The sequence below is a fragment of the Nostoc commune NIES-4072 genome (genome assembly GCF_003113895.1).
GTDB lineage: Bacteria > Cyanobacteriota > Cyanobacteriia > Cyanobacteriales > Nostocaceae > Nostoc > Nostoc commune.
In genome coordinates this window covers 4939315-5054657 of sequence record NZ_BDUD01000001.1, presented here as the reverse complement: position 1 = coordinate 5054657, position 115343 = coordinate 4939315, and the positions used below count along the sequence as shown (strand labels likewise).

Below are 115343 nucleotides of genomic sequence, written 5' to 3'. Positions count from 1 at the left end.
ACTTTAACCAACTCGGCATCAACGAGATCGGATAGATGGCATTGCTAGCAAAAAATAACGGCATGGTTAACAATTGTCCAATACCCGTCATCCTTTCTCGGCTTTTCACCAAACAGCCAATAATTAATGAAAAAATACAAAATGTTCCTGCCCCCATTATGACTAGCAGCAGTACTTGGAGAATAGCTAGGGGATAAAGATTTAGTTTGACACCTAATAAAAATGACAGTCCGTAAATGAATATTACCTGAGATAAACACCGTACCCCACATGCTAAACCTTTGCCTAAAACCATCGCTACACGGGGTGTAGGACTAGCTAAAAATTTATGGACAATGCCTAAATCTCGCTCCCAGATAAGCGTCATCCCACCACTAAAAATTGCCACAAACAAAATACTCTGAGCCAAAATACCAGCAGAAATGAAGTCCAAATAGGGTAAGTTGCCTGTTGGAATCGCGCGAGTCCGGGTGAAAACTTGCCCAAAAATTAGCAGCCATAATACTGGTTGCACAGCTCGAACGACTAAATCAGTGGGATCGTGGCGAAGTTTACGGATTTCTAATTCAGCGATCGCCAGGGTTTTTGTAACTAGCTCTTTAATTGCAGAGATAAAATTTCCTTGGACAGTGGGTGGTGCTTTAACCCAACCGTTGAGCAGTACGTCTGGTTCTTGCTGTGTCACGGTAGTTCACTCCTGATGTTAACTGGTCGCCTGTATAGTGAATAAAGACATCATCCAAAGTTGCATTTGGGTTATCTAAAGAAGCTTTTAAGTCGCTTGGTGTACCTGTGGTAACGACTTCACCTTGCTGCATAATTGCCACTCGGTTACATAAGCTATCCGCTTCTTCTAAAAAGTGGGTTGTTAAAAATATAGTTGTGCCGTAATCAGCACAGAGTTGTAGTACAAGCTGCCATACTTGAGTTCGAGCGATGGGATCTAGCCCGACAGTCGGCTCATCAAGAAACAAAATTTGGGGTTGATGTAGAACTGATATGCCGATTTCCAGTTTGCGGATCATCCCACCAGAGTAGTTTCGTACCAAGCGTTTCGCCGCATCTTGCAAACCCATGTATTCTAGAATTTCATAGATGCGGCGATCGCGTCCTTTGGTAGGTATTCCATACAGCTTGGCGAAGATTAAGAGATTTTCGTACCCCGTGAGACTACCATCAGCAGACAGCGCCTGGGGTACATAGCCGATCGCCCGTCTCACAGGATTAGATTGACGAGCCACGTCATAGCCAGCTAAGGTTGCTTTCCCTGCACTGATAGGTAGTAAGGTTGTCAACATCTTAAGAACTGTACTTTTCCCTGCACCATTGGGGCCAAGTAGTCCAAATACTTCGCCTTGTTCCACAGATATGCTCAGGTTATTAACTGCGGTGAACTTCCCAAAACGGCGTGTGAGTCCCTGAGTTTCCAAAATCAACGGTTTTGGTTCGCTAGCAGGTTGCGATCGATTTATTTTGCCCGTCAGTATTGTCACAAGTTTGATGCACTTCTATTAATTAGCAAATCTAACTATTAGCTTCTCAATAGATTTACCAGAAGTCAATAGACGAATGGCATAAATTTGAATCAGAGTAAAAGGAAACTCAGTAGAGTGGCGACGAGGTTCTTGATGGGTGAAGTATCACTGAGTGCGATCGTAGTCTACCCAAGTTCGCCTGCATCTTTATATCTTGTTCAAAATCTTCGACCCTATAATGCACTGAAATTAAAAATTAGACGAAAATAGAATCATCCTATTTTAAATATTGAAGATATGAAGCATATCCAACTCGGAAGATTCCTGGATGCAAAAACCTTGCGAGATGCGGTAGGAGAAGCATTAGAGATTCAGATTGAGTGTGTTGGTATTGCTAGTATTACTCAAACTGTTGAGTTAAATATGACACTCAACAATGATGGCAAATTGTCTCCTCAAGCTACTATCTATTACGAGTACAGACCATTTAGGTTCAATCAAGAAAAGGTAGTAGGTGTAGGTAATTTTGCACATGGTTATGCAACTCTTCCCATAGAACCAGACTCAGAAAAGGATTTTGAGCGATTAAAATCAGTTTTAAAAGCTATGCTACCTTGAAGTACCGCCTGCACGCATATACAGCAAGCCAATACCAGTGGTAGCACAATATCAATAAACAAAGCGATCGCCCATAACCTATAATTAATATGTTATTTAAAATGGTCAATGTCACGAGGATTTGACAAATGGAAATTGAAGAACTCAGTGGCAAAGTAATAGAAGTATCCGACATTACAGCCTGGGATAAAAGTGGACAAAAACTTTTAGTCTCAAAAGTGAGAGCCAGAGACATTGTAGAAGATATTGCCGCAAAAGTAGAAGAAATTCTAAAATTCGAGTATGAACATAATCAAATCATAGTTCCTTTTGCTATGACCGCTACCCGTGAAAATATTAATATTTTTAAATGGAATGGTAAAAATCTAGAAATTATATATACCTTCCCAACTCATGAAATTATGTCTGAATACGATTCCGAATTTAGCAACAAAAGGATTTTTGAGTATTATCTAGAAACATTAGTTGAGGGATGGTTAAGAGATTTAGCCGACAACTGGAAAACAAATAATCCACCTAAATACCAAGAGTTAACGCAGATAGGTTTTGTGGAAAAGCTTGCAGATGCAGCACAGTAAAGGGTAGTAAATTTAGTGATTACGCTCTATATTGAAACTAATTTTTTCATTGCTTTTGCAAAGAATCAAGATAAAAGCTCCGAGGATTTAGTAGATTCTAAATTTTCCGATAAAATGTCATTAGTAAAAATTAGTACTCCTTCAATTTGTTGTATGGAATCTCTTTCTGTCCTAGAGGATGAACGTAATAATAGCAACCGTTTTCGGGATAACTTGGATACAGAGAGAAGTAAACTACAAGGAGACATAAACTCTAAATACTCTAAAGAAATTCAAAAAGGTCTGGAAGAAGTAAAAATTAAGAATGATGCGAGAATTAATGACATTAATATTAGACTTTTTAAAGTTATTGAATGGGCTGCTAATAATGTAGAATTAATAAAATTAGAATCACCTATACTCATTGACAGCCTTAATCAACAATTTATTCCTGATCCAACAGATAATTTAATTTTGCATTGTATTCTTAATCATGCCAAAACATCTCCAAAAACATCTTCAGACGATCAGAAAGTTTTGTTAAGTGGAAATTTTAAAGACTTTGGTACAAAAGAGATTAAGCAAAAATTGAGTGCAGCAGGAATACAAAAATATGTTGCAAGCACAGGAGACTTTTTAGGGTGGTTGCAGTCAATTTAATTATTAGAGTAGAGCGCGATCGCATCAAATCACTAATGATGCCAGCATAATCGGTATAAAAACGCAGATGCTAATGATATTTAGGATAGGCTACCCTGACGCACATAAATATAGAGAATCTGGCGATCGCTTATTGTATATAGTAATTTTAAGAGCCATGCCAAGATAGATAGAAACTAGAGAGCGAAATAATGCTAAAAACATTCAGAGCTTGGTTGAAAGGAAGTCGTTTAGAGTGGATTGATGATGTACCAACATTGGGAGAGCAACAAATCCCAGTTCATGTTACATTGCTGGAAAATGAATCAGTCATAGATAAACAAACACGGGGACAAAGAATGGCTGAAATATTAGAAAAACTTGCTGGAAGTCAAGCTTTTACTGATGTTGATCCAGTTATTTGGCAGCAAGAAACTCGTCAAGACCGTTCACTTCCGGGACGATAAAATGTGCTGCTCGATAGCAATATTATTATATATTCTGCTCAACCAGAAAACGCCCAATTGAGAGAGTTAATTGCTGAATATGCACCTGCGGTATCAGCACTCAGTTATTTGGAAGTGTTAGGCTATCATCTGCTTAAAGAGGAACAACGCCAGTATTTTAAGGAGTTTTTTCAAGTTGCTCAGGTTCTACCAATCTCTCAAGATGTGTTACATCAAGCGGTAATTCTGCGACAAGAGAAACGAATGACTTTAGGTGATGCAATTATTGCCAGCACTGCTTTAGTGTATAGACTAACTTTGATAACAAGAAATACAGATGATTTCCGTTGGATTACACAGGTGAGATTGTGGAATCCGTTTAAGTCTGATAAACCCAGTTAAGAGAAAAGTGCGTAGACGTAGAGCGTCGTAGATATCGCATCTGGTAATTTTGAGAGCGATGCCTACGGCTGGCTACGCCTACGCATTAAAAATTATTGAAAAATTGAGTGGTTCTTGACAAAAACCTGATTGGTACTCACAATGTAATTACAGTCAAGGATAAGTATCCTCATGGGGACAGCAATTAGAACCCGTATTGTTAAAATTGGGAATTCTCAAGGTATCCGCATTCCTAAACTTCTGCTGGAACAAACTGGTATTGGTGAAGAGGTGGAAATTGAAATTCAAGATTGTCACCTAATTGTCCGTGCTGCCTCTAAATCGCGTAAGGGGTGGGATGAAGCATTTGCAAGAATGGCGAAGCAACACGACGATGCACTGCTCGATGATGGCGTAACTACAGAGTGGGAGCATCTAGAGTGGGAGTGGTAGTCAATCGATTTGATGTGTTTTTGATTAACCTCGACCCAACGATTGGTAGCGAGATTCAAAAGACAAGACCCTGTGTAGTAATCTCACCAGATGAGATGAATAGATATATTGCCACGGTTATTGTTGCTCCGATGACAACTAAAGGACAGTCTTATCCGACCCGTGTTGTTTGTCAGTTTCAGGGCAGGGATGGGCAAATCGTTCTAGATCAAATTCGTACAGTTGACAAAACTCGATTAGTCAAAAAGCTAGGTCAGATTGATTCTAATGAACAAAAAGCAGTTTTAGATACCTTAGCTGAAATGTTTTCTGAATAATATGTCTAATAATCCTATACACCGGATGGTGATGAGATACCACCGTAATGGTTATACCAATTTTCTATGAGTATGAATTATATAATATCTCTGGTTATCTTCAACATTTTATTTCCCCCAGGCTGTAGTTCGTATTCAACCTTTTCAATATCTATCTTGTAACCTTTTGAAGTGTAATATTTGACAATTTCATCTAAATGTTGTGAATGCTTCCACATTAAAGTTATCAGGGGAAATATTCGGACTTCTTTAGCAATACGCAGCATCTCACCTATAGAATCTAAGTGAAAATTGTAATCTAGATGGTCTGAATATAAAAATAATAAATGCGAACAAAGAGCTAGATCAAACTCTTGATTATCATAAGCCAATTTTGGCAATTCACCGACTGCATACCTGTTGCTCTTTTTGCCAGTTTCATAATCAGACAGAAATTCTTGAATAACCTTCACTCGATTGTGTCGCAAATCATCTGGAGATTTGTGATAGCTCCATACCCAATCATTGGATGTAGCCTTGACTTGGTTAATGATGTTATCTACCACTTCATTAAATCTTTGTAATATCTCATCGCCAGAAAATTGGTAGAGTGGATCAACAGAAACTACACTTTTACCCTGACGTGTCATTTCTGCATTGAAGCTTGCTGGCCCATCCCCAATACCAATGATTCTTTTATTTAAATCTGCATTTGTTAAATTGAATATTTTTATATATTCATCCATTGACCTCCCAAAAGGAACTACTTTATCTAGAACCATTGCCATAGGATTTACCTCATCAATAGACTGATTAAACAGGATGATAGCATCAAAATGTTGTATTTACTGCGAGACGACAATCATTCAGAAGTGCGTTAAGCTCTTTTATAACTGTCAAGGGATTTTTACCTCTAAAAACAGCAGCGATACCTTCGGTAAGCTTCGCTAACGCAGCTTCATAAGGATTTCTACCTGTTTTTTTGACAGCATTTATTGCAGCTTGATTTGATAATCCTCGGACACTAACTAGCCATGCGGCTAACACATGTCCAGTACGTCCAATTCCACCAGAGCAATGGACAACGACTTTCTCATTTTCTTTATCTGCTTCTATTAAAAAAGGAAGTATTTTCTGTGTGAGGGTTTCTAAATCACATAGATGGAAATCTACAATTGGTGCAAGTACGGGTCCCAAATTGCCCAAGCATCAACGTTTTTTTGCTCAAATGCAGCACGAGCATCGGCGGGAGTGAGAGTTATTGGTTGAATGTCACTGTACTGTACCCCTGCCTTTTCCAACGCTTTTACTAATAGATAGTTAGCATTAGAACCTTTGGCAAAAGCCACTTTTTTACCCTTAAGTTCAGCCACACTTTTAATAGGTGAATCCTTGGGCACTAGAATAGCTTCGGCCTTGGGACTCCAAGGATCGTAGGCAACATAAACCAAAGGAATACCTCCGGCTTGAGCAAATATTTGAATACATATTATACGCTACTGGTTCAGTATCGTCAGGACTTTATGATAAAGATGCGTTCTTACTGTTTGCGTAGCGGCAACCACAGGATAAGTTCATAAGCTGTTGGACAAATAACCTTGCATATTACCTGGAAGTAAAACTATTGTGGGATGGGCATCTTGCCCTTAGCTTATCTTAATACGCTTGGCTTAAAGTTTGATCCTCCCTAAACCCAGAGGAAACTTACCTTTATTTGGAAGTCCCTAATGAAGCCTCTTTTGAAAAATCCAGATTGGCGGAAACCTCCACTCCGGTTTTTGCTTAACTCCGACTTCTCTGTGTGCCAACCTTTGCCTTTCAGTTTTAATGCTCAATTCGCCACGGTTTTATGCAAAGTTGTACCAAATACTGATGCTTCATCATGTATCTATATTGGTGATAGCTATACAGATGACTTTTATAGGACTAAAGGAGTAGAAATGAAATGTATTTTAATTGACAGCGAACAACGTTATCTAGAGCTAGGTGAACAAAGAGTTGAAGACCTTTTTAAAATTGAAGATAAATTATTGATCAATCTTTGTTAACTATGGTTGCTGAAGTAAAAAAATAAAATCCACTTGCTGCCTAACAGACAGTTTGCAATGCAAATTCTTAAAGTACTAACCAGAGTCTATCTTAATCCGGTAGATTTGGATGAGGCGATCGCTTTCTATGAAAACCTCTTTACAGAAAAATGTTGGTTGTGGTTTCAATATTCCGAAGCTGAGTTGGAACTCGCAGGTGTGGGTTCTATTCTTTTAATTGCTGGTTCAGCAGAAGCACTCTCTTCATTCAAGAGTACACATGCAACATTTCTCGTTGACTCACTCAATGATTTTCGAGAAGCACTTATTCAGCAGGGTGCAGTGATTCTGACGGAACCTAACAAAGTTCCCACTGGAGCTAATATGCGAGCGATGCATCCTGATGGAACCATTATTGAGTATGTTGAGTTTGCTTGATTAATTTTTAGCCCAAAAGGGATGTGCTGTGAAGCCTACAATCAGACTAGCTAATGAAAGCGATGCATTGCAAAAGTTGCCAAGAACCCAATTTATGCGCCAGTTGTGCGAGAAACTTCAATTTCCTTTGAGATACAGCCTCCCAGTAAAGCGGAATTTGAGGAGCGCATCCAGAATTATCAACAGCAGATGCCTTGGCTAGTCTGTGAAATTAATGGTGAGATTCTTGGTTATGCCTATGCTACTCCCTACCGGACTCGTGCCGCTTACCAATGGTCTGTAGAATCATCCGTGTACGTAAATGTTGAACATCGCAGAAAAGGGGTTGCCAAAGCTTTGTACACTTCCCTTTTTGGGTTGCTGCAACTCCAAGGATTTTATAACGTTTTTGCTGCGTTGGCCTAGCCCGCCGTAGGCATCGCTTTACCTAATCCCGCAAGTGTCGCTGTGCATGAGGCTATAGGTTTTATACCTGTAGGGACTTAAACCCCCAAAGTTCGTTTTCATCCTGATACCGAAAGTTTAGAAGATAGCGGCTACCAAGGAATTGCTAAATTTCATGCCAATAGCCGTATACCAAGAAAGAAGCCGAGAAAAGGTAAGTTAAGCAAGGAAGATAAGCAGTCTAATCGTGGTTTAGCTCGTCGCCGAGTTGCTGTGGAACACGTCAACCGTAGATTAAAAATTTTTCTGATTTTCAGCCAGCGATAGCGCGATCGCAGAAAAAGCAATGCAAAAGCGTTGTCACTTAATTGCTGGCGTTTATAACTATGATATTCAAAATGCTTGTTAACTTTTTAACAATTTGTTTAACCCTCTAGCGTACCACAAAATTTTTTTTGCAAGAGGTCTATTATTCAGGCAGATAAGCCATTAGCAAGCTATATAGATCGCTCTACTTAATTATGAGTAACAAGATTCCCGACTTCGCTAAGAAGTCTTCGCTAAGAAGTCGGGAATTAGAGCATTTCGATTACTCTTTTACAAACCCAATTAATCATCAGTTGGATCATCGATCATTTCTGGTACTAAAGCTGGGTTATTTTTACGTTCTTCTGGTGATTGCTCCCGAATAACATCATCTATTCTCGCAGGGTGTTTGATTTTGTCCAGTACCTCTGGATCTAGTTGCGATGGATCGCCTTCTGGACTAGACTTTTCAGCTTGACTAGGAACTGTTTCCTTATTCATCACTATTTCCCCAAACTTATACGCCAAGCTTAAGTTCTTTTTTAGTCAGCTTCACACTATCTGGAGACTTAATTTCACACAGCAATAAGTAAAAAAAGCGTAGGCATAGCCTGTCGGAGACATGGCCCCTTGTAGACCAAAGATGATTAAATAGCCCTTACTATAAAAAACGTAAATATTCTGTATTCTCCATTTCACAAATAGGAAATAAGCAGTGTTACCAAAAAAGCCTCCCGCTACCAATCAAACTCAACGCTGGACATTTGCTCAACTTTTTGGACTGGTAAAACGTAATCCCTTAATGATTTCGCAGTGGGTGATCTGCTGGGTAGTTGTAGGTATTGCTGGTGGTCTATTTGCTGCCTTGTACTGGAATGTTTTAGAACTTTTAACTCACCAGTTGCAAAAAGTTGAAGGTTTTAGCCTCCTCATAGTGATGCCACTAGCCGGTTTAGTTGTTGGGCTGGTGATTCATTTTTTAGGAAATCCCGGTGAAATCGCTGTGATTGTTGATAATATCCATTTTCGTGGCGGACGCCTAGATGCTGGTAAGAATCCCTCAATGATTCTTGCTTCTCTAATCAGCATATCGGCAGGCGGTAGTGCTGGCCCTGAAGCACCACTGGTACAAGTAACAGGTTCTTTTGGTACTTGGGTTGCCGATCGCCTAAAACTCCAGGGTGAAGACCTCAGAACCATAAGTTTAGCAGCGATGGCGGCTGGTTTCACTGCCTTATTTGGCGCACCTCTTGGCGGTGCAATGTTTGCCCTGGAGATTTTACACCATCAGCATATTGTGGAATATTACGAAGCCTTGATGCCAGCCATTGTTTCGAGTTGCGCTAGTTATTTAGTATTTGCAGCAATTACACATTTAGGAATTGCGCCGACTTGGCATTTTCCCCAGTACCACCTAGACAAGATTGATGATTTTGCGATCGCTATTATGTTCGGCATCATCGGGGCGGTGGCGGGATGGATTTTTATGGGCATTTTTCGAGGCTGCGATTACTTGCTTGCTCGAATTCCTGGCCCCATTTATGTACGCACAACACTAGCAGGGTTGGGGCTTGGCACTTTAGCAGTTTTATTACCCCTAACCCGTTATTTTGGACATGAAGAGTTAGAATCAGTCCTCGCTACTAACTTTACTGCTGTTTTTCTCTTAACTCTTGCTCTTGGTAAAATGGCTGCCATTAGCATTACGGTAACAGGTGGGTGGCGCGGTGGATTCATCATCCCTTTGTTTTTCACTGGTGCTTGTATTGGTAAAGCTGTAGCAGTTTTAATTCCGGGGCTTAATCCGGGCCTTGCGATGATTTGTACAATGGCGGCTATTAATGCAGCTGTAACGCGTACACCTATAAGTACGACTTTGCTACTGTCAAAATTGGCTAATTTAAGTCCTTTTACGCCAATTCTTTTTGCCAGCTTAATTGGGTTTTTTCTTGCGCCCAAAGTTCCCCTAATTGCAGCTCAATTGAAGTCTCAAAGAGAAGTTACCGAATGAAAGGGTGAGTAGTAGTCTGTCAAGGGAAGCTTGAAGAGTAAAGGAACGAACCACATACTCCTACGGAGAAGCAAGCTACGCGTTAGCGTCTCCCCTTGGGAGAAAGACGCAAAGGAAGAAGCAAAGAAGAGAAATTGATGAGTAATTAAGTTCATAGTAAGGACTTTAGTTCTAATCTTCTAAGCACTAAAGTGCTTACTACAAACTTTTCATTACTAGCTTGAAAAAGTATTTAGGTACAATTATTTTTCATTAGCCACCAAGAGCGCAAATGTGCGATCGCTTCTTCTTTTCGTTTGGCTTCGACTTCGATCCACGGTGCTTGATGGTAAACGTTAGGCATATCGGTAATCAAGTCGCTGTGTTTTCTGTCATTGAAAGCTTGCTCACCATTAGAAATATGGACTAACTGCCAATCTGGATTTGTCCAAGTTTCTCGTGCTGCGTAAAACATGGATGCTACACTGGGATGATCGTAGCTATCCAAATTTTCGTGGCAAATATGGTGATGGGCATCAAATACCATTGGTACGCTAGCTTGCTGACATACTGCTAAAATCTCATCTGCACTATAGGCGTATTCATCGTTTTCTAGCGTCAAGCGGCTTTTGATGTTTTCTGGTAGCTCAGAAATTACTTTTACTAGTTGTTCAGGACGTTGAGATTTGCCACCATGAATATTCATCAATGACCAAGGCGATCGCGGTAAGCCTAGTAAGTCAAATATCCGTGCATGTCCTGCTAGATTATTGATACTTGCTTGTACCACTTCGGGAGAATCAGAACTCAGCACTACATATTGATCTGGATGCAACACCATTCTTATGCTCAATGCATTTGCTCGTTGACCGATTGTTGCTAAATCAGCGCTCATTGTTTCTAATATATTTGCGCCGATTTCATCCTCTAAATCACTTAGAGGAAATAAAGCAGAAGACATCCGGTAAAGCTGAATTTGATTCTGCTCACAAAAGGAGAGAGCGTCATGCAAGCGCTGTAAGTTATGCCGATACAGTTCACTTAGGGCAATTTTGCGATCGCTAAGGGAAAGTTTTAAGTATCGGGTGCGTGTCATTGTCCGAAAGCGCACTTGTTTGTCAGAGGTGATGCAAACTAGCCCTAAATGGGGCAGTGTACTTTTTTGGGACTGCTGTGCATTAGGTAAATTTTGAAATTCGATTACAGTCATTAACTAATACTAACTGTTGCTTGTTTTGAGCCATTCTTTAATTTAAAAATGTATCCTTGTGGGAAACCTTAGTGCTTACTACAAACCATTAATGACATGAACCACTAGGTTCTTTCTTCCAAGTAGCGAGAAATTGCATTGTCAAGTGATGGCATAAATTCACCTCGGCTGCTACCAAGAACGCTGTAAGTTGGGCGAGGAGCAGTTAAACCTAGTTGTTCTGTAGGCACAGAAATTAGATTAGTAACACTGACTCCAGCTTGTTTAGCCGCTAACCGCGCGAAATCAGCCCAAGCGATCGCACTCTTATTCGCCAAATGCCACAGCCCAGACTCGCCGTCAATTAATAAATCTAGGCTGGCATGAACTAAATCTGGTACATAAGTAGGTGAAACAATTCCATCCTCTGCGGCAACGAAATTATTACCAGCACTAAGCTGACGCAGAGCGATCGTGACAAAATTATACTCATCCCACGGGCCAAAAAATGCACTGGTGCGAATCACCAACGATGCAGGATAAGCCTGCAATACCAGCTTTTCTGCCAAAACTTTGCTACACCCATATACATTAAGAGGGGCAACGGTATCAGTTTCGACATAAGGATTAGATACAGCACCATCAAATACTAAATCTGAGGAGAAAGTTAATAGCGGTATGTTATGTTCAGCGCAAGCAGCAGCTAGAATCGCTGGGCCTTCGGCATTCACCTGTAAGCAAACATGGGGTTCATGTTCGGCATCGTCTACCCGCACGTATCCGGCAGCGTTCACAACCGCCCACGGCTTCAACTGAGTAAGCGCCGCATCCACAGAGGCAGGATCGGTAATATCCATTTCTTGGCGCGTCAGCAGCTGATAAGAAATTCCGCGCACTTCGCACAACCGAGCAAAAGCCTTTCCGAGAGTTCCTCTGGCACCGACGATCGCCAAGGGACGTATCAATTTTGGATTTTGGATTTTGGATTTTGGATTATTCGAGATTGTGGGATTTTTTGTACCACAACTGACTGTTGGGTATAATAGGCGCTGTTGTCGATGCCACCAGCCAGGGGTTTCAAGTAGCGGATGATTTAGTTGATGTCCATTTGCTAGATCCTGCACCATTTTGGCGATCGCTGTCGGTCGAGGATGTGGCAATTCTCCTCTTGAGACGCTGCGCGAACGCAAATCAAATACGCCTGGCTCGTAGTAGCCGTTAGCTTTTGTAACTAAACTATTCCAATCGTAGCTGCCAAGGAGCGCCCAAACAGTTACAGCGCGGATATCCACACCCTCAGATTGTAATTCCTTCGCCGCATTCCACACCTCATAAAGCCAGCGTAGCTGCTCCTCACGGGTGCAGCTAATATGAGCTTCGGTAACAGCAAGGGGCAGATGATAGCGTTCCCATGCCTCTAGTAACAATGTGCGTGGGCCTGCCAATCCCTCAGCACAAACTCGCACCGCCTCTACATCCGCATACTTATCATGCCCATTACCGCCGTGCGTCCAAGCTGGATAATTTTCTGTATGCTCATCCAAAAAGCGTTCGCTGGTTAAATAATGGTTAATCCCAATGATGTCAGGAGGACAGGTATTTTGCAAAAATGTCTCAAGTTCAGCCTCACTGATACCACACTTCTTTAAGTAACCCCACATTGAATGAGTTGGGTTAATTCGACCGCACAATAAATCAAGACTCAACCAACGGCGATCGTTCTCAAATTCTGCTTGATATTTTAGTTTAGGTGTGCTGTAAGTCTTACCTAAATCCTCGGTTTGCACTAGTTGAGCGCTAGGGTTGACTTCTCGGATTGCCTTCATTGCTAAGGCTACTGCGCGACACTCTCCTAACAAAGCACGGGCGAAAGTTAAATCATCCCGTCCGTGAGGATACCAGTGACCATACATTCCACTGAATCGCGCCGTTGTCAGTGGCTCGTTTACAGGCGTGTAATATTTAACCCAAGGATAGCGATCGGCAACTGCACGGGCAAACACTGCTAGTTTCTCTGGAAATTCTGGGTCTACCAAACTCGTATCTCGTGGGCCACTACCATGATGCACTAATCCCACAATCGGATAGATGCCGAGTTCGCGTAAGCGCCCCAGTCTTTCATCAGCCCAAGACCAATCGGCATTTTCTAGCCCATTAGGTGCTATCTTCTCCCACAATATAGGGTAGCGGATAGCTTTTATCCCTAGTTCTGCAAACAAATATAAATCATTTAAGCGCGTTGCATGACCGTTGCGTTCCAACTGGTCTAAATACTCATCACCCACGCGATTAACTGTACACTCTACACCAGCCCACACTTCCAAGGGGAGTTGTGAATTATTCTCTCTCAAAACGTTATTTATCACGTCTTGGCTTGAGTTAAAGACAAAAGTCATAATTTACACAACCAAAGTTTTTATTACTTTTATCAAAACTTACGCAAACAATAGCCGAAACCTTTTTTCAGGTAGGGACAATTCAAGAATTGCCTCAGAGCGAGTAAGTTTTGCGTAAGTCCTACTTTAATATTTCCGCATTTTGATAACGCAGATATAATATCTACTATAGGAATCCGGTTTGAATTTTGAAAACATACTGAGACTTAAATGCATATCCAGCAAGGATTTATCTATAAAATCCGTTCAGAAATCAAATAGGAGTCCTATATTTGCGGATCGTTGACAACAAAAGCATGAAGAAAAATACAGAATTCAAAATCAATTAGTGGAATACTCAGATCCAACAGTTTCTTAGTACAGCTTTGCGTAAAATCATAGCGTTTTTAATGCAAGGGGACGCATTGGCATTGTCAGTCGATGCATTAGCATTGTCAGTCGATGCATTGGCATTGTCAGGCGATGCGTTGGCATTGTCAGGCGATGCATTGGCATTGTCAGGCGATGCGTTGGCATTGTTAGTCGATGCGTTGGCATTGTCAGTCGATGCGTTGGCATTGCAGGGTATTGCCAAATTTAATTCGCTACGAATTAATGAAATGCTGTACTTAGTAACCACTAAATCATCTGCGAGTCACGTAAAATTGCCAACCTGACTTTTGTAGAGACGCAATCCATCACGTCTCTACTTTAAAAAAGTGTAGCTTGGACAGTACCTGCCCACAATCAACATCAAGAAACTTAAGCCTTAACTGCTATTTGTTTGTATGTTGCTAAAGCCTGCGCCACACAATGATCCATGTTGAGATACTTGTATGTAGCTAGCCGTCCCACAAAATGCACACCTGGTGTTGACTCAGCCAAGGCTTTGTATTGTTTGTAAATTTCTTGATTTTCAGGACGTGGCACTGGATAATAGGGGTCGCCCTCTGCTTTGGGAAACTCGTAAACAATACTAGTTTTGGAGTGTTCCTGTCCGGTTAGGTACTTAAATTCGGTAATCCGGGTATACAGTTGTTCGTTGGGATAGTTAATTACTGGCGCTGACTGAAACACAGGGGTGTGATGCGTTTCGTGTTTGAAATCCAATGAGCGATAGGGTAGCTTACCGTAGCGACAATCAAAAAACTCATCAACTGGCCCAGTGTAAACCATCTCGCGGCAAGGTATAGCCTTCTCGATTTCGCGGTAATCGGTGTTGAGCATTACCTTAATGTTCGGATGATTTAACATATTCTCAAACATCCGGGTAAAGCCATGCAGTGGCATTGCTTGGTAACTATCTGTGAAATATCGGCTGTCGCGGTTTGTCCGGGTAGGAATTCGGGCAATTACTGTTTTGTCTAGTTCTGAAGGATCGAGTCCCCATTGTTTGCGAGTGTAGTTTTTGAAGAATTTTTCGTAAAGTTCTTGACCAACTTTACTAATTACTACATCTTCAGAGGTACGGATATGTTCTCTCGGTTCTGCAACTGACTGGAAAAACTCTTCCGCCTGGAATGAATTGAGGTTCATTCCATAGAGTTTGTTGATGGTGTCAAGGTTAATGGGGATGGGAACGAGTTGTCCATCTACGCTAGCTAGAACGTGATGCTCGTAAGAACGCCAAGCAGTGAACTGTGAGAGGTATTCAAATACTTCGCGGGAACTGGTATGAAAGATATGAGGGCCGTATTTATGTACGAGAATCCCGTGGTCGTCGTAATGGTCGTAAGCATTACCACCGATGTGATTGCGCTTGTCTACAACCAATACTTTTTTACCGGAATGTCTCGCCAAACGATCAGCGATAACGCTACCAGAGAAGCCTGCACCAACAACTAAATAATCAAATATAAAGTCTCTGGTAATGATGCTTGGTGCTTCTGGGATATCTGTTGAGATGGGAGATTTCCCATTTTTACCATTAGTTGTGGTATTTGGTGTGGTTGCGAAGCTCTTAAAGAGCGGCTGCGCCAACGCAGAATCTATCAACTGCATCATCGATCCCCAAGTCCGATCCCAAGAAATCTGCTCTAAGAATGCATCTACCCGACTCAACCATCCTGATGCTGGAGTATCTTCTTGCAATGCCTGTTCTACTGCGGCGACAAACTCTTGAGTCGTGTCTGCAATTCGTACTAGCTTTAAGTCTCCATAAGGACGCACCACATCTCGAATCGAAGTAGAGACTACAGGTTTACCTGCGGCTAAATACTCTGGTGTTTTAGTTGGGCTAATAAAACGTGTTGACTCGTTTCGCGCAAACGGCAACATTGCCAAATCCCAATCCCCTAGATATGCAGGCAAGTCTTTATAGTCTTTACTACCGAGATAATGAATATTTTCATGCTGTGGCAGAGTTGCTGGGTCAATTTTCACTACTGGCCCAATTATCACTAAATGCCAATCAGGACGAGCCTCAGCAATCCCAGCGAGTAATTCAATATCCATCCGCTCATCAATTACACCATAAAAGCCAAGGCGGGGATGAGGAATATTTGCTTGGTCTGCTGGTTCTTCTTTAACGGTTCTTCCTTGTCTAAAGTGGGGTACATCTACACTACTGGGAAATGCATAAACGTTTGGATGCTGGTTTACTTTACTTTCGTAAAGGCTTTGCCCACCTGTAAATACTAGATTTGCCCGACGGAATAGTTCTGCTTCGTAGTTCTTTAAAGTAGGGGATGCTCCTTTAAAAGCAGACAATTCATCCATGCAATCGTAGATCACAGCTTCAGGTTTTAAATGGCCTGCCCATGCGATCGCCATTGGCGTATAGTACCAACAAATGTATTTAGATATATTATATTCTGCAAATAACCCATCGAGCAGTACTTTTATATCTGCGTTTACTGCTTCTTCACTTAGACCTTCTGGTAAATATGGAACAACAACTATTACTCCACTTTTGTCTTCATTAACGTCCAATCGCCCCAATGGTTCCCGGCTAAAAATTGGCTCTTCAATAAAGAAGACTCTCTTTTTTTGAGCGCAACGACTTAAAAGGTGTTGTGGTCTTTGATATACAAAATTCCAACGCAGATGAGATAAGCAAACTATATCAGGCGTATCGGTAAAAGCTTTTGTTGACCGAGAGTTTTTGTTGAATGAGGATAAATTTTTTGATGTTCCCAGCGATTGCGATTTCGCTGTCTCGGATGATTTTACTTCTACCGTTGGTGACACAATATGATTCACACCGTTGTTTTGTAGTTGCACTTTATTACTTGACATAGATTATTAACTCAAATTGCAGAATATTGGACTAACAAGTTCTCTTTTTGGTTAAGAAGTAATATTATTATTTGCTTTTTTTATTTCCATATTCATCTATCTAAATATAGTAATTTAAAATTATTATATTATTCTTAAGTATTAAAATTATAAGGTTAATCACACTTAATCATGTGTCCAATTTAGCTAAATACATAATTAGATATACGCCAAAAGGCTTACATTAGTCTTACTTTTGTAAGTAAAGATTAAAACAAACTAAATTAAAATTATAAAATATCTATAGGATTACTATTTGATTTTTGAACGAAATTAAGTATTGTAGAGTGTGTTAGAACGGAGTTCGTAACGCACTATGAACACGAGTTTGATGCCGTACTCTCTGTGCTAACACATCCTACGTATATTTTCAGAAATCAAACCGGATTCCTATAGTTTACTCAAGTATCTACTAAAGATATTTTCTAGTTATTGCTCAGAAATATCTGATCATGTCTAGTTCAAAAATTATTAATATAATTCTGATATCAAACTAGTTTAGGCAAGGCTTCCATTATATTTATCCTTTAACTAATAGGACATTAATAATTAAAAATTAAAGACTTGAAAATCTTATTTATCAACACTTTAGACTTTTTGTTGCTCATCTAAACTAACTAGAATTGTACAAATTTTCGGCTTTAGAGTGTAATTTTTGAGCAATTACTCAATAATATGGTTTATATCGTTTGGTTAGATAAAGCCGATCTAAGAAAAAATTACTTTTTATTTAGGGTTCTAAACACACCTCAAGAAAGATGGATATTTATCGCAAGGATAAGAGTATTGGAGATAGCGTACTTTTCCAGACATATCAAGTTCTTTGCAGGATCATCAATCTCGTCAAAAAATTTTGAGCAAATGATTTAGTGGAAATACACGCTGGTTTAGCCAAGCTTTCTTAGGAACTGATCATGATTAAACGAGTTCCTTGCTAATAGCGAAAGTCATCTTTAGATGACTAAATAATCTGAAAAATCTTTAGTCTACTTCAGTAGACTTTAGCTAAAAGCCAAAAAACTTTAGTTCTAGGCGGGTGAGTCAAGCCTTCAGTTAACCTATTTCAGGGCTTTTGTTGACACCAAAGAGCATTACCATGCCCTTACGAAAAATCTATATGTGTCAAGGTTTTCGTGAATTAGTATTAATCTTTGGAAATCAAATTGATTTACAGGCGATCGCTTGTGGTGTCCAGGTGGGGCCTTCGCAATATGGGCCATCTGGTGTCCAAATGAGTTTATCCAAGCACATTCGCCGCGCATCCATGTTTACATCCCAGGCATGGTAGACAATGTACTCAGTCTGACCATCGGGGCCTACAACGATTGAATTGTGTCCAGGCCCTTTGACACGATCAGGAAGCGAACGTAACACCCGTGGCCCCGTTTCGTTACCGACATCAGAGTAAGGCCCCATCACACTATCTGCAACACCATAATCTACGCCGTAGTCCTCTGTTTCCCAGCGCCCACCACTATAAAAGCAATAGTATCGGCCTGCATGTTTACGGACACAGGGGCCTTCTAAGGTATGCCAATCAAAATGTTCACCATACATCAATCGGTTGGCTAAAAATCGTTGCCAATCGGAACGTGCCCGTAAGACGACTTTGCCGACACCGCAAAGTTTGGTCATATCTTGGAGCCGATCTACAAAAAGGGCAGTACCAGCCCGCACGCCGCCCTCAGTGTCTAAAAAATCACGAGCATAAAATAGATACCACTGCCCATCGTCATCACGGAATGCGTGGGGGTCGATGGCGAAGGAGCAAGAATCTGGGTCTACAAGTGGTTCGCCAACATCTTTATATGGCCCCAAAGGATTATCGCTCGTGGCAACACGTAACTGATGATTTTTATCCTCGTGTCCTACAGAGTAATAGAGGTAAAACTTGCCATTGCAATAAGCAACTTCGGGGGCCCAAAAATTATCGCCAAGGGAGGGGTCTGGCCGCAACAGGGCGTTATCTACAAAATCCCAATTCACGAAATCAAAGGAGCGTAATAGAGGGAAGACACGTAGTTTTGCTATTTCGTCTACTGTTCCTTCCGCTTCGGCTGCACCAGTGCCGATCGCATAGTATACACCCTCAAATTCCCAAACAAAAGGATCGGCAAAATAGCCTTTGTAGACTGGATTGGTATAAGTTAACATCTCGGCACTCGCTATAGCGTGTTAACTCAAATTTTGAAGGAGTGCGATCGTAAAAACAACTATCTTTATGCTGGTTCGCACCCTTGAATTGTCCGACATTGCTAAATTTGAGTATGAATGATTCCAAACTCCTCTACAAAAATACGAGTTTAGGACTTGCCCTTTCAAGGTGACTAGTAGAATTTCTTTTTTTCTCTCTGCGCCCTCTACATCTGTGCGGTTTAAAAGTCTTTTATTTAACCACAGAGGCGCAGAAAACACAGAGTTAAGAGTTACTAATGAGCATTGTGCCCGTAGAGTACGGGTCTATTTACCTGAAAATAGCTGTAAATGTGGAATAGCTTATTAGTACTTAAAATTTACGTAAGTTTCAACCTTCTCCTTCGGCAACTGTTCCACCACCTGACACCGAATCATCTGCCTTAAATTCTCTGGTAGGCTCTCATAATAGTCTCGTTGGAGAGTCAAATCCACCTTCGGCGTGTGCAACCAATGCATAGCATAGCCCATAACTACCATCGGTCTTGGCTGGTTAGTCCGATTTGGTGAACCCCGATGCAGCGCCAAAGGTGTCCGAATCATCGCATCCCCTAGCTGCATATAAAAAGATTCCATCGGAATTTCACCAGTGGCAATTTTCCTTAGTCCCTCTTCACGCGGCAAGATATGCGTACCACGCGCCATCTGAAATGGCCCGTTTTCTGCCGTTACTTCCACAAGTGGGAAGTTAACCGCAAGGGCGTAGAGTGGCGTTACTATTTGGTCGGTGAACAAAGGGCGATAGTCCCGATGGATTTCCTGATAATCCGAACCTTGTACTGGGAGATCAACCCCCATCTGAACCATCACATATTCCTGAAAAAATACTCGCTCCAGCACACCCATAATCACCGGATTAGCAAAAACTTCTACGTTAGCAAAGGGAGAAACCCAAGGCAACGTTAAATAGTAACGAGCAATTTCACGGGGAGCCAGCCCACCCGGTTGATTTTGACGCTCTCGGAATAAATTTTCAAAAGCTTTTGCCCATTCGCTAATCAATTCTTTATCAAAAAGACCGGGAATCACACAAATTCCATCTCGATTTAGGTCTTCGGCAAATCGGTTTAGGTCAGTATCTGTATATTTATTTACTCTACCTATACTTTGAACCATTTTCTTATCCTCGCCAATTCCTCATGTTAAAGTCAAATTTAAATCGGACTCTCAATAGCAGTTTTTGCAATTGTTCGTCGATAATAACGCACCATTTCTGGAATTGACTTATCAGTTTTTGTAGACTTAGGTTATCCAAATCTCTTTATAGATAAGACTTTATCTTGATTGTTTTCTTGAGTTTTCCGGTCGTGAGGTAAGGTGCTGAATCAGAAATACAGCAATGGTTCTTAAGCTAGTTCACTGCCCAAATTGTGATATTATAAGTGTAGTAAGAGGTGATAAAACTACTGAAAGTAAAAAGTGTTGCCTTTGCCACCAAGATGGGAGTTTTCGCCGCAGATTCAGCCGACGACTGCTGAAAATTAGCTACAACTTCTTAATCTAAGAATTAAAATAATTTATAATACTTAATTAAGTTTTGTAACGGAAATTTAGCGCCAAACCAGAGCGGAAATTTCCTTCGATGGGGACTGTGCAAGACACACCCCGCCACTTGTGAGTTGATCTTGACTTAAACCCCCAGAACTAGTTAAAAAAATTCCAGCGTATGGGGCAATAGAGTAACTTGCAAAATCGAATTCAACATAACTCTTGTGGGGTGGGCGTTTTGCCGTCCAGTAGATGCAATTTAAATAATGGAACAGCTTACCTAATTTTTTCCTGCCGACTTGGCAAATATTTACAATATGTGTGCCATAATGTCACGAGTCAATAGTCTATACCTAATTTTGTAGCTCCCATACGAGGGCGCTTGATCTATTTTATGTTTACTATTAAGCGATAAATAGCGTTCTGTAAATACAGGTATAAAGTTATATAGATTACAGATAAAGGAGTAAAAAACTCCTGGAATGTCTCAAAACAGACTAGTTTAGTCTAAACCGAAGTCACAGAAAATTTGTTCTATTGTAGTTACATTAAGAGGTTTTAATGAAATTGTTGGATATACAAAAGCGTAAGACAGAATCGCCCTCTAATACAGATAATCAAAGGGTTTCTAGCTTTCCAGAAGCTGGGTATCCACGTCCACAGTTACAGCGATCGCACTGGCTAAATTTAAACGGTGAGTGGAAGTTCGCTTTTGACGATGAAGGACGATGTGTTCAACCAGGCGATATCCAGGGGTGGACTCATCATATACAAGTTCCCTTCGCTCCCGAATCTACCAAAAGTGGTATTGGTGATACAGGTTTTCATCCAAACTGCTGGTATGAGCGAGAATTTGAAACGCCTGAAGGTGACGGCAGATTATTACTGCACTTTGGGGCTGTAGATTACCGCGCCCGTGTTTGGGTGAATGGTCAATACATGATAGAGCATGAAGGAGGACATACTCCTTTCACGCTGGATATTACCGCAGTTTTGAATGACACTGGCATAACTAAAGTAACAGTCTGGGCGCAGGATGATCCTTGTGACCTTGCCAAGCCTAGAGGAAAGCAAGATTGGCAATTGGAACCGCACAGTATTTGGTATCCTCGTACCAGTGGTATTTGGCAAACAGTCTGGATTGAGCGGGTGGGTAAAACTTACATCGATCACATTCGGTGGAGTCCAGATTTTGAGCGCTGGGAAGTTGGCTGTTATGCTGCGATCGCAGGTGATGCCCCTGCTGGTATCCAAATCAAGGTAAAACTGAGCATTGGCAATAACGTGCTGGCCAACGATACTTATGAAGTATTTAACGGAGAAATTGGCCGTCGCATCTCCCTTTCCGATCCAGGTATCGACGACTACCGCAACGAATTGCTGTGGAGTCCAGAAAAGCCCACTCTAATGGATGCCCACGTTGAACTTTGGCATAACAATCAACTCTTGGATGAAGCAAAATCCTATACAGCAATGCGGACTGTGGGAATACAGCGCGATCGCTTTATGCTCAATGGTCGTCCTTATTATTTGCGCTTAGTTCTGGATCAAGGCTATTGGCCCGATTCGCTAATGACAGCACCAGACGATGGAGCATTGCGGCGCGATGTCGAACTCACTAAAGCAATGGGTTTTAACGGAGTCCGTAAGCACCAAAAAATTGAAGACCCGCGATTTTTATATTGGGCAGATAAGCTGGGGTTGTTAGTATGGGAAGAGATGCCCAGTGCATATCGTTTCACACCTAAAGCAGTGGAACGCACAACACGAGAGTGGGCTGAGGTAATTAGGCGGGATATCAGCCACCCCTGTATCGTAGCTTGGGTAACGTTTAATGAATCCTGGGGAGTTCCGAATCTGGTTGAGACTGCGGCTCACCGAAACTACGTTTTGGCAATGTATCACTTAACTAAAACTCTCGATCCGGGTCGCCCAGTGATTGCTAACGATGGCTGGGAAAGTACGGATACAGACATTCTAGCTATTCATGACTACGACACCCACCCACAACGATTAGGTCATCGCTATGGGCCAGAAGTGAAGCTATCAGATTTGTTTGACCGGAAGCGTCCTGGAGGGCGCATCCTGACACTGGATAACTTTCCGCATCAGGGACAGCCAGTGATGCTGACTGAATTTGGTGGTATTGCCTATGCTCCTGTTGATAACCCCGATGCAGATAAAGCTTGGGGATATGAGCGCTGCTCCAATATTTCCGAGCTAGAAATTAAATACGCTACTCTGCTCGAAACGATTAATGATATCGAGCTATTTAGCGGATTTTGCTACACCCAATTTACAGATACTTTCCAAGAAGCTAACGGTTTATTATACGCCGATCGCACACCTAAATTTCCCATTGAAGCGATTCGCGCTGCGACCCTTTCAGGACAAGGATTATGTACTCCCACAAGCTGTTAAAGCCGGATGGTCGCCCACTGACCTTATACAGTCGATACCCGATTGCTGAGAATATCATCGCCACTAGCCCTAGTAATGAACCAGTGCAGGCAAATCCCCACCTGCGCTGGCATCCTTTACGCGGCGAATGGGTTGCTTACGCTTCTCACCGTCAAGGGCGGACTTTCATGCCGCCCCCGGAATATAACCCCCTTGCACCGACTACGAAACCAGAGTTTCCTACAGAACTTCCCCCAGGTAAGTATGATGTGGCGGTGTTTGATAATCGCTTTCCCTCAATGGCTCAAACGGCACACGATCCGCCGAAGTGTATTGTGGAAACATTGCCTGCTAATGGGGCGTGTGAAGTGGTGGTTTTTGCTCAAAATGCCCAAGCTTCTCTTAGTTCTCTGGAATTGGAACACCTTGATTTGCTCTTAGAAGTGTGGGGCGATCGCACCCGCGTATTAGGAGCAAATCCCCAAATTCAGTACGTGCTGCCATTTGAAAATAAAGGTGTAGAAGTAGGTGTAACATTGCACCATCCTCATGGGCAAATTTACGCTTATCCTTTTACACCACCTGTGCCAGCGCGAATGCTGTCAATGCAGCAAGAGTATTATGAAAAACATCGGCGGGGTTTACTGCAAGAATTGATTCAGAAGGAAATTGCAGATAATCAACGGATTATTTATCAAGATGAGTATGCGATCGCATTTGTCCCGGTATGCGCTCGTTACCCCTATGAAGTTTGGATTGCGCCAATTCAGCCAGTTAGCAGTTTTACCGAACTTACCCCAAAACAACGTTGGGGACTTGCTAAGGCGTTAAAAACTGTCACTCTCAAGTATGACGGCTTGTGGAATCGTCCATTTCCTTACTTGATGGCTTGGTTCCAAGCACCAACTGACGGTTTAGCGCATCCAGAAGCACATTTACACGCCGAGTTTTTTCCACCATATCGGACAAGCGAAAGGCTGAAATATCTAGCAGGAACTGAACTTGCAGCAGGGATGTTTGCCAATGATGCTTTGCCTGAAGAGAAAGCGAAAGAGCTACAAGCTGTGGTGGTAAATATTGAAGAACCGATTTCGGCGTGACAAACCTATCTATTTATTCCTGTTTGTCCACTTCTTGAACAATAGACCTCTTGCAAAAGTGCTTTTTGCAAGAGGGGAAAAGGGTAAAGGTTAAAGGGGAAGGGTACAATACAGAACTTTTTCCCCTTCCCCCTTTCCCTTTTCCCGACTTATGCAAGAAGTCTAATAAATTGTCTTAACCGTTCCTTCTAATCGGGGACGGTTTTTAACTTTTCTAAGTAAATATTGAATACCAAACTCGATATAATACCGTAGTTACGTTTTTCTCAAACCATAGACATACACATATAAACACAGATGAACCTCATAATTAGTCTGTATTCATCTGTGGTTACTAATTTTGTATGAACGAAGAAGTCTCCAAAAAACTAGAATTAATCAGGCAAATCTTGCGTGAAACCGAAGTGCAAGCCGTGCGCTTGCGCGGTACAGACTGGTTTGCCTGGGCGACAGCTGGCGCTTCTAACATCGTACTGCTTACTGCTGAGAGTGGCGTAGCAGAAGTATTAGTAACTACTGAAGATGCTTGGGTATTGACGGATGAAATTGAAGCGCAGCGTCTTAAGGATGAAGAACTGCCTGCCAATTTTAAGGTATATGTGAACCCTTGGGCTGATTATGCTGCCCGTGAGTCTTTTGTTCGTGATGTAACTGACAACGGAAAAGTAATTAGCGATGTCTGCGACAACGCGAAGCGCGAACGCCCCATCTCCAATTTAGAACAGCCGTTACCCCCATCTCTGCAATTGCATAAACGGGTAATGATGTCAAGTGAATTAGAGCGATATCGCCAAGTTGGGCAAAAAGCTAGTCAGGCAATGACAGAAGTACTCAAAGTTGCCAAGCCAACTTGGACAGAATATCAGTTAGCGGGTGCGGGTGCAGAGGCGTTATGGGCGAAAGGCTTGCATCCAGCGCTGACACTGGTAGCGGGTGAGAGGCGTTTACCGCTATACCGTCATGCTACACCCACAGCAGAACAAATTGGACGGCAAGCGATGCTAGTGTTTTGCGCTAGAGGTTACGGTTTGTATGCAAATTTGACGCGATTTGTTTGTTTTGGTAAGCTCTCAGACGAAGCGGCAGAATTGCATTCCCATGTGCGCGAAATAGAAGCAGTAGTTTTGAATTTGTGCCTACCCGGAACCACTTTGGACACAGTTTATCATGCGCTAGCTCAGGCTTATGAGCAGCATGGATTCCCTAATGCCATCCGTGAACATCACCAGGGAGGAACTACTGGATATTTAGCGCGAGAAATCGTAGCAAATCCAACCACTACTGATGCTTTGGCAGAAGGTATTGCTGTTGCTTGGAATCCCAGTTTAACTGGGGCAAAGGTTGAAGATACTTTTGTAATTTTGAAAGATGGAAAGTTGGAAAATCTGACTTTTGATCAAAATTTCCCTAATGTTGAGGTAGAAGGAAGATTGCGCCCTGTACCTTTGTATAATTAATAATCATGGATTTTCAACAAATATTCGGTAAACCACCTGAAACTCAAGCCAGTGCGCCAGGAAGAGTAAATTTACTGGGCGAACATACCGACTATAATGATGGGTTCGTTCTTCCAACTGCGATTCCTCAAAGTACGACAGTAGAGCTAGGTTTTAGTAGCGATCGCCAGCATCACTTTTACTCGGAAAATCTTAACGAGCAAGTGAGTATTTCAGATATCAATCATCAGCCGTCTGGATTTGCCAGTTATATTTTTGGCTGTATTGAGCTTTTGCAAAAAGCAGGCTACACTATACCATCACTTTGTGTATACGTCAAATCATCGGTTCCGATGGGTTCGGGTTTATCTAGCAGCGCAGCTTTGGAAGTGGCAACCCTCCGGGCATTACGCCAACTTCTGAACCTTCCCATTGATGATGTTGAAATCGCCCAATTCGCCCAGCAAGCAGAAATTCAATATGCTGGCGTGCAATGTGGCATCATGGATCAGATGGCTTCTAGTTTGGCTGATACTGAACATATCTTGTTTTTAGATACTCGGACTTTAGAACGCCGGGTAATGCCTCTGCCTGAAAAAGCGGAGATTTTGGTTATTGATAGCGGCGTACCCCGCACACTTGCAGGTAGCGGTTATAACCAGCGTCGGGCTGAGTGTGAAGAAGCGGCGCGATCGCTCGGTGTGAAAGCATTACGAGATATTACTGATGTTAATGTAACAAAAACATTACCTGAACCACTACAGCGTCGTGCCCGTCATGTAGTTACAGAAAATAACCGCGTTTTGGAAGTATTACAGGGAGTAACATCTGAGCGATTTGGCGAATTGATGAACGCTTCCCACGCCAGCTTGCGAGATGATTACGAAGTTTCAGTACCAGCCCTAGATAGGTTGGTAGAGATTTTGCAGAAAACAGAAGGGGTGTTTGGTGCAAGACTCACAGGTGCAGGCTTTGGGGGAGCAAGTGTAGCTTTGGTTAGATCAGGTGAGAGCAAAAGTATTGCAACTCATGTCCTTGAACAATACAACCAAGCAGGTTACAACGGACGAATTTTGGTTCCTTCTTTGGGATTGAGTGATGAAGTCTAAACCATCTCAAACTCTAATTGATGACTCTTGAGAAAATCATGGGTGAAATGATCCACCACATTTGTATCAGCTAGTTCCAAATTATAAAAATCTACAGCTTCATGGTCAAAATAGGGGCCAGCGTGCCAAGTTCCCTCATGTAGCTTGATAAAACAATTCCCCGGAATGCGGAAAACGGCAATTTCTTCTAATGCTGGTTCATTTACATCATTATTAGGAGGACAAACTGCAATTAACCAATCTTTCCCTGACAAAGAACCCAGACATTGAGTGCATTGTACATGACGAGTAATTTTGTGAAATTTTCGCCCTCTTTTCTCCAACCGCATAATATAAAACCGTGGAATACCATTATGCAGATTTAACTGGGCATCTTCCACATCATAAGCTTTGCCATCAAGACTCGCAAAAATCACCTGTCCATAACGCCGAAAGTTTTCAGAAGTCACAGATTGTGCTTGCAATTGTTGCGCTGTCTTTGATGTACTCATATCAAACCTTTGAGAGAAATTACTTAGGTTTATTTTCTCCCAAAATGACTGAGTTTTATACAGTCATAATGGTGACTTCCTGAGTTTAAATGCTCTACATTATTATGAAAAAATAATCTCAGCTTGCTAAATAACTACGTACTTGTTCTTTTTGCCGTCGTAGAAGGCTAAGGGCTTTTTGTTCTATCTGACGCACCCGCTCTCGACTAATACCCATGCGATCGCCAATCTGTGCTAAAGAAAGTTCATATCCATCAGTCAGACCAAAGCGCAAGGTTAATATCTCTCGCTGCTGGGGAGACAGCTTTGCCAACAAGTCTTGTAAATCTTGGTGCAAAGATTCTTCAACAGCATAGTCTTCGGGAGAAGGGCCATCATCCTCCAGTATGTCCTGCAATTCTGTATCTTGTTGTTCACCAACTCGCGCCTCTAAGGAAAACGGTTGACGGGCTAAAAACAAACACTCTCGAACTTGGCTAGGTGTCAAAGATAACGCCTTAGCAATTTCAGCAGTAGTAGGAACGCGACCTAACTGTTGAGATAATTCTCGTTGCACCCGTTTAATTTTGTTCAGTTTCTCAAAGACGTGGATAGGTAAACGAATTGTTCGTCCTTGTTGAGCGATCGCTCGTGTAATTCCTTGACGAATCCACCAGTAAGCGTAGGTAGAAAACTTATAACCAAGAGCAGGATCAAATTTATCCACTCCTCGCTCTAAACCCAAAGTACCTTCTTGAATTAAATCCATAAATTCCAGGTTACGGTGCTGGTATTTCTTCGCCACTGCTACCACTAACCGGAGATTAGCCTGAATCATTTTCTGCTTGGCTTGATGTCCTAAATTTAGCTGTTGCTCTACCACTTCAACACTTAACTCCACCTGATCTGCCCATTCTTGCAGTGTGGGTTCGTGATTTAATTTTACAGCTAATTCTTCTTTAGCAGCTAGTAAGATCATCATCTGCTGCACTTGTTCGGCAAAAATAACCTCTTGTTCACGAGTCAACAAATCTACACGCCCGATTTCTTGCAGATAACTACGCACAATATCATCTGTAGATCGAGGTTTTTTATCTGCGGCTAAACTTTTTTTCTTCGTTTTTTGAACTTCGGTAGGTGGAGATGTTAAGTTGCTCATGGTTATTTGCTCCTCTGTAACCTCATCAATTTATTGGTATCAAGTCTAGATATTCAGACCCATAGCCATTTCACACTGCTAATCAATCAATTGGCAATACTGATGAATTTTGGTCTATGATATATTACAAGTCAATTCTTGGAGATAATAAACCCAAAATCAACCCACTCCCTAATAATAACATCATCAGTAGTGACAAATCAATTACCTCAAGTATCATAACCATACCTTTTAAACCAATTACACTGCTTTATTATTGCTATCTGCATATCTGGGGAACATAATTATTATTGATTTACTTATCTAATACACTTTATGAGTAAATTAAACATTGCCCCGAAAATGATTTTATTACAAAAAATAACTGAGTAATACAAAATCTCTACACTAGTAGTAATTTAAAATTATTAAACCACAAATTAACAATTTATTTTGATTGCTACTATTTAGGTTATATTTTGATTTGATTGAATATCAACTTATTAAACTTAAAATGCCCATTTATTAGCCCTAAGTTTTTACTAAATAATCCGATCATATTAAGTCAGCTACGTAGAACACTAGCTATCAAATAAGCACTTCCCCAGGTTCTTCTACTTAAGAACAGCTTTCTTCGGAGCAGTTCAACTGAGGGTGCTTCCCTTCTACTTCCACCAAAACAGCATAGCTACCTTGCTTCTTAAAACTCCAGTTAAATTAAGACGGCAAAGACGCAGGTATCTATGATAATTGCCCTTGTGGGATACAGAACGCAGACATCTGTATTAGGTGCAGTATTATCAACGTAATTACTCTTGGCAACATATTTTTGACTAAAAGTAGTAATATTTGTCACGTTAACACCAAGGATAATACTTGGCAAGATAGCAACATCCGCGATCGCAGGTAATTATCCTATCGAAGCGAAAAGACTTACGTTTCGTAGTGGTTAATTATTATACAGCATAATTACAATAACAAGATTCCCGACTTCTCCAAAAATGCAGAAATCATCTGAAATCCCTAACAATAGGGTATCTTAAAGCTTCCGCACTTACTAGTTTTTACCTTAAGTTGATACAAAAGCCCAGCTGTGAATCGATACAGCTGATTAACTAAACTTCATAAAAAACATAGTGAAGTTTATTTAGTCTGATGTAGACTTTTGTCTAAAAGGAGGCAATTGAGCAATCCATGCTCTAACCATGTGGGAATTTGAGCCTCGTCTGTTCTGTGCTTTCTGCTGCAACTTTACTAACTCATATTCTTTTAGCTGTATTAATTAAGTAAGTCAGCGTAAAACTTTGTTCTTGGTATAAAGCATCAGTGAAAACGATTATACCGGAGTTTATCTTTCTTCATATAGTTCGGTTTTATTCTGCAAACGTTAGTTACTAGTCGTTTATCTCTTACGCGTGTTACTATACACTTACACAGATAACACAACATATATTGTTAGATGAACCTTGGAAGGAGTATTTTGTGTCTATTGCAGAATACAAGCAAGGCGATGGCAAGTTTATGGGTAAACCTAAAATACGGGATATACTCAAGAACCGATACTATACTGTCATTTCCACATATAAAGCCAGATCAAAAAAGCTTTGCAGCAGTCTGGGCAAATTAAACTGGCTGTGAGTCTTTACAAATTCGATTCTCAAATTACACAATTTTATTATGTCAGTCCCGTATCTTTCTCAAGATTAATCATTATTCTAAGCAAAAACTAATTATTGTTCAGCAGTTCAGGTAAATATCTATCCTGTCTTTCTAGGCGTCTCTTATCACTGTCAAAAACCTAACTTGAAACCAGTGGACAATTAAGAGTAAACAGTTAATAGGCGTATGGTAGAAGACTTAAACCTTTCGATTGAAACTGGTAACTGATAACTAATAAAGTTGTTCCATTGCTTGTAGGCTGGCACAGTTATTTAATTGCTTACCCTTAAGCAATTAATTTTTTTGTCTTTTCAGAATCAGCAAAAAGGTAGCGAGTATACTAGCATTTGTATAAATATTTTGTAAAGTTATCCAAATCAGTGTTTTTACAGAATATGATGTTGATTACTAGATGATTCATAAATACTTTGATCAGTAGTAATGCAACTCTAAGTTAAACCAACAATTAGTGTTTTTACTCTAAGTTTATCAATCAACTTGATATTTGCATATTTCTGGAAAGGAGTTTGAATGGTAGTGAAAGTGGATTCGTAATTCCAAACAATCAAAATTATGTACTATTTACTCTTTTGTGCAGAAGTGGATGCCACTTACTGCTAGTTAAAGATGTTTACTAATTTACTTCAGCTCTTAAACAACCTCAATAAAAAGGCATTAGCTGACAATCAATGCAGATATTACCATAGCAAAGTGGACTCCAGTGCTAGTATCGGTAAAATACTAAGAAATATCTCCTGTAAGTAAATCAAGCTATTTATAAAATTTGCATATATTATGACGATGGAATCTTTACCACACGTTGAAGAAGTAAATATTCAGAAATACTTAGAAGTTATTCAACGGCGTTGGCTACCTCTAGTTGGTATTTTTGGTATAACTGTTACCCTTGGATGCTTGTATGCATTTTCACTAAAACCCTCATACAAGGCAGAAGGAAGTTTGATGATTAAGACCAATCGCTCTTCCTCACTCACAGGGTTATCAGAAGACATAGGACGCTTGGAAGCTTTGAATGTCAACGACAATCCTCTGGAAACGCAGGTGAGAGTTATTGGGTCAAATCCAGTCATTGAGAAAACAATTAATTCCCTCAACCTCAAAGATAGCAAAGGCAAACTGCTCTCGATTCCTGACTTGGCAAAACAACTAAAGATAGAAGGAATCAAAGGTACTGATGTTGTACAAATCTCTTATAAAGGTGGCAATCCTGAACTAGCTGCCAAAATCGTCAACGAAGTTATCGACAGTTATATCGAGCTTAATATCAAAGCTAATCAGAATGAAGCCCTGATAGCCAAAGAAGTTCTCGTAACGGAAGTACCCAAAGCTGAGGAAATTGTCAGAAGAACCGAATCAAAACTGCGGCTATTTAAAGAAAAGAATAAAGTTGTTGTCTTAGGACAAGAAGCAAGCGCAGCAGTTGATACGATTTCCAAATTAGGAAACCAAATTTCTCAAGCTTTAGCGCAATTAGATGATGTCAAAGGTCGTTTAGAACAGTTAAGTAGTGAAGCTAAGATAGATTCAAAGCAAGGTGTAATCGCATCTGAATTAACTCAAGCACCTGGAGTTCAGAAAGTGCTTGCCCAACTCCAAGAAACAGAAAGCCAACTGGCACTAGAGCGTACACGTTTTTCACCTGAACACCCTACAATTACTAACTTACAAGAAAAAGTCGCAGCTCTTCAGAGCTTGCTAAAAGAACGCATAGGACAATTCGCTGGTACAGCACAGATAACAGAGGGAAGTTTACAGGTTGGACAACTGCGCCAAAGCCTAATAGCAGATATTACTCGTGCTCAGGCAGAACGTGTCGGTCTAGAAAGACAAATTGCCACACTTGTACGACAGCAAGAGGCCTATATCAAACGAGCAAATAATTTGCCAAAGCTAGAACAGACTCAACGAGAGCTAGAACGGAAGCTACAAGCAGCTCAAACGACTTACGAAACACTCTTAAAAAAACGCCAAGAAATTGATATTGCACAGAACCAAAAGATTCCTAATGCTCGTGTCATTTCCTATGCTTTAATCCCCGATAAAGCAGAAGGGCCTCGTAAAATTCTGTTTATAGTTGGTGGAGGAGGAATTGGCCTTTTCTTAGGTATCATTGTTGCCTTTGGTTTAGACTTAGTAGACCGCTCGGTGAAGAGCGTCAAAGAAGCCAAAGAAGTAATGAAATACAGTGTATTAGGAGTGATTCCGACACAAAGTAAAAATGGGAAAGATAATCCTTCTATAGCAGGACTCGATAGAGCTATTCCCAAAATTATTGGCAGAGATATTCCTTACTTCCCTCTTGGTAATGCATACCAAGTACTACAAGTAAACTTAAAGTTTCTTTGTTCTGATAAACCGCTAAAAAGCATTGTAATCACAAGTTCCGTTGCCAAAGAAGGAAAGTCTGATGTATCTGCAAATTTAGCTGTGACTATGGCTCAGGCAGGGCGGCGAGTCTTGTTGGTAGATGCAGATATGCGTAATCCCATGCAGCATCATATCTGGGGACTAACAAATGTAACAGGGCTAAGTAATGCCATTGCTGGTCAAGTTTCTTTAGATGTAGCAATACAAGAAGTAATGCCTAATCTTGAGGTTCTTACTTCTGGAATTTTGCCTCCTAATCCAGTAGCAATGCTAGATTCTCAACGCATGGCAACATTAATTAGTAACTTTGGCATAGATTACGATTTTATAATTTTTGATACTCCTCCTTTGTCAGGGATAGCAGATGCTGCTGTTTTAAGTACCCTCACTGACGGAATCTTATTAGTCGTTCGTCCTGGAGTAGTTGACTTGAACAGTGCGAATTCAGCTAAAGAGTTTTTAACTCAGTCAGGTCAGAAGGTGTTAGGGATAGTCATCAATGGTGTGAATACCAAAAATGAACCTAATAGTTACTTTTATGACAACAAAAAACAACAAATCCAACAAGATTTAGTATCTAGCAGCTTAACAAAATTTTCCAAAGAGCGTTAATCGGATAAATTGGAAAAGTGAATGTTGCTGCAAGTAAATCAACCTATTACGCCACGGCGGAAATAGAGCAACCATTTAAAACCCCTAAAGAGCTTATTCCATAATACTTTTGACTTCCGCCTTGCGATACTATCTTATTCCTGATAATGGAGGTATTTTTACATGGATAAAATTAGGACATCTTGTTTAATTAATAACTACAATTATGCTGAATTTGTTTCAGAGGCAATTGATAGTGCTTTAAATCAAACAGTTAAATTTGATGAAATTATTATTATTGATGACGCATCTACAGATAATTCTGTGGAAGTTATAGCTAAATTTGCTCAATTAGACAATGTTAAATGTATCTTTCAAGAAACAAATCAAGGACAATTATCATCCTTTAATGAAGGCTTTTTAGCTGCTACCGGAGAGATTATATTTTTTTTAGATGCTGATGATATTTATCAACCTCAATATTTAGAAAACGCATTAAAGTTTTATAGTAGACGTACTGAATGTGATTTCATATTTTGTGCATACAAGAAGTTTGGGGCAGTGGAAGGAATATTTCAAACTGATGCAGTTGATTTAGATTTGGGTTATTCAGTAATCAGAACTTTATACAATGGTGAATGGATTGGCTCTATAACTTCAACATTATCAATACGTAGAGAAATACTCAGAAAAATTTTACCTATTCCGAATATAGAAGATTGGCGTGTGAGGTCTGATGACTGTCTGGTATGGGGAGCATCCTTGGTAGGGGCTAAAAAGTTTTATATGTCTAAACCTTTAGTGATGTATAGAATACATCAGAATAATCAGTATCACAATAATAAATTTTTACATATAGATAAGAACTATGAATATAAAAGATTTTGGAAACGCAATTCCTTATTTAATTACATTCTTAAAAAAAATAATTTAAGTTTGCCTTTATTATTGGCTTTTACATCTCTCAATGAGCTAAAAACAATCCCATGTCCAAAGTTTCAGGATTTTATTTCATATTTAAAAATAATTTTTTTGTTTGAACATATTTTGTATTGGAAAATCAAGGGCATTATTTTGTTATTCAGCTACTTCATCAAAATATTGATGTCTGGCAAATTAAACAAATAGTAACTAATAATTATATAAAATGCTGGCTTAACTTAATCTACTTTCAATAATTTAATAAGCTAGTAAAAGTTTGCATTCTGAAAATTGATAAAAGTTAAATTAAAAGGCAATGCTAAGTAAATTTAGGTTTCAAAGCTTATCACAATTTAAATTTAGTTCTAGTCTGCGTGCAATTATTGCCAATACAGGTTGGTTGTTTGCTGACCGCATTCTGCGTATGGGTGCAAGCTTGGTTGTAGGAGTATGGATAGCACGCTATTTAGGAGTACAACAATATGGTCTATTTAACTATATCTTAGCCTTTGTTAGTTTATTTAGTCCGATTTTTACTTTAGGACTAGACGATGTAGTGGTTCGTCATATTGTCCGTCAATCATCAAACAAAGAAGAAATTTTAGGAACCACTTTCTGGCTAAAATTACTGGGTGGAATTGCTTCTGTTTTATTGGCAATTAGTGGGATGTTTTTCTTAGGTGAGCATGAAACATTAAAGATATGGCTAGTTGCAATTTTAGCAATGGCAGGAGTTTTTAGGGCAGCTGATACTATTGAACTATGGTTTCAATCACAGGTGCAGTCGAAATACACGGTGATTGCTAAGAATATAGCCTTTCTGCTAAATAGTCTCATTAAAATAACATTGATTTTAACAAAAGCCCCATTGTTAGCTTTTGCGTGGGTAACATTAGCAGAATTTGCAATGAGTGCAATTGGTTTGCTGATTGTTTATCAAGTCAAAGTATCTTCATTATTATTATGGCGTTGGAGTTTTTCTACTGCCAAAACTCTTTTAAGAGAGAGCTTACCTCTGATTTTTTCGGGGTTTGCTATCATGATTTTTATGAAAATAGATCAGGTAATGTTAGGTCAAATGACCGGAAATAATGAGGTTGGAATTTATTCTGCTGCTGTACGTATCTCGGAAATTTGGTATTTTATTCCGGCGGCTATTGTTTCTTCAGTTGCTCCTTCGATTTATGCTGCTAAAGAAAAATCAGAAAGTCTTTATTATCAGCGAATAGGACAATTACTTCGCCTCCTTACGTGTATATCTATTGCAATTGCTCTGCCAATGACATTCCTATCCGACAAGATAATTATGGTGATGTTTGGAAGTGGATATGCGGAAGCAGGGCCAATACTAGCAATCCATATTTGGACTTCTTTATTTGTATTTATGGGTCTTGCAACATCACCGTGGTTTATTGCTGAAGGTTTGAATCACGTTTCTTTAGGTAAAACTTTATTTGGGGCCATACTTAATATCATTCTTAATGTCTTACTTATTCCTAAATATGCAGGTTTTGGAGCTGCGATCGCAACAATAATATCTCAAGCTGCTGCTGCTTTTCTATGCAATGCGTTTGATAAGAGAACAGAAAAAATATTCAAGATTCAGGTGCGATCGCTTCTCCTTTTTTATAAAAATTAATTCTTTTTGTCTAATTTTTACCTTTCTCAAGACATTAGCCAAGTTAATCAAAAATGCAAACACCAGTAACTTTTATTATTTTCAAGCGACCACAAACAACAGAGAAAGTTTTTCAAGCTATTCGCCAAGCCAAACCAACTAAACTTTTTGTAATTGCAGATGGCGCCCGCACAGATCGCGAAGGTGAGGCAGAAAAGTGTGAAGCAACTCGAGCAATTATTGAAAGAGTTGATTGGAATTGTGAAGTTATCAAGAATTATTCTGATATTAACTTAGGTTGTGCAAAACGAGTATCTAGTGGTTTAGATTGGGTATTTAATAATGTTGAAGAGACAATTATTTTAGAAGATGATTGCATTCCTCACCCAAGTTTTTTCAGATATAGTGAAGAACTGCTAGAAAAATATAGAAGCGATAGCAGAGTTGCCACAATCTCTGCTCAGAATCTTCAATTTGGACAAAAACGCACAAACTACAGTTACTATTTTTCTCGTTACAGCCACTGCTGGGGTTGGGCAAGTTGGAGACGTGCTTGGCAACATTATGATTTAACCATCAAACTCTGGAAAGAGGTGCAAGCAGAAAATATTTTACATGACATTCTTGCAGATCCGAAAGCAATAAATTATTGGCGACGAATATTTCAATCTGTTTATAACAATCCTACAGGTATAACCTGGGATTACCAATGGACGTTTGCTTGCTGGATGCAGGGCAGCTTAAGTATTATTCCGAATGTCAATTTAGTTTCTAATATTGGTACTGGTGCAGACGCAACTCATTTCACTTCCAACCAAGAATTTTCGTTCATCAATATGTCAATGAAAGCAATGGAATTTCCTTTAAAGCATCCACCGTTTATTGTGAGGAATAGAGAGGCAGATAATTTTACCCAGAAAACAGTTTATAGAGCAACTGTATTGGATATTTTTAAAGAAGAGTTGAAAAAGAAAATCAATTACTCAACCTTAAAAAAATAGTGGTTGATTTAGTAAATTTATAGACAAAGCAAATGTCAGAAATTAAAATAAAGTTAACAGAAAAAATATTAACTATTTTCTTATTACTCATTGCTGTAGGAGCATTAACAATACATCCTGCACAAGAAGTTTCTATATCTACCCTTGGCGGTGACAAGCTAGATACTATATTCAATATAGTTTCATATTTAATTCTATTTTATTTCCTACTTTTATACTGGAAAGGTTTTTTGTACGTAGCTACTAGAAGCCCATTACAGTTTCTTTTACTAGCAATAATTATATTTTCTCTTTTGTGGTCAGAAGACTTAAGTTCTAGTCTTACTTATATGAGGGGTCTAATCCGAATATATTTTCTTGCCATCTATTTAGCAATGCGTTATTCCCTAAAGGAACAACTGAGGTTAATAGCTTGGGCACTTGGTACAGCCGCATTATTATCTATGCTATTTTCTGCATTACTACCAGATTACAGCCACAAATCACCTGAGTTGCTAAATATGTGGAGCGGAATCTATGGTCATAAAAATGAATTAGGATACATGATGGCTTGGAGTGCAGGAGTGTTTTTGCACCTTGCTCTTAGTAGTCATCAATATCGCTGGTTGATGTGGGCACTATGTGGGATATCTATATGTCTAATTATCCTCTCACGTTCAACAACATCTTTAACGATTTTATTAACAATGATATTACTTTTACCTTTTTATAAATTTTTTAAAAAAACTAATTATAAATTACAAGTTGTTATGATTACTTCTGCTTTAATGCTATTGATTATTTTTTCAATATTGCTTGTCAATAACGCCGAAACTCTAGTTGGTACTTCTGGTAAAGACCTTACCTTCAATGGACGCTCTGATCTCTGGGAGCTAGTGATATCCAAGATTTTGGAAAGACCTTGGCTAGGTTATGGATATTCTGCATTTTGGACTAGTAATGCTGCATCTAATCTGAGAGCTACTTATGAATGGGCAAGTAATGCTCACAACGGCTTTTTAGAACTCTTATTAGAGTTAGGATTCTTAGGTTTTTTAACTTTTGCCGCCGGGTTTATCCGCTTCTTTGTAATGGCTATGACTCGAATTATTTATGTAGCCAAAAAACCGGAAGATTATTGGCCAATGCAGATGTTAATTCTCATAGTCATCATTAATTTTTCTGAAGCAAGATTATTAACTCCCAGTTGGAATTGGTTGATGTATATTACAACTTCCTTCTCTTTGACTCTTGATTATCAGCGAAATTATCATCAGAGCTATATAGAGAGCTTTTATAGCAGTCAGAAATAATTTTAGTAATTGCAAAGTTAATAAAAATGAAAGTTTTACATCTTAGTACCCATGATATTGATGGAGGTGCAGCAAGAGCTGCATATCGTTTGCACACAGGTTTGCAAGATATAGGGCTACAGTCACAAATGCTAGTCCAAGAAAAATCTAGTAATGATAAAACAGTAATTGCACCTAAGACTAGATTGTTTCAAGGCTTTGCTAAAGCAAAGTTGACATTTGAAAGTCTACCGTTAAAGCTTTATCGTCAAAAGAAAAATACTCCATTTTTTGTTCAATGGTTGCCAGATAGAATTATTCCTAAAGTTGCTCAGATTAATCCAGACATAATAAATTTACATTGGATTAGCGCAGCTTTTATGCAAATAGAAACATTCCCTAAACTGAAGCGTCCTCTAGTTTGGACTCTCCATGATATGTGGGGGTTTACTGGAGGGTGTCACGTTACTGGAGAGTGCGATCGCTACAAAGTATCCTGTGGAGCTTGTCCTCAACTCAACAGTGGGAATGAATGGGATTTATCCCGTTGGACATGGCAACGCAAAGTAAAAGCCTGGAAAAATCTTAATTTAACTCTAGTTTCACCAAGCTCTTGGTTAGCGCAGTGCGCTCGTTCCAGTTCTTTATTCCAAGATTTGCGAATCGAGGTAATTCCTCACGGTCTAGATATTCAAAAATATCGACCTATTAATAAAGATTTTGCACGAGAAATACTCAAGTTACCTCAAGATAAGAAGCTGATTCTCTTTGGAGCGATAGAGGCAACAAGTGATAGAAATAAAGGATTTCATTTATTGCAGCCAGCTCTACAAGAATTGAGTAAATCTGGTTGGAAGGATAACGTAGAAGTAGTGGTTTTTGGTGCGTCTCAACCTGAAAATCCACCTGATTTAGGCTGTAGAACACGCTATTTAGGACACTTACATGATGATATATCTTTAGCAACTGTTTACTCAGCAGCTGATGTGATGCTTGTACCGTCTCTTCAAGAATCTTTTGGGCAGGCAGCATCTGAATCATTTAGTTGTGGCACTCCAGTTGTGGCATTTAATTCTACTGGCTTAAAAGATATTGTTGATCATCAGCAAAACGGTTATTTGGCTAAACCTTATGAAGCTGAAGATTTTGCCAAAGGAATTACCTGGGTACTTGAAGATGAACAGAGGCTACAAAAGCTGTCATTTTATGCTCGTGAAAAAGCGCAACAAGAATTCACTCTGGAACTTCAAGCACATCGTTATTCAGCTTTGTTTCAAGAAATATTGATGAGCGCAAATAAATCTTCATTCAGTAATTAACTTAGTAAACAAATACTTCATAGTATGTCAATACCTATAGCTTTTATAATTTGTACAGAACCAGGACGTTTAGAAGCTCAATCTTTGATGCTTGCAGAAAGTATTCGTAAGTTCTGCGGCGAATTGAAAAATACACCTATATATAGTTTTCATCCTAGAGTAGGTGAACCGATATCAAAGCAAACCCAGCAAGCCTTTGAAGCATTGCAGGTGATTCATCAACAGCTTCCTATAAATCGAGAATTTCATGAATATTATTTAGCTAATAAACCTCTAGTTTGTGCCTATGCCGAACAAAATATCGATGCGGAAATATTAGTTTTTTTAGACAGTGACAAATGCTTTTTTGGGGAACCAAAAGAATTTTTGTTGCCAGTAAATTGTAACGTAAGAATGCGTCCTGAGTATGGTCAAGGCATCGGTTCTACAGGACTACAAGACCCGCAAGAATGGTACTGGCAAAAACTATATGAAGTGCTGGGGGTAAAGCGTGAGGTATTTGTTGAGACGCCAATTGGTAATAAAAGAATCAGAGCCTATTGGAATTCTGGTTTGATTGTTGTGAGAAGGAGTGCAGGTATATTTACAGCTTGGAAAGAGAATTTTGAAAAAGTAATGCGGCTGGATATTACTCCTCCTCAGGGTATTTATTTTGTTGAGCAGTCTGTTTTGTCTGTAACTTTATGTGCATTAGAAGAAACGGTCGAACATCTTCCTCCTAATTATAGTTATCCATTACCTTTACATAACCGTTTGTCAAAACAAGTACAAATTAAACATTGGGATGATATTACATCGATCCATTATTTCAATTTATTTTTCTACAACGATTGGAATGCACAAATCAAAAAATTGAAAAAACTTAATAACAATTCAGATAAATATCGATGGTTGTGTCAAGAAGTTCTCAGACTTAGTATGCCTCGTGTATCAGTTTTGCATCGATATATGCTGGTAGTCAGAAGAATGGAGCAAAAATTACAAAACTTTAATTTAGATATTAACCTGAGTGGCTGGATAGAAAAGATGGCTAAACTTTGAACTTAATCGAAAAAAATTACTATTCGCATTGAATATTTTCATAGAATTGGATGAGGGAAATGAGATGAAACAAGTAAATTTAGCTGTAGTTATGACCTGCCACAATAGGCGTAATACAACTCTTGCCTGTCTACGCGCTTTATATCAACAAACAAATAATTTTGATGTTTATTTAACTGATGATGGTAGCTCTGATGGCACTGCACAAGCTATCAAAGCGGAATATCCAGACGTACACATTCTTCAGGGTAATGGCAATTTATTCTGGGTACGAGGAATGCATCTCGCCTTTGGTGAGGCGATAAAAAATGAATATGATTATTATCTGTGGTTGAATGATGACACCTTTCTGGAAGCAAATGCTGTTAAAAGATTATTACAGATTCATCAAAATTTGACTGAACAAGGTTATTCAGACTCAATTGTAGTTGGTTCAACGAAAGACCCAATAACAGGAAGAGCAACCTATGGAGGAGCAGTAAAATCTAAAAAGTGGTATTCTAATAAGTTTGAATTTTTAAAACCAAGTTCGGTTATCCAAAAATGCGATGCTATGTATGGTAATTGTGTGTTAATCCCTAAAACTGTTGTCGCAAAGGTTGGTAATGTTGATACAGCTTTTGTTCACACTTTAGGAGATTTAGATTATGCCCTCAGAGCGCGTAAATTGGGTTGTCAAATATGGGTAGCTCCTGGATATGTTGGTACTTGTACTAAAAATTCTATCCGAAATAGTTGGGTAGATACCAACTTAACTATACTAGAACGCTTGAAAAAGGTGTTACAAATTAAAGCATTTCCATTGAAATCTTGGACTATTTTTTGTAGCAGACACTCTGGGTCATTCTGGGTATTTTACTGGTTTTTACCCTATATCAGAGCAATAATTGGTTACAAGAGTTTGGCAACTTCTCCGACCTTTTCTGAGGATACTAACCAAACTAACTCATAAGCTTCATACTTGCACTCAAGTTCTTCTGTAAGAATATTTGCATAATTCATTACCATCTAAACTCAATGAATTGACGAATTTCGCCTCAAAGATAAAGTTATTAAACCAATTCGCAATAGACAACTAGGCGCTATTGCGACCCCGCTTCGCTAACACAATTACGTTTTTTAACGAAGATTTAATTCCAACGGTTCCTAGTTTTTAAGCCTATCGTACCTCTGCGAACAAGTTACGCATAGTGTCCCGCAGCGAAGGACACAAATCCTGCTGCGCCTGTTTTGTTGCGGATTTAAACCCCACCACTTGTTAAGTATTAGAATAATCAGCAATCCTAATTATGGGTAAACGCTTACTAATTGTCTCAACACTTGATTCCAGCCAACCATTTGGTGCTTTTACTAGACCTTTTTATCTAGGACAATATTTGACGAGATATTTTGATGTTTTTCAAATAGGATTAGACTGTTCATCTGTTAAATATGCACCTTCTATTTCAATTGGGTCAAGAAATATGAAGTCATATATTCAAGCTATAGGAAAGTGCATTGATGAATTTTGTCCAGATATCATTTATGCTCAAGAAACATTACCTGGATTAGCTGCTTTAATTTCGCTGAAACTTAGAAAAGGCTATAAGCCTTGTCTTGTATTAGATTTTCATACATTTTCAGCATACGAATACTGGATGCGTTTGTTTTCAGTTGCCAATCCTTTCAAAGAATTTGTACAATGTATTAAGACATACATTGCTCAGGGAATTTTGATATTCTCTGGTATTCCAATTATTGCCGCAGGTGACGCAATCCCTAAACTAATTTCTCAGTGGTATGGGAGAACTCCACAGCAGATTTATAGTATTGGGAATGGTGTGACTGAAGACTTACTAAATACTGAATTGTTTTTGGATAAAGACCCCTATCAAGCATTCAGACCAGCAAAAATAGTGGTTCTTATTGCTCCTAAGACATTTCAGTTTCCAAGCAATGATATGTCTGTATTAATGACTATTGAGGTTGCTAAATATCTTGAAAATCATCAGCAAAAAGTACATTTTGTTGTTATTGGCAGAGACAATAATGATATTTTAGCACCAATACCTTCTAACATTTCTTTTTTAGGTTTTTTACCTAAAAGAGAGGCTTTTGTTAATTATGTTAAATATGCAGATATTGCTTTGCTACCATTCTCCAAACAAGCAGTTGCAGGTGGCGCTCGCAATAAAGCATTAGATTATTTCGCAAGCAGAAAGTTAGTTGTATCAACACCAGAAGGCTTGCGAGGTTTAGAAGAATTTCGCCATTTAGAACATCTTTTAGTAACAGGATACTCTACTGAAGAAGTTGCTAATACAGTGCTTGATGCAGCTTCAAATATTGATAAATATCAATCACTCGTAGATAGTGCATATACCTTAATTAGAGAAAAATATTCCTGGAACGCAAGAGCGCAGAATATCGCGCAAATTCTTCTTAAAGTCAGTCATTCTTAGCTCTATTTATTAACCAAATATATTTAACTAAGAATAATTAGTATATTTATATCTTTAAATATACTTACATTGCCTGTTCATTAAACATTCAGACCTACCAAATAAAAATTAAGTCATGAAAAATCGATTTTCTTATAACCTTCTTGGTGTTCAAGTAGATGCACTCTCTATCCCAGAGTTAAATTTATTGATTGAAGAATCTATTGAGAAGAATAAAAAATGGATTATTGCTAATCACAATATGCATAGTCTTTATCTCTTCCATAATGATCCAAAAATGCAAGCTTTTTATGCCAAGGCAAAATATACCCATATTGATGGTATGCCTTTATTGTTTATTGGAAAGCTATTGGGTTTTCCTATGAAACGAGAACAAAGAGTAACTTATGCTGACTGGGTATGGCCTTTGATGGCGGAAGCGGCTGATAAAGGCTGGCGTGTATTTTATTTAGGTTCAAAGCCGGGAGTCGCTGAAAAAGGAGCAAGTATTTTGTGCCGCAAATTTCCTGGGTTACAAATTGCTTGCGCTCATGGCTATATTGACATGAATAAAGATAGTCAAGAAAATCTTGCTATTCTGGCTGCAATTAATGCTTACAAACCTCATGTATTGATGGTGGGGATGGGTATGCCACGCCAAGAACAGTGGATTTACGAAAATCTTGAACATATTCATACCAATACTATTTTGACTAGTGGAGCCTGTATTGACTATGTAGCAGGAGCAATACCTACTCCTCCTCGCTGGATGGGAAAGATGGGCTTGGAATGGTTGTATCGTTTATTGTCTGAACCTAAAAGACTTTGGAGACGTTACTTACTTGAGCCTTGGTTTCTAGCCACATTATTTTTGCGAGAAATTTGGAGTATGCCTAGTCAACAAAAAAAGAATAGATTCCTAATATTTATCAGTACAAAATTTCCTAAGTTTCTAGCATGATTGAGCCATTAATTAGTGAGCAGGCCTGATTCAAGTTTTGTGCTAGTAACTAGCGAAGTATCTGGCGAGATACTTCGCTTGAAATAATAGTTAAATGCACTAAATATGTCCAGAAATTAATTATGCGTTACCTGAAACCTTTGTAGAGACGTTGCATTGCAATGTCAAAACAATTCATTTTCACCAGATGTCTACTATTTACGTCTGGGTGGAGTAAGCCTAAGTTGCTTGCTCAAAAGCCTGGGCAATAGCATTGTAAGCAGGTTTAGGTTGAAACTTTTCATCGAAGGGAAGCGGACGCAGAAATTTCCAGAGATTTGGATTGTCCCTAAAAGTTTTTCCTGGCATCCAATCGGGATGACGTATCCAGGTATGACGGTCGGTAAGCCCCCATGTAATTACAGTATCAACTTTAGCCGCAAAGCATAGGTCAAGATATCGCTTGTAACTGTCGGCTATCATCTGGTCTAGCTTTTCGATACTATCGGGTAGTGGAGCATCAATAATAATATCTAATTCTGTAATTATTGGTTTCACTTCAAGATCATTAAGCCGTTTTAAAACAGAATTAAATCCTTTCTCGTCAAAAGAATATGCAGTAGAAAACCATAGATGCGATTGGATACCTGCCCCGTCAATTTTAACGCCACTATTCTTCAGATATTCGACCATTTTTAAAAAACGTTCTGATTTCCATGTAGCGCCTTCAATGCCGAAATCGTTTAGGTAAAATTCCTTGCTGTTATCAACTGATGCGGCAATTAAAAACAAATCCCGAATTAATTCTGGTTTTACTCCTTTACGCAAACCGTAGGTAGGGTTATCAGTTTCATTTTCATTATCAGCGATAATTTCATTGGCAATATCCCAAGACTTTAAAACCTTGCTATTGCGATAATGCCCCATGACTCCCTTAACATGCCGTTCGATCATTTTAAGAGTGGGCGGGTAAGGAAGCCAGTCTGGTTTTCCCATGTGCCAGAAAAGGGTATGCCCATGCATGTCTATATTATGCTTTTGGCAAAAATTAGCGATCGCATCTGCTGATTCAAAGGTAAATAATCCTTGCTGTGGTTCAGTGGCGTTCCATTTTAATTCACCATTCGGTGTCACAATCGAACATTCACGAGCAATCAGGTTAGCGTAATCCTTATCTTTTAGCAAAATATCACTAGAAATTGCTGCGCCATAACGTTTTCCTTTTGCAGCAGCTAATTCCCGAAGTGGGTAGTTTTTAGCTGTATAATTGAGTACTAGTTCTTTTGCACTAGGCTCTTCTTTTTGCTTATCTTTTTGTAAAAACCCCATAGTTAATAACGCAGAAAGGGTAGTATATCCTGCTCTTGTTAAAAACTTTCTCCGATAAGGCATACATTGTACTTAATTAAAAACACATAGATTATCCTATTATATAATATTTTTTTATACTTTTTTATGTTTAGTTATGACTCCCACACTCATCTATTTGATTGAAATCAATCAACTATGCTTTTATATATCAGCAATAAAGATGCTATATTAATATATAACGAGCATTCGATATAAATAAGTTGAATCATGCCTAAGATTGTTGACCATGAGCAATACCGTAAAGAACTGCTCGACAAGTGCTTTGATTTATTTGCCGAAAAAGGTTATGGTTCCATCACTATGCGCCAAATTGCTGAGGGATTAAGGGTTTCTACTGGTACGTTGTACCACTATTTTCCTAGCAAGCAAGCTCTATTTGAGCAATTGGCGCAGGAGATTTGTGAGCAAGACTTAAGTACAGCATTAGCTGAACTACAAGGAGCGCAAACGCTACAAGAATCAATGGAAGCATTAGGAAGATATCTAGTAAAAAACGAAGATTACTTCATTAAATGGACTTACATTTGGATTGATTTTTGCCAACACAAAGACTCTAAAGAAATGTTAAAAAATAGCATTTTTAAGCGGAATAATCAGCGCTATCAAAAGGTGATTGGCGATTTATTTGGTATCCAAGATTCGGTATTGGCTTCCTTTGTTTTGAGCTTTGTAGATGGTTTAATTCTGGAGAAGTTATGGGGTAATGAAACAATTGATTTTATTGAACAATGTGCGTTGTTAGGCAAAATGCTGACAGTATATTTACCGCAATATCCAGCAGAAATAAAAGCTCAAACGCACGTTCTATCAAGTTTAGAGAGTTAGGCTATGTAACTTATGCTGGTTGTAAACTGCTATATGTATAATAAGTTAACCTAAATTATTTTTGAAACAAGCTGACTCATTTAAGATAGATAAAATAAGTTTTTATGAGAGGAAAAAACATGGTTCAAAAGCTGTCAAAAAAAGCTTCTAAAAAAGGGTTAATTACATTAGTAATTGCAGCAACTGCTATTACAGGTGGAATTGTTGCTTATGGGATTTCTCAGTTTGGATTAGTTGCTCAAACCGAGAAATCTGAACCAGTTGAAACCACGCCCAAGATTCAAAAAGTAGCTGCATTAGGACGGCTAGAACCGGAAGCAGAGGTAATTAGCTTGTTTGCGCCTTTAGCATTGGATGGCGATCGCATTGCCAAAATTCTAGTCAAAGAAGGCGATCGCGTTAAAGCTGGACAGGTGGTAGCAATTTTAGATGCTCGCGATCGCTTGCAAACTGCTGTACTACAAGCCCAACAACAAGTCAGAGTTGCTCAAGCTAAACTCGCTCAAGTGCAAGCAGGAGCAAAAGCAGGAGAAATTCAGGCCCAGCAGGCAAGCGTTGAACGTCTCCAGGCCCAATCCCAAGGAGACAGAACAGCGCAACAGGAAGCGATATTCCGCATAGAGGCACAGTGGGAAGGCGACAAAATAGCGCAAGAGGCAACCATTAAGAAGCTAGAGGCAGAACTCAAAAATGCCTCAGCCGAATATCAACGTTATCAGCAGCTCTATTCTCAAGGTGCAATTTCTAATTCTTTGTACGATAGCAAAGGTTTGACTGTAGAAACTGCCAAACAGCAAGTAGACGAAGCCAAAGCAGTTCTCAACCGGATTAACACCACTGCTAGCAAACAACTTGCCGAAGCTAAAGCAGCACTCGCCCGTACTAACGCCACTGGTAGCAAGCAAGTTAATGAAGCCAAAGCCACACTTAACAGTATTGCAGAAGTCCGACCTGTAGATGTCGCCGCAGCCAAGACAGAAGTTGAAAATGCGATCGCCACACTTAAACATGCTCAAACCGAGTTAGCGGGTGCTTACATCAAAGCACCGATGGCGGGGCAAATCATCAAAATTCATACGCGAGTTGGAGAAAAAATTAGTGCTTCTGGCATTGCAGACTTAGCGCAAACAAACCAGATGATGGCAGTAGCAGAAGTTTATCAAACCGACATCGGTAAAGTGAAACTAGGACAACAGGCAGTGATTATCAGTCAGGCATTTGTCGGTGAACTGCGAGGAACCGTTGCCCAAATTGGTTTGCAGGTGAATAGACAAAACGTTTTCAGCAACCAGCCAGGGGAGAACCTTGATAGCCGAGTAGTTGAGGTGAAAATTCGCCTCAATCCTGAAGACAGCAAACGAGTTGCAGGTTTCACTAACTTACAGATACAGACAGCAATTGAAATATAGAGTTGTTCGCTATCTCGTGTATTCCATCATTTTTTATAAGGTGAATTTAATCATGGTTAAAGTCATATATCTTCTGCTTTGTGTACTTGGCTTCCTTTTACCTTACTCCCAGTTTGTTCCATTTATCTTAGAGCATGGTCTTGATATAAAGCTATTTTTTGAACAACTCTTTGCCAACAGAATTTCTGGTTTTTTTGGCATGGATGTTATTGTTTCATCGCTAGTATTGTGGACATTTGTATTTTGGGAAGGAACACGTCTGAAAATGCAAAATCTTTGGGTTTATATTGCCTGTAATCTTTTAGTTGGTGTTTCTTTAGGTCTTCCCCTATTTCTTTTAATGCGAGAGCGCCAACTTGAACAGCAAGCTGAAACACTGGGTTATTAAAGGATTTTTTAAATATGTTTTCTAAACTATTTCGCAAAACGCCGCTAGCATGGCGGCAGTTAATGAAAGAAAAAACCCGTCTGGCTGTTGCAGTCGCAGGTATTACCTTTGCCGATATGCTGATGTTTATCCAGTTGGGATTTGAAAGTGCGCTTTTTGATGCTGCTGTGAAACCTCATCGCAATTTACAGGCAGATTTGGTTTTAATTAGTCCCCAATTTCAAACTTTGTTTTCTGTAAAAAACTTTTCTAGAGAGCGACTATATCAAACATTAGCTTATGAAGGTGTTCAGTCAGTTAATTCTGTCTACATCAGTACCGGACAGTGGCGAAATCCTGAAACACGTCTTGAGCGTGCCATTTTAGTTTGGGGTGTTGATCCGGCACAATCACCATTCAAATCGCCCGAAATTAAACAAAATCAGCATCACCTTAAACAGTTGTATCAAGTTCTGTTTGACCAGGCAGGTCGTCCAGAATACGGAGCAGTTGGCGATATCTTTAAGAAAACAGGCAAATTTGACACGGAACTCAATAGTAAAGCCGTTTTTGTTAAGGGCTTGTTTACTGATGGTGCTTCCTTTGCTGCCGATGGTAATGTGATCACCAGTGATTCGACCTTTCTTCAGCTATTTCCACAGCGTCAACCCGATCGCATCGAAGTTGGATTGATTACGCTTAAACCAGATGCCGATACAGAAAAAGTGCGATCGCAACTTGTCAATGGACTACCTAAAGATGTCAGAGTCCTCACTCCAGAAGAGTTTGCCAAAGTGGAGAGAACTTACTGGGAACAAGGTACTGGCATTGGTTTTATTTTCGGTTTAGGTACAGCAGTTGGGTTTATTGTTGGCATCGTGATTGTCTACCAAATCCTTTACTCGGATGTTTCTGACCACTTGCCAGAATATGCCACCCTCAAAGCAATGGGATACACCGATAATTATCTCTTGGGAGTTCTAATTCAAGAAGCATTGTTATTAGCTATCTTAGGTTTTTTGCCTGGATTCATCCTTTCTTTTGGATTGTATCAAGTCACATACGCGGCGACGATGCTTCCTATTTTCATGAAAATGGAACGGGCGATACAGGTTTGGATTTTGACCGTGATTATGTGTAGTGTTTCTGGAGCGATCGCCATGCGGAAGTTACGATCTGCTGACCCTGCTGATGTTTTTTAGACGCGATGAATCGCGTCTCTACAAGAATTATTTCCCTATACCCAATGCTTTATAAAATCCTATGTTGCAAAAATCTTTACCAGAAAATTCCAACTCAACACTTTCTGTTTTAGAATCTGTAATTTCTATCAGTAATCTTAACCACTATTTTGGTGAAGGTGCGCTTCGCAAACAAGTATTATTCGATATTAATTTGGAGATTAAGGCTGGGGAAATCGTTATTATGACTGGCCCCTCTGGTTCGGGGAAAACTACCTTGTTAACCTTAATGGGTGGATTGCGTTCTGCTCAAGAAGGTAGTCTCAAAATATTAGGAGAGGAAATTCGTGGCGCTAAAAAGCTGCAATTAACTAAACTTCGCCGCCAGATTGGCTATATTTTCCAGGCTCATAACCTGATGACTTTTTTGACAGCAAGAGAAAATGTGCGGATGTCTTTAGAGTTGCATGAGGATTTTTTAAATCAGGATATTGATGCTAAAGCGATCGCTATTTTGGAAACTGTCGGTTTAGGTAATCGTGTAAATTACTACCCAGAGAAACTGTCTGGAGGGCAAAAACAACGGGTAGCGATCGCTCGTGCTTTAGTTAGCCATCCTAAAATTGTTTTAGCAGATGAACCCACTGCTGCACTCGACAAAAAATCTGGGCGCGATGTCGTAGAAATAATGCAGAAGCTAGCCAAAGAACAAGGTTGTACAATTTTGCTAGTTACCCACGATAATCGCATCCTCGATATTGCCGATCGCATCATTTATATGGAAGATGGTCAGTTAAAGACCGATGGCGCAGATTCTGTCACAACGAGCAAGTAATACTAATTCGTAATTTGCAAAAATCTATGAATAAAGAATCACCTCAATTCATCAACCATATTGTTTCAAGTTTGCAGTCAATTGAGGGAATTATAGCCGTCTCATTGGGTGGTTCACGGGCACGGGGCAACCATAATAACAAATCAGATGTGGATTTGGGGATTTATTACAATCCAGAAAAACCGCCCGATTTAATAGCTCTAAATCGCCTCGCCTGTGAGCTTGATGATAAGCATCGTGTAAATTTGATTACTGCGATCGGGGAATGGGGAAAGTGGATTAACGGTGGTGGTTGGCTACAGGTTCAAGGTGTAAGTGTAGATTTTCTCTACCGCGATTTGGTGAAGGTAAATCGTGTGATTGATGATTGCCATATATAGGAATCCGGTTTGATTTCTGAAAATATCCGTAGGATGTGTTAGCGACAGCGTAACGCATCAAACCCTTGATAATAGTGCGTTACGAACTCCGTTCTAACACACTCTACAACACCTAATTTTGTTCAAAATAGGACTTACGCACACTCTACGAATTCTCGGCGCTCTTGGCGTCTTGGCGGTTCGAGAAATTAAGCTTTTTAGCAATTTTTGCGTAAGTCCTACAAAAATCAAATAGTAATCCTATAGGACGCATTACTATTGATTATCAACCAGGACATCCTCATGGGTTTGTGTCCTCTATTTATATGGGAGAAATTGCTCTTTGTCAGGTACTTTACGACTCTAATGGTGTTTTAGAAGCTATGAAGGTAAAAACAAACCCGTATCCAGTTGGGCTGAAACAGGCAACTATTGATACTTTCGCCTGGGAAATAAGTTTCTCGCTGTTGGTCGCAAAAAAGGCAATCGCACGCGATGATGTTGTTTACGCAGCAGGTTGTTGTTTCCGCAGTGTCGCGTGTATGAATCAAGTTTTATTCGCGCTCAATGAAGATTACCTGTTGAATGAAAAGGGGGCGATTGCAATCGCTAATAGGTTTGCTATTTGCCCACAGGACTATCAACAACGGGTTGAGCGAGGGTTTGCACTTTTAGCTGCCGATGCAAAATCAATAACTGAGGCGATCGCGATTCTTGAGGCGATTGAGAATGATTTGAGTCAATGGTATGGAAATCGGCGATTAGCAATGTAATATTCCCGTCCCTCTACCCCGCAAAAAAGAATAAATTATCTAAAAGCCTTTTAAAACAAAGACTTTGGTCATTGAGTACATTATTAATACATATTAATAGATGCAGGATTGCGGATGAGATATTAATAGATGCAGTATTGATTGAAAGTTAATTTAAGAGCCTAAAGGTATCAACATATCCTTTAAACACGGAGTAGATCCTACCGTGAAATTTTGAATGCAGATAATACACTTACTTTCTAATACTGGCTATTTCTGATTCTTATATTCATACGTTCTGATAATGCAGCTTAGAGGCGGGGACAAAAATCATATTATGAACAAAACCTTTGCAACCATCGACGGGAATGAGGCTGTTGCCCGTGTTGCTTACAAATTAAATGAAGTGATTGCCATTTATCCCATTACCCCCTCTTCAGCAATGGGTGAATGGGCAGATGCTTGGTCAGCCGAAGGTCGTCCCAACCTCTGGGGTACTATTCCTAGCGTCGTGCAGATGCAAAGCGAGGGGGGAGCGGCTGGCGCTGTGCATGGGGCATTGCAAACAGGTTCCCTGAGTACCACCTTCACGGCATCTCAGGGATTATTATTGATGATACCCAACTTCTACAAAATTGCTGGTGAACTTACTAGCGCCGTGGTTCACGTTGCCGCCCGTTCTTTGGCTACCCATGCGTTATCAATTTTTGGCGACCATAGCGACGTGATGGCAGCCCGTGCGACTGGTTTCGCTCTGCTGTGTTCGGCTTCGGTGCAAGAAAGTCAAGATTTTGCTCTCATTGCTCATGCAGCTACCTTAGAGACGCGAGTCTCGTTTATGCATTTCTTTGATGGCTTCCGCACATCACATGAAGTGCAGAAAGTCAAATTGCTGTCAGATGATGATTTGCGATCGCTCATCCACGATAACCTAATACTCGCCCACCGCAGCCGTGCCCTCACCCCAGATCGTCCAGTATTGCGCGGTACTGCCCAAAACCCCGATGTCTATTTCCAAGGACGGGAAGGTGCTAACCTTTATTACAATGCTTGTCCAGAAATTGTCCAGCGCATCATGGATGAATTTGGAGAACGCACAGGAAGGCATTATAAAATCTATGAATATTACGGCGCTAAGGATGCCGATCGCGTTATCGTTCTTATGGGTTCAGGTTGTGAAACTGTCCATGAAACAGTAGATTACCTTAACGCCCGTGGTGAAAAACTTGGTGTAGTGAAAGTGCGACTTTACCGCCCCTTTGATGTCCAAAGGTTTGTTGCAGTATTACCAACTAGTGTAAAGGCGATCGCAGTTCTCGACCGCACCAAAGAAGCAGGTAGCGCCGGTGAGCCTTTGTATTTAGATGTTGTAGCTGCTATCCATGAAGCGTGGGGAGATAAGAGAGCAGGGGGAGCAGGGGAAGCAGGGGAGGCAGGGGGAGAAAATACTTTCTCATACCCTAAAATTATTGGTGGGCGTTATGGTCTTTCTTCTAAAGAATTTACTCCGGCGATGGTGAAGGGGATTTTTGATAACCTTGCTCAAGCTAAATCGAAAAATCACTTTACTATCGGGATTAATGACGACGTTAGTCATACTTCCTTGAGCTTTGACCCTAATTTCTCTACAGAATCGGATAACGTTGTTCGGGCAATGTTCTATGGGTTGGGCGCGGATGGTACAGTTGGGGCTAACAAAAACTCCATCAAGATTATTGGTGAAGAAACCGACAATTACGCCCAAGGCTACTTTGTCTTTGACTCCAAGAAATCTGGTTCGATGACCGTCTCTCATTTACGCTTTGGTAAAGAGCCAATTCGTTCCACCTACTTAATTGACCAAGCCAACTTTATTGGTTGTCATCACTGGGGATTTCTAGAACGCATAGATATTTTGAAGACTGCTACTCCTGGGGCGACTTTGCTGCTTAACAGTCCATACAATGCAGATACCGTTTGGGAATATTTGCCGCTAAAGGTACAGCAGCAAATTATCGACAAGCATTTGAAGTTATATGTGATTAATGCTAGCCAAGTTGCCCGCGAAAGTGGCATGGGTGGGAGAATTAACACTATTATGCAGGTATGCTTCTTTGCCTTAGCGGGTGTCTTGCCACAGGAAGAAGCGATCGCTAAAATCAAACAAGCGATTGATAAAACCTACGGTAAAAAAGGTGCAGAAGTTATCCGCATGAACTTGCAAGCTGTAGATAACACCTTAGACAACTTGCATAAAGTAGACATCCCACAAACAATCACCTCTTGTACAGACGCGATGAATCGCGTCTCTACTCCTCACACAGACGCGATGAATCGCGTCTCTACTCTTAATTCTGCTCCCGAATTTGTGCGGGAAGTTCTGGGCAAAATTATGGTTTGGGAAGGTGATGACTTACCTGTTAGCACACTACCAGTTGATGGCACTTTTCCCGTAGGTACTGCCAAATGGGAAAAACGTAACGTTGCCGAAGAGATACCTGTGTGGGAGCCGGATGTCTGCGTTCAATGTGGTAAGTGCGTGATGGTTTGTCCCCACAGTGCCATTCGTGCAAAGGCTTATCAAGCTGATGAATTAGTTAATGCACCAGAAACTTTCAAGTCAACTGGTGCAAAAGATAAAGACTTTGCCAATCAAAAATTTACCATTCAAGTTGCTCCAGAAGATTGCACAGGATGCACTATTTGTGTAAATATTTGCCCTGCTAAAGATAAATCTGAGCCATTGCGGAAAGCGATTAACATGGCACAGCAGTTGCCATTGCGGGAACAAGAGCGAAAAAACTGGGATTTCTTCTTGAGTTTACCTAATCCTGACAGGCGATCGCTAAAATTAAACCAGATTCGCCAACAACAACTGCAAGAACCTTTATTTGAGTTCTCTGGTGCTTGTGCTGGTTGTGGTGAAACACCTTATTTAAAATTATTAACACAATTGTTTGGCGATCGCGCCGTCATCGCCAATGCTACAGGTTGTTCTTCAATTTATGGTGGTAATCTCCCCACAACACCTTGGACAACCAACGCCCAAGGACGCGGCCCTGCGTGGTCTAATAATTTGTTTGAAGATAACGCCGAATTCGGTTTTGGCTTCCGTCTTTCCCTGGACAAACAAGCTGAGTTTGCGGCGGAATTGTTGCAGCAATTGGGGAGCGGGGAATGGGGCATAGGGCATAGGGAATTGGGAATACCTTACGAGTTGGTACAGTCTATTCTCAATGCCAAACAAAACACTGAGGCTGATATTTGGGAACAACGAGAACGGGTAGCGCTGTTGAAACAAAAGCTAGATGAACTGTTAGAAAAAAGCAATTACCACTCCAATGCCCAATGCCCCATGCCCCATGCCCAAATTCAAAATCTAAAATCCCTTGCCGATTACTTGGTGAGAAAAAGCGTCTGGATTGTTGGCGGTGACGGTTGGGCTTATGATATTGACTTCGGCGGCATCGATCATGTGATTGCTAGTGGTCGAAATGTGAACATCTTAGTAATGGATACAGAAGTGTATTCTAATACAGGCGGTCAATCTTCCAAAGCTACACCAAAAGCCGCAGTTGCTAAATATGCCGCCAGTGGTAAGCCTGCACCTAAGAAAGACTTAGGGATGATTGCCATGACCTACGGAAATGTCTACGTAGCGAGTGTAGCCCTTGGCGCTAGAGATGAACATACCCTAAAAGCATTTTTGGAAGCAGAAGCTTATGATGGCCCATCAATAATTATTGCTTACAGCCATTGCATCGCCCACGGCATCAACATGACCACAGGGATGAATCATCAGAAAACTTTGGTAGAATCAGGTCGCTGGTTGCTGTATCGGCATAATCCAGAATTGCTCAAACAAGGTAAAAATCCATTGCAATTAGATATGCGATCGCCTACGCAATCTGTAGAGCATTCAATGTATCAAGAGAATCGCTTCAAAATGCTCACCAAGAGTAAACCTGAAGTAGCCAAGCAATTGTTAGAACAAGCCCAAGCTGAAGTAGATGCGCGTTGGCAGATGTACCAATATTTGGCAAAACGCGATATTTTCTGAAGATTAATCCTAATTTTAGTTATAAGCATTGCGACTTGAGTTACTCAAGTCGCAATTTTCGTTACAAAATATCAATCGGTGACACGAAAACTTTATATAGCACTTCCTAAAATTAACTCTAACTTTACCAGAATGACGCTAACTTCAATTGACCGCTATCAATACAACTCGTAATAGACATCTGGTGAAAATAAATGTAAAGACGTTGCAATGCAACGTTTATACAGGGTTTTAGGTAATGCATAATTAATTTCTGGAGATGTCTAATTGTAAGCCTTGTAACTCGTGATTAAATTTCCTAATTACGAATTACGAATTATAAACGGGAATTTTGTGTGAGTTTGTGCAGCTCCCTTGGAGTTTGTCTAGCCGCGAATTTTATTTGCCAAAGCTCTCGAATAGTCAATTACTACAAACACAGGATAAAATTATGGTTTATTCATCATTAAATCTCTCTAACCTCAACGGCAGTAACGGTTTCACTATCAACGGCATGGCGGGTGACGGTTCAGGCTTGCCTGTCAGCAGTGCCGGAGATGTCAATGGTGACGGCATCGCTGACCTAATTATTGGGGCAGCCTTTGCTTCCCCCAACGGCTCCGAGTCAGGGCAAAGCTACGTGGTATTTGGCAAGAGCACAGGCTTTAGCCCTGCTCTCAACCTTTCTAGCATTAACGGCGCTAACGGCTTCGCCATCAACGGCATCAAGTCAGGTGACAGATCAGGCATTTCTGTCAGCAGTGCCGGAGATGTCAACGCAGACGGCATCGCTGACCTGATTATTGGGGCCTCCCCCAACAGCACTTATTCTGGTCAGAGCTACGTGGTATTTGGCAAGAGCACAGGCTTTAGCCCCACTTTCAACCTTTCAGACCTCAACGGCACTAACGGCTTCGCCATCAACAGCATTAAGCAGGGTGACAGCTCAAACTTCTCTGTCAGCAGTGCCGGAGATGTCAACGATGATGGCATCGCTGACTTGATTATCGGGGCACCAAATGCCTCCCCCAACGGCACTTATTCAGGGCAAAGCTACGTGGTATTTGGCAAGAGCACAGGCTTTAGCCCTACACTTAATCTCTCAGACCTCAACGGCGCTAACGGCTTCGTCATCAACGGCATCAAGTCAGGTGACGAATTAGGCAATTCTGTCAGCAGTGCCGGAGATGTCAACGATGATGGCATAGCTGACCTGATTATCGCGGCATCTAGTGCCTCTCCCAACGGACTCCAGTCAGGGCAGAGCTACGTGGTATTTGGCAAGAACACGGGCTTTAGCCCCACTCTCAATCTCTCAGACCTCAACGGCGCTAACGGCTTCGCCATCAACGGCATTAAGGCGTTTAACTACTCAGGTATTTCTGTCAGCAGTGCCGGAGATGTCAATGGTGATGGCATCGCTGACCTGATTATCGGGGCATCTGGTGCCGACCCCAACGGTAATGATTCAGGGCAGAGCTACGTGGTATTTGGCAATAGCATAGGCTTTAGCCCCACTTTCAACCTTTCTAGCCTCAACGGCGCTAACGGCTTCGCCATCAACGGCATCAAGTCAGATGACACCTTAGGCGTTTCTGTCAGCAGTGCCGGAGATGTCAACGATGATGGCATCGTTGACTTGATTATCGGGACACCAAATGCCTCCCCCAACGGTTATGGTTCAGGGCAGAGCTACGTGGTATTTGGCAAGAGCACAGGCTTTAGCCCCACACTCAATCTCTCAGACCTCAACGGCGCTAACGGCTTCGCCATCAACGGCATCGTGGGTTCCGGTTCAGGTTTTTCTGTCAGCAGTGCCGGAGATGTCAACGGTGACGGCATCGCTGACTTGATTATCGGGGCACCTAATGTCTACCTCAACGGCGACTCGTCCCCGTCGGGGCAGAGCTACGTGGTATTTGGTGGGAAGAATATCGGCAGGGGCAGCACCATTAACCTGACGGGAACTGCTGGTACAGATACTCTTGTAGGTACAAGTGGAAACAACATAATCGACGGCAAATCTGGTAATGATACCCTGACAGGCAACGGTGGTCAAGATAAGTTTATTATTCGTCCAGGCGATCGCAATGACATTATCACCGATTTTGCTGGCGTTGGTAAAGGCTCAAATCCATTAGAGGCTGTGACTCTCAAAGCAGCAGTAATTAGCAATGTTGATACACTGCAATTTACAGGTAAGGGATTGACTGCCCGAAATTTGCAACTAACTCAAAATTGTAACAACTTAGAAGTTTCCTTTGAAAATGTGGCATCCACCAAAGTAACTCTGCAAAACTTCCTTTTAGAAAACCTGGATAACCTGCCAGCAACTTTTTTCCTACCAGCGATTGGCAATATCCTATTTGATGGGCAAACCAGTATCACCGACAGCTTTGATGTGATTGATGCCAATTCCACTCAAACTAGCATTTTCAACAAAAACACTGTCACTTTCCTCAATGACTTAAACAATAACATCGCAGGTTTTAACAACTCCAATGATGTGATTAATGGTCAAGGGGGTAACGATATTATCAATGGCTTGAGTGGCGATGACCTGTTGCGGGGCGGGTCAGGCGATGATATTCTCATCGGTGGAGATGGCAATGATACTCTTGTGGGTGGATTCGGCAATGATATTCTCGTTGGTGGTGTAGGTGCTGACTCTTTCGTTTACAACACCGATGCAGCCTTTGCCCTGACTGCTATTGGTCAAGACACGATCGCTGACTTCAACAGTTCCCAAGGTGATCAGATTATCCTGGATAAAACTACTTTTAGTGCCATTACCTCTGCTGCGGGAACGGGTTTTAATAACTTGAGTGATTTTGAAGTCACTAATTTAGCGGGGACTAGCACAGCAAAAATTGTCTACGATTCCGTAAGTGGACAGTTGTTCTACAACCAAAATGGCAGTGCGGCGGGTTTTGGCAGTGGTGGTCTCTTTGCAACTCTAACTGGTGCGCCAACTCTCACAACATCAGATTTTATCTTGCAAGCATAGTTTGTCTAAAACGTGACAACTTTCACCGCTAACTGCAAACTGATGACTGAAAACCTGTCAACAGTCAACAGTTAACGACCCAATAGAGTGTTTATATACTTTAGACGCGCATCAGCTTATCAAGTTGCAATTTTTGTTACAACATACGATTTTTGTAACGAAAATCGTTATTTTCGTTACAAAATAATCATTTTGGTTAGTAAAATAATTCTTTTTGTTACAAACATTATAATTTTCCTTATAAAATAACCATTTTGGTTATTAAAGTCATTATTTTCGTTACAAACATTATAATTTTGGTTACTAAAGTCGTTATTTTTGTTACTAACGCTGTAGTTTAAGTTGTGTTGAACTCAAAGTTTAGTCAACAAACGCCCCCATGTTGGGTTTAGTTCCTTAATACAATTTCTAAAAAGAACGCGATGTCTACGAGCGGCTGTCATCCTTGAACAAAAGAGGGTGTTGCACACAAGATTTACTAACGCAACTCTTCAAAACGCTGTCTGTAGCTTGCCTCCCCGTAGGGTTACGCTATCGGTGACAGGAAAACTTTATATACCACTTCCTAAAATTGACTTTAACTTTACTATAGGAATCCGGTTTGATTTGGAGAAAATATCTGTAGGATGTGTTAGCACGGAGAGTACGGCATCAAACCCTTGATAATAGTGCGTTACGAACTCTGTTCTAACACACTCTACAATACCTAATTCCATTCAAAAATCAAATAGTAATCCTATATAATTATACCTAGCCCCTTGATAATGCTTAGATATTCAGAAAAAGATTAAAGTAATTTAACGGTTATAATAAGAACCTGTTATCTTTTTCCGAGTTGATATATTAATTACGCAGTCAATAAATATTTAATAACCAGATGTAAAAGAGGTGATTATGGCTAATTCATTATTCAATTTCCTTAACCTCTCTGATTTGAATGGCAATAATGGCTTTATAATTAACGGCATTGGAGAAGATAATCGCTCAGGCACCTCAGTCAGCAATGCAGGGGACATCAACAACGATGGCATTGACGACCTGATTATTGGGGCACCTTTTGCCTCCCCCAACGGCGCCTACTCAGGGCAGAGCTATGTGGTATTTGGGGGGAAGAACATCGGCAGCACGATTAACCTAACGGGAACTGCTGATGCAGACACTCTCATCGGTACAATTGGCAACAACATCATCGACGGCAAAGCAGGTAACGATACCCTCACAGGTAACGGCAGTCAAGATAAGTTTGTGTTTCGCCCTGGCGATGGCAATGACACCATCACCGATTTTGGTGGCGTTGGTCAGGGCTACAACCCATCTCAAGCAGTGATTATTAATGTTGATCAGCTGCAATTTATCGGTTCGGGATTGACTGCCAAAAATCTGCAACTAACTCCTCAAGGCAACAACTTAGAAGTCACCTTTGAAAATGTGGCATCTACCAAAGTAACTCTGCAAAACTTCTTCTTAGAAAACCTGGATAACCTGCCAGAAACTAATTCAAGAATTGCATTAGGCAATATCTTGTTTGATGGGCAAACCAGCATCAACGACAGCTTTGATGTAATTAATGCCAACTCCACTCAAACTAGCATTTTTAACAAAAACACCGTCACTTTCCTCAATGACTTAAACAATAACATCGCAGGTTTTGACAACTCAGATGATGTGATTAATGGTCAAGGAGGTAATGACATAATTAATGGCTTAAGTGGCAATGACCTGTTGCGAGGCCAAGAAGGCGATGATATTCTCATCGGTGGATTCGGCAATGATACTCTTGTAGGTGGTGTAGGGAATGATACTCTTGTAGGTGGTGTAGGTGCTAACACATTCCTTTACAACACCGATGCTGCATTCAATTTCCTTAACCTCTCTGAATTGAATGGCAATAATGGCTTTTTAATTAACGGCATTGCAGAATTAGATCGCTCAGGCCAGTCAGTTAGCAATGCAGGGGACATCAACGGTGATGGCATTGACGACCTGATTATTGGGGCATATAATGCCTCCCCCAACGGCAACTATAGTGCTGGGCAAAGCTATGTAGTATTTGGGGGGACGAATGTTGGCAGTAGCGGCAGCCTCAACCTTTCTGATTTGAATGGCACTAATGGCTTTTTAATTAACGGCATTAGATCAAATGACTTTTCAGGCCAGTCAGTCAGCAATGCAGGGGACATCAACAACGATGGCATTGACGACCTGATTATTGGGGCACAATATGCCGACCCCAACCGCATCTCTGGGGCAGGGCAGAGCTATGTAGTATTTGGGGGGACGAATGTTGGCACTAACGGCAGCCTCAACCTCTCTGATTTGAATGGCACTAATGGCTTTTTAATTAACGGCATTAGATCAAATGACTTTTCAGGCCGCTCAGTTAGCAATGCAGGGGACATCAACAACGATGGCATTGACGACCTGATTATTGGGGCATTTGGTGCCGACCCCAACGGCATCTCTGGGGCAGGGCAAAGCTATGTAGTGTTTGGGGGGACGAATGTTGGCAGTGGCGGCACCCTCAACCCCTCTGATTTGAATGGCAATAATGGCTTTATAATTAACGGCATTAGATCAAATGACTTTTCAGGCAACTCAGTCAGCAATGCGGGGGACATCAACGGTGATGGCATTGACGACCTGATTATTGGGGCATTTGGTGCCGACCCCAACGGCATCTCTAATGCTGGGCAAAGCTATGTAGTGTTTGGGGGAACAAATCTGGGCAGTGGCGGCAGCCTCAACCTCTCTGATTTGAATGGCACTAATGGCTTTTTAATTAACGGCATTGCAGAAGATGACTATTCAGGCTTCTTAGTCAGCAATGCAGGGGACATCAACGGTGATGGCATTGACGACCTGATTATTGGGGCACAAGATGCCGACCCCTACAGCATCTCTAGACCAGGGCAAAGCTATGTAGTGTTTGGGGGGACGAATCTGGGCAGTGGCGGCAGCCTCAACCTCTCTGATTTGAATGGCACTAATGGCTTTTTAATTAACGCCATTGCATCGGGTGACTCTTCAGGCACCTTAGTCAACAATGCAGGGGACATCAACAACGATGGCATTGACGACCTGATTATTGGGGCAGAATATGCCTCCCTCGATGGCAACTCTGTGGTTAGTCAAAGCTATGTAGTGTTTGGGGGGACGAATCTGGGCAGTGGCGGCAGCCTCAACCTCTCTGAATTGAATGGCAATAATGGCTTTTTAATTAACGCCATTAGATCAAATGACTTTTTCACGTCACTCAGCAATGCAGGGGACATCAACAACGATGGCATTGACGACCTGATTATTGGGGCACCTTTTGCCAACAGCATCTCTGGTGCTGGGCAAAGCTATGTAGTGTTTGGGGGGAAAAACCTCGACAGTGGCAATGACTTGTTGCGGGGCGGAGAAGGCGATGATACTCTCATCGGTGGATTCGGCAATAATATTCTCATTGGTGATGTAGGTGCTGACAGATTCCTTTACAACACCGATGCTGCTTTTGCCCTGAGTGCTGTTGGTGAAGTTGCCATTACTGACTTCAACAGTTCCCAAGGTGACAAGATTGTACTGGATAAAACTACTTTTAGTGCCATTACCTCTGCTGCGGGAACGGGTTTTAACAACTTGAGTGATTTTGAAGTCACTAATTTAGCGGGGACTAGCACAGCGAAAATTGTTTACGATCCTGTGAGTGGGCAGTTGTTCTACAACTCTAATGGCAGTGCGGCTGGTTTTGGCAGTGGTGGTTTATTTGCGACTCTAACTGGTGCGCCAACTCTCACGGCATCTGATTTTGTCTTGCAAGCATAATTTATTTGTCCAAAATACCGAGTTCCAAGCTTGAAACATGAAACTTCAAGCTTGGAACACGGAACTGAATCCTTTACTAACAACTCTGGGCTATTTAGATAGACGAGTCATTTCAAACAATTGCTGGGCATTACTTCCTAAAAAAGCATCAAAAAGTATCTGCTTTCCAGATTCCACTTCTACTAGATAGCGCTGGGCAATTTCATAATAGGCATAAGTCCAAGGGATTTGAATTTCTGTACCACTGTTATCATCTAATACTGTCACCATTTCTGTGACCGCTTGAGTTGCAGTTTGCCGCAAACCACAAGCAACATTTCCTTCTATCTCTGCTTTCATCGGTACACCCAGGTTAGCCAAAGCATCGGCAGTGGTATCAATATCTGGATATTCTAGAGTATTCTGGCCGTTAACGTAGCCTGTAAAGTGGTTGACTGCGTAACCGTGCAGCAATACCCAAGCCCCATACTGAGTAACTTGATTCACCTCTTCAACAACAGAACGCACAGGAGGTAGCCAAGGGCGAGTAAATACTTGCTGGAGTTGTTGGGCGATGGTTTCAATGTTCCCGTCTTTTTGTAGAAGAGTAAGGGGTGAAGTTAGTTCGTATGGAATTGAAGATACTGTTTTAAAGATGAGTTGAGCAATATTAGCAGGCAATTCATCGACTATCAACTCGCTGATAAACAGCTTGGGTAAGTTTAATTCCTCTTGCTGTGGATGACGATAATAACGGGCGTACAAATGAGTTTGAGGAAAAGTATATTCTCCAGCCGCCACGTAACCTAAAGTTTCTACAAGTTGCCCAAGATAGTCAATTCCCAAGTTAAGTTGACCCTGTGGACTATCTACTAATAAACGCAAAGACCGAAAGGCGATGTGGTCATTGGCGACAGTCCCACCCGCAGCAGTAATCATTTGCTCGTAGGTACGGGCATGATTTACCCTGGCGCTGTATTCTTGCCAAAGTAATTTCCATAAATTAAGGGCTATTTTATTTGTCATTTGTCATTGGTCATCTTTTAAGAACTTAAAATTTCGCTGATAATCTGAAGGGCTATTTGAATTTGGTCGCTGTCGATAACTAAAGGCGGACAGAAACGAATTGCTGCTTTACCGCAACCTAGCAATAATAAACCACGTAAAAAAGCTTCTTGGATAATGCGATCGCGCAATTTATAATCAAGATTACCCTGTTGATCTAATAAATCCACCGCAACCATCAATCCCTTACCTCGTGGCGGCGATAGTCTAGGAAATTTTTGATGCAACTCGGTAAGACTAACTTGTAATAATTCTCCCATTTGGCTAGCGTTGCTCATCAAACCACTTTCTAGCAGTCGCAGTGTGGCAATAGCAGCAGCACAAGCTACGGGATTACCGCCAAATGTGGTAGCGTGAGAACCAGGAGGCCAAGTCATCAACTCTGGTCTGGCAAGTATCGCTCCTAATGGCAGACCACTGGCGATACCTTTGGCAGTAGTAATGATATCAGGCATCACACCCCAATGGTCGATCGCAAATAAGCGACCAGTCCGCCCCATTCCTGCTTGCACTTCATCCACTACCATCAGAATACCGTGGCGATCGCAAATATCCCGAATCCTCTCCAAAAAACCATCTTCGGGGACGATATACCCACCTTCTCCCTGAATCGCTTCGACTATGATCGCCGCTACTTCTTGCGGTGGTAAAATTGTGCAAAATAACTGTTGTTCTAGATAATCTAAGCTAGCGTGAGTCCCATAAGGAATATGAGTTACTCCAGGAACTAAAGGCCCAAAGTTCGTTCGCTGCACTGCTTTAGAACCAGTCAGAGACATTGCCCCATAAGTACGTCCGTGAAATGCCCCTAAGAAGGCTACAATTAGCGATCGCTTGGTGTAATATCTAGCTAGTTTAATGGCTCCTTCGTTAGATTCTGCCCCGGAATTGGTGAAAAATACTTTTGCAGGAAACCCAGTACTACTCTGTGGCTGCGGAAATGGGGCGCGAATGGCTAATTGTTCCGCTAGTTCCACCATTGGTTCATAATAAAAATCCGTCCCTGACATGTGCAGCAGACGTTCAGACTGTTCTTGAATTGCTTTGACGACTTCCGGGTGCGCGTGTCCGGTGGCGGTAACTGCAATACCTGCGGTCATATCCAGAAATACATTGCCATCCACATCTTCTATCATGCAGCCTTGACCGCGAGATACAACTAATGGGTAATCGCGGGTGTAAGAAGGAGAAGTTACGGCGCGATCGCGTTGTACAATTGCTTGAGCGCGAGGGCCAGGCAAAGAAGTTACTATACGGGGTGTACGAGGTAAATTTAAGTTAATAGGGATACTTAACATAATTTTTCAATTTGTTAAAGATTGCTGATGATTAAACCCTAAAGTTTGATTGCTTACAGTAGCATTTGATGCGATTGGTGTAGAAATTACGTATTTACCGAAAAAGCTTCACAGTAAAGATTTTTGTATTTTGTAAGACTTTGCCCGTTTTTATAACACAACTTCTGCGATCGCGTTTCTCCAAAATGAGGCAACAGATGTAAATCAGGAAAGTCTTGCTGTATCTAAGTTTCTTGATTGCGAATGGGTGAAAAAGCGAATTGCGAATTGGTATAATTTACACCCACTCAACTAAAAAATTTCTCTACGCATCTAACAAATATTTCCACACCCATTCCCAAGGCGGTTTCGTCAAAATCAAACCGAGGATGATGATGGGGATACGCCAAGTCTTTCTCTGGATTCGCAGAACCTAAAAAGAAATAGCAACCAGGAACCTCTTGCAAGAAGAATGACATATCTTCGCCAGCCATAGTTTGACATTCTGGCACAATACCCAATGGGGTTTCTACCACTTCTTCTGCTACAGTTCGCACCAATTCTGCCATCTTCATATCATTAATGACTGGTGGATAAAATGGCCGATATTCTAAGTCATAACTCGCACCATGACTTTGACAAATTCCAGCAATAATCTGTTCGACACGCTGGTTAAAAAAGCCTTTCAAGCTAGGATTAAAATACCTGACAGTGGCACTCATTCTCGCTGTATCAGCAATCACATTTCCCTTAGTTCCAGCATGAAGTTCGCCCACTGTCACCACTGCTGAATCAAGGGGATTAACGTTCCGGGCGACAATGGTTTGCAAGGCATTTACAATTTGGGCAGCAACTACAACAGAATCCACTGTTTGATGGGGTAGTGCGCCGTGTCCACCTTTGCCCAAAATTGTGCAATTAAAAGACTCTACAGCTGCCATCAACGCCCCAGCCCGTACACCCACTGTTCCCAAGGGTAAATTATTCCACAAGTGCAAACCAATAATTGCGTCAACATCAGGATTTTTCAGCACTCCAGCTTCAATCATCGGCTTTGCGCCTCCTGGTGATTCTTCGGCTGGCTGAAAGATAATTTTTACTGTACCGGAGAAGTCTTGGCGATGCTGCTGGAGATAATAAGCTGTACCTAATGCGATCGCAGTATGTCCATCATGTCCACAAGCGTGCATTACTCCATCATGCTGCGATTTATAGGGCACTTCGTTGAGTTCTTGGATTGGCAAAGCATCCATATCTGCCCGAATCGCTAAAACTTGGGGAGTGGGGGGTTGATTGCCTTTGATGGTGGCAACAATGCCAGTTTGGGCAATGCCAGTTTGATGCTCAATTCCCCATTCTTGCAGCTTTTGTGAGACAAACTCAGCCGTCAGTTTTTCTTGAAAACCCAACTCTGGTTGTTGATGCAATCGCCGCCGCCACTCTACCAATTGTGGTTGCAATGAACGGATTGCCAGTCGGATGCGAGATAAATCAACAGAAGAGGAATTGGGAAAGGTAGAAACCATTATGACAAAGTAGTTTAAGTACAGCTAAGGCAAGCTTATTTTCCCAGTTTATCGTAGAGAATGGGCAGAATGTAGAGACGTAGCACTGCTACGTCTCTACAAGGATTTTGGGTAACGCACGCCTATTTAATTTCTACCAGATGTGTGAAGAAAGCACAGGGCAGAAAGCAGGAATCAGAATTCCCTTCTGCCTTTCTCGCAAAATTTAGTTAAAATCAATTCTGCAACCAACCAGCCATCACCGCAACTATCAAAAATACACCCATTGCCAAGCGGTAGAAAATAAAAATCAAGGTACTGTGTTTTTCTAGGTAGCGTAGAAGTCCCCAAATTGCAAGAAAAGCGGAAATGCTGGCAGAGATTAAGCCTACCAATAAAGTCAACCAACCAGATGCACTCAGTCCTGCTTTGCTAAGAGTGTGGAGTTCTACAGCACCCGCCAAAATCACGGCTGGTAAGCCCAACAAAAAAGAAAATCGGGCTGATGTCTCCCGTTCCATGCCCAAAAATAACCCAGCAGTGAGGGTAGAACCAGAGCGAGAAACGCCAGGGATCAGGGCAAAAGCTTGAGCAACTCCTACCCAAATGCCATCCCAGAGGGTGAGTTTGTCGAAAGTACGATCGCGCCCTCCGCGTTTTTCTGCGATCGCCAGCAATGCTGACATAATAATTGAAGCCACACCAATAACTACTAACCCTCGCATTGGTGAGTTGCAGGCGTTAAGAATTGGTTTGAGTAGCACACCAGCCACAGCAATAGGCAAGGTTCCTACCAATAAACCTAACATCAGTTGCAAAGAACTAGATTGATAATCTTGCCCGCTAATTGCTCTAACTGTCTCTCCGGTTAGTTTTTTTAAGTCTTGCCAAAAATAGACTAAAACAGCAGTCAAGCTAGCTAATTGCATAGCTGCTGAAAAAGCAGACCCCGGATCTTTGAGTCCCAGTAGAGTTGGCACTATCCGCAAATGAGCAGTACTGCTAATTGGTAATAGTTCTGTAATTCCCTGAACGATGCCTAAAATAATCACGTCAATCCAGCTAAGGTTAGCAAAGTCTAGATTCACTTCACTACCTTTGCCACAGATTGCACTCGCCACTGCAAAAGAAAGCATCATGATGTCAGGCGTAAGTAATTTACTTTTAATCAAACACCGACAAATTAACTTATGCTAATGACATTTCTATGACTAAGATATGCCACTTGAATGACATTTAAAATTTCAGCATTTCCAAATTTAAATCTGATGCTACTTGAGCAAGTTTATCTAAATCAGTCAGGTTATCTAAATAGGGTAAGCAGCCTAAAACTGGTGTGTTAGTAAGTGATTGAATCAATTGCTGTGGTGTCCAGTCGGCTATTTCTGCATCGGTTCGTCTTTGTACGCAGTTGAGAACAATGCCTTTAAGATTCACGCGTGATTGTCTAGCTAATGCTACGTTCGCCACTGCTTGAGCGATCGCACCTAATCTTACTGGTACTACTAATACCGTTGGTAAACGCCATTCTCCGGCTAAATCGGCTACGGTTAATTCTTCAGTTACTGGCGAACCTAACCCACCCAAGGCTTCTACAAGCACAAAATCACGTTGCGATCGCAATTTAGATAAAGCTTGCCAAACTACTGCTAAATCTACTTGGCGATTTTCTCGTGCTGCGGCGATGGGAGGAGCCAGAGGTGCTTGAAAGTACAAAGGTGTAATTTCTTCTGAAGATTGTTCTAGTGTAAATAGTTTTTGATACCACTCGCGATCGCCAATTCCCGATTGAATCGGTTTCATGATTCCCCAGCTACGCTGCGGGTAATATTTTTGCCAATAGGCTGCTAAGGCTGTTGTTAAAACAGTTTTACCAGCTTCGGTATCAGTTCCAGTAATTAGTAGTGTGTTTAACATTAATTTCTTTGGCCAGAAAATGGTTGTGTTCCATCAACTGGCGGAATTGGTGTTTCACCAGTGGTCGGAATTGGGCTAGGTGTCTCTGTCGGAATTGGGAAGGGTGTTTGTGTAAAAACTGGGGTGGGTATCTCTGTTGGAACTGGGGTAGGTGTTTCTGTAGGTATTGGGAAGGGTGTCTCTGTCGGAGTTGGGGTAGGTGTTTCTGTAAAAATTGGGGTAGGTATCTCTGTTGGAATTGGGTTAGGTGTTTGTGTAGGTGTTGGTTTGGTTAGTGTTTCTAATGCAACAGTTAAGCTGTAATTGCTTTCGGCAACTTCTGGAACTAGTGTTAACTCAATAGTATATCTACCAGTAACTAGCAACGTGCCTTTATATGATGTTACTTGTTGAACATTCTGATCAATTGGTTGTTGATTGGGACTGAAGACTGTTAGCAAAACGCTGCTTCCTGGATCAATAAATGCAGTTAAATTGTCACCTTCCTGCCCAAAAAAAGTATATCGGATGATTTGATTTGTTTTGAGAGTATCTGTAACTGTGATTGGGTTAGATGCTTTAAGATTGAGCCGTCTACTAGATATAACAGGTTGCTCAGGGGTGGGTGTGGATGTGAATGTAGTACCACCAGAAATAACAGGTGAGGGGAAATTTTGTGGAAGCGTCTCCGTTGGTGATGGTTTTGACTGACTGCGGATAGAACTTACTAAAGCCCAAGAACCAAATCCGGCTACAATTACTACAGCAATGCCAATTGCTGCGATCGCTAACGGATTATCCAGGACTGAGCTAGTAGAACTTGGTGGAATCACAGGATCGGGTTGTTTCTTAGGCGAAGCTGCTGGTACTGAATCAGGACGGCGACCAACAGCGATTGTTTGCAAGTTAGACGTATTTAAGGAAGGAAGATTGACTTGCTGCTCTAAAGATTCTAGTGCTTGAGATACACTAGCAGCACTTTGATAGCGATCGCTCGGTATATGATTCAACATTCGATTCAACACTAGAGCAAATCGCGGATTAACTGTTGCCCATCGCTGCCAATTCCAAGTTAGTTGGTTTTCGTCAAATAACTCCCTTGGTTCTTTACCAGTCAGCAAGACAATTGCGGTTACTGCTAATGCATACAAATCACTACTAGGATAAGCTCCCCCTGTTTGCATTTGTTCACTAGGAGAGTAGCCTAATTTTCCCACAGTGGTTTGTGGCATTGCACTAAGAGGCGATCGTAAACGAGTTGCCAGTTCTTTTACCACCCCAAAGTCAATTAACACAGGTTTAGCGTCACTATCTCGCAAAATAATATTTTCTGGCGAGATATCTCGGTGAATAATCCCTCGACTGTGAATATGCTCTAAAACAGGCAGCAACAATTTTATCAACTGCAATACTTCAGCCTCTGTGAAGGTTTGACCCACAGCTTGACGTTCAGCCAGCAGAGCTTGGTAAGTTTGCCCTGCAACGTAGTCCTCCACCAAAAATAAACGTTGGTCTTGCTCAAATCGTTCCCGGAATTTCGGGACTTGTGGGTGTTCAATTTGATATAAAATGGCAGCTTCTCGGTGAAAAAGCTCTTGTGCCTTCTCCCAAGCCAAAGCCTCCGTTGCCGTTGAAATCAATTCCTTGATCGCGCAAAGTTCGTTAAAGCGCCTCTGGTCTTCTGCCAGATAGGTTCTACCAAATCCTCCTTGTCCGAGAATTTGAATTATGCGATAACGGTTTTGCAAGACAGTGCCAACTGTAAGGGGTGGTTGCATGATCGAATAATTGAGTGTAGTAGCAACTGAGGAGAAAGTCACCCACAAAGATTTAAGTCCAAGAGGCGACGGACAGTTACCTGCGGCAATATTCTACTATACCCAATGGGGAAACCCCACCAGAGCTAGGTTATTTCGTAGAGGAGCATCCCAAATGTGCAAGTTTATTTTTATACGGGATTTTGGCTTAGAACAATAATGAAATAACGAACCGCCAAGGACGCCAAGAGCGCCAAGGAAAGAGGTTTGTACAGGGTTTTTGTGTCAATCCCGTACCTTTTGGCAAAATTGGGATGCTCCCATTTCGTAGTTTATTTAACAGCCCTCAATTCTCAATTCAATTTACTTCTTGATAAAACGAGATATTTTGAAATATGCAAAATTAACTTGAGAATCCAGGTTATACAAATCGCTCATCTCTTTTTCAATCAATCCTTTGGGAAATAGATGTTCACGATTAACTACCATCAAAACTGTATCCGCACGATTTGTTAAATTTTCAATTTTTTCTGCAAAATTTTCATCAGTAATCCCCTTCCTTAACTGATTCCCTAAATTCTGTGCATTCACAGTTAGAGTGTCACCATAGTATCTAAATAATCTGAGATTACCAAATAAAACTACGGATTTTGTCGAAGATGAACGATTTTTTATAATGTATTGGATCGCAGAGCGGTAGTCATCTTTCTGATAATCATCATTAAAGTAGTAGTTATAAAGAGAATAAATATTCAGAACTATCAGAGATATGACAGCGATTTGAGCAAACTGAGACACTCCCTTGGGCTTTGAGCTATTACCAGGTCTTTGACTCAAAGCTGATGGGATAAGCATGGCAAGTGGGAACCAAAGAAAATAAGAGTGGCGCGGAACCCAATTAAATTTGGTAACTATAGCTAAGAGCAATCCTAGCAAAAATGCCATAACAATCACAGAAGCAAAGAAATAATCAGGATGCTGATCTCTGTTATTTTTTTTGTGTCTCAATAAAACTTTTATTAAAGCCAGAAAAATTGCAATACCGACAATCACTAATAAAACTATATGAGGCCAGTAATGAAGCACAATCTGTACTTTATTATCGCCACGCAATTGCTCCGTTGAAGGCCCATACGTTGTCCCCACTAAAATTCCATATAACACAAAAACAATATTTTGAATGATAGGGAATCCTAAGCGAGAAACTTCAATGCTTTCTGGATCAGTTGCTCCAGGTAAAGTCAGATAATATAAAACTGGCGGTAAAGATAAAAACGCAGCAGGAACCCACCATTGCAGCCATTGCCTGAAATTTCTATAGATGGCAATATGAGAGAGACATAGAGCTATAGTAGAAAATAAAAAGTTAATATTACTAAAAATTCCTATAGCAGTAAAGATACTGAATAGCCATATTGAAATACTTTGACTTGGATTATCCTTATTTTCAGTTAATACCGTGCTGAGGAAATATAGTTGAAGTGAAGCTAAAAAGATTGCTAAGGCATAAATTCTTGCTTCTTGGCTGTAGTAAACACAGAAAGAACTAAATGTTATGATTACTAGAGACCATAAAGCGTGCTTTTTTCCATATATCCGCAAAGCAGTAAAGTAGATAGCGATAGTTGAGCCAATTCCTAAAATAGCAGAGAGTGAACGAAGGGCAAATTCACTTTCACCAAACATCTGACGCCAAAAAAATAGAACTATAAAGTATAGTGGTTGAAATCTATCACTATTTTTTACGGTTCTTACCTTTGTAATGGTCTCTTGAAGTGTCGAGCCATCAGAAAGACTTAAAGTCAAACCCTCGTCAAACCAAAGGCTTTGTTTTGACAACAGAAAAAAGCGCAGGAAAACACTCAAGATAATCACTATTAAAACAAACAGATAGTATCTCGACCATTTCTGATTTAAGATTTTAATCATAATTTTATTTCCTCCTCATGAAGCTATAGCAATCACTGCTGCACAATTTATTTAAATAAAAATTTTAAAACTGACTTCTGCCTTGCATTATTAATCACTGCTTACCTAAAGCAATTGCCCCGATACCGCTCAACATCAAACCCGCTCCTAACCATTGCAAAAATAAGATTTTTTCTCGCAAAATTACAGCACCAGTGAGCATTGTAAATATAATTGTTAATCCTATTACTACTGGATAAGCAACAGATAAATTCAGCTTTCCTAAAACTACCACGTAAAAAATCGTACTTAGCCCATAAGTACAAATTCCTCCTAGTAAATAGATATTTAAAGGATTTTGTCCTGCTCCTAGTTTCAATAGATTTTGAGCCAGTGTATTTAATCCTACTGTGATTAGAATCAGTAAACTAAAAACTATCTGATTATTCATGGGGAAAATTTAGTCAGTTTATAAGGTAAAATTTTTTGAGAAAAAGAGCAATTTATAAGAAGCTTTCATAGCCAGTAATCCCGTCAAAATCCCAAAGTTCTCCTCCAGATGGATAAGGTATCTGTACCCATTTCCCAGCAAGTTTTTCCCACCATCGGGGTGGGTGCGGTAGACTAGCAACTTGCATGAAGCGACATCCACAAAGTAGTGATCCCACAAAATCAGTATGTAAACTATCACCAATGACGAGTACATGTTTTGCTGGTAATCGCATATAAGTTATTGCATGTCGAAATGCAGGGCGAAAGGGTTTTTTCGCTGGACTAAGTGCTGGAATATTAAGACGATGAGACCAATATTTGACGCGATAGCGACGTTTACCATTTGAAAGGATAAAAAATTGTAATCCGGCGAACTTTGCTTGCGTAATCCAATCTTCTGCATAAGGAGATAAGTAGCGATCATCTTCTGAAATAATTGTGTTATCTAAATCGAGAATAATTCCTTTAATGCCACAATTCTTGAGGTTGTCAATTTCTATCTGAGCTAGCGTATGGACATGTCGTGGAAGGTTATGGCGTTTCTCTTTAAAAGCCAATTTCCGCCATTTCATTAAAAAAGCTTTGAAATTTTTCATCCAAAAATTCCCTTGCTGAAAACTCTTGTATTAACCTATTTACTAGATTTATTCGATCAGCCCTTGATGTTTGAGCAAGAGAATCACAAAGCAAGTGATCACCCAACCAATAACAGTTAATAGGATGGGTAAATCTTTTAATAAAACTTCTTCCGGTCTTTCACTGCGTCCACCATGCTCAATAGTGTCGTCGCTGTAACTGGTAATTTCCTGAGGATCACTCAGCAGTTGATAGCGAAAAATTCCATACAAAACAAACGGCAAAGTGAGCAGCATCCAAGAGGTGCGTGCCCCATGCAAGTAAGGGCCTGCGCTCCAAAGAGTATAGGTGATAACCGTACAAGTAGTGACGACATTTTCCATGCGAGCCAGTAGGGGCAAGGAATAGTATTTGAGAACAGAACGAGGCTTGTTGCCTTTAATTTGTGCTAACCGTAGTTCTGCTTTGCGCTTTTCAATACCTAAGAATAGCGCCAGCATTGCAGTGCAAATTAAAAACCAACTAGATAAAACAATACCAGTAGCAGCAGCACCAGCGTATGCTCGTAGGACAAATCCGGTAGCGATCGCTCCAACATCCAAAATCACCATCCGTTTGAGTCGTAGATTATAGGCGATCTGCAACACTGCGTATGCAGTTATAGCTGCACCCAACTGGGGCGATCGCAACCACCCAAAAATCAGAGCACTACCCAACAGCACCAATGCCATACCACTAGCAACACGGGTGCTAACCAATCCAGCAGCAATTGGCCGCTTACATTTTACAGGGTGCTGACGGTCAGATTCAACATCTGCTATATCATTGATTAAGTAGAAGCCACTTGATGCACAACAAAATAATACAAATGCCAATAGGCTACCTAGTATAGATTGCAGATTGATGCTAAATGCAAACAAGGGTGCCGCAAACACCACCAGGTTTTTTGTCCATTGTCGCGGTCGCATAGCAGCTAGATAGTGCGCCGACTTTTTAGAACTAGTTAAAGATTTTTCTGCTACTGAATTACGTCGAGAGTCCATAAGTATTTCCCACTTTTATGTCTCAGGAGAATTTAGATTGAACAATTTTTCTGCATTTAGCTGCATTTAATTAAAACTTATTTTAGTAAAAATACTTACAAATCTTTACCTAGATGATATTACTCTTGTTGAGTAATGTTTTGGTATCATAAAGAATGTTTTTATTAAATCTTTATTTAAAATTTATTCAATCTTTATCTAAAAATTTCATTATGTGTGAATACCTTGTATCTACTGCGATCGTGCTCTAATTCATGTAAGTACCATTTTTGTCAATACGTAAAACATGAATTATAAGCTACTATGACGGTACTTAGTTGCAGGTGCTATACTGTATGAGAACAAGCTTCAATATCACTGAAGTTGTAAATGCTTTAGTGTTAGCTATAAATGAGGTAGTTAGAAGAACTTACCACACCAATGTTTACCTCAACCCAAAAATTTGAACTATAGACCTAGTGGATGGACTAAATGTCCGTTAAGCTATCAATAGTTTGCTTGCCAAAAAAATTAGACAGTTAGCGAATGATAATTTTATGGAAAAATGTTTAAATTTTGTATGGAAGATTCAATAAAACTCACAAATGTTTTTTTAGGCGATTTCTCGGTTAAACCTATTAAATCTTTAATGATAATATTGCTATGAATGCACATAGAGGATCTGCTGTGCTCAGTTCTGCAACTTTCAAAGTGCAACCATCTGCAACAGGACTGAGTGATAATCATCGCCTGCGGCTGTTTTCTGGCTCTGCCAATATCCAACTGTCTCAAGAAGTTGCTCGTTATGTGGGCATGGACTTGGGGCCAATGATTCGCAAAAGATTTGCGGATGGAGAACTTTACGTTCAAATCCAAGAATCGATTCGGGGTTGTGATGTCTATTTAATCCAGCCATGTTGTCAACCCGTGAACGATCATTTTATGGAATTATTGATTATGGTTGATGCCTGTCGTCGAGCTTCTGCGCGACAGGTGACGGCAGTAATTCCCTACTATGGCTATGCCCGTGCCGATCGCAAAACGGCAGGAAGAGAGTCAATAACCGCCAAGCTAGTTGCTAACCTGATCACCGAAGCAGGTGCTAACCGCGTTCTAGCAATGGATTTACACTCGGCTCAAATTCAAGGCTATTTCGATATCCCTTTTGACCATGTTTATGGTTCGCCAGTCTTGCTGGATTATCTAGCAAGCAAAGAACTGCCCGACCTTGTGGTTGTTTCCCCTGATGTTGGCGGTGTCGCGCGAGCCAGAGCATTTGCAAAAAAACTGAATGATGCCCCACTTGCAATTATTGACAAACGTCGTCATGCACATAATGTTGCCGAAGTGTTAAATATCATCGGCGATGTTAAAGGCAAAACGGCAGTTTTAGTGGATGACATGATCGACACTGGAGGCACGATCGCTGAAGGAGCGCGATTACTGCGTGAAGAAGGAGCGCGTCAAGTATACGCCTGTGCAACTCATGCAGTGTTCTCTCCACCAGCGATGGAGCGGTTGTCTAGTGGTTTGTTTGAAGAAGTGATTGTTACAAATACAATTCCCATACCAGAAAACAATCGCTTTCCCCAGCTAGTGGTGCTGTCAGTAGCTAATCTCTTAGGAGAAACTATCTGGCGGATTCATGAAGATACTTCAGTTAGTAGTATGTTCCGCTAACTGCATTCCTGTTACAGGAATGAATTACCCATACTGATACCTTGATTAGGCACAGTGTGGGTTTTTGCTTGTAATTTCTAAACTCTAGTTAATTTAGTTTGTAGCTCTCTTTTTCTTAAAGTGCTATAAGCTCCAAATAATCCCAGAGTAATTAGAGGAACGATAGAATTATTTTCGGGGACAGAAACTGGAGCGGCAATTTGTTTTAAATTTAAATTTCCTTCAAGTCTAAGTGCAGAATCAAAATGACTACCACCTAATGTAAAGCCAAATGTCTGACCAGCAGAAATATTGCTAAAAGTAAAGCTACCAGATTCATTAAATCCAGCAGATGGGGAACTACAGCAGTTACTCGGCCCAGCACTGTATAAAGTTGTGTTTGGATTAAAAGTATTCAGGAAGGCTGTTACATTGAAGTAAGAATGGAAACCTGTATAGTTCCAGTCAAAAGCATAATCACCATCAGCATTTGCTACTGTCGAAATTGTCCAAGTCTTTGTATCAAAACCCTCTGTCCCAGGTAGATTATAACTTAAATTATATTCATCTAGATTGACTTGCTGGGTATTAGTTGTTCCTGATCCAGATATTGTCCAATTAACCGGAGTGAAAGTACTAGCAAGGCAGTTAGGTGTAATACCTAATGTTAAAGCTGTACTACAAGCAATTACCTTACTTACAGTCTTCATAGTTGATAGTAAAAAATCACTGCGTTGATTTTGTAGTCAACTAACATTACCTCGGACAACCGTTTATTAGCAGCATATATTTTACAAAACTTAACCTTTTATGGTAAATAAACTATGATTATCTATAGTCAATATTATTTAGCAATGGTATAGACTTACATAGTGATATGGATTAAAAGCGCCTGAAGCATCTCTCAGGCTTAATTGCCATGTTTTATCAGTACCTTTAATGTTAATAAAATAACTTTGGGTTGATATATTATGTGTTTTAGCGTAGGCGATGCCTGCCGCAGGCATCGCTGGTTTTTAATCCGGCTTTACAAAATTGCCTTGCTCCCGCTAAGTGTGTTACCCAAGTATAAAGCGGGTTCTGCTCCTGAATTCTGAATTGTGAATTCTGCTGTAACTTTTAATTAAACCTATTCTCCACTCCCCACTCTCTTACTTATACAACCAAACCCGGAGCAGTGAAAGCAGTTGCTCAGTATCTACAGGTTTAGTGATGTAGTCAGAGGCTCCAGCTTCGATGCACTTTTCGCGATCGCCTGGCATGGCTTTAGCAGTTAAAGCAATTATTGGTAATGAGCGAAACTGTTGCTGCTGGCGGATGGCGCGGGTGGTTTCGTAACCATCCATTTCCGGCATCATAATGTCCATCAAAACTATATTAATCTCAGGATTAGTTTGCAGTTTCTCTATGCCATCTCTGCCGTTTTCGGCAAACAGCACTTGCATTTGATAGCTTTCTAAAAAGCTGGTGAGGGCAAAAATATTTCTGAGGTCATCATCTACAATCAAAATTGTCCGATTCGCCAGCACCGGATCGTTTTGGTGTAGTTGCTCTAGTATTTGCCGCTTTGGCGGAGGCAAATTTGCTTGTACCCGATGCAAAAACAGGGCAGTTTCATCTAACAAACGCTCTGGCGATCGCACATTTTTAATGATAATTGTTTCTGCTAGTCCCCGCAGTTGCGTTTCTTCTTGTCGGCTGAGTTCTTTGCCGGTGTAAACAATGATCGGCAGTTTTAAAAGCCTGGATTCTTGCTTTATTTGCTCAATTAGTGTAAAGCCGCTCATATCGGGCAGGCCAAGATCGAGTACCATACAATCAAAGTGATGCGATCGCAAAATCGAGAGGGCTTCTGCCCCTGTACCCACTGCTGTACTATGAACATCGCCATTACCGATCAGTTCGATAATACTTTGGGCTTGTACGGGGTCATCTTCTACGATTAAGAGATTTTTTACCTGACGCTCAATAAAGCCTTTAATCTCAGTTAAGACCTGAGTTAGCGCTTCTGGAGAAACGGGTTTTTGTAGATAGGTAATCGCTCCTAGCTGTAATCCCCGTTGCTGTCTTTCATCAACAGAAAGTATATGTACTGGTATGTGTCTGGTGTCTGGCTTATGTTTCAGACGATCTAGCACTGTCCACCCATCCATCTCTGGCATGTGGATATCTAGCATAATTGCATCGGGCTTAAACTCTTGCGCTAGTGCTAAACCTTGTTTGCTCTGTAAGGCAACAATAGTTTTAAAGCCCTGCTCACGGGCCATATCAAGTAAGATGCGGGCAAATTTATCATCATCTTCGATAATTAGCAAAATGCGATCGCCCGGTTGAATGATTTCCCGGTCATCTGGGATATCGTTGGGTAAGCTGACAAGGACTTTCGGCGATGGAGAAATGTCTATTGTGGGTCTGTTTTCCACTACTAAAGGCACTTCTTTGATGAGCGATGCTGCACGCATAGAGCTGATTGGCCCAGAAAGTGATGGAGTAAGACTATTTTTATCTTTCCCTTCGTGTCGCCTGGGCAAGAAAAGGGTGAAGGTGCTTCCCTGCCCTGGTTGGCTGACTATTTCTATTCTCCCGCCCAACAGTTGAGCCAGTTCGCGGCTAATGGACAAGCCTAAGCCTGTTCCCCCGTATTTGCGGCTGGTTGTGCCATCTGCCTGCTGAAATGCCTCAAAAATAATCTTTTGCTTCTCCTCTGGAATGCCTATACCCGTGTCGCTAACTGCAAAAGCAATCATGGCATTATCAACTTCGTCTGCCTTCGTTGCTATGCCAATTTGTAATTTCACGCCTCCTTGTTCTGTAAACTTAAAGGCATTAGCTAGGAGATTTTTCAGCACCTGTTGCAGACGTTTGGAGTCGTTATAAATTGTCGGTGGTAATTTTTCATCTCGTTCAATAGTAAAGCTGAGTTCTTTATTGTGGGCAACTTGCCGGAAAGTCTGCTCTAAAGATGTCTCCAAATCTGCAAGAGCAATTTGCTCAATATCAAGCGACATAGTACCCGACTCAATTTTTGCCAAGTCTAGAATGTCATTGATCAATTCCAACAAATCAGTCCCAGCTGAGTAAATAGTCCGACTGTACTCTACCTGTTTGTCGGTCAAGTTGTTAAGGGAGTTATCTGCTAGCAGCCTTGCTAAAATTAACAGGCTATTTAGCGGCGTCCGTAACTCGTGGGACATATTCGCCAAAAATTCTGACTTGTATTTGGAAGACAACTCCAGTTGTTCAGCTTTTTGTTCCAAAGACTGCCTCGCTTGCTCAACTTCCTGGTTCTTGCGGGCAACTTCCCGATTTTGAAATTCTAATAATTCTGCCTTTTCTTCTAGCTCCTCATTTAGTTGCTGTAATTCCTCGTTAGACTGCTTGACAAGAAATTGCGATTCCTCCAACTCTTGCGCCTGTTCTTCCAGGCGTTGATTGCTGTGCTGTAGTTCTTCTTGCTGGTTTTGTAGTTCTTCTGTTAAGGCAACAGACTCTTCAAGTAGTCGCTGAGTTTGCAATTGTGAGGCGATATTATTTAAAAATACACCCAGAATTTCACTCAATTGCTCTAAAAATGTCAGATGCAGATGGCTGAAAGACCCAAATGATGCCAGTTCAATTACAGCACTCACCTGCGTCTCAAAAAGTATAGGCAAAACAATAATATTTAGCGGTGGAGCTTCTCCCAAGCCGGAACTGATACGAATATAGTCACTAGGAACTTCTGTTAGCAGGATTCTTTGTTTTTCTAAGGCACATTGTCCCACCAATCCCTCACCCAAACGAAACTGATTTGCCAGATTTTTTCGCTCTTTGTAAGCATAGCTACTCAATAGCTTAAGTACAGGCTCGTTGTCTATTGAGTCCATGAAATAAAAAACGCCCTGCGATGCCCCAACTAGTGGTGCTAAATTTGACAAAATTAGGCGAGACGCAGTTTCTAGATTTCGATGCCCTTGGAGCATCTGGGTAAATTCAGCTAAGTTAGACTTTAGCCAATTTTGCTCGTCATTTTTTTGATTTGTGTTTCGCAAATTAACGATCATCTGGTTGAAGGTGCGTGTCAACACACCAATTTCATCCTGGCGATCGCTATCTGGTAAACTCACCAATAAATTCCCATCCGCCATTTTTTCTGCCAAATCAGAAACTTGCTTTAGCGGTGCTGAAATATGTCTGGTCAAAACGAATCCGATTAAAGCTAAGATCAAAGAAAATAAGGGAATACTATATACAATGGTGGCGATCGTTTTTTGAGCAGCTGCTTGCGCTCTTTGAGAGCGCTGTTTCAACAGTGCATTCTCCTCATTTTTCATCGCCTGAATAACTTTCTGAATATTATCCATCAGCTGCTTACCCTGGTCTGTAAGGACAGCTTTTTGGGAAGCTTCTAAGCCTTGGCTTTGCCGTAGCTCAATGACATCTTTCATTACAGCCATTCTCTCGGTTAGTAATGGCTGCAAAATATCAAGGCGATTTTGTTGGTTGAGGTTATCTGCTGTTAACCTTTGAAGTTCATTGACTTTTTGATTTAGTACTTCAATAGCAGCATTATAAGGTTCTAAATAGCGCTGTTCTCCTGTAATAATGTAACCTCGTTGCCCAGTCTCAGCATTTGTCAGTTGCAAATTGAGGTCTTCAAGCTCACTTAACACCTGGTAGGTATGGCTTTCTCTTGCCGAAGTTTCAATTAGCTCATTGGTGCTTTGGTAGGAGATTAGACCAATAGTGGCCAGAGTTGCCAAACTCAGGGCAAAACTAATTCCAATTTTGGTTCCAATCTTCAAACTTTTCAACATTATTCCAGACAGAAATTCCAATAATATATATTCTTGGCACTATTTGGATTATGTTTTAGCTATACAAATATAAGCAATTTACTTTGTATATGTCTAAGTTTTACACTCCAAATATTTTTAACCACTATCTATATAATGTTAACTTTTTTTTGTAAAAAATTATCATAACAATATAATTTTATAAAATTTTGATATTTAGCTTAATATTATAGCTGGAGATAGTATAACTTATTTCCAAAGGAACAGCCATCAGTTCTTTTCTTTAATCTTGTGATAGATCATGAAATCCTTGTTATCAGATTATATTATAAATTAAATAATAGAGTTCCACTAACAGAATGGTGGTTTTTATGAGCGCAGTACTTGACCTAACAAGACCAAAATTTTACAAAGGACAAAAGATAGAATTTATAGGTGGATTTGGAACCATAATCCAATACTGTCCTAACTCTGGATACTGGTCATATCTCATAGAAAGGGAAATGGGTTCAGAGCCAGAAATTGCTAGAATTGGTTATGAAACTGCAATTTTACTATTTGAAACAGATATTATCTTACCCCAAAATGATCCTGTTGCAGCTTAAATTCCACCTTAATACCAATTCTGTATGAAGATGCACAGAATATTAAACAAACCACCAAGTACGCCAACTCTTAGAGAGGCTTCCGGCAACGCGTAGCGTCTTTTTATAGAAGAGCGCCAAGAATAGAGAGTTACTCATTTAGTGCAGCTTCATATTAAATTGGTATAAGATGATTTTTGTTAAAAAAAACTAATTTAAGGATATTAATTAATTTAATAATCGCTGAAGATTTTTTGTAATGCTTAAACAGCTTTTAGCGCTGATTAAAAGTTCTGGTAATACTACCCAAAAGTCGTAATTAATAATCCCCTAAAGTTATGCATAAACTAGTGGTATAGCATTTATTATCATATTATCAATGGTCAAATTAAATATAAAAGTTACCCCAATTTTCGGTTCCCTCTACTTACTAAGGAAAGGGATTAAGGCTGAGGTTTTATCTTATGTTTAATTACCCTTATCTAGTTAATTTTAGTTTTCTAAAACAGTATTGATTTTTGGGGAAACTTACTTAAAGTTTTACAAGGCAAATTATATTTAGGTGATTATGTGATTTCTAGGAAAAACAGTATATTTTCCTAAAAATTATCGTGAATATGTATGTACAATTTCGATATGGTGTAAAATCTTTTAAGATCAACTTTGGCTTTTCAGGTATTAACCCAAGCCTATTGACTAATAACCTGGCGATCGCTTGTATTCGCATTAACTACAGATGGGCTATAGATGCAAAACTTTTCAATGTTGTGATTTTCTAAAATAGCTTTTGCACCTGCCATGTAGATGTCAGTACTATTTACCATTAATAAGTAATTGCCAATGGTCACTTGATGCTCATAATATCTAGCTAGATCCTCAGGAATTCCTAAAATAGTATAGTTATCGTTAGAACTGCTAACATCTACCTCAGTAATACCATTCAGTATGTTAGTATCCTTAGCAATCACCGAGACTTGAGCCATAGGAAAGCCAGCTATTTTTAGTTCAGTAAGTGCTTTTTCTGTGTCTTGGCGCGTAGAAAAAACACCAACTGCATTTTTATAGCGGTTATTTGGGGTCAAATATGGATCATAAATGCTCCACTGTTGAATATCACGGCGATTAAAAATCTTTTTAGCAAGACGAATCTCTATATCTATGCCGTTTACAATCATCAAATAGTAACCTTTGCCAACTAGATCGCTGTAACCCTGTCCTTGCTCTTTAGGAATTCCTAAACCTAGCAGTACACCATGCAAATCACTTGCGGTTGCATTGATCGAATCACGTGTTAAAGCGGCAGCGATTTCAGTTGCTTCTGCTCCGGCTAGAATGACTCGTCCTATACCAGGAATTACCCAGAAGACTAAACCTACTAATAAGGTAGTAGCATCACCTAAAATACCACTTGTAAAGGCTTCAGTCCCTTCTGAGGATGTATTATTGCCAGTGCGAACTTTAACTTCAACACTAGCAATATCGCTTTCTTCTACATTCCGTGCAATTATAGAAACTTTGTGCATGGGAAAATTAGAAGCTTTTAGTTCCTGAACTACCAATTTTATGTCGGAACACCTAGCGAAAACTCCTATAGTTGTTCGCTCTTTTTGTAATGCCATTTTATCGGTTTATTGCAGCTTTAAGCAATTCCCAAGAGTGTTAGCTGATATGAGGTAATTACACAGCTCGGCGAGTCAGTAAACCCCAAAGGAAAATTAGTAGCATAGCGCCAAGAACAGCAAATAAAATACTTCCAAGGGAGAAAGCTCCAGCAGATGCGGCTGCTGCCGAACCACTTCCCAGTAAGGTTTGACCCAAATAACCGCCGACTACTGCTCCAAGTATTCCTAATATGATGGTGGAGATAATACCGCCACCTTGGGTTCCTGGATAAAATAACTTAGCTAACGCACCTGCAATTAAACCCAAAACCAACCAAGCAATAATGTTACCCATTGAATTTCTCCTTCCTTGAGAATCTTATTTGTTTGCTTTTGACTATTTCATATTAAAGTTTTCCTCCAAAATTCCTGATCTATCTAGAGAACTAATATCAAAAATCTTTAGATATCATTTGAATATTCACTCCTTTGTCTTTGAGGATGAATATATAAAGTTAGTATTTAGCTCTTAATTACGGTTGTGCATAACTTAGAGTCAGTAGCATCGCTTTTGCAAATATTCTGATTCTACAAAAGCGGTTTCAGTATGTTAAGTGTAAATAAAGATACTATTGCCAATAGCGCAAGAAGCTTGGAATACAATTATGATGCGTAACATTTGACTTACCTGTAGGAGTTGACTTCCGCCTTGCGGTATTAGTTGCTCACAATTCAGGAGTGAGGACTATAGAAAGAGCTAGTTGATAAAGTTGGCGACGGGGAAGGGAGGTAAATTTTGCTAACTGACGGCTAGCTTGCGATCGCGATATCCCCTGACTAATTAACTGTTTCAATTCGGCTTTCAATTCCTCTTCTGTGAGTTGGGGCTGACTAGCTGGAATTCCTGCCACTACTAATGTATATTCACCTTGGGGTTCTCGTTGATTATAGTGAGCGATCGCCTCAGCAATTGTCCCTCGCCAAAATTCCTCATACAATTTAGTTAACTCCCGCCCTAACACAATTTGGCGATCGCTTCCCCAAACAAGAGCTAAGTCTTGTAAAGTATCTCGCAAACGGTGCGGCGATTCGTAAAAAATCAATGTGCGAGATTCCGTTTGCAGAGATTCTAAATGTTCCTGTCTCTGTTGACTTTTAGCTGGGAGAAAGCCTTCAAAGACAAACCGATCCGTTGGTAATCCAGATGCACTCAATGCCGTAATTGCTGCACTAGCGCCAGGAATAGGAACTACTGCAATTCCCGCCTCAATGCAGGCTTTCACCAGTTCATATCCAGGATCGGAAATTCCTGGCATACCAGCATCACTCACTAGAGCGATCGCTTTATTGTTCACTAAATGCTCTAATAATTCTGGGATGCGGCTAGTACGATTATGTTCGTGGTAACTCACCTGGGGTGTTTTAACTTGAAAATGCTGTAATAGTTTCCCTGTGTGACGAGTGTCTTCCGCAGCAATGATATCAACAGTCTGCAAAATTCGCACTGCCCGAAAGGTGATATCTTCCAGATTGCCAATTGGTGTGCCGACAACGTAAAGTGTTCTTGGTTTTGGATCGGTTTGCATGAGAGAGAGGTACAAGTTAAAAGTTTGTAGAGACGCGATGAATCGCGTCTGTGCAGGAGAGACAGGAGAGACGCGATTCATCGCGTCTGTACAAGAGTTAAAAATAATAATTTATGCACGTATACGAAAATATATGACAAATGGATAATCCAAAATCCAAAATCCAAAATCCAAAATCGGATTGTGGGTTATTTGTAGGTTTAGTAACCTTAGATTTGATTTACCTTGCTAATGCCCCTAAGAATAATCAGAAGATTGTCGCTACTGACTATACTGTGGCAGCAGGGGGGCCAGCTACAAACGCGGCTGTGACTTTCAGCCATTTAGGAAATCAGGCTACAGTCTTGGGTGTAGTGGGTTCTCACCCCATGACGCAGCTAATTCGGGGTGATTTGGCAAATTACAAAGTTGCGATCGCAGACCTTGAGCCTACCACTGATTTAGCACCGCCTGTCTCCTCAATCATTGTCACCCAAGCTACGGGTGAACGAGCTGTAGTTTCCATCAATGCTGTCAAAACTCAAGCCAACAGCGCATCTATCCCGCCAGATATTTTGCAAAATGTCGATATAGTACTGATTGATGGACATCAAATGGCGGTTAGTTATGCCATAGCCCAAATGGCTAAAGCCAAGAATATTCCAGTAGTAATTGATGGTGGGAGTTGGAAGCCTGGATTTGAGCAAATTTTACCGTTTGTAAATTACGCCATCTGTTCAGCTAATTTTTACCCCCCTAACTGCCAGACTGGAGAAGACGTTTTTACCTATTTGGGCGGATTTGACATTCCTCACATCGCCATTACCCACGGACAAAAACCAATTGAATACTTGAGTTGCACCAAAACTGGTATCGTAGATGTGCCAGCGATTCAAGCAATTGATACATTAGGGGCTGGAGATATTTTTCACGGTGCTTTTTGTAATTACATTTTAAAGGAAAGCTTTACTGATGCACTGGCACTGGCAGCTAATATTGCTGCTGATTCCTGTAAATTTTTTGGCACTCGGCGCTGGATGGATTTAAAGTGCTGAGTAGTCAAGTTAATAAGGCCAAATTTAATGAAAGACTTAAAAGAAATATTAGCGATCGCTCGTGAGGTAGGTTGGGGTGCAGCAGATATACTGCGATCGTATTATCACGGGACTGCAAAAGATCCTAATTTAGATGTACAATATAAACAAAATGAACCTGTTACCGTTGCCGATGTAGCTGTGAGTCAATACATTTTGCAGACACTACAAGCAACTTTGGGTAATGAAGATTTTGGTTATATTAGCGAAGAAACCTATCAATCTCCAACTGGTGTAGCAGAGCCTTCCACCCCTTGGGTATGGATAATTGACCCTTTGGACGGCACACGAGACTTTATTGAAAAAACTGGAGACTATGCAGTTCATATTGCTTTAGTCAAGGAAAAACGCCCAGTTTTGGCAGTGGTAGCAATCCCAGAGGCTAAAAAGTTATATTACGCTATCAAAGGCGGGGGTACATTTGTAGAAACTCGTGATGGTTGTGTTCCTTTACAAGTGTCGATAGGCAAACGAATTGAGGATTTAACTTTAGTCGTTAGTCGTTCTCACCGCAACCAACGCTTAGATCACTTACTACAAAACTTACCCTGTCACAATCAAAAATCTGTAGGCAGTGTAGGTTGCAAAATCGCTACTATAGTCGAGCAACAGGCAGATATCTACATTTCCCTTTCCGGCAAGTCTGCACCCAAAGATTGGGATATGGCAGCACCAGAATTGATTTTAACAGAAGCAGGTGGTAAATTTACCCACTTTGATGGCAATCCATTGCAATATAACACTGGTGATATCAATCAATGGGGAGGTTTGCTCGCTAGTAACGGCGAATATCACGAGGTGCTGTGTAAAGAAGCAGAAAAGATTTTAGCTCAGTTTGAGCATAGCTAAACGGGGCATTTTAGGATGAATATTTTTAATTTGCTTTTAAGAGAGTTAACCATGTTATGATTAGCCTGACTAACGATAATAATCTTTACCCCTTAGTCCACACCATAATTTTCAAAACACTAAATAGCAGCGCGATCGCTAGTTGATTGCGGTTTTATGTTAAAAGTGTAACTTGTATAATACAAGTAACAAAGGCCAGTCAATGGAGAAGTCTACAGACCTGCTTCAAGGTTTGATTTGTGAATAAAATTCACAATAAGACGATATTCAAAGCCTGAAGCCTGTGCTAGACTCATGGATATAAAGATTATTTTCGGTTGAGTAACTCGTTTTGATTTCTAAAAAGTGTCTCTCCGAATTTAACTATCTACACTCCCTGAATTCGGAGATTTCTATGTCAATTTACGTTGGAAACCTGTCCTATCAGGTTACAGAAGAGGACCTAAAGCAGGCTTTTGCAGAATACGGAACAGTAAATCGTGTTCAACTACCCACAGATCGGGAAACAGGCCGGCCGCGTGGGTTCGCTTTTGTGGAAATGGAATCAGACACGCAAGAACAAGCTGCCATTGATGCACTTGATGGTGCTGAGTGGATGGGACGTGATTTGAAAGTGAACAAAGCTAAACCTCGTGAGGAAAAAAGCGGTTCCTCTCGTGGTAGCTGGGGTGGCGCTAGTCCTCGCCGCAACAATAATCGCTACTAAGTCGATTCCTAAAAATTTCATATTTTCTCACATTTAGAGTCTCCAGCAGAGAAAGCCAAAGGCTGCACTCTGCTGGAATATTTTATAGCTATACTGTATTACCCTCGTTAGTTGACAGTAGACGCAAACGCGAGAGCGGCTGTCTGCGACATGCTGCGCGTCAGCGTTCCGCAGGAAACGTAGAGAAGCGGCTTCCCGCAGGATAATCTAATACTAAGAATCATTGGTTTCGTTGGGTTTCACTTTGTTAAATCCAACCTACAAATATTTTATTTTTTTAAAGTAATAAAGAGTGATAAGTTTGTTGAGTTCCATTTGCGGAACTTGCAGCAATATAAATGTATCTTCCTGTATGTCCATAAAGTATTGTAGATATCGTTAGTCTGCAATCCTTAGCTCTGGATTTTCAAGAAAATGTTACGACTTTATCATTTATTATTAGGTCTTATTTTGCTGGTGTTAATACCACTGGGAGCAAAATTTATTCTTCCCCAATTTTCTGCACCCAAAGCGGTAAAATCCCCTGCTGTTGCGAAACTTCCTAACCCTAATGAGGGAAATATTTGGCAGAAAATACTGGGAAATACTGCTGTTCCAACGAATTGGCAAGTTGCTCCTTGTAAAGGAAATGCGCCTTTATTGTGTGTTTCGTCCAAAGGGGAACTTTTGGGTACAGTTGAGATTAACGTTTACCCATTAGCAAACAACGAGGATTTCCAAAAGAAACTCATAGCAACCGGTATTCCACCTGGTTCCCAAGTAGACTATCAAAGTTCCAAATACCAAACCAAGGTATTAGCAGCACTCAAGGCTTGGGTTGCAGACCACTACGCTGCGTTTGCGAAAGATCGTCAGGGTGAATATGGAAAAGAGATTACTTTCTTAACCTACCCACCCCAACCAGTACCCGTTGGTAAGCTTCAGGGAATCCGCTATGGGTTCGCCGGACTCAAGCAAAAAGGTGGAGTACAAGAGCAACATATCGGTCATGTTGCTTTTGATGGCAATAAACTTTATGTAATTACCACTGCCTTTGACCCAGGTTCGCAAACAGGTAAGTTTGACAAACTGGAAAACTTAGCTATTTTTCAACCTTACTTATATGCGATCGCAGCAGATTTGCGTTTACCCTAATTGCTATGGGCTATTGGGCATGGGACATTGGGCATGGGGCATTGGTTCTTCTTGCTGTGCTTCCCATTTCCAATCAACCTAAATCTCAGCCACCGCCCGCTCAATCAAGCGACTGCAAAGCCTTTTTTCTCTTGGGTATAGACTCGCTGGTAGCCATCGCCTGAATTAGGGAAAAGTTTATTAAATTGGCTACCCTGAGTTGCATTTTTAGCAACCGCAAGACCCTTTTTTTGTTGAGTGCTTTCTTTTTGCGCCTGGTCAAAACGTCCAGGTGCTTTTGGAGTACAGGCTGTTGTCAGTAATAAAACTGACAGCAACAAAGCAGCTACTACCCTACGCCCACGGTGTAAAATCATTTCCTAGCTTCTCCTTATAGTTGAGCTTTGAGGCAATTATCTGCGCTGCTAGCAATTATTACCTGTAAAATTTACTTTTTGATAATTATTGCCTAAGTTCTGAACAATAGCACCTCAAAAAATGTACCAATTAGCCCAATGCAAAAACGCCCCCCCTTTCGGGAGAGCGTCTTTTACTTATAGATTAGCTAAACTTCAGAATTAACCGTTGATAGCAGGAGCGCTCATTGCTACAGGAGCAACATCACCAGCAGCCAAATCTAAGGGGAAGTTGTGAGCGTTACGCTCGTGCATTACTTCCATACCCAAGTTAGCCCGGTTGATTACATCAGCCCAAGTGCTGATCACGCGACCGCTTGAATCAATAATTGATTGGTTGAAGTTGAAACCGTTCAAGTTGAACGCCATTGTGCTTACACCCAAGGCGGTGAACCAGATGCCGATTACAGGCCATGCTGCTAAGAAGAAGTGCAGTGAACGGCTGTTGTTGAATGAAGCGTATTGGAAAATTAGACGACCGAAGTAGCCGTGGGCTGCAACGATGTTGTAGGTTTCTTCTTCTTGACCGAATTTGTAACCGTAGTTTTGTGACTCGGTTTCGGTGGTTTCACGAACTAGTGAAGAAGTTACAAGAGATCCGTGCATTGCAGAAAACAAGCTTCCGCCGAATACACCTGCTACACCTAGTTGGTGGAAGGGGTGCATCAAGATGTTGTGTTCTGCTTGGAACACGATCATGAAGTTGAAGGTTCCGGAGATACCTAAAGGCATACCGTCAGAGAATGAACCTTGTCCGATTGGGTATACGAGGAATACTGCGGTTGCTGCTGCAACTGGAGCAGAATATGCGATCGCAATCCAAGGACGCATACCTAAGCGGTAGGATAGTTCCCATTCACGACCCAGGTAGCAGAATACGCCGATCAAGAAGTGGAAGATTACCAATTGGTAAGGGCCACCGTTGTACAACCACTCATCTAGAGATGCTGCTTCCCAAATTGGGTAGAAGTGTAAACCGATGGCGTTGGAGGAAGGTACTACTGCACCAGAGATGATGTTGTTTCCGTATATTAAGGAACCTGCTACTGGCTCACGGATACCATCGATGTCTACTGGAGGTGCGGCGATGAAGGCGATTACGAAGCAAGCGGTGGCGGCTAGCAGGGTGGGGATCATTACTACGCCGAACCAACCGATGTAAATCCGGTTGTTGGTGCTGGTGATCCACTCACAGAATCTATCCCATACGTTGGCGCTTGAGCGCTGTTGTAAGGTTGCTGTCATGGTTTTATAAGTGCGGTTAGTTGTTTATGAATCAGGCGGTAAAGTCTTTGCCTGTGAAACTACTTTACAATGCTTTACAATTTTTAATCAAGTTTTATTACTTCAGTAAACCTGATATACGTTATTAGCTTTACTTATTTAAAGGTAAGCAACGAGGTTAGGATACGCCGAAGCTATCTTTTGTATGACATCACAACTGTATATATAGCTGTAGAAATTTTTATTCTATTTTGGTTCTATTGCCTACTGGACTGGGAATAATAGCTTTGTAGATTACCGCTATTCCAAAAAAATTAACCCTCGGCTTACCACTGGGGGCTTTTTTTGTTTGGCAAAATGGCATATCTCTAAATTAGACGATTGCTATGGTGTTTAAGTAGGATACATTCCATGCGAAAAGTACTGACTTGCATAACCCCTGGCTAACTACCAGGGGTTTTTATTGGATTTTCTACTGAGATATTGCACCATTCTGAATAGCTGTAAAGTTGATAATTTGGTATGAGTAGTGATTCTAAAATTTACTGCTTTTCCAAATTAATAAGGGATAGCGATTTTTATCTGGTATCTCACCAATTGGCTCACAGACTAAACTGCATCGGTCAATTTGTGACCTTGTACGCCTTAGCCAATCCAATCTTTCGCCTAGTGCGTAGTTCCAATGACGACGCAGCAACTCGCCCCAGGTTTCAAGTGCGACAACCTGTTGAGAATTGGGATTGAGTTTGTACTGGTAAGTGAGTAACATATACTCATAATACCATTTGGTGGCATGACTTACAATATATGACACAGAGCAGTTTATAGCCTCAATATTCATTTAGTGCTTGTCACAAAGTACCGAAGAAAGGTTATCAATCAAGCAATGTTGAAACGACTACAAGAAATATTTGAAAGTACTTGCGCCAAGTGGAGAAGCAAAGTAACAGAGTACAACGCAGAATCAGACCATGTTCACTTGGTTATCAGTTATCCGCCGGATGTGGAAGTAAGTAAGCTCGTAAACAACCTCAAAACCGTTTCTAGTCGTTTAATTCGCAAGGAGTTTAATGAACACGTTAACCAGTTTTATAACAAGCCAGTATTTTGGACAGGTGCATACTTCGTTGCTTCGTGTAGAGGTGTTACCCTTGAGCAACTCAAATCTTATGTTGAGAAGCAAAGCAGTCCTGATGATTGAAGGGGCATTGAACCCCTCCAATCATCCCGCAATTCCCCGTCACCGCCAAGTCTGCGACTGTGGCGGGAGTACCCTTGCGGAGGTCTAGATGGAAGCCAAAAAATCAAGTACAACGAATTAACAATGACAGAAGCTAAAAACGTAATCGGTGGAAACCTAGAAGCCTGTTGCACTTCTCCCATGACTGGGTTTTACCGCGACGGTTTTTGCCGCACAGGTGGTCAGGATTTCGGTTCGCACGTCGTATGTGCCCAAGTGACATCAGAATTCCTGGAGTTCACCAAATCCCACGGGAACGATCTAAGCACACCTGTTCCTGGTTCTAATTTCCCTGGACTCAAGCCTGGCGATCGCTGGTGTTTGTGTGCTTCTCGCTGGCAAGAAGCTCTCGATGCTGGCGTTGCTCCACCCGTCATCCTCTCTGCAACCCATGCTAGAGCTTTGGAAATGGTTTCCCTAGACGAATTGAAAAAACATGCTTTAACTTCGTCTTGATTTGAAATTGGGCATTGGGCATGGGGCATGGGGCATGGGGCATGGGGCATTGGTCAATAATTAATAGTTATTCTTCCCCTGCTCCCCCTGCTCCCTCATCTCCCCCACTCCCCAGTTCAAAATCAACCCACTGGAACTTCCACAGGTAGCTTTAATATATCGGCAACCATAGCAATCAATTTAGTGGGGTCTATTGGCTTAGATAAATGTTGCTGAAACCCTGCTGAAATCGCTTCTAGACGGTCTTCCTCGCGCGTATATGCTGTTAAAGCGATCGCTGGGATACGTCCACCTTTTTCTGGTTCCAAAGAGCGTAGTTTGCGAATCAGCGTATAACCATCTTGCTGTGACATGCCGATGTCGCTAATTAGGATATCTGGTTTTGCTTGTTCAATTACTGCTAACGCTTCATCAACTGATGCTACCGCAGTGGCAAACGCCCCATATTCCTCAAACATAAAACTGAGAAAGTTACGAGTATCTGTTTCATCATCTACAACTAAAACTTTTAATCCAGTAAGAGGCCTTGATGCCACAGGGGAAGAAATTTCTCCTGTGGCTTCTCTACTGACCCTGCTAGTCCTATTGTCTTGTAGGAGTGGTAATCTCACAGTAAAGGTTGCTCCTTCTCCTGTGCCTGGACTTTCGGCAAAGATTTTACCTTTGTGCAGTTCTACTAGATGACGGACGATCGCTAATCCTAGCCCTAATCCATTGTGCGATCGCGTTGTAGTGCTATCTGCTTGCCGGAAACGCTCAAATACTTTGGGTAAAAACTCGGAACTGATACCAATTCCTGTATCGATAACTTGAATTTGGGCGTATTTGTGAGTTGTTTCTTGTTCTTGACAATAGACTACTGACAAATTCACATCTACCCTGCCACCCTTAGGGGTAAACTTAATGGCATTAGTTAATAGGTTCCAAACAACTTGCTGTAACCGGGCTGGATCGCCATAAACTGACCCGACTGAAGCATCCAAAACAGTATTTAATTTAATCTCTTTTGGTTCTGCTAGAGGACGCACTGCCTCTAAAGCTGCCTCCGTTACCGTGAGCAGATTCACCGCAGATACATTTAACCGCAACTGACCACGGATAATCCGGGATACATCTAAGATATCCTCAATTAGTTGCATCTGAGATATGGCGTTGCGTTCAATTGCTTCAAGGGCGCGGGAAGTGGCTTTTTCGTCAAGTTTCTTAGAGCGGAGGATTTTTGACCAGCCCAGCATTGAGGTTAGCGGTGTGCGGAGTTCATGAGAAAGAACGGCGAGAAACTCATCTTTCATCCGATTTGCTGCTTCTGCTTCGGCTCTTGCTGTCTGTTCTCGAATCACTTGAGCGCGGACTTCTTCTGCTTGTTTGCGTTCAGTAATATCTTCGAGAGTGCCTACATATCCCAGCAATTCTCCTTGACCGGAAAGCATGGGTGATGAGCGAACTTGAACCCAACGGACGATACCATGAGCAGTTTGAAAGCGAAATTCTTCAGAGTAGTCACGACCCTCACAAATGTAGTTAGACCAAGTGGCAACTGCTCGTTCTCTATCTTCTGGATGAACAGATTCTAGCCATTTTTTTTCTAAACTCTCTGCCGCTCTCAAGCCACAAATTATTTGATAGCGAGGATTGGTATATCTACATCCTCCTTCAGTATCAATTTCAAAAATGCCAACAGGTGAACAAGTACTCAGCGATCGCAATCGTTCTTCACTTTGCCTGAGTTCCGCATTCACAGCTACTAGCTGCGCTGCTTGTTGCTTGACGGCTTCTGTTTTCTTAAATAGTTCTACGAATACTGTGACTTTAGAAGTCAAAATATTGGGGTCTAATGGTTTGAGCAAATAATCAACTGCACCCAAGGCATAACCTTTAAACAGCATTTGGTCGCTGGTGCTAAAGGCGGTGAGAAAGATAATTGGAGTGTGACGCGATCGCCCCCGATTGCGAATCAAGGTTGCAGTTTCAAAGCCATCCATCCCTGGCATTTGCACATCTAGCAAAATCACTGCAAAATCTTGATGTAGCAGACACCTCAAAGCTTCTTCTCCAGAAGTAGCTCTCACCAAATTCTCTCCCAGTTTTTCCAGGATTGCTTCTAGTGCTAGCAAATTTTCTAGTTTATCATCCACTAGGAGGATGTTTACTTTGGGTTCCATCTGCATGGGTTTATTTCCGTAATTGACAAAGCTTGACCATTTGGGAAGCAATGTTTGAAAGTGTTAAAATCCAGTCTACTGCAACAGCAGAAATTGCTGCTTCTGGCATAACATCGCTCTCAGCTGTGGCAGGTTCTTGTACGATAGTAAGCCCTCCCCGCGCTTTTATTTTCTTAAGACCTTGCATACCATCTTGGTTTGCTCCTGTCAATATTACACCAATAACTTGCTGACCGTAGACATCGGCTGCTGACTCAAATAGCACATCGATAGATGGTCTGGCATAAGAAACAGGCTCATCAGTCGAGAGGGCAAAGTGACCTGGTTCAACCAATAAGTGATAATCTGCTGGAGCTATGTAAATATGTCCCGGTAGTATTTCGTCTTTGTCTTCCACTTCTCGAATTGGTAACGAAGTATATTCTTGTAATAACTCTTGGAGTGTGTTGTTAGACTCCTTGTGACGGTGTTGCACGATCGCGATCGGCACTTGGAAGTCTGCTGGTAAATTACCCAGGAGAATTTTTAAGGCTGATAATCCACCCAAAGAAGTACCAATGACCACAATTTCAAATGCCACTTGTTTTGTCCCCACACCTGTTAGTGTGACTTGATGGCTCATCAAACCCTTTTAGCATTCTCCACCACCACAGCTACTAACTTACCTTGACTTGCTTTTATACCCACTAATCAAAATTATATATTTTTGTCATTTACATTACAATTAGAAATTTTATTATTGTGAAATACTTTACATAAAAAATATTATTTTTCTGCTTTTTTTGAATTTTAGTTAATGCCAGAATCGATACATTATAGAAATATATTTTTGCTAAATAACTAACTTTTAAAAGTTTAATTATTATTGTTTTGACAATTCATAAAAATTTACTTAAGCTAAAGGATAGGTTAAGCAAATCAACAAACGACAGCGATTTGGTTTAGCTACATCAAAAATTGCTGTTGCAGACTATTGGTATGAGGAAATTAATCGCAACAAAAATCATTCTCTAAAGGCAAGTTTACTAAATTTGTCTACCAAAAGCTAAGACATGATTAAGCGTATTGCGCCGCGCACATATTGAACAGATTCCGGTCAATTATAGATAGATACTTGTAGTGATGTTAGCGGGTATCTATCAATCATTGAAGTTTAACTAGCAATTTTGGATTAAGGTCTTCTGGTTTATATCTCGTCAGGGACGGAATAAATCTAAAATCCAAAAGACGCTCGATAACTCGCTAACGGTACGCTATCGGCAATCCAAAATTGATTGACCATAGTGCGGTAGATATGTCCAGGAGAATCCAATGCTTGAGTATTTTACATCATTGAACGACCACAATTTACCCTATCCAGATACGATTCATCCCATCGTTGTCCACTTCGTAATTGCGATGGTGTTGTTTTCCTTTTTCTGCGATGTAGTTGGCTATTTTACTGGTAAATCCAGTCTTTTTGAGGTGAGTTGGTGGAATATGTTAGTTGCCACGATCGCCATCTTCGTGGCGATTATTTTTGGTCAATTTGAAGCGGGTTTAGCACAGCCTTACAGCCTAGCTAAATCGGTGCTGAACCTGCATACGTTGATTGGTTGGTCCCTTTCGGGAATCATCACGGCGATTACAGCTTGGCGCTATGTAATTCGTGCCCGCAACCCGCAAAAAATATCAATTTATTATTTGGGAGCCGGACTAGTTTTAACTTTGATAGTTGGCTTGCAAGTATATCTCGGAGATGAACTTGTTTGGGTGTATGGATTGCATACAGTGCCAGTTGTGGAAGCAGTAAAGGATGGTCTGTTGCGATGAACTCAGAATTAATCGATCAATTGAGCGGCTCTTTAGGCGCAAACGGATTACCTTACACAATTCCCATTCATCCCAATTTAGTCCATCTGACAATAGGTTTGTTCATCATTGGAATGACCTTTGATATTGTCGGTGTTCTGTTCCCCTTTGAAAAATGGGTCTTCAAGTTTTTAGCCATTACTGTGGAACGTGACAACTTATTTAATGTTGGCTGGTACAACATGCTAGCTGCCAGCATCATCACATTTTTCACAGTGGCAGCAGGCTTTTATGAAATGCTGTTGGCAACACCACCAGCGGATATGAAAAGTGCCTGGGGATTACAGGCAATGGAAACTATGCTTTGGCATGGTGTAGGTGGTGTGTTCTTATTAGCGCTGATTGTTGTCCTGACCATCTGGAGAGGATGGCAGCGCTTCGTTTGGGCCAAACAAGAATATAAACAGACAGATAGAGAAGTGCAATGGATCTATCTGTTGGCAGGCATAGCAATCATGTTCATTCTGTACGTCCACGGGACACTAGGGGCGCAAATGGCTGCCGAGTTTGGCGTACACAATACAGCAGATAATTTGCTGCGATCGCACCAAGACCTCAACACAACTCTCAAATAAGTCCTTTGTCCTTTGACTAATGCCCAATGCCCCATGCCCAATGCCCAATAACCAATGACCATGAAAATCCAGAAGATTTTAAATATTTTGACGCTGCTTACAGGCGCGATCGCAGTGACTGTTACGAGTCTCTGGATCGGGAAGCAGGCTTACTTTTGGCTTCCTCCCCAAGCAGCAGCCGAATCCCTACTAATTGATGATTTGATTAGCTTCTTAGTAACCCTTGGTTCCTTCATCTTCTTGGGAGTAACAAGTACTTTAATGTATTCTGTGATCTTCCATCGGGCAATCAAAGATGACTTCACCGACGGCCCCCCGATTCATGGCAATATCACCTTAGAAGTTGTGTGGACAGCAATTCCAATTCTTTTGGTGTTTTGGATTGCGGGTTACAGCTACCAAGTTTACGAACAAATGGGGATTCAAGGCCCATCGGAATTAGTTCACCTGCATAATCCGCTAGCAATGCAATCGGCTCATGCAGAACCAAGAGATGTACCAGCTAACGCTTTAGCGGAACCTGTAGAAAAAATCGATGTACTCGCTAAACAATGGGCGTGGGTTTTCCATTATCCTGAAAAAGATATTACCAGTACCGAATTGCATTTACCTAGCGATCGCCGGATACGTTTAGCACTGAAATCACAAGACGTTCTCCACGGCTTCTATATACCTGCATTTCGCCTCAAGCAGGATATTATTCCCAACCATGCGATCGACTTTGAATTTACTCCCATCCGCGCCGGCAAATACCGATTGACCGATTCTCAATATAGCGGTACATACTTTGCGACGATGCAGGCGAATGTGGTTGTCGAATCTCCTGAAGATTATCAACAGTGGCTAGCAGAAGCTGCAATCCAAAAGCCATCGGTAGCAAATAATCAGGCAGCTTCTGAGTATGCTCAAACATCCAATCAATCAGTCCAAACTGGTTGGGTTACAGTTCCACCTGCTGCACCTCCTCTAGTAAATTCACCTGGTTGAAAGGAAAGTAACCATGACTAATGTTCCTATTGAAGGTATTCTTCTCCCTGATGAGAAGCATAACCACGAATCTGCAAGTAACTGGAAAGAATACTTCAGCTTTAGTACCGACCACAAGGTAATTGGTATCCAGTATCTCGTTACCTCATTCTTCTTCTTTCTCGTCGGCGGTATCTTTGCGATGGTGATGCGGGGAGAACTGATGACACCCGAATCAGATTTAGTAGATCGCACCGTCTATAACGGCATGTTCACCATGCACGGCACTATAATGCTGTTTTTGTGGACATTTCCCTCACTCGTTGGTTTTGCCAACTATTTAGTACCCCTGATGATTGGGGCGCGAGATATGGCATTTCCCCGCCTTAACGCCGTCGCCTTTTGGATGGTGCCGATAGTCGGAATTATCATGATGGGTAGCTTCTTTGTCCCTGGTGGGCCAGCCCAAGCCGGTTGGTGGTCTTACCCGCCAGTCAGTCTTCAGAATCCCACAGGTAACTTGATTAATGGTCAAGTTCTCTGGCTCTTAGCGGTGGCAATATCCGGCGTATCCTCAATTATGGGGGCAGTCAACTTTGTCACCACAATCGTGAAGATGCGGGCCCCAGGAATGGGCTTCTTTCGGATGCCCTTGTTTGTCTGGGGGGTGTTTAGCGCCCAGATTATCCAACTATTCGGACTACCTGCATTAACAGCTGGTGCGGTGATGCTGCTACTCGACCTCACAGTTGGCACGAGCTTTTTTGACCCAGCCAAGGGTGGGAATCCAGTTATGTTCCAGCATTACTTCTGGTTCTACTCCCACCCCGCCGTTTACGTGATTATTTTGCCTGTCTTTGCGATTTTCTCAGAAATCTTTCCAGTTTATTCACGTAAACCCTTATTTGGTTACAAAGTAGTTGCTATTTCATCCATCTTGATTGCAGGTGTAAGCGGCATTGTTTGGGTACACCACATGTATGTCAGTGGTACATCAGGCTGGATGCGGTTGATTTTCATGCTGACGACAATGTGTGTGTCTGTACCCACGGGAATTAAAGTATTTGCCTGGGTAGCAACTATTTGGGGCGGTAAACTGCGACTAAATACCCCCATGCTGTTTGCTCTGGGTGGATTAGTCATGTTTGTCTTCGCCGGCATCACAGGCATTATGCTTTCCTCTGTGCCAGTTGATGTCCACGTTAACAATACTTACTTTGTAGTGGGACACTTTCACTACGTTCTCTACGGCACTGTGACGATGGGCTTATTTGCTGCCATCTACCACTGGTTCCCCAAAATGACTGGGCGGATGTACTCTGAAAGCTGGGGTAAAATTCACTTCTGGTTAGCCTTCATTGGCACTAACCTTAACTTTTTACCCATGCACCCATTAGGATTGCAAGGAATGCTACGCCGAGTCGCTTCCTACGCCCCAGAGTATCAATACTGGAATATCATCGCTAGCCTCGGCGGATTCCTCTTAGGAATGTCCACCTTGCCCTTCATTTTCAACATGGTGATTTCTTGGATGCAGGGCGAGAAAGCACCTGCTAACCCTTGGAGAGCAATCGGACTAGAGTGGTTAGTTTCTTCACCCCCCCCAGTAGAAAACTTTGAAGAAATTCCCATCATCGTCTCCGAACCCTACGGCTACGGCAAATCAGAACCCTTAACAGCCAACCTCCCAGAATAAACACAAACTATCGGGAAGACGCAAAAACCCTCTGCGTCCCTCTGCGCTTCCCTCCGCGTTCCTCTGCGTTTCAAACTCAACCTCAGCTAAAAGCAAAATGGACAGTTATATCAATTCCCACGAATTGCACCACACAGCCGCAGAACATACCCACGACGAAGAAGGCAACAAGATGTTTGGCTTCATTGTCTTCCTCCTCTCAGAAAGCGTCATTTTCTTAAGTTTTTTCGCCGGATATGCCATCTACAAAACAACAACCCCTAACTGGCTACCAGCTGGTGTTTCCGGGCTAGAAGTAAAAGAACCGACAATCAACACAGTAATTCTTGTCGCCAGTAGCTTTGTAATTTACTTAGCAGAACGCGCCCTTCAACGCCATGACTTAGTGAAATTTCGCCTATTTCTCTTGACAACAATGGCGATGGGAACTTACTTTTTGGTTGGGCAAGCGATTGAATGGAACGGCCTCGATTTTGGCTTCACTTCAGGGGTATTTGGTGGGACGTTTTACCTGCTAACAGGTTTCCACGGTTTGCACGTTTTCACTGGTATTCTGTTGCAGTCGATTATTTTGGTACGTTCTTTCATCCCTGGCAACTACGACACAGGTCACTTCGGCGTGAACGCGACTTCGTTGTTCTGGCACTTCGTCGATGTTATTTGGATTATTTTGTTTATCCTCATCTACGTTTGGCAGTAAATGAGAATGAGGGAGAAATTACTCCCTCTGCTTATTCAATTCAATTAATGATTGCAACACATCCTTGGATAAAGCGGGATAAAGACGCGATGAATCGCGTCTCTACAAATGGTCTTGTCGAATTCTTTTTTCAAATTGGTATTAGATTAAATAAATCGTGTTGGGCACGATCGCAAATAAGGCATACTCATACCAAGCAGTCCATAAGAAACTGCGAATCCATCGCTGGCGTTTTTCGGGACTCAATTCATATTCAAACGCGCCACTAGATACATCAATGGAAGATAGGTGAGAGTTACAACCACAGCCGTGTTGATAAGTAAAACCATATTTAGAAGCAATGCTTTGCACCTTCATCTGAATCGCAAACACCTTACCTGCATGGAGTATGGCATCCCAAGCACGTTTGTGTTCGATATCACGCTGATCAAATCTTAAGGCGCGTTCTTCAAAAACATGATCCCGGTAAATTGGTGCTAAATGCACATGATAGAAGCTGGCAGGTAATTCATAACCAAACTCGTTGAATAAATCTATGCCAATGCGAGCCACTTTTACTTCATCAGCATACTCTGTCCCCTTTGACTCCACATCACGGAGAATTTTTGTAAAGTTCGGATAGCTGTGTTTGAGAAAGTCTTGCCCAAAAAATTCTAGGGTTTCCCATGCTAGTTGTGCAAATAGTTGGGAAAATGACGGGATCAAGTGAGCTAGTTGGGGGCGATCGCTAAATAAGTCAACGTCACCATGCTGTAATTTGTATAGGAACAACTGCGCCATCTCAACATAGCTTTGGGGATGAGAAAGTCCGACACTCGTGGTTCCTCTAGCAATGTCTTGCCATATAGAAGGTAGTTGAGAAACTTGAACCGCATTTTCTCCAGCAATGATTGCAACAGGAGGACATTCGAGAAGCTGCATCGACAATCTCCTTTAAGACTTTAATGTATAATTTACCTTAATCCCTGTCTAAGTCTATCTTCTGAATACAATTAAAAATGTTTGACAGACTGTCTTTTGACAGCGACCGTAGCTTTGTTTATAATATTTTTTCTGGTAAATACTTAGTGCTAATTAGAATACACTTTTAGTTATATTCTCTCTACTTTTACGGTTAAATTCACCTAAATCAACGTGAGTTCGACAGGTTACAAAGACCTCTCCCTGCTGTTGCTGTGCAAAACCTGTCTCTCTCAGACTCGGAGAAGGGCAGACTTGAACTTTAGTTTAAGTCAGGCAAAGGTTTGTGGAACTCACCTTAAATCACGTTCATCTAATGGTTCAAACGGTCTAGATTTTAACCACCAGCGATTTTCTTGTATAGTTTTTCCCCTTTGACTATCTCTTCATAGTACTGTTCATAAGGGGTGAACCTGATAGATTCTTGTCTTCCTAAACCTAAAATGCCGAAAGTGCCAAGGCTATTATAAAAAAGTTCGTGTACCCGCTTTTGAAGTACCTGATTGAAATATATCAGGACGTTACGACAAAGGATAACATTAAACTCATTAAAAGAGCTATCAGTTGCTAAATTATGTTGGGCGAAAACAACATTTTCTCTTAGAGATGCTCGAAATATAGCGTTATCATAAGCTGCTGTATAATATTCAGAGAAAGACTTCTTACCGCCTGCTTTCAGGTAAAGTTGAGTATATTCTTGCATCAGTTTCAGAGAAAAAATCCCACTTTTGGCATTTTGTAATACCTTTTCATTAGTATCAGTTGCATATATGCGGCAACGGTGGTAAAGCCCTTCTTCTTGTAGTAAAATCGCCATTGAGTAGACTTCTTCACCAGTCGAGCATCCAGCGTGCCAGATGCGAATAAATGGATAGGTTTGCAAGAAGGGGATAACTTGATTTCTGAAGGCGTGATAAAAGCTGGGATCACGAAACATTGATGTGACATTCACTGTCAGAGCAAGCAAAAATCGTTCCAAATAGACACGGTTGTGGAGTAACCGTTCTTGCAATGCAGAAACATTTGCTAACCCCTCTAATTCCATGAAGCTCTGAATGCGGCGCTTGAGTGAGGAAAGAGCATAATTACGAAAGTCATAACCATAATATTGATACACACCTTCCAAAAGTAGATGTATTTCTATATCCTCCAAGGTAGGCTTGGGCAAAGTCATAGTACGAATTAGCATATATGTTGAGCCAGTTTTAGTTATTTATATGTGCTGGCAATACAACGAGTTAAGCTGCTTAAAATTAGCCAAATTAATCCCAAAACACCTGATTGAGAAAAATTATTCACATTTTAAGTGGTAGGATTTTTATAACCAAAGTGAATCTTAGTCCGAAAATAGCTTGCTGAGTCTATTAAATTTAATAACGATGCTACTTATGGGGTTCAGTTTCACTTAATGGCTGTTACTCCTAAAGCAGCGATCGCTATTATTGAAATCCCAACTAGCCATCTTACTTGATAGCGTAGATTTCTAATCTCTTGGCTCAGATTTTCTCTCTGTGGTATGGGATATGGTTGAAGTTCTGCAACTTCAACAGCTACTTCTGGGGCTTTCTTTTTGGTACTTTCAAAAGTTACCTGCGTATGTAGCCAATTAGTAATCAGTTGAGGACAGTTTTTCTTAAACCAATTTAAAGCCAAAGTTCTAAAAACTGGTTTGGACATTCGCGCAATTAATTTCATTACCCTGTTTACGGGCTTCACACGAAGCTTTTGGTTGATCAGATTGACTGAGCCAACATCATACAGACAATCCAGAATTAGTTTAACAGTGGCTTCTTCACTGTTAATCAAGTTTTGCAGTAAAAGCAGAACATCGTGCATACGCTCTGCTTCAATAACTTTTTCTGTTAAGGTTTCTGGAGAACTTACTGAAGGACTTACGGTTGTATTTAGGGCGTTTCGTCTTACTATTGTCATGTTAGTAACGTAGCAGTCATAATAATGTAAGTACACCTGTCTACCGAGAGAAAGATTTTTTATCTAGAGAAAGAACCTAAAAGCCAAAACTTTTTCGTGAGACACATGATTATATCGTGTCTGTAAAAAGGCTATTTGTCTAGTTTCTATGAAACTTTTATTCACTTCTGGAATAATCAAACTAGAACTACAAAGTAGAATCTGCTGATTCAATGGGAGTATCTGTTTGAGAAAAAATATCTTTATCTTTTATTTAGATGTTAATACCTCAATTTGTGCAACAACTCGTTCTAATTCGTCAATGATTATAGTGGTTCCAGTCTTTCTGAAGGCATCCACAAGCGCCCGATAATACCAAAGAGTTCCTTCTTTACCTCCGTGAAAACGTTCCCAAAGTGATTCGCCCAAAACACGATAATCTTTGAGAATAGATTGGGCGTTGTAAAGTTTATCTGCTAATGACACAAGCAGTACTGATGGGGAAGCAGTACGAATGTGAGCAATATATGCCTCCTTGCGCTGTAGCCAAGGCGGTTTTGGAGTTGTATCAGCGTCAGTACAACCATCTACAATTGCTGTTACATTATCACCAAAGCGACGGCGAATTTCTTCTCGTGTCGCAACGCCACCTTGATCTTCGATCGCATCGTGTAAAAGAGCTGCGATCGCCTCATCTTCATTTGCCCCATATTCTAAAGCAATACTAGCGACACCTAATAAATGGGCAACGTAGGGAACACCTGAACCTTTACGAACTTGCTTGGCATGTAGTTGGGTGGCGTAGGTAAGAGCTGTGGTAAAGCGTTCTGAGAGCATTATTTTGAAGGATTAAAATAGCTTATAGTCAGATATTGCACTGATGTTAATGTCAATTTTATAACAAACTGCTCCAGCCGCAGAGAACGTAAGGTGGGAAAGGGGTACAGAAGTAATTGAATCTCAACCTAAAATTGAAATATCTATCAAGCTTGCTATGGCATCATCATGACCAGCGAAAAAATAACGGTGCAGTCTTTGTATACTGTCACTGATAAAGAATTAATGCTGATAAGTTCGCAAAACCCAGAACTGCGGTTTGAACGCAATGCTAATGGAACGTTAGAAACTATGCCCCCAACTGGTGGAATTTCTGGTAATCGAGAAATAAAAGCGGGAGCCTATTTATTGAATTGGGTAGAAAGTCAGGATTTAGGTGAAGTATTTAGTTCAAGTACAGGTTTTAGATTAGCAAATACTGCTGTCAGATCGCCTGATGCTGCTTTTATAGCTAAAGGACGTTTGCCAGAAGGTTGGGACGAAGAAGAAGACAAATTTATTAATTTAGCACCCGACTTTGTAATTGAAATTCGTTCTAAAAACGATAGCTTGGCAAAACTTAAAGCCAAGATGGAAGAATATATTAGTAATGGTGTTCAATTAGGATGGTTAATTGATAGTAAAAATCAGCAAGCTTTAGTTTATCGCCGGGATGGTTCAATTACTCAATATCCAGCTACGGCAGTTTTAAGCAGTGAAGATGTTGTGCCTGGTTTTACCTTGTCATTAAGAAAATTATTATAAAATTGACCATATTCTATAGCAATTAGATACAAGGATGCGGCAACCCAAAAATTTGTTTAAAACTAGACTACAATCTTTATCCTTAAACAGCTTTTGGTGCAGCATTAGTTAAAAAAAGTAGCATAACGATTAAATTCTCAAGATACCATCTTTCTTTTGAGCGATATTTTCTGACATAGCTACTCTACATCATGCCCCTGAAAAATCCTGAGTAGAAAAACAAAAGTTTTTATTAGATAAAATTATGTAATTCTACTTTTAGATAGACAATATTTAAATCTATATTCCATCGCCAGATAGATAAGATTTAGATAGCAATTTCCTTAGATTAACTAAAGGATATGCTATTTATAGGAGTAAATTTAATAATGCCAGACAGTCCTGGATTAGGAGAGCAGGCGCTGAATAAAGCGGCAGAAATTGGATTATCTAGCCAATTAGATGAAGTAGAAGATTTAGATATAGACATCCAAACAGACCCTCTAAAACTAGTTCAGGGAGAGGTGGATTCAGTCACGATTGAAGGTGAAGGTTTGGTTATGCAGAAAGACCTCCGTATGGAGGAATTGGAAATGCAAATGACTAATGTCGCCATCAATCCTCTGAGTGTGGCTTTTGGCAAAATTGAACTCACTAAACCTACTGAAGCTAAGGCACAGGTTGTGTTAACCGAAGCTGATATTAATCGGGCCTTTAATTCAGAATATGTGCGATCGCAACTGCAAAGCCAAAAAATCCATGTTAACGGGCAACTCAGGACTATCGAACCTCAAAATGTAGACTTTCGACTACCTGGTGATGGTAAAGTAGCACTAAATGCCAGCATGAAATTAGTAGAAACTGGTGAAAATCAGCAAGTTGCTTTTTCCGCAGTTCCCAAGATCAGTGGCAATGGAAAAACTGTTGCTTTGGAAAATGTCGAGTATGACGAAAGTGAGGAAATATCGCCAGAGTTGACAAAAGCTTTGATAGATCAAACTAGCGAAATTCTAAATTTGAGTAACTTCGATTTAGATGGAATGAGTCTGCAAGTTAACCAACTAAAAGTAGAAGTAGGCAAACTAACCCTACAAGCTGAAGCTTATGTTGAAAAAATTCCTTCAGCTTAAATAATAGGACGTTAATAAATTCAGGATACTAAAATGGAAACTACAGACACAACGCAAACAGGTTCAACACCTTTTCCAAATATTCCACCAGTTATTGAAAGTAACGACAGTGAGTATGTTGATAGCGGCGTACCAAGCACAGTTGCGATCGCAGGACATCCTCTACATCCTTTGACTGTGATCTTTCCCATCGCTTTTTTAGCCGCCGCCTTGGGAAGTGATGTTGGCTATTGGTTAACTCGTGATTTCTTTTGGGCTAGGGCTTCATTCTGGTTAATCGGACTTGGATTAGGTTTAGGCTTAATCGCAGCAGCCACCGGTCTGAGCGACTTTTTGAAAATTGAACGAGTTCGCAAGCGCACCGCCGGTTGGGTGCATTTGATACTTAACGTTTCTATCCTGGTTTTATCACTCGTCAACTTTCTCCTGCGTTTGGACGATGCTGAGTCCCGAATATTACCTTGGGGACTATTAATCTCCCTCGTTGTTGGTACACTGACTAGCGCTTCCGGCTGGTTTGGTGCTGAACTCTCCTATCGCCACAAAATTGGTGTAGTAGGCGCTGGTAGCAGAAGATATCCATAACGAAATAATTCGTAATTAAAATCCAAAATTACGAATTATTAAGAAAGAGCAATGCAGAGGCTAAAATTTTCGTTAGTCTTTAGCCTTGAGAAAATGCTCCAACATCGTAACCAAACAATATTTATTATTCTTTCTCTGCTCATCGTTGTACCGATGGGCTTTTTGTTTAAGTACTACACTGGCCCTGCCCATCAGTGGTTTAATGACTACGGAGCAGCTATATTTTACGAAATATTTTGGTGTCTGTTTGCATTTTGGTTTTTCAGAAGTCGGGCAGCGATAATCCAAATTCCTATATGGGTTTTTGTCATCACCTGTATACTAGAATTCTTGCAACTTTGGCATCCGCCGCTATTAGAAGAGATTCGCGCCACTTTGATAGGTAAGTTGTTACTTGGTACTACCTTTGTTTGGTGGGATTTTCCTCATTATGTATTGGGTTCTGTATTAGGTTGGTTGTGGCTGCGACAATTACAGAAAATAGGTTATGCAAAAAAAAGTCAAGGTTAAACCTAATTCAAAACAACAAAAAATCGAAGAACAACCTGATGGCAGTTTGACTGTGTATTTAAAATCGCCCCCAGTCGATGGTAAGGCTAATGAAGAGTTAATTAAACTATTAGCAAAGAAATTTGATGTAGCCAAATCTGATATCAGAATAAAATCAGGTTTGTCCTCTCGGCAAAAACTGATAGAAATTGATACAGACTACTAGTTGCTGCTTAGTAATACCTTCTTATTGGAAGACTCTACCTCCTGTTGATTGTGAGGCAATGTCCTACCCAATATATCCTCTAGCAAAGCCAAGAAACGAGAGACACAAAAAAAGCAAAATCGAGTTTTTATGCTTGGGTAATACTGATATACCTTGGTTGAGCTTTGACTCTTTCTATCCAATCTTGGATAGCAGGAAAGTGTGTTAAATCGAACCCACCTTCATCAGCTATATGAGTGTACGCGAACAAGGCGATATCAGCAATTGTGTAACGCTCTGCCACTAAAAAAGTGTGAGAACTTAAGTGTTTTTCCATCAGGCTAAGTGCTGCATAACCTGGTTCACGTTTTTGCTTTATAGCTTCACTATATTTTTCAGCTTTACCTAAAATAGAAATCCAAAATCTTGATGTAGCAATAAAAGGTTCATGGCTATACTGTTCAAAAAATAACCATTGCAGCACCTGCGCTCGTAAAAAGCGATCATAAGGTAAAAATTCTGTACCTTCACTTAAATATACCAATATGGCATTTGATTCTGCCAAGTATTTCCCTGGCTCAATTTCAATAATAGGTATCTTTCCATTGGGATTTTTACTTAAAAATTCTGGTGTTCTAGTCTCGCCTTTCAAAATATTAAGCTCTACCCTCTCAAAAGGCATACCTAGTTGTGTCAATAAAAGACGTATCTTATAACCATTGCCAGAAGGTAAAAAATCGTACAGACGCAGTAGTTCCATGCTAAAATGCAGTTAAGAATATGTTGAGAATTAGAGGTTCAAAATACAATATCTTACCAAAATATTTTCCCAAAACCGGATGATTTTTTTGAAGATTTCGCTTAGAAGTAATAAAGAAAATTATCTGAAAAAATAAAAAACATTATTCATTTCTAGATTGAGATATTTAATTTAGTCAGTGGTCGAGAATAAAACTATGTGTGGAAGATTTACTTTAAATCAGTCAGCAGAAGCTTTAGCTCAAGTTTTCCATGTCGTCGAGCCAGTTCTGGATTTAGCAGCCGGATATAACATCGCACCGACGCAAATGGTGGCAACAGTGTTACAAAATCCCGAAAGCGAAAAGCGGGAATTTAAGCAATTGTATTGGGGATTAATTCCGTCATGGGCAAAAGATGCAGGGATAGGGGCAAAGCTGATTAACGCTAGGGCTGAAACTGTTGCCGAAAAACCATCTTTTCGTTCGGCTTTTAAGCATCGACGTTGTTTAGTGATAGCTGATGGCTTTTATGAGTGGCAACGGCAACAAGGTAAAAAGCAGCCATTTTATTTTCGCCTTCAAGATGGGCAACCCTTCGCCTTTGCAGGTTTGTGGGAGAAATGGCGATCGCCTGCTAACGAAGAAATAATCTCTTGTACAATTTTGACAACCGCAGCTAACGAATTACTCCAACCTATCCACGAGCGGATGCCAGTAATTCTAGAGCCAGAAGATTACGATTTATGGCTAGATTCCCAAGTGCAAACGCCCCAAACTCTACAGCAGCTATTGCGTCCCTATCCAGCGCCAGCAATGACTGCGTATCCCGTTAGCACCTTGGTAAACAACTCTCGCCATAATAGTCCAGAGTGCATCATTCCACTCAGTGAGAAGAATGCCCCCACAAATCAGTTAAATTAGCTATTGAGTGGACTGGGGATTAGCCGAAGAATATTTCCAATACCTAATACCCAGTCCCAATCCCCAATCTCCAATCCCCAGAGAGTAGTATGCCAAGAACACAAAAGAACGATAATTTTGTTGACAAATCCTTTACAGTTATGGCAGATATTATCCTGAAGATCCTGCCAACCAACAAAAAAGCTAAAGAAGCGTTTGTTTATTATCGAGATGGCATGTCAGCCCAAGCAGAAGGCGAATATGCTGAAGCATTGGAATATTATGAAGAAGCTCTAACATTAGAGGAAGATACCAGCGATCGCGGCTATATTCTCTACAATATGGGGCTAATCTATGCCAGTAACGGTGATCATAACAAAGCTTTAGAACTGTACCACCAGGCAGTTGAGTTAAACCCACGGATGCCCCAAGCTTTGAACAACATCGCTGTGATTTATCACTACCAAGGCGAAAAAGAGAAAGAAGCTGGAGATAACGAGGCTGGCGAAGCACTGTTTGATCAAGCCGCAGACTATTGGATTCGAGCTATTCGCATGGCTCCCAATAACTACATCGAAGCTCAAAACTGGTTGAAAACCACCGGGCGATCGCAAATTGACGTATTCTTTTAGTCATTAGTCATTAGTTCTTTGTCATTTGCTAAGAACTAATGACCAATGACCAATGACCAATGACCAATGACAAATGACAATTTATGATTGACCAAGAACAAGTTCATAAAGTAGCTAATCTTGCCCGTTTAGAATTAACTCCCGAAGAAGAAGAACAATTCACTACTCAGTTAGGAAGTATTCTGGATTATATTCAACAGTTGGATGAACTTGATGTTAGTAATGTGCCTCCAACAACGCGGGCAATCGATGTCAGCAACATCACACGAGAGGATAAATTGCAACCCTATCCTGACCGAGAAAGCATCCTCAACAGTGCGCCTGAACAAGAAGGTGAATTTTTCAAAGTACCAAAAATCCTCAACGCTGAATAGTCAAAAGCCAAAAGTCAAAAGTCTTAGATTCTTGGCCGTGCCGATTTTAGATTAAATAATTAAAAATTATTTCGGTTCATGCCCTGCCCTTTGGGATGCCTTGAGCAAGCCGTTGGCTGGGCGAAACAATCCAAAATCCAAAATCCAAAATTTAAAATTGTTTGACTGTGGACTAATAACTAAGGAGATAATTATGGGTTTGGGAATTCTTAAGGATGGCCAATGGATATCTCAAAGGGATCAAGAAGACTCAGAAGGTAAATTTATCCGTCCATCAACTACTTTCCGCAACCACATTACAGCTGATGCTTCTAGTGGCTTGAAAGCTGAAGCAGGGCGCTATCATCTGTATATTTCTTGGGCTTGCCCTTGGGCGTGTCGCACCGCCATTATCCGCCAATTGAAAGGACTCCAAGATGTCATTGGGTTATCAGTCGTTGGCGCAGAAATCGATCAAAATAGCTGGGAATTTGGAGATGAACCGGGGTGCATTCCCGATATAGTTAACGGGACTCAATATCTTTGGCAACTTTATCTAAAAGCTGACCCTAACTATAGCGGTCGGGTGACAGTTCCAGTTTTATGGGATATCCAAAATGGGACAATTGTCAATAATGAATCCCGCGAAATCATTCGGATGTTTGATACAGAATTCAATGCTTTCGCTAAACAAAATATCAACTTTTATCCAGAACATTTACAAAAAGTAATTGACGAGACGATTGATACAATTTATCAACCAATAAATAACGGTGTCTATCGGGCGGGATTTGCTACCACTCAGTCGGCTTATGATGAAGCAGTAACAGAATTATTCACGGCTCTCGACTACTGGGAAAAAGTATTGGGAAATCAACGCTATCTTTGCGGAAATCAAATTACTGAAGCGGACTGGTGTATGTTCACTACTCTGTTTCGTTTCGATGTAGTTTATTATGTGCATTTCAAATGCAACTTACGCAGAATTGTAGATTATCCAAATCTGTGGAATTATCTCAAAGAACTTTACCAACTGCCGGGAGTTAAAGAAACTTGCAATCTTGACCACATCAAACGGCATTATTACAGAAGCCATCCCCAAGTTAACCCAACTCGCATCGTTCCAAAAGGGCCACTGATTGATTTTGATGCACCCCATAACCGGGATAAAATATTTGCTTGATTAATACTGCTGACCATTAACTATTTTGTTCGCTTGTCGCGTCATCACTTCATGAGTATTACATGTAACCAAGAACTTAGTGCCATTCATCTGGAGTAAAAAATTTTAAAGCGTTAATTTTTGCGAAATCTACATCATAGAGTACAAATACTCAAAATGACAGTAATTCGATAAAGGTTAGAGGATATTTGAAAAGTCCTTTTGTCGAGCTTGAAAACAACTAGCAGTGCTGCGGAGTTCTTCTTTTAAAAGAAGTTACAAAGTTTTGGTTAGAGTGCCCAACATTAGACGATGGTAATAAATCCCTAACCACCCGGATGTGACCCCGTAAAGGCAGCTAAAAGGGGGCCATTAAATAATTTAACTTGTGAGATAGGTCTTCGTGAGTTTCTACGGTTATAACAGAAGGTGACATTAGGATACACTGGCTGTTAAATACACCTGAAGTTCAGCAGCGACAAACAAAATCGCTGTTAGTGACTTTCTGCCTAGTATCTTATTGCTTTTTGCTGTATGAAACTTACTCAAATCTACGGCAAGTCTCCCTCAAGAAGGTTTCTTAACATCTAAAAAGACTCCCACTGTTTTGAAGCTATAGTCTTAGAATATTTACAAGCTTTACTTACGAATTAGCTCTCTCTAAAGAAAGAAAGTACCGTTTTTGCTGTCTAAGCTGACATTCTACCTGTTTCTATTGGTATCTGTGTAGCTTAACAAATCGGCGGATTCATTAATATTAAGCCTGTTTTACTATTTAGTTCTTACCCTGGTCTATCAGACTGCCTAGTGTTCTATTTAACTTTGTTCAATAGCTTTTAACCCTTATCGCTCCCATGCTGACCCATCACCGCAAGCCCGTGTGCTTATCACTTATTTCCACTGACCTACCAATCTGGTCTGTTGTGGAAACTGCCGCGACATTGTATCAAAAAGATACTGATAGATTCCATTTGCTGCTGACCGCACCGCCTTTAATTAGCTGTGAAGTAGAGAGTGTCGTAAGTCCAGAGGATACACTTCCTCAAAGTAAGAGCAAAGCTTACGCCCCTAATAGTCCTAGAATTTTGTGGCTGGAGATTTCCCCTTACCGAGTCATCATGACTATGCAAGGTAACGCTCAAGTGAGTTACCGTCACTTTTGGGAACGGGGCGTTTATGGCATTAGTCGCTATTGGTTGCCAACTGAGTCGTTGCAACCTAACAATCCTATTCGTTTACGAAATTTTACTAGTAGCCTAATTCTCAACGGACATCCTTTACCAGAACATTTGCGTCTGGAATATGAATTGTGGGCAGAAAAAGTTCAATTAGGATGCTACATACTGAATTTGGAAATTAAACATTGATACTTATGGGGAGTAGGGAGTAGGGAGTAGGGAAAAGTTTTACCAATACTCAATGCCCCATGCCCCATGCCCCATGCCCCATGCCCAATGCCCAATTCCAAATCCCTTTTAACCAAAATAACTGGGTTGGTTTCCAGGTTTCCATTTAATATTGCAACCAACACTCGGCTTTTGGTCGCTTGTAACAGGTTTATCCGCCAGCACTGCTTCAATGGCTGCGCGTAAATCTGCGCCTGTTACGGGTTTACCATTACTGGGGCGACTATCATCTAATTGTCCCCGATAAACAAGTTGCCGTTGGTCATCAAATACAAAAAAATCAGGTGTGCAAGCTGCTGTGTAAGCCTTTGCTGTTTCCTGACTCTCGTCGTAGCATAAGGTAAAATTAAACCCTTGTTCTGTTGCAAATGCTTGTAACGATTCTGGCGCGTCATCTGGGTAATTTTGTGCATCGTTAGCACTGATGGCAACGATCGCTAAATCACTTGTAAAATAATCTTTTCCTAACTGCACTAGTTCTTGTTGAATGTGCTTTACAAATGGGCAATGCCGACAAATAAACATTACCAACAACGCTTTTTTATCTGCGAAGGTGGAAAGTGAAGTTGCCTTTCCAGATACCACTTCCGGTAGATTAAAATCTGGTGCTTTTGTGCCTAATGGCAACATAGTTGAAGCAGTTAAAGCCATAGTTCACCCAATATTTTTACGCTGATAGCGGCTTTTGCTATCAGTATATTTTTACTCTAGCACTAAGTTTTCCATAAATTAAGAGACGGTAAATTTACCGTCTCTTATATTTCTTGAGAATTAAGTTATAGAAATTAGTTTTTATAGACTTCCCAAAACCCCAATGATGCCATGTCCTGTGAATACTTCTAATGCTATTAGAGAGACAAAACCAATCATTGCTAAACGACCGTTGAGCATTTCTGCATAGGGAGTGAAACCAGTGCGATCGCCTTGCTCATCTATATAAACTTTCGGCTCGATCGCAAAGTTGTTCAGTTTGCCTTGGTCATCAATTATAGCAGTGTTTGTACGCATGGATTTTTCCCTGTCTTCTCTTTATGTAAATAACTGTAACAAACTTATTAATTTTTGTAAAGTATCTTAATCTGCTCAAGTAGAAGTCCCAGCCAGAGATATGATCATGGATCGAGTTCAAAGCTATGTATAACAAACAGGCTCCGCTCCTTCTGCGTAAGCAATCTCAGTTACCAATCCATTCCCCATAAGCTAATGCATCGATTTCGAGTAGAGGTTATTGCCAAAACACCAAACCCGCAGCAGGTGATTTATGCCGCGATGCACCAAGACTATACCGATGGGTTCGTGTATGATGAGCGCGATTCTTGGCCCTCGGAGTCACAAAGCGGCGAAGTTATTGTTAAGCGACTATTAGCGGGTGAGAGAGGACACTATGGGCCTCTAGAGCATCCCCAGATTGTTTTTAACTGTGGCTACTTTCCTCACAGTGTGATGCAGCAGGCTCGTACTCATCGGGTAGGAGTATCATTTGATGTTCAGTCTTTTAGGTACACAGGCAACCAGTTTATTGAAGTAGTAGAAGGTAAGAAAGACATAGAAGATGTTTTTTATCTACGTCCCGTTGGTTATTACACTGATAGACAAGGCAAAAAATACCATTATTCACCAGAGCAACGAGCAGCAGATTTGCAGTGGTGTCTAGAAGCAGCTAAACGATATAAAGCTGATTTTGAGGGTGGAATGTCTGAAGAACACGCAAGAGGTAAAGTACCTTTTGATTATCGCCAGCATTTTGTAGTTAGTTTCAATTTAAGGTCTTTCTTGCATTTTTGTGACCTGAGAAATAAGAAAGATGCTCAACTTGAAATTCAAAAGTTGTGTGAAATGATGTGGCCCCATTTTGAAGAGTGGGTACCTGCGATCGCACAATGGTATGAAAAGCAGCGTCTAGGTAAAGCAAGATTAGCACCATAATCATATTTTGAGGCAAATTCATACTGAATTCGACTCCTAGTTCTGAATTATTCTCATAAAAAATTTGTAAAATTATTTCATGCGTCGAGATTCAATATTTTACAAACTGTTTCAGCAGTCTCCCACTTTGCTGTTTGAACTAGTGGCAAATCCTCCAAATAATGCAGATAGTTATCGTTTTGATTCAGTCGCCGTCAAAGAACCAAAATTTGAAATTGACGGAGTATTTCTGCCACCTGAAAGTGATGGTGCTGGAGTTGTATATTTTTGCGAGGTACAGTTCCAGAAAGATGAACAACTTTATGAAAGAGTATGGGCTGAATCTTCGTTATATTTTTACCGCAACCGTGCCAGATTTAGCGACTGGCAAGCAGTGATAATTTACCCGTCACGCAGTATCGAACAAAGTGAAGCAGTACGGTCTTGGGGTCTCCCCAAGTGGAGTAACTGCTGAACCCGAAGGGTGATATTCATCCTCATCGCTCATTGCTGAACGGCGGACAAGTACATCGGGTGTATTTAGATGAATTAGGGGATATTCGTCAATTACCTATATGGGTGGCGCTGATGGTATTAACTACAGTGGATGAAGAACAAGCACCAGAAGAAGCAAGGTATTTGTTAACAAGAACCACTCAAGAAATGCGATCGCCATCGAATCGCGCCATAATTGAATTAATAACGACGATCATGGTGTACAGATTTGAACAATTAACTCAAGCGGAGGTAGAGTCTATGTTAGGAATCACGCTTAAGGAAACGCGAGTTTATCGAGAAATTAAAGAGGAAGGACGTGAAATTATTGATCTATTAAAGAGGTGTAATCAGCTAGGAATTAATAATTATCAGTTTGAAGGTGGTACTGGAGGTATGAGCATTTATTCCTTTCTCGGTTCTCTTTCTGACTCTTTAGACGGATATTTTTACAACCTAAGTCTTTTTTTCTCATTTCCTGGTTTACCTCCCAAAACTTTGATTAAGAAAAGCTTTACTTTTTCTGAAATAAACTATGTATCAAACGATCTTCTTACTATTGATATCTACGATTTAGTTGATGAGTACGTCCAAATTGCGAACCAACTCGGACTTGCCAAAATAGATTTAAGTTCTATTCTTGTGTAAACTTTTTTTAGATATCATTCAGTCTAAATACGAGGCAAGGTTACAATCTCTAGTTGATCCTGATATTTACCTTGACGAGCTTCGTAACTGATAGCGCATGGTTCACCTTCTAAAAATAGCAATTGCACTACACCTTCATTTGCGTAAATGCGACAGTCAGCGCTGGAAGAATTGGAAAACTCTAAGGTAAGATGACCTCGCCATGCAGCCTCAGCAGGCGTTAGATTTGCTATTATGCCACAACGTGCATACGTAGATTTTCCAATACAAATTACAGTAATGTTTTCAGGAACCTCCAGTTTTTCTAGAGCAACCCCAAGTCCATAGGAATGAGCAGGTAAAATAAAGTAACTGCCATTAGCATCCGTATGCAGTGCTGTTGGCTCCAGATTCTGGGGATTAAAGTTTTTGGGATCAACTACAGTTCCAGGAATGTGGCGAAAAATGCGGAACTCAGCCGGAGAAAGGCGTATATCATAGCCATAAGAAGACAAACCGTAGCTAATTACAGGTTGAACCGCCACAGACTCATCTTTTTGTACTTTTCGGATTAAACTTGGCTCAAAGGGCGAAATCAAACCCTTTTGAGCCATTTCAGTAATCCAGATATCGTTTTTAATCACAACTTCACAGCTAATTCAAACCGAATTACTAGGATATCCTGAATTGAGCATTTTATTTAAGGTCGATAACTCCGGCGGATTTCTGTAATTTGATCTGCTACATCGAGAAGAGATTTTGGCATCTCTGGGCCTGTGAGAATGATATCGACGTGGGGAGGGCGTTTTGCCAAAAACGCTAAAACTTCCGTTTCAGGAATTAAACCAAAGTTAATCGCTAAACTTAACTCATCTAAGACAACGAGAGAATACTTACTCTTACATACTACCTGCTGTGTATACTGCCACAGGTTTTGTAAGGCTTGATTTTCCGAATCGTCTAAATGTGGTGTATCAATACAACGAGGCAAATCACAGCGAATCCAATCTAAATTTTGTCCTAGTTGTATGGGTCGATCCTGTCCTTGACGAATACCCCCTTTGAGAAACTGCACTATTAATACTGGCGTTCCTTGTCCAGCTATCCTCAGTGCTTGGGCCATAACGCTCGTAAAAAAGTTGCGATGGGAGCTAGTGAAAACTTGCACTAGTCCTTCCACTGGATATGGTAAGGTAAGGGGTGAATTTATACTTGGAGTTTCTAGCTGGGCAACCATAGGATAAAGTTCAAAAAATTACAATAAATTAAAGATTTGTGCTGGCGGTACTGATTACAAATCTGCCTATATAATCTATCTGTTTTTCACAGTTGTGGTGAATTTGGCAAATTGCATTCTTAGTCAAACACTAGATTTGTGCTGAAGTCAAGATTTCTGTGGATTTAAATTCTCGTCTTTTCTCTGAAAGTAATTGTAAAAATGAAAACATTAGAGTTAAAGTTCCAATTATTTAAAAAATCTGGGTAGAACGTCTGAAAAGCCCTAAATATTAGATTTATCGGTTGTTTAGGCAAAACAGACTTAGCAAGTAGTGAATTTGACAGGATGAGGAGTAAATTGTTGTGAGATTGGTGATTCTGGGAGGTTCAGGATCGGGTAAAAGTACTCAAGCACAAAGGCTTTGCAGATATTTTGATATTCCGATGATTTCCACAGGTGAGATTTTACGGGAAGCGATATCTGGCGATAGCCTGCTCCCGGAGTTGCAATGGTCGGAAACTGACCCCCGGACTTCTCTTTCGGTTTACGCTAGCCTGAGTGAACTAGGGTACCACGCCCTGCCCTACATGCAAAAAGGGGAATTGGTTCCAGATGAAATGATCGTTGAATTGATCCGAATTCGCCTCAGACAACCAGATATTAACTGTGATTGGGTGTTGGAAGGCTATCCTCGTACTGCTTTCCAAGCTGAAGAATTAGATTTTTTATTGGATAATTTAGAGCAAAAACTAGATTGGGCGATTTATCTCCAAGTCCCAGAAGCTGTTATGGTTAGCCGTTCCTTGGGGCGATCGCTACCAGATGACCAACCAGAAATCGTACAACGCCGTGTAGAATTATTTTACGATCGCACCATTCCAATACTTGAATATTACGACCGTCGTCGCTGCTTGTTGACCATCAACGGCGACCAGTCACCAGATATGGTGGAGCAAAATATTTTGACTCTGCTTTCAGTTCCTTAGAAGGGGGCAGGGGGAGATGAGGGAGTCAGGGAGATGAGGGAGTCAGGGAGAAGAATTAATAACCAATGCCCAATGCCCAATGCCC

The 115343-nt window shown here is 40.8% G+C and carries 101 protein-coding genes and 6 pseudogenes (1 of these 107 running past the window's edge); 63 read left to right on the top strand and 44 right to left on the bottom strand.

Going from position 1 to position 115343, the window contains the following annotated elements:
• Positions 1 to 685 carry the 5' portion of an ABC transporter permease gene (locus CDC33_RS22495; RefSeq protein ID WP_109010795.1) on the bottom strand. Its footprint begins 170 nt before the window's first position, so only the first 685 of its 855 coding nucleotides appear in the window; the start codon lies at positions 683 to 685; the stop codon falls past the left edge of the window.
• A complete protein-coding gene (locus CDC33_RS22490) occupies positions 642 to 1493 on the bottom strand; it encodes an ABC transporter ATP-binding protein (RefSeq protein ID WP_109010794.1) in 852 nt (283 codons plus the stop codon). Before CDC33_RS22490 ends, CDC33_RS22495 begins: the two co-directional genes overlap by 44 nt.
• Positions 1494 to 1772: 279 nt before the next feature.
• On the opposite strand from CDC33_RS22490, the gene CDC33_RS22485 reads away from it, so the two are divergent.
• The 7 genes from CDC33_RS22485 to CDC33_RS22455 all read left to right on the top strand — a co-directional run bounded on the left by CDC33_RS22485 (position 1773) and on the right by CDC33_RS22455 (position 4886).
• Positions 1773 to 2093 (top strand): hypothetical protein, encoded by a 321-nt coding sequence (locus tag CDC33_RS22485; protein ID WP_109010793.1) that lies wholly within the window; start codon positions 1773 to 1775, stop codon positions 2091 to 2093.
• A gap of 128 nt (positions 2094 to 2221) precedes the next feature.
• Positions 2222 to 2671, top strand: coding sequence for a hypothetical protein (locus CDC33_RS22480; RefSeq protein WP_109010792.1), 450 nt, complete (start codon positions 2222 to 2224; stop codon positions 2669 to 2671).
• Between the two features lie 15 nt (positions 2672 to 2686).
• Positions 2687 to 3310 carry a PIN domain-containing protein gene (locus CDC33_RS22475; protein WP_109010791.1) on the top strand — a complete coding sequence of 208 codons (624 nt, stop codon included), beginning with the start codon at positions 2687 to 2689 and terminating at the stop codon, positions 3308 to 3310.
• A 191-nt stretch (positions 3311 to 3501) separates the two neighbouring features.
• Positions 3502 to 3756 carry a hypothetical protein gene (locus CDC33_RS22470; RefSeq protein ID WP_109010790.1) on the top strand — a complete coding sequence of 85 codons (255 nt, stop codon included), beginning with the start codon at positions 3502 to 3504 and terminating at the stop codon, positions 3754 to 3756.
• A gap of 3 nt (positions 3757 to 3759) precedes the next feature.
• Positions 3760 to 4137 carry a type II toxin-antitoxin system VapC family toxin gene (locus CDC33_RS22465; RefSeq protein WP_109010789.1) on the top strand — a complete coding sequence of 126 codons (378 nt, stop codon included), beginning with the start codon at positions 3760 to 3762 and terminating at the stop codon, positions 4135 to 4137.
• A 171-nt stretch (positions 4138 to 4308) separates the two neighbouring features.
• The gene (locus tag CDC33_RS22460) at positions 4309 to 4569 is read left to right on the top strand and encodes an AbrB/MazE/SpoVT family DNA-binding domain-containing protein (RefSeq protein WP_109010788.1); all 261 of its coding nucleotides are present in this window, start codon (positions 4309 to 4311) and stop codon (positions 4567 to 4569) included.
• Positions 4563 to 4886, top strand: a complete 324-nt coding sequence (locus CDC33_RS22455; RefSeq protein WP_244919319.1) for a type II toxin-antitoxin system PemK/MazF family toxin — start codon at positions 4563 to 4565, stop codon at positions 4884 to 4886. Before CDC33_RS22460 ends, CDC33_RS22455 begins: the two co-directional genes overlap by 7 nt.
• A gap of 77 nt (positions 4887 to 4963) precedes the next feature.
• Here CDC33_RS22455 and CDC33_RS22450 read toward each other — a convergent pair whose 3' ends face one another.
• From CDC33_RS22450 to CDC33_RS22440, 3 genes and pseudogenes are all read right to left on the bottom strand, one after another.
• Entirely contained in the window at positions 4964 to 5653 is a 690-nt protein-coding gene (locus CDC33_RS22450; protein WP_109010786.1) for an SAM-dependent methyltransferase, read from the bottom strand.
• Between the two features lie 43 nt (positions 5654 to 5696).
• A complete protein-coding gene (locus CDC33_RS22445) occupies positions 5697 to 6062 on the bottom strand; it encodes a protein-tyrosine phosphatase family protein (protein ID WP_244919428.1) in 366 nt (121 codons plus the stop codon).
• Positions 6047 to 6343: pseudogene (locus tag CDC33_RS22440) on the bottom strand (ABC transporter substrate-binding protein); the annotation flags it as partial. The pseudogene CDC33_RS22440 and the gene CDC33_RS22445, both read right to left, overlap by 16 nt.
• 249 nt (positions 6344 to 6592) lie before the next feature.
• On the opposite strand from CDC33_RS22440, the gene CDC33_RS22435 reads away from it, so the two are divergent.
• The 4 genes and pseudogenes from CDC33_RS22435 to CDC33_RS41710 form a co-directional block, all read left to right on the top strand.
• On the top strand, positions 6593 to 6913 hold the full coding sequence (locus tag CDC33_RS22435; protein ID WP_109010785.1) for a hypothetical protein: 321 nt from the start codon (positions 6593 to 6595) through the stop codon (positions 6911 to 6913).
• Positions 6914 to 6970: 57 nt separating this feature from the next.
• Positions 6971 to 7330, top strand: coding sequence for a VOC family protein (locus CDC33_RS22430; RefSeq protein WP_109010784.1), 360 nt, complete (start codon positions 6971 to 6973; stop codon positions 7328 to 7330).
• Between the two features lie 105 nt (positions 7331 to 7435).
• Entirely contained in the window at positions 7436 to 7735 is a 300-nt protein-coding gene (locus CDC33_RS22425) for a GNAT family N-acetyltransferase (RefSeq protein WP_244919318.1), read from the top strand.
• Between the two features lie 108 nt (positions 7736 to 7843).
• A pseudogene (locus CDC33_RS41710) lies at positions 7844 to 8041 on the top strand (transposase family protein); the annotation flags it as partial.
• A 282-nt stretch (positions 8042 to 8323) separates the two neighbouring features.
• Here the strand turns inward: CDC33_RS41710 and CDC33_RS22415 are convergent.
• Complete coding sequence (locus CDC33_RS22415; protein ID WP_109010783.1) at positions 8324 to 8521, bottom strand: hypothetical protein; 198 nt, start codon at positions 8519 to 8521, stop codon at positions 8324 to 8326.
• 214 nt (positions 8522 to 8735) lie between these two features.
• On the opposite strand from CDC33_RS22415, the gene CDC33_RS22410 reads away from it, so the two are divergent.
• Positions 8736 to 10031: a chloride channel protein gene (locus CDC33_RS22410; protein ID WP_109010782.1), complete on the top strand. Its 1296-nt coding sequence runs from the start codon at positions 8736 to 8738 to the stop codon at positions 10029 to 10031.
• Between the two features lie 232 nt (positions 10032 to 10263).
• Here CDC33_RS22410 and uvsE read toward each other — a convergent pair whose 3' ends face one another.
• Together uvsE and CDC33_RS22400 are read right to left on the bottom strand one after the other, a co-directional pair.
• Complete coding sequence (gene uvsE / locus CDC33_RS22405) at positions 10264 to 11220, bottom strand: UV DNA damage repair endonuclease UvsE (RefSeq protein ID WP_109010781.1); 957 nt, start codon at positions 11218 to 11220, stop codon at positions 10264 to 10266.
• A 104-nt stretch (positions 11221 to 11324) separates the two neighbouring features.
• Positions 11325 to 13595, bottom strand: coding sequence for a family 1 glycosylhydrolase (locus tag CDC33_RS22400; RefSeq protein WP_181374107.1), 2271 nt, complete (start codon positions 13593 to 13595; stop codon positions 11325 to 11327).
• Positions 13596 to 13984: 389 nt separating this feature from the next.
• Here CDC33_RS22400 and CDC33_RS22395 point away from each other — a divergent pair, with 389 nt between their 5' ends.
• Positions 13985 to 14251: a hypothetical protein gene (locus tag CDC33_RS22395; RefSeq protein WP_109010780.1), complete on the top strand. Its 267-nt coding sequence runs from the start codon at positions 13985 to 13987 to the stop codon at positions 14249 to 14251.
• A gap of 85 nt (positions 14252 to 14336) precedes the next feature.
• Here CDC33_RS22395 and glf read toward each other — a convergent pair whose 3' ends face one another.
• The 3 genes from glf to CDC33_RS22380 form a co-directional block, all read right to left on the bottom strand.
• Complete coding sequence (glf, locus tag CDC33_RS22390; protein ID WP_109010779.1) at positions 14337 to 16811, bottom strand: UDP-galactopyranose mutase; 2475 nt, start codon at positions 16809 to 16811, stop codon at positions 14337 to 14339.
• 1197 nt (positions 16812 to 18008) lie between these two features.
• Positions 18009 to 19004: a glycoside hydrolase family 43 protein gene (locus tag CDC33_RS22385; protein WP_109010778.1), complete on the bottom strand. Its 996-nt coding sequence runs from the start codon at positions 19002 to 19004 to the stop codon at positions 18009 to 18011.
• A gap of 345 nt (positions 19005 to 19349) precedes the next feature.
• Positions 19350 to 20159, bottom strand: coding sequence for a phytanoyl-CoA dioxygenase family protein (locus tag CDC33_RS22380; RefSeq protein ID WP_109010777.1), 810 nt, complete (start codon positions 20157 to 20159; stop codon positions 19350 to 19352).
• Positions 20160 to 21092: 933 nt separating this feature from the next.
• On the opposite strand from CDC33_RS22380, the gene CDC33_RS22375 reads away from it, so the two are divergent.
• The 4 genes from CDC33_RS22375 (at position 21093) to galK (ending at position 26576) form a co-directional block, all read left to right on the top strand.
• A complete protein-coding gene (locus CDC33_RS22375; protein WP_109010776.1) occupies positions 21093 to 22952 on the top strand; it encodes a glycoside hydrolase family 2 protein in 1860 nt (619 codons plus the stop codon).
• Positions 22931 to 24031, top strand: coding sequence for a galactose-1-phosphate uridylyltransferase (galT, locus tag CDC33_RS22370; protein WP_109010775.1), 1101 nt, complete (start codon positions 22931 to 22933; stop codon positions 24029 to 24031). Before CDC33_RS22375 ends, galT begins: the two co-directional genes overlap by 22 nt.
• A gap of 344 nt (positions 24032 to 24375) precedes the next feature.
• Positions 24376 to 25488, top strand: a complete 1113-nt coding sequence (locus CDC33_RS22365) for a M24 family metallopeptidase (protein ID WP_109010774.1) — start codon at positions 24376 to 24378, stop codon at positions 25486 to 25488.
• Between the two features lie 5 nt (positions 25489 to 25493).
• Entirely contained in the window at positions 25494 to 26576 is a 1083-nt protein-coding gene (gene galK, locus CDC33_RS22360) for a galactokinase (protein WP_109010773.1), read from the top strand.
• Here galK and CDC33_RS22355 read toward each other — a convergent pair.
• From CDC33_RS22355 to CDC33_RS22345, 3 genes are all read right to left on the bottom strand, one after another.
• Positions 26573 to 27067 carry an ureidoglycolate lyase gene (locus CDC33_RS22355; protein ID WP_109010772.1) on the bottom strand — a complete coding sequence of 165 codons (495 nt, stop codon included), beginning with the start codon at positions 27065 to 27067 and terminating at the stop codon, positions 26573 to 26575. The genes galK and CDC33_RS22355 overlap by 4 nt on opposite strands.
• 118 nt (positions 27068 to 27185) lie before the next feature.
• On the bottom strand, positions 27186 to 28205 hold the full coding sequence (locus CDC33_RS22350) for an RNA polymerase sigma factor, RpoD/SigA family (RefSeq protein WP_244919317.1): 1020 nt from the start codon (positions 28203 to 28205) through the stop codon (positions 27186 to 27188).
• Between the two features lie 691 nt (positions 28206 to 28896).
• The gene (locus CDC33_RS22345) at positions 28897 to 29070 is read right to left on the bottom strand and encodes a DUF3172 domain-containing protein (protein WP_280524457.1); all 174 of its coding nucleotides are present in this window, start codon (positions 29068 to 29070) and stop codon (positions 28897 to 28899) included.
• Positions 29071 to 30638: 1568 nt separating this feature from the next.
• Between CDC33_RS22345 and CDC33_RS22340 the strand changes: the two genes are divergently transcribed.
• From CDC33_RS22340 to CDC33_RS22295, 10 genes are all read left to right on the top strand, one after another.
• Positions 30639 to 32843: a GumC family protein gene (locus tag CDC33_RS22340; protein ID WP_109010770.1), complete on the top strand. Its 2205-nt coding sequence runs from the start codon at positions 30639 to 30641 to the stop codon at positions 32841 to 32843.
• 162 nt (positions 32844 to 33005) lie between these two features.
• The gene (locus tag CDC33_RS22335; RefSeq protein ID WP_109010769.1) at positions 33006 to 33950 is read left to right on the top strand and encodes a glycosyltransferase family 2 protein; all 945 of its coding nucleotides are present in this window, start codon (positions 33006 to 33008) and stop codon (positions 33948 to 33950) included.
• A gap of 109 nt (positions 33951 to 34059) precedes the next feature.
• On the top strand, positions 34060 to 35382 hold the full coding sequence (locus CDC33_RS22330; protein ID WP_109010768.1) for a flippase: 1323 nt from the start codon (positions 34060 to 34062) through the stop codon (positions 35380 to 35382).
• 53 nt (positions 35383 to 35435) lie between these two features.
• The gene (locus CDC33_RS22325) at positions 35436 to 36362 is read left to right on the top strand and encodes a hemolytic protein HlpA-like protein (RefSeq protein ID WP_109010767.1); all 927 of its coding nucleotides are present in this window, start codon (positions 35436 to 35438) and stop codon (positions 36360 to 36362) included.
• 32 nt (positions 36363 to 36394) lie between these two features.
• Positions 36395 to 37654: an O-antigen ligase family protein gene (locus CDC33_RS22320; RefSeq protein ID WP_109010765.1), complete on the top strand. Its 1260-nt coding sequence runs from the start codon at positions 36395 to 36397 to the stop codon at positions 37652 to 37654.
• Positions 37655 to 37680: 26 nt separating this feature from the next.
• A complete protein-coding gene (locus CDC33_RS22315) occupies positions 37681 to 38952 on the top strand; it encodes a glycosyltransferase family 4 protein (protein ID WP_109010764.1) in 1272 nt (423 codons plus the stop codon).
• A gap of 24 nt (positions 38953 to 38976) precedes the next feature.
• Positions 38977 to 39993 carry a GT-B fold glycosyltransferase domain-containing protein gene (locus CDC33_RS22310; RefSeq protein WP_109010762.1) on the top strand — a complete coding sequence of 339 codons (1017 nt, stop codon included), beginning with the start codon at positions 38977 to 38979 and terminating at the stop codon, positions 39991 to 39993.
• A 64-nt stretch (positions 39994 to 40057) separates the two neighbouring features.
• Positions 40058 to 40945, top strand: a complete 888-nt coding sequence (locus CDC33_RS22305; protein WP_109010761.1) for a glycosyltransferase family 2 protein — start codon at positions 40058 to 40060, stop codon at positions 40943 to 40945.
• Positions 40946 to 41282: 337 nt separating this feature from the next.
• The gene (locus tag CDC33_RS22300) at positions 41283 to 42434 is read left to right on the top strand and encodes a glycosyltransferase (RefSeq protein ID WP_109010759.1); all 1152 of its coding nucleotides are present in this window, start codon (positions 41283 to 41285) and stop codon (positions 42432 to 42434) included.
• Positions 42435 to 42549: 115 nt separating this feature from the next.
• Entirely contained in the window at positions 42550 to 43374 is an 825-nt protein-coding gene (locus tag CDC33_RS22295) for a WecB/TagA/CpsF family glycosyltransferase (protein WP_109010757.1), read from the top strand.
• Positions 43375 to 43593: 219 nt separating this feature from the next.
• Here the strand turns inward: CDC33_RS22295 and CDC33_RS22290 are convergent, their stop codons facing one another.
• On the bottom strand, positions 43594 to 44682 hold the full coding sequence (locus tag CDC33_RS22290; protein WP_244919315.1) for an endo-1,4-beta-xylanase: 1089 nt from the start codon (positions 44680 to 44682) through the stop codon (positions 43594 to 43596).
• A 249-nt stretch (positions 44683 to 44931) separates the two neighbouring features.
• On the opposite strand from CDC33_RS22290, the gene CDC33_RS22285 reads away from it, so the two are divergent.
• The 10 genes and pseudogenes from CDC33_RS22285 to CDC33_RS22235 all read left to right on the top strand — a co-directional run.
• Positions 44932 to 45549, top strand: coding sequence for a TetR/AcrR family transcriptional regulator (locus tag CDC33_RS22285; protein ID WP_109010755.1), 618 nt, complete (start codon positions 44932 to 44934; stop codon positions 45547 to 45549).
• Between the two features lie 119 nt (positions 45550 to 45668).
• Complete coding sequence (locus CDC33_RS22280) at positions 45669 to 46958, top strand: HlyD family efflux transporter periplasmic adaptor subunit (RefSeq protein ID WP_109010753.1); 1290 nt, start codon at positions 45669 to 45671, stop codon at positions 46956 to 46958.
• Positions 46959 to 47010: 52 nt separating this feature from the next.
• Positions 47011 to 47346 carry a DUF2834 domain-containing protein gene (locus tag CDC33_RS22275; protein ID WP_109010752.1) on the top strand — a complete coding sequence of 112 codons (336 nt, stop codon included), beginning with the start codon at positions 47011 to 47013 and terminating at the stop codon, positions 47344 to 47346.
• 14 nt (positions 47347 to 47360) lie between these two features.
• Positions 47361 to 48527, top strand: coding sequence for an ABC transporter permease DevC (gene devC / locus CDC33_RS22270; protein ID WP_109010750.1), 1167 nt, complete (start codon positions 47361 to 47363; stop codon positions 48525 to 48527).
• Between the two features lie 61 nt (positions 48528 to 48588).
• A complete protein-coding gene (locus tag CDC33_RS22265; protein ID WP_109010749.1) occupies positions 48589 to 49341 on the top strand; it encodes a DevA family ABC transporter ATP-binding protein in 753 nt (250 codons plus the stop codon).
• 26 nt (positions 49342 to 49367) lie between these two features.
• Complete coding sequence (locus CDC33_RS22260; protein ID WP_244919314.1) at positions 49368 to 49721, top strand: nucleotidyltransferase domain-containing protein; 354 nt, start codon at positions 49368 to 49370, stop codon at positions 49719 to 49721.
• A 290-nt stretch (positions 49722 to 50011) separates the two neighbouring features.
• A complete protein-coding gene (locus CDC33_RS22255; RefSeq protein ID WP_244919313.1) occupies positions 50012 to 50473 on the top strand; it encodes a DUF4037 domain-containing protein in 462 nt (153 codons plus the stop codon).
• Between the two features lie 316 nt (positions 50474 to 50789).
• Positions 50790 to 54491: a pyruvate:ferredoxin (flavodoxin) oxidoreductase gene (nifJ, locus tag CDC33_RS22250; protein ID WP_109010747.1), complete on the top strand. Its 3702-nt coding sequence runs from the start codon at positions 50790 to 50792 to the stop codon at positions 54489 to 54491.
• Between the two features lie 430 nt (positions 54492 to 54921).
• Positions 54922 to 57477 carry a beta strand repeat-containing protein gene (locus CDC33_RS22245; RefSeq protein WP_109012671.1) on the top strand — a complete coding sequence of 852 codons (2556 nt, stop codon included), beginning with the start codon at positions 54922 to 54924 and terminating at the stop codon, positions 57475 to 57477.
• A 918-nt stretch (positions 57478 to 58395) separates the two neighbouring features.
• Positions 58396 to 61284 (top strand): annotated as a pseudogene (locus tag CDC33_RS22235) (hypothetical protein); the annotation flags it as partial.
• Positions 61285 to 61374: 90 nt separating this feature from the next.
• Here the strand turns inward: CDC33_RS22235 and CDC33_RS22230 are convergent.
• The 10 genes from CDC33_RS22230 to CDC33_RS22185 form a co-directional block, all read right to left on the bottom strand.
• A complete protein-coding gene (locus CDC33_RS22230) occupies positions 61375 to 62289 on the bottom strand; it encodes a DUF1338 domain-containing protein (protein ID WP_109010746.1) in 915 nt (304 codons plus the stop codon).
• Positions 62290 to 62306: 17 nt separating this feature from the next.
• Positions 62307 to 63626, bottom strand: coding sequence for an acetyl ornithine aminotransferase family protein (locus CDC33_RS22225; protein WP_109010744.1), 1320 nt, complete (start codon positions 63624 to 63626; stop codon positions 62307 to 62309).
• A 287-nt stretch (positions 63627 to 63913) separates the two neighbouring features.
• The gene (locus CDC33_RS22220) at positions 63914 to 65131 is read right to left on the bottom strand and encodes a M20 family metallopeptidase (protein ID WP_109010742.1); all 1218 of its coding nucleotides are present in this window, start codon (positions 65129 to 65131) and stop codon (positions 63914 to 63916) included.
• A gap of 215 nt (positions 65132 to 65346) precedes the next feature.
• Positions 65347 to 66249, bottom strand: a complete 903-nt coding sequence (locus CDC33_RS22215; RefSeq protein WP_109010741.1) for an undecaprenyl-diphosphate phosphatase — start codon at positions 66247 to 66249, stop codon at positions 65347 to 65349.
• A 97-nt stretch (positions 66250 to 66346) separates the two neighbouring features.
• Positions 66347 to 67027, bottom strand: coding sequence for a dethiobiotin synthase (gene bioD / locus CDC33_RS22210; RefSeq protein ID WP_109010739.1), 681 nt, complete (start codon positions 67025 to 67027; stop codon positions 66347 to 66349).
• Positions 67027 to 68784 (bottom strand): serine/threonine-protein kinase, encoded by a 1758-nt coding sequence (locus CDC33_RS22205; RefSeq protein ID WP_109010737.1) that lies wholly within the window; start codon positions 68782 to 68784, stop codon positions 67027 to 67029. The genes bioD and CDC33_RS22205 overlap by 1 nt, the downstream gene beginning before the upstream one ends.
• A gap of 342 nt (positions 68785 to 69126) precedes the next feature.
• Positions 69127 to 70692, bottom strand: coding sequence for a glycosyltransferase family 39 protein (locus CDC33_RS22200; RefSeq protein ID WP_109010736.1), 1566 nt, complete (start codon positions 70690 to 70692; stop codon positions 69127 to 69129).
• A gap of 94 nt (positions 70693 to 70786) precedes the next feature.
• Positions 70787 to 71122, bottom strand: a complete 336-nt coding sequence (locus tag CDC33_RS22195) for an SMR family transporter (RefSeq protein WP_109010734.1) — start codon at positions 71120 to 71122, stop codon at positions 70787 to 70789.
• A gap of 52 nt (positions 71123 to 71174) precedes the next feature.
• A complete protein-coding gene (locus tag CDC33_RS22190; RefSeq protein WP_109010733.1) occupies positions 71175 to 71759 on the bottom strand; it encodes a YqeG family HAD IIIA-type phosphatase in 585 nt (194 codons plus the stop codon).
• A gap of 48 nt (positions 71760 to 71807) precedes the next feature.
• On the bottom strand, positions 71808 to 72782 hold the full coding sequence (locus tag CDC33_RS22185) for a decaprenyl-phosphate phosphoribosyltransferase (protein WP_109010731.1): 975 nt from the start codon (positions 72780 to 72782) through the stop codon (positions 71808 to 71810).
• A gap of 642 nt (positions 72783 to 73424) precedes the next feature.
• Between CDC33_RS22185 and CDC33_RS22180 the strand changes: the two genes are divergently transcribed.
• Positions 73425 to 74441, top strand: coding sequence for a ribose-phosphate pyrophosphokinase (locus tag CDC33_RS22180; RefSeq protein ID WP_109010729.1), 1017 nt, complete (start codon positions 73425 to 73427; stop codon positions 74439 to 74441).
• Positions 74442 to 74518: 77 nt separating this feature from the next.
• On the opposite strand, the gene CDC33_RS22175 is transcribed toward CDC33_RS22180, so the two are convergent.
• A complete protein-coding gene (locus CDC33_RS22175) occupies positions 74519 to 75130 on the bottom strand; it encodes a hypothetical protein (protein ID WP_109010728.1) in 612 nt (203 codons plus the stop codon).
• 441 nt (positions 75131 to 75571) lie between these two features.
• Complete coding sequence (locus CDC33_RS22170) at positions 75572 to 79216, bottom strand: response regulator (RefSeq protein WP_109010727.1); 3645 nt, start codon at positions 79214 to 79216, stop codon at positions 75572 to 75574.
• 350 nt (positions 79217 to 79566) lie between these two features.
• On the opposite strand from CDC33_RS22170, the gene CDC33_RS22165 reads away from it, so the two are divergent.
• Entirely contained in the window at positions 79567 to 79800 is a 234-nt protein-coding gene (locus tag CDC33_RS22165) for a hypothetical protein (protein WP_109010725.1), read from the top strand.
• 668 nt (positions 79801 to 80468) lie between these two features.
• Here the strand turns inward: CDC33_RS22165 and CDC33_RS22160 are convergent.
• The 3 genes from CDC33_RS22160 to rsmI form a co-directional block, all read right to left on the bottom strand.
• The gene (locus tag CDC33_RS22160; RefSeq protein WP_109010724.1) at positions 80469 to 81398 is read right to left on the bottom strand and encodes a hypothetical protein; all 930 of its coding nucleotides are present in this window, start codon (positions 81396 to 81398) and stop codon (positions 80469 to 80471) included.
• 58 nt (positions 81399 to 81456) lie between these two features.
• On the bottom strand, positions 81457 to 81735 hold the full coding sequence (locus tag CDC33_RS22155; protein WP_109010722.1) for a GlsB/YeaQ/YmgE family stress response membrane protein: 279 nt from the start codon (positions 81733 to 81735) through the stop codon (positions 81457 to 81459).
• Positions 81736 to 82105: 370 nt separating this feature from the next.
• Positions 82106 to 82966, bottom strand: coding sequence for a 16S rRNA (cytidine(1402)-2'-O)-methyltransferase (gene rsmI / locus CDC33_RS22150; RefSeq protein ID WP_109010721.1), 861 nt, complete (start codon positions 82964 to 82966; stop codon positions 82106 to 82108).
• A gap of 140 nt (positions 82967 to 83106) precedes the next feature.
• On the opposite strand from rsmI, the gene CDC33_RS22145 reads away from it, so the two are divergent.
• The 4 genes from CDC33_RS22145 to CDC33_RS22130 all read left to right on the top strand — a co-directional run bounded on the left by CDC33_RS22145 (position 83107) and on the right by CDC33_RS22130 (position 86728).
• The gene (locus tag CDC33_RS22145; RefSeq protein ID WP_109010719.1) at positions 83107 to 84000 is read left to right on the top strand and encodes a sugar kinase; all 894 of its coding nucleotides are present in this window, start codon (positions 83107 to 83109) and stop codon (positions 83998 to 84000) included.
• A 27-nt stretch (positions 84001 to 84027) separates the two neighbouring features.
• A complete protein-coding gene (locus CDC33_RS22140; protein ID WP_109010717.1) occupies positions 84028 to 84888 on the top strand; it encodes a 3'(2'),5'-bisphosphate nucleotidase CysQ family protein in 861 nt (286 codons plus the stop codon).
• A 394-nt stretch (positions 84889 to 85282) separates the two neighbouring features.
• Positions 85283 to 85594: an RNA-binding regulator gene (gene rbp / locus CDC33_RS22135; protein ID WP_109010716.1), complete on the top strand. Its 312-nt coding sequence runs from the start codon at positions 85283 to 85285 to the stop codon at positions 85592 to 85594.
• A gap of 414 nt (positions 85595 to 86008) precedes the next feature.
• On the top strand, positions 86009 to 86728 hold the full coding sequence (locus CDC33_RS22130) for a hypothetical protein (RefSeq protein ID WP_109010714.1): 720 nt from the start codon (positions 86009 to 86011) through the stop codon (positions 86726 to 86728).
• 107 nt (positions 86729 to 86835) lie between these two features.
• On the opposite strand, the pseudogene CDC33_RS22125 reads toward CDC33_RS22130, so the two are convergent.
• The 3 genes and pseudogenes from CDC33_RS22125 to CDC33_RS22115 all read right to left on the bottom strand — a co-directional run.
• A pseudogene (locus tag CDC33_RS22125) lies at positions 86836 to 87084 on the bottom strand (hypothetical protein); the annotation flags it as partial.
• Between the two features lie 201 nt (positions 87085 to 87285).
• A complete protein-coding gene (gene psbA / locus CDC33_RS22120) occupies positions 87286 to 88368 on the bottom strand; it encodes a photosystem II q(b) protein (protein WP_109007839.1) in 1083 nt (360 codons plus the stop codon).
• A gap of 514 nt (positions 88369 to 88882) precedes the next feature.
• The gene (locus CDC33_RS22115; RefSeq protein ID WP_244919312.1) at positions 88883 to 89116 is read right to left on the bottom strand and encodes a helix-turn-helix domain-containing protein; all 234 of its coding nucleotides are present in this window, start codon (positions 89114 to 89116) and stop codon (positions 88883 to 88885) included.
• Between the two features lie 24 nt (positions 89117 to 89140).
• Between CDC33_RS22115 and tnpA the strand changes: the two are divergent.
• Together tnpA and CDC33_RS22105 are read left to right on the top strand one after the other, a co-directional pair.
• Positions 89141 to 89548, top strand: a pseudogene (tnpA, locus tag CDC33_RS22110) (IS200/IS605 family transposase).
• 123 nt (positions 89549 to 89671) lie between these two features.
• A complete protein-coding gene (locus CDC33_RS22105; protein WP_109010710.1) occupies positions 89672 to 90043 on the top strand; it encodes a DUF2237 family protein in 372 nt (123 codons plus the stop codon).
• A gap of 122 nt (positions 90044 to 90165) precedes the next feature.
• On the opposite strand, the gene CDC33_RS22100 is transcribed toward CDC33_RS22105, so the two are convergent.
• Positions 90166 to 92211, bottom strand: a complete 2046-nt coding sequence (locus CDC33_RS22100) for a response regulator (protein ID WP_109010709.1) — start codon at positions 92209 to 92211, stop codon at positions 90166 to 90168.
• Positions 92212 to 92215: 4 nt separating this feature from the next.
• On the bottom strand, positions 92216 to 92785 hold the full coding sequence (locus CDC33_RS22095; protein WP_109012669.1) for a chemotaxis protein CheB: 570 nt from the start codon (positions 92783 to 92785) through the stop codon (positions 92216 to 92218).
• 731 nt (positions 92786 to 93516) lie between these two features.
• Here CDC33_RS22095 and CDC33_RS22090 point away from each other — a divergent pair.
• The 5 genes from CDC33_RS22090 to CDC33_RS22070 all read left to right on the top strand — a co-directional run bounded on the left by CDC33_RS22090 (position 93517) and on the right by CDC33_RS22070 (position 97993).
• A complete protein-coding gene (locus tag CDC33_RS22090) occupies positions 93517 to 94017 on the top strand; it encodes a DUF2231 domain-containing protein (RefSeq protein WP_109010708.1) in 501 nt (166 codons plus the stop codon).
• Positions 94014 to 94631 carry a DUF2231 domain-containing protein gene (locus tag CDC33_RS22085; RefSeq protein ID WP_109010706.1) on the top strand — a complete coding sequence of 206 codons (618 nt, stop codon included), beginning with the start codon at positions 94014 to 94016 and terminating at the stop codon, positions 94629 to 94631. The genes CDC33_RS22090 and CDC33_RS22085 overlap by 4 nt, the downstream gene beginning before the upstream one ends.
• Positions 94632 to 94691: 60 nt before the next feature.
• Entirely contained in the window at positions 94692 to 95618 is a 927-nt protein-coding gene (locus CDC33_RS22080) for a cytochrome c oxidase subunit II (RefSeq protein ID WP_109012668.1), read from the top strand.
• Positions 95619 to 95631: 13 nt separating this feature from the next.
• Complete coding sequence (ctaD, locus tag CDC33_RS22075) at positions 95632 to 97293, top strand: cytochrome c oxidase subunit I (protein ID WP_109010704.1); 1662 nt, start codon at positions 95632 to 95634, stop codon at positions 97291 to 97293.
• A gap of 97 nt (positions 97294 to 97390) precedes the next feature.
• Positions 97391 to 97993, top strand: coding sequence for a cytochrome c oxidase subunit 3 (locus tag CDC33_RS22070; RefSeq protein WP_109010703.1), 603 nt, complete (start codon positions 97391 to 97393; stop codon positions 97991 to 97993).
• Positions 97994 to 98134: 141 nt separating this feature from the next.
• Here the strand turns inward: CDC33_RS22070 and CDC33_RS22065 are convergent, their stop codons facing one another.
• The 4 genes from CDC33_RS22065 to CDC33_RS22050 all read right to left on the bottom strand — a co-directional run bounded on the left by CDC33_RS22065 (position 98135) and on the right by CDC33_RS22050 (position 101701).
• On the bottom strand, positions 98135 to 98914 hold the full coding sequence (locus CDC33_RS22065) for a hypothetical protein (protein ID WP_109010701.1): 780 nt from the start codon (positions 98912 to 98914) through the stop codon (positions 98135 to 98137).
• A 376-nt stretch (positions 98915 to 99290) separates the two neighbouring features.
• The gene (locus tag CDC33_RS22060) at positions 99291 to 100127 is read right to left on the bottom strand and encodes a CheR family methyltransferase (protein ID WP_109010699.1); all 837 of its coding nucleotides are present in this window, start codon (positions 100125 to 100127) and stop codon (positions 99291 to 99293) included.
• A gap of 227 nt (positions 100128 to 100354) precedes the next feature.
• Positions 100355 to 100885 carry a hypothetical protein gene (locus CDC33_RS22055; protein WP_109010698.1) on the bottom strand — a complete coding sequence of 177 codons (531 nt, stop codon included), beginning with the start codon at positions 100883 to 100885 and terminating at the stop codon, positions 100355 to 100357.
• A gap of 249 nt (positions 100886 to 101134) precedes the next feature.
• Complete coding sequence (locus CDC33_RS22050) at positions 101135 to 101701, bottom strand: HD domain-containing protein (protein WP_109010696.1); 567 nt, start codon at positions 101699 to 101701, stop codon at positions 101135 to 101137.
• A gap of 168 nt (positions 101702 to 101869) precedes the next feature.
• Between CDC33_RS22050 and CDC33_RS22045 the strand changes: the two genes are divergently transcribed.
• The 5 genes from CDC33_RS22045 (at position 101870) to CDC33_RS22025 (ending at position 104854) form a co-directional block, all read left to right on the top strand.
• Positions 101870 to 102445: a Uma2 family endonuclease gene (locus tag CDC33_RS22045; RefSeq protein WP_109010695.1), complete on the top strand. Its 576-nt coding sequence runs from the start codon at positions 101870 to 101872 to the stop codon at positions 102443 to 102445.
• A 368-nt stretch (positions 102446 to 102813) separates the two neighbouring features.
• Positions 102814 to 103554 (top strand): LmeA family phospholipid-binding protein, encoded by a 741-nt coding sequence (locus CDC33_RS22040; protein ID WP_109010693.1) that lies wholly within the window; start codon positions 102814 to 102816, stop codon positions 103552 to 103554.
• 33 nt (positions 103555 to 103587) lie between these two features.
• Entirely contained in the window at positions 103588 to 104139 is a 552-nt protein-coding gene (locus tag CDC33_RS22035; RefSeq protein WP_109010692.1) for a DUF2231 domain-containing protein, read from the top strand.
• Between the two features lie 93 nt (positions 104140 to 104232).
• Positions 104233 to 104649: a ribosomal maturation YjgA family protein gene (locus CDC33_RS22030; protein WP_109010690.1), complete on the top strand. Its 417-nt coding sequence runs from the start codon at positions 104233 to 104235 to the stop codon at positions 104647 to 104649.
• Complete coding sequence (locus CDC33_RS22025) at positions 104627 to 104854, top strand: DUF167 domain-containing protein (protein ID WP_109010689.1); 228 nt, start codon at positions 104627 to 104629, stop codon at positions 104852 to 104854. Before CDC33_RS22030 ends, CDC33_RS22025 begins: the two co-directional genes overlap by 23 nt.
• Before the next feature lie 127 nt (positions 104855 to 104981).
• Here the strand turns inward: CDC33_RS22025 and CDC33_RS22020 are convergent, their stop codons facing one another.
• Positions 104982 to 105593 (bottom strand): glutathione S-transferase family protein, encoded by a 612-nt coding sequence (locus tag CDC33_RS22020; protein ID WP_109010687.1) that lies wholly within the window; start codon positions 105591 to 105593, stop codon positions 104982 to 104984.
• A 196-nt stretch (positions 105594 to 105789) separates the two neighbouring features.
• Between CDC33_RS22020 and CDC33_RS22015 the strand changes: the two genes are divergently transcribed.
• From CDC33_RS22015 to CDC33_RS21995, 5 genes are all read left to right on the top strand, one after another.
• On the top strand, positions 105790 to 106494 hold the full coding sequence (locus CDC33_RS22015; RefSeq protein WP_109010685.1) for an SOS response-associated peptidase: 705 nt from the start codon (positions 105790 to 105792) through the stop codon (positions 106492 to 106494).
• A gap of 89 nt (positions 106495 to 106583) precedes the next feature.
• On the top strand, positions 106584 to 107105 hold the full coding sequence (locus CDC33_RS22010; RefSeq protein WP_109010684.1) for a photosystem I assembly protein Ycf3: 522 nt from the start codon (positions 106584 to 106586) through the stop codon (positions 107103 to 107105).
• Positions 107106 to 107188: 83 nt separating this feature from the next.
• A complete protein-coding gene (gene gatC, locus CDC33_RS22005) occupies positions 107189 to 107479 on the top strand; it encodes an Asp-tRNA(Asn)/Glu-tRNA(Gln) amidotransferase subunit GatC (protein ID WP_109010682.1) in 291 nt (96 codons plus the stop codon).
• Positions 107480 to 107672: 193 nt separating this feature from the next.
• Positions 107673 to 108641, top strand: coding sequence for a glutathione S-transferase family protein (locus tag CDC33_RS22000; protein ID WP_109010681.1), 969 nt, complete (start codon positions 107673 to 107675; stop codon positions 108639 to 108641).
• An 833-nt stretch (positions 108642 to 109474) separates the two neighbouring features.
• Positions 109475 to 109987, top strand: a complete 513-nt coding sequence (locus CDC33_RS21995; RefSeq protein WP_100898999.1) for a hypothetical protein — start codon at positions 109475 to 109477, stop codon at positions 109985 to 109987.
• A 108-nt stretch (positions 109988 to 110095) separates the two neighbouring features.
• Here the strand turns inward: CDC33_RS21995 and CDC33_RS21990 are convergent, their stop codons facing one another.
• Positions 110096 to 110677, bottom strand: coding sequence for a thioredoxin family protein (locus CDC33_RS21990; RefSeq protein ID WP_109010679.1), 582 nt, complete (start codon positions 110675 to 110677; stop codon positions 110096 to 110098).
• A 141-nt stretch (positions 110678 to 110818) separates the two neighbouring features.
• On the bottom strand, positions 110819 to 111034 hold the full coding sequence (locus CDC33_RS21985; protein ID WP_109010678.1) for a CAB/ELIP/HLIP family chlorophyll-binding protein: 216 nt from the start codon (positions 111032 to 111034) through the stop codon (positions 110819 to 110821).
• A gap of 195 nt (positions 111035 to 111229) precedes the next feature.
• Between CDC33_RS21985 and thyX the strand changes: the two genes are divergently transcribed.
• Positions 111230 to 111952 (top strand): FAD-dependent thymidylate synthase, encoded by a 723-nt coding sequence (thyX, locus tag CDC33_RS21980; RefSeq protein WP_109010676.1) that lies wholly within the window; start codon positions 111230 to 111232, stop codon positions 111950 to 111952.
• A 79-nt stretch (positions 111953 to 112031) separates the two neighbouring features.
• A pseudogene (locus tag CDC33_RS21975) lies at positions 112032 to 112750 on the top strand (Rpn family recombination-promoting nuclease/putative transposase); the annotation flags it as partial.
• A gap of 347 nt (positions 112751 to 113097) precedes the next feature.
• Here CDC33_RS21975 and dcd read toward each other — a convergent pair.
• Together dcd and CDC33_RS21965 are read right to left on the bottom strand one after the other, a co-directional pair.
• Positions 113098 to 113667 carry a dCTP deaminase gene (gene dcd, locus CDC33_RS21970; protein WP_219930106.1) on the bottom strand — a complete coding sequence of 190 codons (570 nt, stop codon included), beginning with the start codon at positions 113665 to 113667 and terminating at the stop codon, positions 113098 to 113100.
• A gap of 86 nt (positions 113668 to 113753) precedes the next feature.
• Complete coding sequence (locus tag CDC33_RS21965; RefSeq protein ID WP_109010673.1) at positions 113754 to 114290, bottom strand: P-loop NTPase family protein; 537 nt, start codon at positions 114288 to 114290, stop codon at positions 113754 to 113756.
• Positions 114291 to 114634: 344 nt separating this feature from the next.
• Here CDC33_RS21965 and CDC33_RS21960 point away from each other — a divergent pair, with 344 nt between their 5' ends.
• Positions 114635 to 115258 (top strand): adenylate kinase family protein, encoded by a 624-nt coding sequence (locus CDC33_RS21960; protein WP_109010672.1) that lies wholly within the window; start codon positions 114635 to 114637, stop codon positions 115256 to 115258.
• Positions 115259 to 115343: the final 85 nt, after the last annotated feature.

Bases quoted from the DNA above. Each gene is read 5' to 3' on its own strand.
- CDC33_RS22485 (WP_109010793.1), top strand. From the start codon at position 1,773: ATGAAGCATATCCAACTCGGAAGATTCCTGGATGCAAAAACCTTGCGA.
- CDC33_RS22480 (WP_109010792.1), top strand. From the start codon at position 2,222: ATGGAAATTGAAGAACTCAGTGGCAAAGTAATAGAAGTATCCGACATT.
- CDC33_RS22470 (WP_109010790.1), top strand. From the start codon at position 3,502: ATGCTAAAAACATTCAGAGCTTGGTTGAAAGGAAGTCGTTTAGAGTGG.
- CDC33_RS22460 (WP_109010788.1), top strand. From the start codon at position 4,309: ATGGGGACAGCAATTAGAACCCGTATTGTTAAAATTGGGAATTCTCAA.
- CDC33_RS22450 (WP_109010786.1), bottom strand. From the start codon at position 5,653: ATGGCAATGGTTCTAGATAAAGTAGTTCCTTTTGGGAGGTCAATGGAT.
- CDC33_RS22435 (WP_109010785.1), top strand. From the start codon at position 6,593: ATGAAGCCTCTTTTGAAAAATCCAGATTGGCGGAAACCTCCACTCCGG.
- CDC33_RS22430 (WP_109010784.1), top strand. From the start codon at position 6,971: ATGCAAATTCTTAAAGTACTAACCAGAGTCTATCTTAATCCGGTAGAT.
- CDC33_RS22415 (WP_109010783.1), bottom strand. From the start codon at position 8,521: ATGAATAAGGAAACAGTTCCTAGTCAAGCTGAAAAGTCTAGTCCAGAA.
- uvsE (WP_109010781.1), bottom strand. From the start codon at position 11,220: ATGACTGTAATCGAATTTCAAAATTTACCTAATGCACAGCAGTCCCAA.
- CDC33_RS22400 (WP_181374107.1), bottom strand. From the start codon at position 13,595: ATGACTTTTGTCTTTAACTCAAGCCAAGACGTGATAAATAACGTTTTG.
- CDC33_RS22395 (WP_109010780.1), top strand. From the start codon at position 13,985: ATGCAAGGGGACGCATTGGCATTGTCAGTCGATGCATTAGCATTGTCA.
- glf (WP_109010779.1), bottom strand. From the start codon at position 16,811: ATGTCAAGTAATAAAGTGCAACTACAAAACAACGGTGTGAATCATATT.
- CDC33_RS22385 (WP_109010778.1), bottom strand. From the start codon at position 19,004: ATGTTAACTTATACCAATCCAGTCTACAAAGGCTATTTTGCCGATCCT.
- CDC33_RS22380 (WP_109010777.1), bottom strand. From the start codon at position 20,159: ATGGTTCAAAGTATAGGTAGAGTAAATAAATATACAGATACTGACCTA.
- CDC33_RS22375 (WP_109010776.1), top strand. From the start codon at position 21,093: ATGAAATTGTTGGATATACAAAAGCGTAAGACAGAATCGCCCTCTAAT.
- galT (WP_109010775.1), top strand. From the start codon at position 22,931: ATGTACTCCCACAAGCTGTTAAAGCCGGATGGTCGCCCACTGACCTTA.
- CDC33_RS22365 (WP_109010774.1), top strand. From the start codon at position 24,376: ATGAACGAAGAAGTCTCCAAAAAACTAGAATTAATCAGGCAAATCTTG.
- galK (WP_109010773.1), top strand. From the start codon at position 25,494: ATGGATTTTCAACAAATATTCGGTAAACCACCTGAAACTCAAGCCAGT.
- CDC33_RS22355 (WP_109010772.1), bottom strand. From the start codon at position 27,067: ATGAGTACATCAAAGACAGCGCAACAATTGCAAGCACAATCTGTGACT.
- CDC33_RS22350 (WP_244919317.1), bottom strand. From the start codon at position 28,205: ATGAGCAACTTAACATCTCCACCTACCGAAGTTCAAAAAACGAAGAAA.
- CDC33_RS22340 (WP_109010770.1), top strand. From the start codon at position 30,639: ATGACGATGGAATCTTTACCACACGTTGAAGAAGTAAATATTCAGAAA.
- CDC33_RS22335 (WP_109010769.1), top strand. From the start codon at position 33,006: ATGGATAAAATTAGGACATCTTGTTTAATTAATAACTACAATTATGCT.
- CDC33_RS22330 (WP_109010768.1), top strand. From the start codon at position 34,060: ATGCTAAGTAAATTTAGGTTTCAAAGCTTATCACAATTTAAATTTAGT.
- CDC33_RS22325 (WP_109010767.1), top strand. From the start codon at position 35,436: ATGCAAACACCAGTAACTTTTATTATTTTCAAGCGACCACAAACAACA.
- CDC33_RS22320 (WP_109010765.1), top strand. From the start codon at position 36,395: ATGTCAGAAATTAAAATAAAGTTAACAGAAAAAATATTAACTATTTTC.
- CDC33_RS22315 (WP_109010764.1), top strand. From the start codon at position 37,681: ATGAAAGTTTTACATCTTAGTACCCATGATATTGATGGAGGTGCAGCA.
- CDC33_RS22310 (WP_109010762.1), top strand. From the start codon at position 38,977: ATGTCAATACCTATAGCTTTTATAATTTGTACAGAACCAGGACGTTTA.
- CDC33_RS22305 (WP_109010761.1), top strand. From the start codon at position 40,058: ATGAAACAAGTAAATTTAGCTGTAGTTATGACCTGCCACAATAGGCGT.
- CDC33_RS22300 (WP_109010759.1), top strand. From the start codon at position 41,283: ATGGGTAAACGCTTACTAATTGTCTCAACACTTGATTCCAGCCAACCA.
- CDC33_RS22295 (WP_109010757.1), top strand. From the start codon at position 42,550: ATGAAAAATCGATTTTCTTATAACCTTCTTGGTGTTCAAGTAGATGCA.
- CDC33_RS22290 (WP_244919315.1), bottom strand. From the start codon at position 44,682: ATGGGGTTTTTACAAAAAGATAAGCAAAAAGAAGAGCCTAGTGCAAAA.
- CDC33_RS22285 (WP_109010755.1), top strand. From the start codon at position 44,932: ATGCCTAAGATTGTTGACCATGAGCAATACCGTAAAGAACTGCTCGAC.
- CDC33_RS22280 (WP_109010753.1), top strand. From the start codon at position 45,669: ATGGTTCAAAAGCTGTCAAAAAAAGCTTCTAAAAAAGGGTTAATTACA.
- CDC33_RS22275 (WP_109010752.1), top strand. From the start codon at position 47,011: ATGGTTAAAGTCATATATCTTCTGCTTTGTGTACTTGGCTTCCTTTTA.
- devC (WP_109010750.1), top strand. From the start codon at position 47,361: ATGTTTTCTAAACTATTTCGCAAAACGCCGCTAGCATGGCGGCAGTTA.
- CDC33_RS22265 (WP_109010749.1), top strand. From the start codon at position 48,589: ATGTTGCAAAAATCTTTACCAGAAAATTCCAACTCAACACTTTCTGTT.
- CDC33_RS22260 (WP_244919314.1), top strand. From the start codon at position 49,368: ATGAATAAAGAATCACCTCAATTCATCAACCATATTGTTTCAAGTTTG.
- nifJ (WP_109010747.1), top strand. From the start codon at position 50,790: ATGAACAAAACCTTTGCAACCATCGACGGGAATGAGGCTGTTGCCCGT.
- CDC33_RS22245 (WP_109012671.1), top strand. From the start codon at position 54,922: ATGGTTTATTCATCATTAAATCTCTCTAACCTCAACGGCAGTAACGGT.
- CDC33_RS22230 (WP_109010746.1), bottom strand. From the start codon at position 62,289: ATGACAAATAAAATAGCCCTTAATTTATGGAAATTACTTTGGCAAGAA.
- CDC33_RS22225 (WP_109010744.1), bottom strand. From the start codon at position 63,626: ATGTTAAGTATCCCTATTAACTTAAATTTACCTCGTACACCCCGTATA.
- CDC33_RS22220 (WP_109010742.1), bottom strand. From the start codon at position 65,131: ATGGTTTCTACCTTTCCCAATTCCTCTTCTGTTGATTTATCTCGCATC.
- CDC33_RS22215 (WP_109010741.1), bottom strand. From the start codon at position 66,249: ATGATGCTTTCTTTTGCAGTGGCGAGTGCAATCTGTGGCAAAGGTAGT.
- bioD (WP_109010739.1), bottom strand. From the start codon at position 67,027: ATGTTAAACACACTACTAATTACTGGAACTGATACCGAAGCTGGTAAA.
- CDC33_RS22205 (WP_109010737.1), bottom strand. From the start codon at position 68,784: ATGCAACCACCCCTTACAGTTGGCACTGTCTTGCAAAACCGTTATCGC.
- CDC33_RS22200 (WP_109010736.1), bottom strand. From the start codon at position 70,692: ATGATTAAAATCTTAAATCAGAAATGGTCGAGATACTATCTGTTTGTT.
- CDC33_RS22195 (WP_109010734.1), bottom strand. From the start codon at position 71,122: ATGAATAATCAGATAGTTTTTAGTTTACTGATTCTAATCACAGTAGGA.
- CDC33_RS22190 (WP_109010733.1), bottom strand. From the start codon at position 71,759: ATGAAAAATTTCAAAGCTTTTTTAATGAAATGGCGGAAATTGGCTTTT.
- CDC33_RS22185 (WP_109010731.1), bottom strand. From the start codon at position 72,782: ATGGACTCTCGACGTAATTCAGTAGCAGAAAAATCTTTAACTAGTTCT.
- CDC33_RS22180 (WP_109010729.1), top strand. From the start codon at position 73,425: ATGAATGCACATAGAGGATCTGCTGTGCTCAGTTCTGCAACTTTCAAA.
- CDC33_RS22175 (WP_109010728.1), bottom strand. From the start codon at position 75,130: ATGAAGACTGTAAGTAAGGTAATTGCTTGTAGTACAGCTTTAACATTA.
- CDC33_RS22170 (WP_109010727.1), bottom strand. From the start codon at position 79,216: ATGTTGAAAAGTTTGAAGATTGGAACCAAAATTGGAATTAGTTTTGCC.
- CDC33_RS22165 (WP_109010725.1), top strand. From the start codon at position 79,567: ATGAGCGCAGTACTTGACCTAACAAGACCAAAATTTTACAAAGGACAA.
- CDC33_RS22160 (WP_109010724.1), bottom strand. From the start codon at position 81,398: ATGGCATTACAAAAAGAGCGAACAACTATAGGAGTTTTCGCTAGGTGT.
- CDC33_RS22155 (WP_109010722.1), bottom strand. From the start codon at position 81,735: ATGGGTAACATTATTGCTTGGTTGGTTTTGGGTTTAATTGCAGGTGCG.
- rsmI (WP_109010721.1), bottom strand. From the start codon at position 82,966: ATGCAAACCGATCCAAAACCAAGAACACTTTACGTTGTCGGCACACCA.
- CDC33_RS22145 (WP_109010719.1), top strand. From the start codon at position 83,107: ATGGATAATCCAAAATCCAAAATCCAAAATCCAAAATCGGATTGTGGG.
- CDC33_RS22140 (WP_109010717.1), top strand. From the start codon at position 84,028: ATGAAAGACTTAAAAGAAATATTAGCGATCGCTCGTGAGGTAGGTTGG.
- rbp (WP_109010716.1), top strand. From the start codon at position 85,283: ATGTCAATTTACGTTGGAAACCTGTCCTATCAGGTTACAGAAGAGGAC.
- CDC33_RS22130 (WP_109010714.1), top strand. From the start codon at position 86,009: ATGTTACGACTTTATCATTTATTATTAGGTCTTATTTTGCTGGTGTTA.
- psbA (WP_109007839.1), bottom strand. From the start codon at position 88,368: ATGACAGCAACCTTACAACAGCGCTCAAGCGCCAACGTATGGGATAGA.
- CDC33_RS22115 (WP_244919312.1), bottom strand. From the start codon at position 89,116: ATGTTACTCACTTACCAGTACAAACTCAATCCCAATTCTCAACAGGTT.
- CDC33_RS22105 (WP_109010710.1), top strand. From the start codon at position 89,672: ATGACAGAAGCTAAAAACGTAATCGGTGGAAACCTAGAAGCCTGTTGC.
- CDC33_RS22100 (WP_109010709.1), bottom strand. From the start codon at position 92,211: ATGCAGATGGAACCCAAAGTAAACATCCTCCTAGTGGATGATAAACTA.
- CDC33_RS22090 (WP_109010708.1), top strand. From the start codon at position 93,517: ATGCTTGAGTATTTTACATCATTGAACGACCACAATTTACCCTATCCA.
- CDC33_RS22085 (WP_109010706.1), top strand. From the start codon at position 94,014: ATGAACTCAGAATTAATCGATCAATTGAGCGGCTCTTTAGGCGCAAAC.
- CDC33_RS22080 (WP_109012668.1), top strand. From the start codon at position 94,692: ATGAAAATCCAGAAGATTTTAAATATTTTGACGCTGCTTACAGGCGCG.
- ctaD (WP_109010704.1), top strand. From the start codon at position 95,632: ATGACTAATGTTCCTATTGAAGGTATTCTTCTCCCTGATGAGAAGCAT.
- CDC33_RS22070 (WP_109010703.1), top strand. From the start codon at position 97,391: ATGGACAGTTATATCAATTCCCACGAATTGCACCACACAGCCGCAGAA.
- CDC33_RS22065 (WP_109010701.1), bottom strand. From the start codon at position 98,914: ATGCAGCTTCTCGAATGTCCTCCTGTTGCAATCATTGCTGGAGAAAAT.
- CDC33_RS22060 (WP_109010699.1), bottom strand. From the start codon at position 100,127: ATGACTTTGCCCAAGCCTACCTTGGAGGATATAGAAATACATCTACTT.
- CDC33_RS22055 (WP_109010698.1), bottom strand. From the start codon at position 100,885: ATGACAATAGTAAGACGAAACGCCCTAAATACAACCGTAAGTCCTTCA.
- CDC33_RS22050 (WP_109010696.1), bottom strand. From the start codon at position 101,701: ATGCTCTCAGAACGCTTTACCACAGCTCTTACCTACGCCACCCAACTA.
- CDC33_RS22045 (WP_109010695.1), top strand. From the start codon at position 101,870: ATGACCAGCGAAAAAATAACGGTGCAGTCTTTGTATACTGTCACTGAT.
- CDC33_RS22040 (WP_109010693.1), top strand. From the start codon at position 102,814: ATGCCAGACAGTCCTGGATTAGGAGAGCAGGCGCTGAATAAAGCGGCA.
- CDC33_RS22035 (WP_109010692.1), top strand. From the start codon at position 103,588: ATGGAAACTACAGACACAACGCAAACAGGTTCAACACCTTTTCCAAAT.
- CDC33_RS22030 (WP_109010690.1), top strand. From the start codon at position 104,233: ATGCTCCAACATCGTAACCAAACAATATTTATTATTCTTTCTCTGCTC.
- CDC33_RS22025 (WP_109010689.1), top strand. From the start codon at position 104,627: ATGCAAAAAAAAGTCAAGGTTAAACCTAATTCAAAACAACAAAAAATC.
- CDC33_RS22020 (WP_109010687.1), bottom strand. From the start codon at position 105,593: ATGGAACTACTGCGTCTGTACGATTTTTTACCTTCTGGCAATGGTTAT.
- CDC33_RS22015 (WP_109010685.1), top strand. From the start codon at position 105,790: ATGTGTGGAAGATTTACTTTAAATCAGTCAGCAGAAGCTTTAGCTCAA.
- CDC33_RS22010 (WP_109010684.1), top strand. From the start codon at position 106,584: ATGCCAAGAACACAAAAGAACGATAATTTTGTTGACAAATCCTTTACA.
- gatC (WP_109010682.1), top strand. From the start codon at position 107,189: ATGATTGACCAAGAACAAGTTCATAAAGTAGCTAATCTTGCCCGTTTA.
- CDC33_RS22000 (WP_109010681.1), top strand. From the start codon at position 107,673: ATGGGTTTGGGAATTCTTAAGGATGGCCAATGGATATCTCAAAGGGAT.
- CDC33_RS21995 (WP_100898999.1), top strand. From the start codon at position 109,475: ATGCTGACCCATCACCGCAAGCCCGTGTGCTTATCACTTATTTCCACT.
- CDC33_RS21990 (WP_109010679.1), bottom strand. From the start codon at position 110,677: ATGGCTTTAACTGCTTCAACTATGTTGCCATTAGGCACAAAAGCACCA.
- CDC33_RS21985 (WP_109010678.1), bottom strand. From the start codon at position 111,034: ATGCGTACAAACACTGCTATAATTGATGACCAAGGCAAACTGAACAAC.
- thyX (WP_109010676.1), top strand. From the start codon at position 111,230: ATGCATCGATTTCGAGTAGAGGTTATTGCCAAAACACCAAACCCGCAG.
- dcd (WP_219930106.1), bottom strand. From the start codon at position 113,667: ATGGCTCAAAAGGGTTTGATTTCGCCCTTTGAGCCAAGTTTAATCCGA.
- CDC33_RS21965 (WP_109010673.1), bottom strand. From the start codon at position 114,290: ATGGTTGCCCAGCTAGAAACTCCAAGTATAAATTCACCCCTTACCTTA.